Origin of the sequence: Aureibaculum koreense (genome assembly GCF_034296135.1) — a bacterium.
Classification (GTDB): Bacteria; Bacteroidota; Bacteroidia; order Flavobacteriales; family Flavobacteriaceae; genus Aureibaculum.
Genome location: NZ_JAXKVV010000008.1, coordinates 1 through 115,343, shown reverse-complemented (window position 1 = coordinate 115,343; position 115,343 = coordinate 1). Strand labels below are relative to the sequence as shown.

112 protein-coding genes, 1 tRNA gene and 1 other RNA gene (1 of these 114 running past the window's edge) are annotated in these 115,343 nt (G+C 33.8%); 52 read left to right on the top strand and 62 right to left on the bottom strand.

What is annotated here, in order from left to right; translation table 11 throughout:
• Positions 1-246, bottom strand: partial view of an RNA polymerase sigma factor gene (locus tag UMM65_RS09485; RefSeq protein WP_321976268.1) — the 5' portion only. 342 nt of this gene lie to the left of the window's left edge; 246 of the gene's 588 nt are visible here — the first part of the coding sequence; its start codon is at positions 244-246; its stop codon lies beyond the left edge, outside the window.
• A gap of 118 nt (positions 247-364) precedes the next feature.
• Between UMM65_RS09485 and rlmD the strand changes: the two genes are divergently transcribed.
• The 3 genes from rlmD (at position 365) to UMM65_RS09470 (ending at position 4,581) form a co-directional block, all read left to right on the top strand.
• Entirely contained in the window at positions 365-1,774 is a 1,410-nt protein-coding gene (gene rlmD / locus UMM65_RS09480) for a 23S rRNA (uracil(1939)-C(5))-methyltransferase RlmD (protein WP_321976267.1), read from the top strand.
• 7 nt (positions 1,775-1,781) lie between these two features.
• A complete protein-coding gene (locus tag UMM65_RS09475) occupies positions 1,782-3,284 on the top strand; it encodes a TlpA family protein disulfide reductase (RefSeq protein ID WP_321976266.1) in 1,503 nt (500 codons plus the stop codon).
• A gap of 187 nt (positions 3,285-3,471) precedes the next feature.
• Positions 3,472-4,581: a family 10 glycosylhydrolase gene (locus UMM65_RS09470; protein ID WP_321976265.1), complete on the top strand. Its 1,110-nt coding sequence runs from the start codon at positions 3,472-3,474 to the stop codon at positions 4,579-4,581.
• Between the two features lie 273 nt (positions 4,582-4,854).
• On the opposite strand, the gene UMM65_RS09465 is transcribed toward UMM65_RS09470, so the two are convergent.
• Complete coding sequence (locus tag UMM65_RS09465) at positions 4,855-5,433, bottom strand: peroxiredoxin-like family protein (protein WP_321976264.1); 579 nt, start codon at positions 5,431-5,433, stop codon at positions 4,855-4,857.
• Positions 5,434-5,575: 142 nt separating this feature from the next.
• On the opposite strand from UMM65_RS09465, the gene UMM65_RS09460 reads away from it, so the two are divergent.
• From UMM65_RS09460 to UMM65_RS09440, 5 genes are all read left to right on the top strand, one after another.
• On the top strand, positions 5,576-6,859 hold the full coding sequence (locus UMM65_RS09460) for an erythromycin esterase family protein (protein WP_321976263.1): 1,284 nt from the start codon (positions 5,576-5,578) through the stop codon (positions 6,857-6,859).
• Between the two features lie 232 nt (positions 6,860-7,091).
• Entirely contained in the window at positions 7,092-7,433 is a 342-nt protein-coding gene (locus tag UMM65_RS09455) for a TfoX/Sxy family protein (RefSeq protein ID WP_321976262.1), read from the top strand.
• Positions 7,434-7,460: 27 nt separating this feature from the next.
• Positions 7,461-8,432 (top strand): carboxylesterase family protein, encoded by a 972-nt coding sequence (locus tag UMM65_RS09450; RefSeq protein WP_321976261.1) that lies wholly within the window; start codon positions 7,461-7,463, stop codon positions 8,430-8,432.
• A 38-nt stretch (positions 8,433-8,470) separates the two neighbouring features.
• Positions 8,471-8,935, top strand: coding sequence for a DinB family protein (locus UMM65_RS09445; RefSeq protein WP_321976260.1), 465 nt, complete (start codon positions 8,471-8,473; stop codon positions 8,933-8,935).
• Positions 8,932-9,393, top strand: coding sequence for a YciI family protein (locus tag UMM65_RS09440; RefSeq protein WP_321976259.1), 462 nt, complete (start codon positions 8,932-8,934; stop codon positions 9,391-9,393). The genes UMM65_RS09445 and UMM65_RS09440 overlap by 4 nt, the downstream gene beginning before the upstream one ends.
• Positions 9,394-9,395: 2 nt before the next feature.
• Here UMM65_RS09440 and UMM65_RS09435 read toward each other — a convergent pair whose 3' ends face one another.
• The 6 genes from UMM65_RS09435 to UMM65_RS09410 all read right to left on the bottom strand — a co-directional run bounded on the left by UMM65_RS09435 (position 9,396) and on the right by UMM65_RS09410 (position 16,256).
• Positions 9,396-10,502 (bottom strand): serine hydrolase, encoded by a 1,107-nt coding sequence (locus UMM65_RS09435; RefSeq protein ID WP_321976258.1) that lies wholly within the window; start codon positions 10,500-10,502, stop codon positions 9,396-9,398.
• 175 nt (positions 10,503-10,677) lie between these two features.
• Entirely contained in the window at positions 10,678-11,775 is a 1,098-nt protein-coding gene (bioB, locus tag UMM65_RS09430) for a biotin synthase BioB (RefSeq protein ID WP_321976257.1), read from the bottom strand.
• A 50-nt stretch (positions 11,776-11,825) separates the two neighbouring features.
• The gene (locus UMM65_RS09425) at positions 11,826-12,983 is read right to left on the bottom strand and encodes a beta-ketoacyl synthase N-terminal-like domain-containing protein (RefSeq protein WP_321976256.1); all 1,158 of its coding nucleotides are present in this window, start codon (positions 12,981-12,983) and stop codon (positions 11,826-11,828) included.
• 27 nt (positions 12,984-13,010) lie between these two features.
• Positions 13,011-14,276, bottom strand: coding sequence for an adenosylmethionine--8-amino-7-oxononanoate transaminase (gene bioA, locus UMM65_RS09420; protein ID WP_321976255.1), 1,266 nt, complete (start codon positions 14,274-14,276; stop codon positions 13,011-13,013).
• A 105-nt stretch (positions 14,277-14,381) separates the two neighbouring features.
• Positions 14,382-15,002, bottom strand: coding sequence for a dethiobiotin synthase (bioD, locus tag UMM65_RS09415; protein ID WP_321976254.1), 621 nt, complete (start codon positions 15,000-15,002; stop codon positions 14,382-14,384).
• 99 nt (positions 15,003-15,101) lie between these two features.
• Positions 15,102-16,256: an aminotransferase class I/II-fold pyridoxal phosphate-dependent enzyme gene (locus tag UMM65_RS09410; RefSeq protein ID WP_321976253.1), complete on the bottom strand. Its 1,155-nt coding sequence runs from the start codon at positions 16,254-16,256 to the stop codon at positions 15,102-15,104.
• Between the two features lie 36 nt (positions 16,257-16,292).
• Here UMM65_RS09410 and UMM65_RS09405 point away from each other — a divergent pair, with 36 nt between their 5' ends.
• Entirely contained in the window at positions 16,293-17,558 is a 1,266-nt protein-coding gene (locus tag UMM65_RS09405; RefSeq protein WP_321976252.1) for a Y-family DNA polymerase, read from the top strand.
• Positions 17,559-17,805: 247 nt separating this feature from the next.
• On the opposite strand, the gene UMM65_RS09400 is transcribed toward UMM65_RS09405, so the two are convergent.
• The 9 genes from UMM65_RS09400 to argS all read right to left on the bottom strand — a co-directional run bounded on the left by UMM65_RS09400 (position 17,806) and on the right by argS (position 28,184).
• Entirely contained in the window at positions 17,806-18,930 is a 1,125-nt protein-coding gene (locus tag UMM65_RS09400; protein WP_321976251.1) for a glycoside hydrolase family 18 protein, read from the bottom strand.
• Positions 18,931-19,011: 81 nt separating this feature from the next.
• Positions 19,012-20,610 carry a beta-N-acetylhexosaminidase gene (locus tag UMM65_RS09395; protein ID WP_321976250.1) on the bottom strand — a complete coding sequence of 533 codons (1,599 nt, stop codon included), beginning with the start codon at positions 20,608-20,610 and terminating at the stop codon, positions 19,012-19,014.
• An 89-nt stretch (positions 20,611-20,699) separates the two neighbouring features.
• Complete coding sequence (locus UMM65_RS09390) at positions 20,700-21,755, bottom strand: alkaline phosphatase D family protein (protein ID WP_321976249.1); 1,056 nt, start codon at positions 21,753-21,755, stop codon at positions 20,700-20,702.
• Positions 21,756-21,759: 4 nt separating this feature from the next.
• On the bottom strand, positions 21,760-22,443 hold the full coding sequence (locus UMM65_RS09385; protein WP_321976248.1) for an SGNH/GDSL hydrolase family protein: 684 nt from the start codon (positions 22,441-22,443) through the stop codon (positions 21,760-21,762).
• Between the two features lie 41 nt (positions 22,444-22,484).
• Positions 22,485-22,967 (bottom strand): CIA30 family protein, encoded by a 483-nt coding sequence (locus UMM65_RS09380; protein ID WP_321976247.1) that lies wholly within the window; start codon positions 22,965-22,967, stop codon positions 22,485-22,487.
• A 17-nt stretch (positions 22,968-22,984) separates the two neighbouring features.
• On the bottom strand, positions 22,985-24,280 hold the full coding sequence (locus UMM65_RS09375) for a DEAD/DEAH box helicase (protein ID WP_321976246.1): 1,296 nt from the start codon (positions 24,278-24,280) through the stop codon (positions 22,985-22,987).
• Between the two features lie 95 nt (positions 24,281-24,375).
• On the bottom strand, positions 24,376-25,086 hold the full coding sequence (locus UMM65_RS09370) for a membrane or secreted protein (RefSeq protein ID WP_321976245.1): 711 nt from the start codon (positions 25,084-25,086) through the stop codon (positions 24,376-24,378).
• Positions 25,087-25,258: 172 nt separating this feature from the next.
• Complete coding sequence (locus UMM65_RS09365; protein ID WP_321976244.1) at positions 25,259-26,161, bottom strand: TlpA family protein disulfide reductase; 903 nt, start codon at positions 26,159-26,161, stop codon at positions 25,259-25,261.
• Positions 26,162-26,393: 232 nt separating this feature from the next.
• Positions 26,394-28,184, bottom strand: coding sequence for an arginine--tRNA ligase (argS, locus tag UMM65_RS09360; protein ID WP_321976243.1), 1,791 nt, complete (start codon positions 28,182-28,184; stop codon positions 26,394-26,396).
• Positions 28,185-28,260: 76 nt separating this feature from the next.
• Between argS and bla the strand changes: the two genes are divergently transcribed.
• The 6 genes from bla (at position 28,261) to UMM65_RS09330 (ending at position 31,913) form a co-directional block, all read left to right on the top strand.
• Positions 28,261-28,998, top strand: a complete 738-nt coding sequence (gene bla / locus UMM65_RS09355; RefSeq protein WP_321976242.1) for a subclass B1 metallo-beta-lactamase — start codon at positions 28,261-28,263, stop codon at positions 28,996-28,998.
• Between the two features lie 96 nt (positions 28,999-29,094).
• Positions 29,095-29,991, top strand: coding sequence for a J domain-containing protein (locus UMM65_RS09350; RefSeq protein WP_321976241.1), 897 nt, complete (start codon positions 29,095-29,097; stop codon positions 29,989-29,991).
• A 2-nt stretch (positions 29,992-29,993) separates the two neighbouring features.
• Positions 29,994-30,290 carry a chaperone modulator CbpM gene (locus tag UMM65_RS09345; RefSeq protein ID WP_321976240.1) on the top strand — a complete coding sequence of 99 codons (297 nt, stop codon included), beginning with the start codon at positions 29,994-29,996 and terminating at the stop codon, positions 30,288-30,290.
• Between the two features lie 11 nt (positions 30,291-30,301).
• The gene (locus tag UMM65_RS09340) at positions 30,302-30,664 is read left to right on the top strand and encodes a cupin domain-containing protein (RefSeq protein ID WP_321976239.1); all 363 of its coding nucleotides are present in this window, start codon (positions 30,302-30,304) and stop codon (positions 30,662-30,664) included.
• A gap of 11 nt (positions 30,665-30,675) precedes the next feature.
• Positions 30,676-31,098, top strand: coding sequence for a VOC family protein (locus UMM65_RS09335; RefSeq protein WP_321976238.1), 423 nt, complete (start codon positions 30,676-30,678; stop codon positions 31,096-31,098).
• 353 nt (positions 31,099-31,451) lie between these two features.
• A complete protein-coding gene (locus UMM65_RS09330) occupies positions 31,452-31,913 on the top strand; it encodes a YybH family protein (protein WP_321976237.1) in 462 nt (153 codons plus the stop codon).
• Between the two features lie 11 nt (positions 31,914-31,924).
• Here the strand turns inward: UMM65_RS09330 and UMM65_RS09325 are convergent, their stop codons facing one another.
• The 3 genes from UMM65_RS09325 to ffh form a co-directional block, all read right to left on the bottom strand.
• A complete protein-coding gene (locus UMM65_RS09325) occupies positions 31,925-32,800 on the bottom strand; it encodes a bifunctional 5,10-methylenetetrahydrofolate dehydrogenase/5,10-methenyltetrahydrofolate cyclohydrolase (RefSeq protein ID WP_321976236.1) in 876 nt (291 codons plus the stop codon).
• Positions 32,801-32,841: 41 nt separating this feature from the next.
• Positions 32,842-33,204, bottom strand: a complete 363-nt coding sequence (locus tag UMM65_RS09320; protein WP_321976235.1) for a four helix bundle protein — start codon at positions 33,202-33,204, stop codon at positions 32,842-32,844.
• A 69-nt stretch (positions 33,205-33,273) separates the two neighbouring features.
• Positions 33,274-34,602 carry a signal recognition particle protein gene (gene ffh, locus UMM65_RS09315; protein WP_321976234.1) on the bottom strand — a complete coding sequence of 443 codons (1,329 nt, stop codon included), beginning with the start codon at positions 34,600-34,602 and terminating at the stop codon, positions 33,274-33,276.
• Positions 34,603-34,789: 187 nt separating this feature from the next.
• Between ffh and UMM65_RS09310 the strand changes: the two genes are divergently transcribed.
• The gene (locus UMM65_RS09310; protein WP_321976233.1) at positions 34,790-35,230 is read left to right on the top strand and encodes a LexA family protein; all 441 of its coding nucleotides are present in this window, start codon (positions 34,790-34,792) and stop codon (positions 35,228-35,230) included.
• A gap of 228 nt (positions 35,231-35,458) precedes the next feature.
• Here UMM65_RS09310 and aroQ read toward each other — a convergent pair whose 3' ends face one another.
• Positions 35,459-35,875, bottom strand: coding sequence for a type II 3-dehydroquinate dehydratase (gene aroQ / locus UMM65_RS09305; RefSeq protein WP_321976232.1), 417 nt, complete (start codon positions 35,873-35,875; stop codon positions 35,459-35,461).
• Positions 35,876-35,930: 55 nt separating this feature from the next.
• Here aroQ and xerD point away from each other — a divergent pair, with 55 nt between their 5' ends.
• The gene (gene xerD, locus UMM65_RS09300; RefSeq protein ID WP_321976231.1) at positions 35,931-36,827 is read left to right on the top strand and encodes a site-specific tyrosine recombinase XerD; all 897 of its coding nucleotides are present in this window, start codon (positions 35,931-35,933) and stop codon (positions 36,825-36,827) included.
• A 211-nt stretch (positions 36,828-37,038) separates the two neighbouring features.
• Here xerD and UMM65_RS09295 read toward each other — a convergent pair whose 3' ends face one another.
• From UMM65_RS09295 to UMM65_RS09270, 6 genes are all read right to left on the bottom strand, one after another.
• Entirely contained in the window at positions 37,039-37,491 is a 453-nt protein-coding gene (locus tag UMM65_RS09295; RefSeq protein ID WP_321976230.1) for a GNAT family N-acetyltransferase, read from the bottom strand.
• A gap of 17 nt (positions 37,492-37,508) precedes the next feature.
• A complete protein-coding gene (locus tag UMM65_RS09290) occupies positions 37,509-38,327 on the bottom strand; it encodes an aminotransferase class IV (protein ID WP_321976229.1) in 819 nt (272 codons plus the stop codon).
• 48 nt (positions 38,328-38,375) lie between these two features.
• Entirely contained in the window at positions 38,376-39,944 is a 1,569-nt protein-coding gene (gene rny, locus UMM65_RS09285; protein ID WP_321976228.1) for a ribonuclease Y, read from the bottom strand.
• 91 nt (positions 39,945-40,035) lie between these two features.
• Positions 40,036-40,160: non-coding RNA, 6S RNA (ssrS, locus tag UMM65_RS09280), on the bottom strand.
• Between the two features lie 54 nt (positions 40,161-40,214).
• The gene (locus UMM65_RS09275; protein ID WP_321976227.1) at positions 40,215-40,505 is read right to left on the bottom strand and encodes a cell division protein ZapA; all 291 of its coding nucleotides are present in this window, start codon (positions 40,503-40,505) and stop codon (positions 40,215-40,217) included.
• A 5-nt stretch (positions 40,506-40,510) separates the two neighbouring features.
• Positions 40,511-40,801, bottom strand: coding sequence for a hypothetical protein (locus UMM65_RS09270; RefSeq protein WP_321976226.1), 291 nt, complete (start codon positions 40,799-40,801; stop codon positions 40,511-40,513).
• Between the two features lie 153 nt (positions 40,802-40,954).
• Here UMM65_RS09270 and UMM65_RS09265 point away from each other — a divergent pair, with 153 nt between their 5' ends.
• The 6 genes from UMM65_RS09265 to UMM65_RS09240 all read left to right on the top strand — a co-directional run bounded on the left by UMM65_RS09265 (position 40,955) and on the right by UMM65_RS09240 (position 47,759).
• Positions 40,955-42,664: a M23 family metallopeptidase gene (locus UMM65_RS09265; RefSeq protein WP_321976225.1), complete on the top strand. Its 1,710-nt coding sequence runs from the start codon at positions 40,955-40,957 to the stop codon at positions 42,662-42,664.
• Positions 42,665-42,982: 318 nt separating this feature from the next.
• Positions 42,983-45,442, top strand: coding sequence for a TonB-dependent receptor (locus UMM65_RS09260; protein WP_321976224.1), 2,460 nt, complete (start codon positions 42,983-42,985; stop codon positions 45,440-45,442).
• A 274-nt stretch (positions 45,443-45,716) separates the two neighbouring features.
• Positions 45,717-46,256 carry an RNA polymerase sigma factor gene (locus UMM65_RS09255; RefSeq protein WP_321976223.1) on the top strand — a complete coding sequence of 180 codons (540 nt, stop codon included), beginning with the start codon at positions 45,717-45,719 and terminating at the stop codon, positions 46,254-46,256.
• A gap of 39 nt (positions 46,257-46,295) precedes the next feature.
• On the top strand, positions 46,296-46,886 hold the full coding sequence (locus UMM65_RS09250; protein WP_321976222.1) for a hypothetical protein: 591 nt from the start codon (positions 46,296-46,298) through the stop codon (positions 46,884-46,886).
• Positions 46,886-47,344 (top strand): sensor of ECF-type sigma factor, encoded by a 459-nt coding sequence (locus tag UMM65_RS09245; protein ID WP_321976221.1) that lies wholly within the window; start codon positions 46,886-46,888, stop codon positions 47,342-47,344. The genes UMM65_RS09250 and UMM65_RS09245 overlap by 1 nt, the downstream gene beginning before the upstream one ends.
• A 67-nt stretch (positions 47,345-47,411) precedes the next feature.
• Entirely contained in the window at positions 47,412-47,759 is a 348-nt protein-coding gene (locus UMM65_RS09240) for a DUF6515 family protein (RefSeq protein ID WP_321976220.1), read from the top strand.
• A 119-nt stretch (positions 47,760-47,878) separates the two neighbouring features.
• On the opposite strand, the gene UMM65_RS09235 is transcribed toward UMM65_RS09240, so the two are convergent.
• Positions 47,879-49,504 carry an ABC-F family ATP-binding cassette domain-containing protein gene (locus UMM65_RS09235; protein WP_321976219.1) on the bottom strand — a complete coding sequence of 542 codons (1,626 nt, stop codon included), beginning with the start codon at positions 49,502-49,504 and terminating at the stop codon, positions 47,879-47,881.
• Positions 49,505-49,639: 135 nt separating this feature from the next.
• On the opposite strand from UMM65_RS09235, the gene UMM65_RS09230 reads away from it, so the two are divergent.
• Positions 49,640-51,049, top strand: coding sequence for a TlpA family protein disulfide reductase (locus tag UMM65_RS09230; RefSeq protein ID WP_321976218.1), 1,410 nt, complete (start codon positions 49,640-49,642; stop codon positions 51,047-51,049).
• A 303-nt stretch (positions 51,050-51,352) separates the two neighbouring features.
• Positions 51,353-53,119 (top strand): DEAD/DEAH box helicase, encoded by a 1,767-nt coding sequence (locus tag UMM65_RS09225; protein ID WP_321976217.1) that lies wholly within the window; start codon positions 51,353-51,355, stop codon positions 53,117-53,119.
• A gap of 118 nt (positions 53,120-53,237) precedes the next feature.
• Here UMM65_RS09225 and UMM65_RS09220 read toward each other — a convergent pair whose 3' ends face one another.
• Together UMM65_RS09220 and UMM65_RS09215 are read right to left on the bottom strand one after the other, a co-directional pair.
• Positions 53,238-54,536: an MFS transporter gene (locus tag UMM65_RS09220; protein ID WP_321976216.1), complete on the bottom strand. Its 1,299-nt coding sequence runs from the start codon at positions 54,534-54,536 to the stop codon at positions 53,238-53,240.
• A gap of 77 nt (positions 54,537-54,613) precedes the next feature.
• Complete coding sequence (locus UMM65_RS09215) at positions 54,614-55,429, bottom strand: M48 family metallopeptidase (RefSeq protein ID WP_321976215.1); 816 nt, start codon at positions 55,427-55,429, stop codon at positions 54,614-54,616.
• 96 nt (positions 55,430-55,525) lie between these two features.
• Between UMM65_RS09215 and UMM65_RS09210 the strand changes: the two genes are divergently transcribed.
• From UMM65_RS09210 to UMM65_RS09195, 4 genes are all read left to right on the top strand, one after another.
• Entirely contained in the window at positions 55,526-56,374 is an 849-nt protein-coding gene (locus UMM65_RS09210; RefSeq protein WP_321976214.1) for an alpha/beta fold hydrolase, read from the top strand.
• A gap of 3 nt (positions 56,375-56,377) precedes the next feature.
• Complete coding sequence (msrB, locus tag UMM65_RS09205; RefSeq protein WP_321976213.1) at positions 56,378-56,878, top strand: peptide-methionine (R)-S-oxide reductase MsrB; 501 nt, start codon at positions 56,378-56,380, stop codon at positions 56,876-56,878.
• Positions 56,879-56,966: 88 nt separating this feature from the next.
• Positions 56,967-57,521 carry a DUF1572 family protein gene (locus UMM65_RS09200; protein WP_321976212.1) on the top strand — a complete coding sequence of 185 codons (555 nt, stop codon included), beginning with the start codon at positions 56,967-56,969 and terminating at the stop codon, positions 57,519-57,521.
• A 32-nt stretch (positions 57,522-57,553) separates the two neighbouring features.
• Positions 57,554-59,104 carry a phospholipase D family protein gene (locus UMM65_RS09195; protein ID WP_321976211.1) on the top strand — a complete coding sequence of 517 codons (1,551 nt, stop codon included), beginning with the start codon at positions 57,554-57,556 and terminating at the stop codon, positions 59,102-59,104.
• A 191-nt stretch (positions 59,105-59,295) separates the two neighbouring features.
• Here UMM65_RS09195 and UMM65_RS09190 read toward each other — a convergent pair whose 3' ends face one another.
• A complete protein-coding gene (locus tag UMM65_RS09190) occupies positions 59,296-60,408 on the bottom strand; it encodes a glycoside hydrolase family 10 protein (RefSeq protein WP_321976210.1) in 1,113 nt (370 codons plus the stop codon).
• 114 nt (positions 60,409-60,522) lie between these two features.
• Here UMM65_RS09190 and UMM65_RS09185 point away from each other — a divergent pair, with 114 nt between their 5' ends.
• The 3 genes from UMM65_RS09185 to UMM65_RS09175 all read left to right on the top strand — a co-directional run bounded on the left by UMM65_RS09185 (position 60,523) and on the right by UMM65_RS09175 (position 62,459).
• Positions 60,523-60,930, top strand: coding sequence for a hypothetical protein (locus tag UMM65_RS09185; protein WP_321976209.1), 408 nt, complete (start codon positions 60,523-60,525; stop codon positions 60,928-60,930).
• A 1-nt stretch (position 60,931) separates the two neighbouring features.
• Complete coding sequence (locus tag UMM65_RS09180) at positions 60,932-61,585, top strand: outer membrane beta-barrel protein (RefSeq protein ID WP_321976208.1); 654 nt, start codon at positions 60,932-60,934, stop codon at positions 61,583-61,585.
• Positions 61,586-61,733: 148 nt separating this feature from the next.
• Positions 61,734-62,459: a serine aminopeptidase domain-containing protein gene (locus UMM65_RS09175; protein ID WP_321976207.1), complete on the top strand. Its 726-nt coding sequence runs from the start codon at positions 61,734-61,736 to the stop codon at positions 62,457-62,459.
• 2 nt (positions 62,460-62,461) lie between these two features.
• On the opposite strand, the gene UMM65_RS09170 is transcribed toward UMM65_RS09175, so the two are convergent.
• The gene (locus UMM65_RS09170) at positions 62,462-63,739 is read right to left on the bottom strand and encodes a UDP-N-acetylmuramoyl-tripeptide--D-alanyl-D-alanine ligase (protein ID WP_321976206.1); all 1,278 of its coding nucleotides are present in this window, start codon (positions 63,737-63,739) and stop codon (positions 62,462-62,464) included.
• Between the two features lie 157 nt (positions 63,740-63,896).
• Positions 63,897-65,681, bottom strand: a complete 1,785-nt coding sequence (gldJ, locus tag UMM65_RS09165; RefSeq protein WP_321976205.1) for a gliding motility lipoprotein GldJ — start codon at positions 65,679-65,681, stop codon at positions 63,897-63,899.
• A gap of 275 nt (positions 65,682-65,956) precedes the next feature.
• Here gldJ and porU point away from each other — a divergent pair, with 275 nt between their 5' ends.
• From porU to UMM65_RS09140, 5 genes are all read left to right on the top strand, one after another.
• Positions 65,957-69,415: a type IX secretion system sortase PorU gene (porU, locus tag UMM65_RS09160; protein ID WP_321976204.1), complete on the top strand. Its 3,459-nt coding sequence runs from the start codon at positions 65,957-65,959 to the stop codon at positions 69,413-69,415.
• 37 nt (positions 69,416-69,452) lie between these two features.
• Complete coding sequence (gene porV / locus UMM65_RS09155; RefSeq protein WP_321976203.1) at positions 69,453-70,592, top strand: type IX secretion system outer membrane channel protein PorV; 1,140 nt, start codon at positions 69,453-69,455, stop codon at positions 70,590-70,592.
• An 84-nt stretch (positions 70,593-70,676) separates the two neighbouring features.
• Positions 70,677-71,159: a cytidine deaminase gene (gene cdd / locus UMM65_RS09150; RefSeq protein ID WP_321976202.1), complete on the top strand. Its 483-nt coding sequence runs from the start codon at positions 70,677-70,679 to the stop codon at positions 71,157-71,159.
• 16 nt (positions 71,160-71,175) lie between these two features.
• Positions 71,176-71,553, top strand: coding sequence for a group III truncated hemoglobin (locus UMM65_RS09145; protein WP_321976201.1), 378 nt, complete (start codon positions 71,176-71,178; stop codon positions 71,551-71,553).
• A 79-nt stretch (positions 71,554-71,632) separates the two neighbouring features.
• Positions 71,633-72,694, top strand: coding sequence for a 3-oxoacyl-ACP synthase III family protein (locus UMM65_RS09140; RefSeq protein WP_321976200.1), 1,062 nt, complete (start codon positions 71,633-71,635; stop codon positions 72,692-72,694).
• A 70-nt stretch (positions 72,695-72,764) separates the two neighbouring features.
• On the opposite strand, the gene UMM65_RS09135 is transcribed toward UMM65_RS09140, so the two are convergent.
• A complete protein-coding gene (locus tag UMM65_RS09135) occupies positions 72,765-73,337 on the bottom strand; it encodes a fasciclin domain-containing protein (RefSeq protein ID WP_321976199.1) in 573 nt (190 codons plus the stop codon).
• 138 nt (positions 73,338-73,475) lie between these two features.
• Here UMM65_RS09135 and UMM65_RS09130 point away from each other — a divergent pair, with 138 nt between their 5' ends.
• The gene (locus UMM65_RS09130; protein WP_321976198.1) at positions 73,476-73,715 is read left to right on the top strand and encodes a DUF7672 family protein; all 240 of its coding nucleotides are present in this window, start codon (positions 73,476-73,478) and stop codon (positions 73,713-73,715) included.
• 12 nt (positions 73,716-73,727) lie between these two features.
• Positions 73,728-75,206, top strand: a complete 1,479-nt coding sequence (locus UMM65_RS09125) for an alpha-L-fucosidase (protein WP_321976197.1) — start codon at positions 73,728-73,730, stop codon at positions 75,204-75,206.
• 25 nt (positions 75,207-75,231) lie between these two features.
• Here the strand turns inward: UMM65_RS09125 and pafA are convergent, their stop codons facing one another.
• Positions 75,232-76,905, bottom strand: coding sequence for an alkaline phosphatase PafA (gene pafA / locus UMM65_RS09120; RefSeq protein WP_321976196.1), 1,674 nt, complete (start codon positions 76,903-76,905; stop codon positions 75,232-75,234).
• A gap of 154 nt (positions 76,906-77,059) precedes the next feature.
• On the opposite strand from pafA, the gene UMM65_RS09115 reads away from it, so the two are divergent.
• Together UMM65_RS09115 and UMM65_RS09110 are read left to right on the top strand one after the other, a co-directional pair.
• Positions 77,060-77,767 carry an MlaE family ABC transporter permease gene (locus UMM65_RS09115; protein ID WP_321976195.1) on the top strand — a complete coding sequence of 236 codons (708 nt, stop codon included), beginning with the start codon at positions 77,060-77,062 and terminating at the stop codon, positions 77,765-77,767.
• Positions 77,764-78,534 carry an ABC transporter ATP-binding protein gene (locus UMM65_RS09110; RefSeq protein WP_321976194.1) on the top strand — a complete coding sequence of 257 codons (771 nt, stop codon included), beginning with the start codon at positions 77,764-77,766 and terminating at the stop codon, positions 78,532-78,534. Before UMM65_RS09115 ends, UMM65_RS09110 begins: the two co-directional genes overlap by 4 nt.
• Positions 78,535-78,696: 162 nt before the next feature.
• Here UMM65_RS09110 and UMM65_RS09105 read toward each other — a convergent pair whose 3' ends face one another.
• From UMM65_RS09105 to UMM65_RS09090, 4 genes are read right to left on the bottom strand one after another with little or no spacing between them, the layout of a single operon-like run.
• Complete coding sequence (locus UMM65_RS09105) at positions 78,697-80,127, bottom strand: DUF389 domain-containing protein (RefSeq protein WP_321976193.1); 1,431 nt, start codon at positions 80,125-80,127, stop codon at positions 78,697-78,699.
• A 20-nt stretch (positions 80,128-80,147) separates the two neighbouring features.
• A complete protein-coding gene (locus tag UMM65_RS09100; RefSeq protein ID WP_321976192.1) occupies positions 80,148-81,227 on the bottom strand; it encodes a mannose-1-phosphate guanylyltransferase in 1,080 nt (359 codons plus the stop codon).
• 1 nt (position 81,228) lies between these two features.
• On the bottom strand, positions 81,229-81,825 hold the full coding sequence (locus UMM65_RS09095; RefSeq protein ID WP_321976191.1) for a SprT-like domain-containing protein: 597 nt from the start codon (positions 81,823-81,825) through the stop codon (positions 81,229-81,231).
• 3 nt (positions 81,826-81,828) lie between these two features.
• The gene (locus tag UMM65_RS09090; protein ID WP_321976190.1) at positions 81,829-82,521 is read right to left on the bottom strand and encodes an SDR family NAD(P)-dependent oxidoreductase; all 693 of its coding nucleotides are present in this window, start codon (positions 82,519-82,521) and stop codon (positions 81,829-81,831) included.
• Between the two features lie 91 nt (positions 82,522-82,612).
• Here UMM65_RS09090 and UMM65_RS09085 point away from each other — a divergent pair, with 91 nt between their 5' ends.
• A complete protein-coding gene (locus tag UMM65_RS09085; protein WP_321976189.1) occupies positions 82,613-83,890 on the top strand; it encodes a metal-dependent hydrolase family protein in 1,278 nt (425 codons plus the stop codon).
• Positions 83,891-83,986: 96 nt separating this feature from the next.
• On the opposite strand, the gene UMM65_RS09080 is transcribed toward UMM65_RS09085, so the two are convergent.
• Positions 83,987-85,537: a hypothetical protein gene (locus tag UMM65_RS09080; protein WP_321976188.1), complete on the bottom strand. Its 1,551-nt coding sequence runs from the start codon at positions 85,535-85,537 to the stop codon at positions 83,987-83,989.
• Positions 85,538-85,576: 39 nt separating this feature from the next.
• The gene (locus UMM65_RS09075) at positions 85,577-86,599 is read right to left on the bottom strand and encodes a glutaminyl-peptide cyclotransferase (protein ID WP_321976187.1); all 1,023 of its coding nucleotides are present in this window, start codon (positions 86,597-86,599) and stop codon (positions 85,577-85,579) included.
• A 120-nt stretch (positions 86,600-86,719) separates the two neighbouring features.
• Here UMM65_RS09075 and UMM65_RS09070 point away from each other — a divergent pair, with 120 nt between their 5' ends.
• Positions 86,720-86,977, top strand: coding sequence for a type B 50S ribosomal protein L31 (locus tag UMM65_RS09070; protein WP_321976186.1), 258 nt, complete (start codon positions 86,720-86,722; stop codon positions 86,975-86,977).
• Positions 86,978-87,082: 105 nt separating this feature from the next.
• Here the strand turns inward: UMM65_RS09070 and nhaA are convergent, their stop codons facing one another.
• Positions 87,083-88,399 carry a Na+/H+ antiporter NhaA gene (nhaA, locus tag UMM65_RS09065; RefSeq protein WP_321976185.1) on the bottom strand — a complete coding sequence of 439 codons (1,317 nt, stop codon included), beginning with the start codon at positions 88,397-88,399 and terminating at the stop codon, positions 87,083-87,085.
• A gap of 15 nt (positions 88,400-88,414) precedes the next feature.
• Positions 88,415-88,930 carry a DUF2892 domain-containing protein gene (locus UMM65_RS09060; protein ID WP_321976184.1) on the bottom strand — a complete coding sequence of 172 codons (516 nt, stop codon included), beginning with the start codon at positions 88,928-88,930 and terminating at the stop codon, positions 88,415-88,417.
• Between the two features lie 213 nt (positions 88,931-89,143).
• Here UMM65_RS09060 and UMM65_RS09055 point away from each other — a divergent pair, with 213 nt between their 5' ends.
• The 6 genes from UMM65_RS09055 (at position 89,144) to UMM65_RS09030 (ending at position 95,792) form a co-directional block, all read left to right on the top strand.
• Positions 89,144-91,387, top strand: coding sequence for a transglycosylase domain-containing protein (locus UMM65_RS09055; protein ID WP_321976183.1), 2,244 nt, complete (start codon positions 89,144-89,146; stop codon positions 91,385-91,387).
• Between the two features lie 128 nt (positions 91,388-91,515).
• Positions 91,516-92,298, top strand: a complete 783-nt coding sequence (locus tag UMM65_RS09050) for a hypothetical protein (RefSeq protein WP_321976182.1) — start codon at positions 91,516-91,518, stop codon at positions 92,296-92,298.
• Positions 92,299-92,406: 108 nt separating this feature from the next.
• Positions 92,407-92,691 carry a hypothetical protein gene (locus UMM65_RS09045; protein ID WP_321976181.1) on the top strand — a complete coding sequence of 95 codons (285 nt, stop codon included), beginning with the start codon at positions 92,407-92,409 and terminating at the stop codon, positions 92,689-92,691.
• Between the two features lie 46 nt (positions 92,692-92,737).
• On the top strand, positions 92,738-94,342 hold the full coding sequence (locus UMM65_RS09040) for an amidase (RefSeq protein ID WP_321976180.1): 1,605 nt from the start codon (positions 92,738-92,740) through the stop codon (positions 94,340-94,342).
• Between the two features lie 3 nt (positions 94,343-94,345).
• Positions 94,346-94,705, top strand: a complete 360-nt coding sequence (locus UMM65_RS09035) for a cupin domain-containing protein (protein WP_321976179.1) — start codon at positions 94,346-94,348, stop codon at positions 94,703-94,705.
• Between the two features lie 235 nt (positions 94,706-94,940).
• Complete coding sequence (locus UMM65_RS09030) at positions 94,941-95,792, top strand: CvfB family protein (protein WP_321976178.1); 852 nt, start codon at positions 94,941-94,943, stop codon at positions 95,790-95,792.
• A 15-nt stretch (positions 95,793-95,807) separates the two neighbouring features.
• On the opposite strand, the gene UMM65_RS09025 is transcribed toward UMM65_RS09030, so the two are convergent.
• From UMM65_RS09025 to UMM65_RS08995, 7 genes are read right to left on the bottom strand one after another with little or no spacing between them, the layout of a single operon-like run.
• Positions 95,808-96,011: a hypothetical protein gene (locus UMM65_RS09025; RefSeq protein ID WP_321976177.1), complete on the bottom strand. Its 204-nt coding sequence runs from the start codon at positions 96,009-96,011 to the stop codon at positions 95,808-95,810.
• 56 nt (positions 96,012-96,067) lie between these two features.
• Positions 96,068-98,155: a methylmalonyl-CoA mutase gene (gene scpA / locus UMM65_RS09020; RefSeq protein WP_321976176.1), complete on the bottom strand. Its 2,088-nt coding sequence runs from the start codon at positions 98,153-98,155 to the stop codon at positions 96,068-96,070.
• Positions 98,155-99,540 carry a methylmalonyl-CoA mutase subunit beta gene (locus UMM65_RS09015; protein WP_321976175.1) on the bottom strand — a complete coding sequence of 462 codons (1,386 nt, stop codon included), beginning with the start codon at positions 99,538-99,540 and terminating at the stop codon, positions 98,155-98,157. Before UMM65_RS09015 ends, scpA begins: the two co-directional genes overlap by 1 nt.
• 3 nt (positions 99,541-99,543) lie before the next feature.
• Positions 99,544-99,861: an FtsB family cell division protein gene (locus tag UMM65_RS09010; protein WP_321976174.1), complete on the bottom strand. Its 318-nt coding sequence runs from the start codon at positions 99,859-99,861 to the stop codon at positions 99,544-99,546.
• Entirely contained in the window at positions 99,862-100,470 is a 609-nt protein-coding gene (gene udk / locus UMM65_RS09005; RefSeq protein ID WP_321976173.1) for a uridine kinase, read from the bottom strand.
• A gap of 46 nt (positions 100,471-100,516) precedes the next feature.
• The gene (locus tag UMM65_RS09000) at positions 100,517-100,927 is read right to left on the bottom strand and encodes a c-type cytochrome (RefSeq protein ID WP_321976172.1); all 411 of its coding nucleotides are present in this window, start codon (positions 100,925-100,927) and stop codon (positions 100,517-100,519) included.
• Positions 100,924-102,051: a PQQ-dependent sugar dehydrogenase gene (locus UMM65_RS08995; protein ID WP_321976171.1), complete on the bottom strand. Its 1,128-nt coding sequence runs from the start codon at positions 102,049-102,051 to the stop codon at positions 100,924-100,926. Before UMM65_RS08995 ends, UMM65_RS09000 begins: the two co-directional genes overlap by 4 nt.
• Positions 102,052-102,219: 168 nt before the next feature.
• Here UMM65_RS08995 and UMM65_RS08990 point away from each other — a divergent pair.
• The 3 genes from UMM65_RS08990 to UMM65_RS08980 all read left to right on the top strand — a co-directional run bounded on the left by UMM65_RS08990 (position 102,220) and on the right by UMM65_RS08980 (position 104,348).
• Positions 102,220-102,294: transfer RNA gene (locus UMM65_RS08990), tRNA-Pro, on the top strand.
• Positions 102,295-102,548: 254 nt separating this feature from the next.
• Entirely contained in the window at positions 102,549-103,814 is a 1,266-nt protein-coding gene (locus tag UMM65_RS08985; RefSeq protein ID WP_321976170.1) for a site-specific integrase, read from the top strand.
• An 18-nt stretch (positions 103,815-103,832) separates the two neighbouring features.
• Positions 103,833-104,348, top strand: a complete 516-nt coding sequence (locus tag UMM65_RS08980; RefSeq protein WP_321976169.1) for an ORF6N domain-containing protein — start codon at positions 103,833-103,835, stop codon at positions 104,346-104,348.
• A gap of 41 nt (positions 104,349-104,389) precedes the next feature.
• Here UMM65_RS08980 and UMM65_RS08975 read toward each other — a convergent pair whose 3' ends face one another.
• The 12 genes from UMM65_RS08975 to UMM65_RS08920 all read right to left on the bottom strand — a co-directional run bounded on the left by UMM65_RS08975 (position 104,390) and on the right by UMM65_RS08920 (position 115,214).
• On the bottom strand, positions 104,390-104,653 hold the full coding sequence (locus UMM65_RS08975; RefSeq protein WP_321976168.1) for a hypothetical protein: 264 nt from the start codon (positions 104,651-104,653) through the stop codon (positions 104,390-104,392).
• Positions 104,654-104,655: 2 nt separating this feature from the next.
• Positions 104,656-106,971 carry an ATPase gene (locus tag UMM65_RS08970; protein WP_321976167.1) on the bottom strand — a complete coding sequence of 772 codons (2,316 nt, stop codon included), beginning with the start codon at positions 106,969-106,971 and terminating at the stop codon, positions 104,656-104,658.
• Between the two features lie 99 nt (positions 106,972-107,070).
• Positions 107,071-107,865: a cation diffusion facilitator family transporter gene (locus UMM65_RS08965; protein WP_321976166.1), complete on the bottom strand. Its 795-nt coding sequence runs from the start codon at positions 107,863-107,865 to the stop codon at positions 107,071-107,073.
• A 70-nt stretch (positions 107,866-107,935) separates the two neighbouring features.
• Positions 107,936-108,736, bottom strand: a complete 801-nt coding sequence (locus UMM65_RS08960) for a DUF4138 domain-containing protein (protein WP_321976165.1) — start codon at positions 108,734-108,736, stop codon at positions 107,936-107,938.
• A gap of 54 nt (positions 108,737-108,790) precedes the next feature.
• Positions 108,791-109,771, bottom strand: a complete 981-nt coding sequence (gene traM / locus UMM65_RS08955) for a conjugative transposon protein TraM (protein ID WP_321976164.1) — start codon at positions 109,769-109,771, stop codon at positions 108,791-108,793.
• Positions 109,772-109,792: 21 nt separating this feature from the next.
• Entirely contained in the window at positions 109,793-110,413 is a 621-nt protein-coding gene (locus tag UMM65_RS08950) for a conjugal transfer protein TraK (RefSeq protein ID WP_321976163.1), read from the bottom strand.
• Positions 110,397-110,765, bottom strand: coding sequence for a single-stranded DNA-binding protein (locus UMM65_RS08945; protein ID WP_321976162.1), 369 nt, complete (start codon positions 110,763-110,765; stop codon positions 110,397-110,399). The genes UMM65_RS08950 and UMM65_RS08945 overlap by 17 nt, the downstream gene beginning before the upstream one ends.
• Before the next feature lie 62 nt (positions 110,766-110,827).
• Positions 110,828-111,667 (bottom strand): hypothetical protein, encoded by an 840-nt coding sequence (locus UMM65_RS08940; protein ID WP_321976161.1) that lies wholly within the window; start codon positions 111,665-111,667, stop codon positions 110,828-110,830.
• Positions 111,667-112,248 carry a conjugal transfer protein gene (locus tag UMM65_RS08935; protein WP_321976160.1) on the bottom strand — a complete coding sequence of 194 codons (582 nt, stop codon included), beginning with the start codon at positions 112,246-112,248 and terminating at the stop codon, positions 111,667-111,669. The genes UMM65_RS08940 and UMM65_RS08935 overlap by 1 nt, the downstream gene beginning before the upstream one ends.
• Before the next feature lie 23 nt (positions 112,249-112,271).
• Entirely contained in the window at positions 112,272-114,680 is a 2,409-nt protein-coding gene (locus UMM65_RS08930; RefSeq protein ID WP_321976159.1) for a TraG family conjugative transposon ATPase, read from the bottom strand.
• Positions 114,667-114,951: a hypothetical protein gene (locus UMM65_RS08925; RefSeq protein WP_283636929.1), complete on the bottom strand. Its 285-nt coding sequence runs from the start codon at positions 114,949-114,951 to the stop codon at positions 114,667-114,669. The genes UMM65_RS08930 and UMM65_RS08925 overlap by 14 nt, the downstream gene beginning before the upstream one ends.
• Positions 114,951-115,214: a hypothetical protein gene (locus UMM65_RS08920; RefSeq protein WP_321976305.1), complete on the bottom strand. Its 264-nt coding sequence runs from the start codon at positions 115,212-115,214 to the stop codon at positions 114,951-114,953. Before UMM65_RS08920 ends, UMM65_RS08925 begins: the two co-directional genes overlap by 1 nt.
• Positions 115,215-115,343: the final 129 nt, after the last annotated feature.

The following is a 115,343-nucleotide window of genomic DNA, read 5'->3' as shown; positions in this document are numbered from 1 at the left end:
TGTCACAATCTTTAATGCCCAACTTCCGAAATTGTTAGTTTCGTTTAAAGTGTGTATTTTTTTCAAAATTTTACTCCAGCTCTCTTGCACTATATCTTTAGCTAAATCCGCATCTTTAACATACCAAAATGCTTGGTTACATAATTTGGAATGCCACCTTTTAACCAATAGTGCAAATGCCTTTTTATCCCCAGCCTTAAATTGTAAGACTAATAATCCGTCAAATATTTTTTCTGGTTTGTTCATTATTGGTTTCTATTTTATAGACGGCTATTTTTAAAAAAGGTTCAATTTATTCTGATAGATTTTAAAATTAACCCAAATAAATCAACTCAATATGACTTGCTATTTTTATTTTTGCCCAATGGCAAGAAAAAACAGAAATAAAATTTTTGAAAATATTGAAGTTATAGATGCTGGGGCAAAAGGTAAATCCGTTGCCAAAGCACCAGATGGTAGAGTTATCTTTCTATCAAATGCCATTCCTGGCGATGTTGTAGACATACAAACTTTTAAACAACGAAAAGCTTATTACGAAGGCAAAGCCATTGACTTTAAAACCTATTCGGACAAACGTGCAACTCCTGTTTGCCAACATTTTGAGCATTGTGGTGGCTGTAAATGGCAACACATGAAATATGAAGATCAGTTGTTTTATAAGGAAAAAGAAGTTATAAATAACCTAAAACGCATCGGTCATCTGGAACTACCGGAAATTACCCCTATTTTAGGAGCTGAAAAGTACTATTTTTATAGAAATAAAATGGAATTTTCTTTTTCCAGTAGCCGTTGGTTGACTTTGGAAGAAATAAATTCCGATAAACAAATTGAAAATAAAAATGCTTTGGGATTCCACATTGCAGGAATGTGGGATAAAATATTGGATATTGAAAAATGCCATTTGCAAGAAGACCCTTCTAACGCCATCAGGAATTCCATTAAAGAATTTGCTATAGAAAATAACCTATCATTTTTCAATCCGCGTGAGCAGAGTGGCTTGTTGCGTACCATGATGATTCGTATTTCTTCAAATGGGGAAATTATGTTGGTCATCCAATTTTATGATAATGACAAAGAAAAACGGGAATTGTTATTGAATTTTGTGGCTGAAGAGTTCCCAGAAATTACTTCGTTGCAATATTTAGTCAATCAAAAAGCGAATGATACCATTTACGATCAAGATATTGTTTGCTTTAAAGGTCGCGACCATATTTTCGAAGAAATGGAAGGTCTCAACTTTAAAATAAATGCCAAGTCTTTTTACCAAACCAACTCTGCCCAAGCCTACGAATTGTATAAAATAACAAGAAATTTTGCCAATTTATCAGGTAATGAAATAGTCTACGACCTTTATACAGGCACTGGCACTATTGCTCAATTTGTTTCAAAACAAGCCAAAAAAGTAGTAGGTATAGAAAGTGTACCCGAAGCCATTGCAGATGCCAAAGAAAATGCAACAAATAACAAGATAACCAATACAGATTTTTTTGTCGGTGATATGGCCAAGGTTTTTACAGATGCCTTTATTACCAAAAATGGTAAACCCGATGTGATAATTACGGATCCGCCAAGAGATGGTATGCACAAAAATGTAGTGGAACAGCTCTTAAAAATTGAAGCTGGTAAAATTGTGTACGTAAGCTGTAATTCCGCTACCCAAGCTAGAGATTTAGCTTTACTCGATGAAAAATATAAACTCGTTAAAACACAAGCGGTGGATATGTTCCCGCAGACCCACCATGTGGAAAATGTTGTACTTTTGAAATTAAAATAAATCATTCATGAAAAAATTAATTGTATTATTAATTGCCCTAACACTCTTTTTGTCTTGTAAAAAAGAAGATAAAAAAGAGTTTTTTACAAAAGGAGAAGTAACGATAGATGGAAAAATCAATAATTTTTCTTCTAAAGAGGCTTCTAAAGAAATCACTTTTTATTCTTATGATTTTTTGAGTAGCGAATGGGCAGAGAGACATACGACTAAAATAGATTCTTCTGGGACATTTTCTCTAAAATTCTCTATCCCTAATAGCCAAGTTATATGGTTTAGGTATAATAATGCCGCTTCAATTTATGTTGAGCCAAATTCAAACCTTAAAATTTCTTTTGATGGAAATACTAAAGACGCTAAAGCATTTTTGAATTCTTTAGAGTTTAATGGTATGTTGACAGCCGAAAATGAGCTCATAAAAAAGTATAAAATAAATACCAAAATAGATACTAAAACTTATTATGATGCCTATAATAGTTCTAAAAAAAGTCCAAAAGAAGTATATAACTTCATAGATAGCGTCTATTACAAAAATCAAAATAAATATATTGATGATTTTATAATAGAAAATAATCCTCCCGAAAATATTGAAAACTGGCTTACTGTCGAAAAAGAAATTAAACCCATTACAGATTTATTACTATACGCTATATTTGATTTTAAACCCACAAACAAAGACAAAAAGTTTGAAGATAACTTTCCTAAAGAATATCTGGATAAGATAAATAATTTGCCTTTATTTAAAAGCGAGAGCTTTGTTAATTACGACATATACACAACACTGCCAGACTACTACAATGCATACCTTGGTAGAGTAATTAAAGATAAATATACTGTTGAATGGAAACAAGCAGACTCTATATTATATCATAAAGAAATTTACAATTTTAAAGAAAACCAAAAATTAATACAGATACTTTTTTTCGACGAACTTAATAACTCATTAAAAAACAACGATTTATCATTCTACAATACATATAAAAAATCAATTGATAGTATCTTTAAAAATACTGTTTATGAAAATGCCATAAGCGAAAAATATGCATTTACGAAAGACCTCATTGAAAATCCCATTTTACCAAAAAAAACAGAGTTATTATCCTTTTCTTCTAATGATGCAAATACTTTTTTAGATGAAATTATTAAAAATGCTGATGGTAAAGTTATATATATTGATAATTGGGCAACTTGGTGTGGCCCTTGTAAATCTGAATTTAAAAATGGTACTCCTGAATTAAAGAATAAATTTTTAGATAAAGTTGAGTTTGTTTATATCTGTCATCTTTCTGATAAAAAACTATGGAAACCTACAATTGCACAATATAAAGTTGAAGGCAAACACTACTTTATTACAGAAGAACAAAACAAAGTTTTGAAAGAACGATTAAATATTACAGGTTATCCAACTTATAATATAATTGACAAAAATGGAGAGTTACTTCATTCTGGATTTGAATTTAGACCAAGTCTACAAAAAACTTCAACCATTTTATCTGAATTAATAAAAAAATAAACAAAACTCAAATTAAATCCAGTGAATTGGGAGTTTTTATTCAATTTAGAAAATTGATTTTAAGAAATTTTTAATGTATAATTCCTCACAATATCATCTGGAGATATGGTGTTGTTAGTCTTGCGAGAATAGAGAATTGACCAGCCTGCCGGCAGGCAGGGAATAGATAAAAATAACCTAAATCATCATGACATCGTATATGAGATACTATTTTCAATACATTTTATTAATTACTTCACTCTGTTCATTATTAGTAATATCCTGCAAAGAAAAACCCGATGAAGTAGTTGAAATAAGAGGTATTTATGGACACCCCAAACCTTTATGGGATAAAGGATACAAGCTCAACGAGCTTGGAATTAATGCAGTTTTTGTGCATGGTGGATCGGTAGATAAGGAGATGGTGAATAGAGCCAAGTCCGAAGGAATAAAGGTATTTGCTGAATATGCCACTTTAAATGGTAAAAATTATGTGGAAACACATCCTGAAGCTTGGGCAATAAATGAAAAAGGTGAAAAAGTGGACGCTGCAACTTGGTTTATGGGTGTTTGTCCTACTGAACCTGGTTTTCGTCAATATCGTTTTAACCAATTGCGAGATTTATTAAAGTTTGACTTGGACGGCATTTTTATGGACTATGTACATTGGCATGCCCAGTTTGAAGACCCAGAACCTATATTGCCCGAAACATGTTTTTGTGATCTTTGTCTTAGTGCTTTTGCAACATATTCCGATATAAAAATACCGAATGAAAGTACGTCAAAAAAAGCACAATGGATACTAAATAATCATGATGAATCATGGCGTAATTGGCGATGCCAAGTAATTTACGATTGGACTTACGAAGTAAAAAGCATTATCAAAGAAATTAAGCCAAACGTTCTTCTCGGGCTTTATCATTGTCCGTGGAATGATGAAGAATTTGACGGAGCAAGACGTCGCATATTGGGTCTCGATTATGATCTGTTAAAAGAAACTATCGATGTGTTTTCTCCTATGGTATATCATGAAAAAATGGGTAGAAAGCCCGATTGGGTGAAAGAAAATATAGAATGGTTCAGCAATCGTTTAAATATCAGCAATAATTCTTACCCAAAAGTATGGCCTATTGTTCAAGCACATAATAGTCCAGGTATAATTTCCAAAGAAGATTTTGAAACCGTCTTGAGAGGTGGACTTGAGGGAAAATCTAGTGGCGTTATGATGTTTACCACTTCTTCCGTAGCCGAAGATGAAGGCAAAATAGAAGTGATGAAACGTGTTTATACTGAACTAAAGGGAAAACCTACTCACTAGATTATTCAAATCTTTTCCTAAGCTAACAACTAATTTACATAAAAAGCAGCTTTCTTAAAATATTTTTTTACAAAAAGTTATATCGTTTAGGAAAGTCTGTACGCTACAAATAATGAGTAAAGAAACGAAATTGCAAAGCGTCAGCTTTAAGCATGTAGTTTCAAGAACGAATGTTGCGAAGCAATTTCCTCGTACAGACTAGATTTTTTTGTTTCGTTTTTTCATCAATGGAAAAAATGAAAATAAATTCAAGTTATCAATTTACTTTAATAATTATTTCAACAACTCCGTAACATCAAACCTTTTTGAATAGTTAGGATCATAATGTACAAACTCAATTTTGCCCTCTTCATCTATAATGTAGGTAGCAGGTACAGGTAATACATTATTGTTTTCTTCGTTGTATTCTGCCAGTCTTTTTTGTGTCGCACTAAAGTACTTGGGTACATTTTTTTCATTGACCTCAAAAGCTACTTTATAATTGTTCATGATGGTATTGTCAACATCGTGTAAGATGGAAAAAGTACTTCCTAAACTTTCAGCTGTTTCTTTTGTTTTCTCCACTTTTTCAGGGGTAACAACTACCACGGCATAGCCTTTTTCAGTTAAAGCGTCTAAATTTTCTTCTAATGTTTTTAGATGTTTTTTACAATAAGGACACCAATTCCCCCTATAAAAAATAAGGATGATTTTATTATCTTTTAAAATATCGGTAGAATTTATTTCATTATCAAATTGGTCAACTCCAGTAATTAACGGGGCGTCATCACCAACTTCTAAATGTTCGGAATTGATTTGAGCAAAGGTGTTGATTGAAAATACTAAAGTAAGTGCTATTGCAAAATTTTTCATCTGTAAGTTTTATATTTTGGTAGGTAGTCGGAAAAGGATAAAAGGCTTACAAAAAAATTAAAAATTGTTTATATTGCGTTTATTAAACCAAATTAAATGTATAAACGCATTAGGTTTATACAATTGTTGTAGCCAATTTTTGATGAAAAAAGTACTTTCAATTGTCATTCTTATTTTACCAATTCTTCTATATTCTCAAGATAAAGAAACCATAAGTTGGATAACTAACAATTCTATAGAAATTGAAGATGCAAACCCTGATTCTGAGCTTGAAATTTTTAAACAGAACACACCCAAGAAATTTGCCAATGCTCAAGTTTATGGTTTTGGAGAAGCATCCCATAACACAAAGGAATTTTTTGACTTAAAAGCTAAGTTTTTTAAACATTTGGTAAAAACTCAAGGTGTGAAGGTTTTTATAATGGAAGAATCTTATCAAGCCGAATCTGGAATAAATGAATGGATAAGTGGTGGTAAAGGAGATGTAAAAACGATTGCCAAAAATTTCAATACTGGATTTTGGTATACCAAAGAAATTATTAACCTTCTAAAATGGATGAGAGATTATAATATAGGGAAACCAAGAGAAGAGCAAATTCGATTTTACGGAATGGATATTCAAATAGGAAAAAATATTAATCTAAAAATACGAGATTTCCTTAGTGCGAATAAAATCACAATTGACAAAAACCTACTAACAGTTGCAGATAGTTGTGCAAACAAAAAAATAGACTTTGGTAAAAAAGATAGCTGGTGGCAAACCCAGATTCCAAAATTAAACAAACTAAAACAACAAATACTAAATCAAAAAACAGAAAGTAAAGAATATAAACAAATTCTAAGAAGTTTAGATTACTTAATAAGTTACACGGAATATGCCTCATTGATTAAAGAAGAATATCCTAAGAGTACGGAATTCAGAGATTTGAAAATGTTTGAAAACGTAAAATACATCATAGAAAATGAATCTAAAAATGGTAAAGTTTTTATATGGGCTCATAATGAACATATCAATAAAAGAGAGATGTATTACACTGGTAGCAATATAATTAACTTAGGTCGTCATTTAAAAAATTATTATCATGATGATTATTATAGTATAGGTTTCGACTTTGGTACTGGAAAAATAAACGGTTTTGTAATTGATAAAAAAAAAGGAAATCATTGGAAAACTTACTATATAGAAAAACCTTTCAAAAAAACATATGCTCAAACCTTAATGTTAGTGGATAAAGACATTTATTTTATTAAATTAAATAAATCATCAAATTTCTTTAATAAAAAATCTAAACACCTGCTAATTGGTGGAGGTGGTTATCAACCTAAGCCATTATATAAGATTTTGGTTAGTAAAATATATGCAGAAACTTATGATGGATTAATTTTTGTGAAAAAGATATCAATACCAGAATATAATTTAAACTGAAACAAAAACGGTGTAAGACAAATGCAATACGCAATTGGGGCATAAAAGACAAAATGAAAGTATAAACATAAAAGAAAGGTCAGAGCTAATCAGCAAAGTTAGCGTTTATTTATACGCTACGTTTCATAAACTAACTGTTGGAATTCAATTGCTACGCCGAATCTTCAATTTAGCTACCACTAATTAATTTTTTTTAATTTTAAGACTAATATAGTACTAAAAATATAATCTTATGCCCTACAACACCAACCTAGCCGACAAAATCAGAGCATATCTTGTAAATTTTCCTAATTTAGCTATTGAAGAAAAGAAAATGTTCGGCGGACTCGCGTTTTTGGTCAATGGAAAAATGTGTGTGAACGTAAGTAAAGATAGAATAATGTGCAGGTTTGACCCAAATTTAGAAGAAGAAATTGCAGAGAAAACGGGATATGAACCCATGATAATGAAAGGTAAAACTTTAAAAGGCTATTGTTACGTGCATCCTGAAGGTTTTAGGAACCAAGAAGATTTTGAAAACTGGGTGAATTGGTGCTTGGATTTCAATAAAAAAGCAAAATCATCGAAAAAATAATATCTTTACAAACCAATCATTTTTTTTATGAAAATTAAAACCCTTTTACTGTTATTTATTATTGCAATTAAATTTTCTGTGGCTCAGCAATCCAATGAGAAATTTATTATTGAGCAAGAATATCTCAAATATCTACCTGAAAATTATGATGATGATTTAACCAAAAAATGGCCATTACTAATTTTTTTGCACGGAGCTGGTGAACGAGGTTCTGATTTAGAAAAGATTAAAGTACATGGCCCGCCAATGTTGGTTGAACAAGGAAAACAATTCCCTTTTATTATTCTTTCCCCTCAAGCAAAAAGAGGTTGGGATGAAGATTTATTATATGAGTTGATTCGTGACTTTATTGATAACAACAAAAGGGTAGACACGGATAGAATTTATTTAACCGGTTTAAGTATGGGCGGCTATGGAACTTGGAAATTAGCACAGAAACATCCTGAAATGTTCGCCGCTATTGTACCCATTTGCGGTGGTGGAAACCCCGAAGACGTTTGGAAACTTAGACATATGCCGGTTTGGTGTTTTCATGGTAAATTAGATGGAATTGTACCCCTTTCCGCCTCTGAAACCATGGTGGAAGCTTTAAAGAAAGTCAACGATAATGTTAAATTCACAGTATATCCCGAAACGTATCACGACAGTTGGATACAAGCATATAATGATCCTAAGTTATACGATTGGCTCCTACAACAAAAGAAATTTAAACATCAAGAGGTTGAATTACCATTAAAAACTTTAGATAATTTTGTAGGAAATTATGATTTCAAAATGGGAAGTTTTAAAGATACTGCCAATATATCTATTGATGATGGTAAGCTTATAATGAATATAGGTAAAAACAAAACCGTGCTCATACCCTCAAGTGACACTACTTTTTTTATAGATAAAAACCAGCCTATTGAATTTGAGTTTCGTAAGAATGAAAATGGAATTGTTGACAAAATTTTATTTTATACAAATGAAATAATCACTATGCCTAAAATAACTAATTAACATTATTAATAGAGTTTCATTTGAAACGTAGCAAAAAAATGAACACAACAAAACAACTGGCAAAACATTTTAGAGAGGTCTATTTTGGTGGCAACTGGACAGCTTCTAATCTTAAAGACCATTTAGCTGATGTAACTTGGCAACAAGCCACAACCAAGGTCTATTCTTTTAATACAATTGCCACCTTAACCTATCATATTGGTTATTATGTAAGTGCAGCCTTAAAAGTATTACAAGGCAAACCGCTTAACGCCAAAGATGTTTATAGTTTTGACCATCCGCCAATAAACTCCCAAGAAGAATGGGAAAAATTATTAAACACTTTTTGGACGGATGCCAAAAATTTTGCTACTTTGATCGAGCAATTACCAGAAGATAAACTTTGGGAAGACTTTACTGACAAAAAATACGGAAATTACTATAGGAATATTCAAGGAATTATTGAACATTCACATTATCATTTAGGACAAATTGTTCTTATTAAAAAAATAATAAACTCATGAAAACTTTAACTCTAATTTTAGCAATATTATTGGCAACTTTGACTTTTGCACAGGAGAAGAACGATAACCCAAATTATGATGCGGAACTGGCTAAAAAATTAAATGCCGATGATTACGGCATGAAAAGCTACGTTTTCGTAATCTTAAAAACGGGAAGTAATACAACAGCAAACAAAGATTCGATAAGTGCCAGTTTTAGAGGACATATGGAGAACATAAACCGATTGGTAAAAGCCAATAAATTAATTGTTGCAGGTCCTTTTGGAAAAAATAATGACTCTTACAGAGGTTTGTTTATTTTAGATGTACCCACTTTAGAAGAAGCCAAAGAATTATTACAAACTGACCCTGCCATTAAAACAAATCTGCTAGAAGCTGTACTTTATGAGTGGTACGGTTCGGCAGCATTGTCCGAATATTTACCAGCTTCTGATAAGATTTGGAAGATAAAACCTTAGCATTACTCAACAACCAACTGTCTTCCTAATTCGGCCAAAAAAGGAATCCCAATCGTTTCCGTTTCATAAACACCATCATTAAAAATCCTATTCTTATTGACGTGTATGGTTGCCGTAATAATATATTCTTTGCCTGTCTTTTTATTTTTGATATAAGCACAATCGGTTAGGTAACCATAGGCATAGCCTACCTTATTATAAATCTCAATATGATCTGGTATTTGAGATTTATCGTCGCCAAAGATTAAAAATTTCACATAACTATCATAATATTCATCGCTATCATAACCCGCTTGTTTGGGAGAAATTTTCATCATATTCAATAAAAATTCCCTATCGCTTTCTGTTAATTGAAATTGTTGCTCTTTAGGATAAATTTTTGGAAACATCAACTGCTTCATCATATTATGTAGCGAAGTTATTGGTAAATAGTTTTTAAAGGAAAAATCCATAGGTTCATTGATTAATTCGCCTTCATCCAAATAACCTTTTCCCTTTTTTAAACGCTCAATGGTTAACGGTTCTAAAGATTTGCTTATTATTGGTATTGTTGGTGTGGTGGTACTATCGTTCACATAAAAAACAAGCGGTTTTGTTGTCAGGTTATCTGAATCTGGTGTAGATAATCTGTGTGAGATTCTGGCTTCTATTCCTTTATTTTTTAATCGGTTGTTAATTTCGTCTTGCCCTAAATATTCAAACAGTCTATTGTTGGCTTCATTATCGCTTACGGCAAATATTTTTCTGATTTCATCTGAGAAGGTTGTGATTAAAGAGTCACCTTCAATAAAAAATTTGGAGTTCCTATCGAATCTGTCATCTTCTTTCAACTTTTCTAACGCCAAAACTGCAATTGGAAATTTTACGGTGCTAGCAGGGTAAAAATAGTTGTTATCATCAACCTGAAATTCATAATCTTTAAAATTGATTTTATTTTCAGCATCTCGAAGTATTTCTGTAAATAAAATCTGGACTTCGTGCTGTTCCAAACTGTCCATTACCCTTCTAATTTTTTCATTGTCAGAGGCTAGGGCTTTTTCAAGTAGATTATTTTGCGTTTGTGAACACGAAACACTAAATACTAAAGCAAACAGCAATAAAAATCTCATGGTGAGGGGTTTGAATAAAGTAAAGGTACGAAAAAGTAGAATTAAAAGAAATTATAAGACAACCCAAACATAAAATTCCCTTTTGGCATGGGTACTAATCCCTTCTCAACATATTCCGTGTTAAAGATATTATTTGCATTTATAGAAATCTCTAAAGTGGAAATATAAATTTGCTTTACTTTAGCAATTCCTTGGCTTTTAGCTTCGCCTCTTCATTTCTATCTATTTTATGTCCTGGGCGTGTCCATTTTGGTTTTTCCCCTAAGGGTTCATATTGAGAATCTTTAGCTTCCACAGTTTTTGGTTGCATTTTTTTGATAAATGGTTTTTGTGGATTTAACCCGAGTAGCCTAAACATTTCCATATCGGCATTTACATCAGGATTCGGTGTTGTCAGTAACTTATCTCCTGCAAAAATAGAGTTGGCTCCTGCAAAAAAGCACATGGCCTGCCCTTCTTTTGTCATATTCGTTCTTCCTGCACTCAAACGCACTTGTGTTTCTGGAATTACAATACGCGTTGTAGCCACCATACGGATCATATCCCAAATTTCAATAGGTTTTTCATCTTCTAAAGGAGTGCCTTCAACAGCAACTAATGCATTGATGGGAACTGACTCTGGTTGTGGATTCAAGGTAGAAAGGGCTACCAACATTCCCGCTCTATCCTCTGGTTCTTCACCCATACCAATAATACCACCGCTACAAACGGTAACATTTGTTTTACGCACATTGTCAATCGTATCCAATCTATCTTGGTATCCTCTAGTTGAAATTACTTCTTTATAATATTCCTCAGAAGAGTCTAGATTATGATTATAAGCATATAGACCAGCTTCGGCCAAACGATGTGCTTGATTTTCAGTAATCATACCCAAAGTACAGCATACTTCCATTTCTAATTTATTAATGGTACGTACCATTTCTAGCACCTCGTCAAATTCAGGCCCATCTTTTACATTACGCCAAGCCGCACCCATACAAACACGAGAACTGCCAGAAGCCTTAGCCCGTAAAGCTTGTGCTTTTACTTCTTGTACACTCATCAAATCATTACCCTCCAGTTTAGTGTGATAACGTGCTGCCTGTGGACAATAACCACAATCTTCGGGGCAACCACCTGTTTTAATTGATAATAAGGTACTCACTTGAACAGTATTTGGATCATGATACTCACGGTGAATTGTAGCCGCATCATATAGTAATTCCATTAAAGGTTTGTTGTATAGTTCAAGTATTTCTTCTTTCGTCCAATTGTGTCTGATTATGCCCATAAAATCTTACTGGTTTAAAAATCAAAAATAATAATTAAATAATTATAGTTCTATTTTTTAGCTAATAATATTGAAACTGCATTTCCGCCAAAACCTACAGCGTTTACCAATATCTTCTTTAATTGTTTTGGTGCTTTCCGATTCTCTATAAAAGGAACTGGAATAAATTGTTGATACCTGAACATTAAAATAGCTAATTCCATACTCAACATTCCTGAAGCTCCAAATGTGTGCCCTAATTTCCATTTGTTAGAAGTAATGGCGGGTGTATCATTACCAAATACTTTTTCTATCGCTTTAAATTCCGATCTGTCGCCTTTAACCGTACCTGGTGCATGCATCACAATGGCATCGATTTCGCTTGGTTTTGCACTCCCTAAAGCCATTTTCATGGAACGTTGAAAACATTCCGCTTCAGTAGAAATGGAAATACTGTGCTCTAAAATTTCGGTTGCATAACCAATTCCTTCAATAATTGCCAATGCATTATGCTTTATACCTTCTTCTAAACAAGTGGTGCTTGCCCCTTCTCCCAAAACCATAGAATTTCGATTCTTATTTAGGTTTAATGATTGGCATGGGTAATCATTGTTATCTTTAGCATAAATCTTTAAAGCGTGCATCTGTGCAATTGTAAAATCAGTTAAAGGAGCTTCACTCCCCCCAACTAAAAATTTATTGCACATACCACTACTTATCCATGCTATTCCGTTTAATAAAGCATGTAATGCTGTTGAACAGGTTATTGAATGACTAATTTCGGGCCCTTGGGTTTGCAAATCATGTGCTACCCATGAAGAAATATTACCCAATGTTGTAGTTGGCGAAGAAAGCGTATCAGTACCTCCATGTGCTAAAAAATCCTTATGATATTTTTCAAACAGTGTCGTAGCCCCTCTTGAAGACCCAATATTAATTCCAAAATTATCAGAAGACTTCCAACCAGCTGTTTTCATTGCTAGCCTTGAAGCATATATAGCATAAAGGACAGAATTATCTAATTTTTTATACTTGGAATTCGACTTTTTAAGTTCTTTAATTTCCGCTTTGGCGTTATTGGACAAACTCGCAATAGGCTGTTTACCTCCATTAAAATCCTTATACCTAATAAAATGGTTTGTATGTTTATAGTTCTCCCAAGTTTCTTCTAAAGAAATTCCGAGCGGAGAAATTGAATTAATTGCAGTTATTGAAATTGGCTTAACCATGAAATCTTCATTAAGAAGACCACAAAATTAAACTATTTCTAAGGCTTTTTCAATAATATTATACATTTTTTGCAACTGTTTATCAGTAATCACAAAAGGTGCTAATATATATATTGTATTTCCTAGCGGACGTAAACAAACCCCATTTTTCATAAAAAAGTTGAACAACTTATAACGTAAATTGCCATAGCGTTCCATTTGCACATTCAGGTCTAAGGCATAGATTATTCCGAGCTGCCTTGTTTCTTTAACTTTAGGATGTTTTTTGATTCGTGCATTAAACTGTTCATGCGAAGCTATAACACGTTTAATATTACTTTGAATTTCATCTGATTGCAATAATTCTGCTCCTGCTAAAGCCGCGGCACATACTATTGGGTTAGCCGAGTAGGTATGTCCGTGAAAAAAACCTTTTGCCAAATCATCACTTAAAAAGGCATCATAAACATTTTTTGTGCACGAGGTAATTGCCATTGGCATCAAACCCCCTGTTAAAGATTTTGCCATGCAGATTATATCTGGTTGATTTTTTAAATACTCAGAAGCAAAGTTTCTGCCTGTTTTACCAAAACCAGTCATTACCTCATCCGCTATTGTTATCACATTATGTTGTTTAGCTAAAACCAATAATTCATCTAAAAGATGAGGTTCATACATTTTCATTGCGGCCGCTCCTTGCACTAGAGGCTCGTAGATAAACGCAGCTACATCTCCAACAGCTAATAATTTCTTAAACTTTTTCTTTACTAATTCAGCATTTTCTACTGTTGGCACAGGAATACGAGCTACATCTATAAAAAAGTCTTCAAAAGGACCGTTGTAAACCGATAAACCCGAGACAGACATTGCTCCAAAAGTATCGCCATGAAACCCATCTTCTAAAGCAATTATTTTACTTCGTTTTTTGCCTTTATTAAAATGATATTGCAAAGCCATTTTAATAGCTACATCAACCGAAGTTGAACCATTATCGCTAAAAAAGAGCTTCTCTTGATTGTTCGGTAATATTTTTATGAGTGCTTCTGATAATCTAATTGCAGGTTCATGTGTAAATCCTGCAAACACTACATGATCTAATTGTTGCATTTGTTCGGTAACTTGCCGAGTGATATATTCATTACTATGTCCGTACATACAAGTATACCAAGATGCAATTCCGTCTATATATTCATTCCCGTTTTCATCAAACAACAACGCTCCTTTTGCTTTTACGATTACCAAATGATCTGGATGTAGTTGATGTTGTGTTAATGGGTGCCAAAGGTGCTTTTTATCGCGTTCTTGTAATGTCATGGTTATAATTTTGTCATCCTGTCCTGAAAACTTTCGGGAGTGCTTCAGAATCTCATATTACACTTATAATTAGACTGGGTTTCCGAATTATGAGCGGAACAACAGTTATATTTTTAATAATTTGTCTTTAAACAGCTCAGCATATTCCCTAATCACATTTTTATCAAAATAAGGCTCTTCATCTATTCTGCCAATTACTGAAACCGCTGTCATTTTTTTTATAATTGACTCTGTTGATCTATGCTCAACACCACTAAAAACAAGTGACACGTCAAACCCTTTTTCTTTCAATAAATTAACAGTTAACAAGGTATGGTTTATACTGCCCAAATAATGACGTGAAACTACAATTACCTTAAAATCGGGTTTTATAATATCTAAAATAGTATGCTTATCGGTTAAAGGCACTAATAAACCTCCTGCACCCTCAACAACCAAATTATTCTTAGTTTTTGGAGCAATTATCTTTTTAATATCTATTGCAACTCCATCTATTTCTGCAGCAGCATGCGGACTCATAGGAGTTTTCAAGGCGTAGCTATGAGGATGGAATTTAGATACTGAACTTGAAACTAATTTCTCAACTTTATGTGTATCGGTATTTTCTAGTTCTCCAGCTTGTACCGGTTTCCAATAATCGGCGTCTAGGGCTTCCGTTATAATTGCAGAAGCAATGGTTTTACCCACTTCAGTAGAAATGCCGGTGATGAATATTTTCTTTTGCATAGATTGTTATCCTGAACTTGATTCAGAATCAATTTTAGTTATTTTTTGTATTCCGCATCAAGTACGGAAATTAAAGATTCTATATAGTCAATGACAAAACTAATCAATAAAATTCTTAAGCAATGTCAACATCTCGGTAATTTCTTTTGTAGAATTATAACTGTGCAAACAAAAACGAAGACGCTCCTCACCCTCGGGAACGGTAGGCGATAAAATTGGTTTCACATCAAACCCCTTTAGTTGCAGTTGTTGTGCAATTGATTTTACTTTTTCATTTCCAGGAATAATACAACTATGTATTGCTGAATTGCTCTCAATAAATTGATCTTGAAGGTTTAATTTTATAACTTCATATTTAAAATTTTGAATGTTTGCTCGAAGTTTAGCTGAGTTCTCGGCTCCATTAGAGCTCACAAGTTGGCCATATGCTTCTTTTATTGTAGCTAAAGAATGAGGTGGCAATGCTGTTGTATATATAAAACTTCTGGCAAAATTTATTAGGTAGTCTTTCAAATCTTCGCTTCCTAAAATAGCTGCTCCATGACATCCTAATGCTTTTCCAAAAGTTATAATTCTTGCAAAAACCCTGTCCTCTAAACCTACTCTTTGTGTTTCCCCGCAACCTTGTTGCCCAAAAACACCTACGGCATGTGCCTCATCTATAATAAAATATGCGTTATATTTTTGACAAACTTGTGCCATTCTTGTCAAGTCTGGTGAGTCTCCATCCATAGAGAATACAGATTCGGTAACTATAAAAATACTATTATCTTGATCTGATTCTGAATGGCGTTCCAACAAATCGATTAAATCATTAAGATCATTATGCTTGAATTTATATGATTTTGCATTGCTCATGGTAATTCCGTCACGAATAGAGGCATGAATCAATTCATCATATAAAATGACATCTCCTCGTTGCGGTACTGATGCAAAAAAACCAACATTAGCATCATACCCCGAATTAAAAATCAAGGCTGTATCGCTCTTATGGAACTTACTAAGCTTTTCTTCTACTTCAAGATATAACTTGTGGTTGCCCGAAAGTAAACGTGAACCTGTCGAACCGTTTTGCAAGATTTGGTTATCAATTAAATATTGGTGCGTGGTCTCAAATATTTTTGCAGATTTTGAAAACCCCAAATAATCATTTGATGAAAAATCAATTAAATTATTTTCCGTATCAAGTGATCGTAAGGCATTACTTGTTTTACGATTCTTTAACTTTGACAGTAATTTATTTGGAAGTTCCATACGGCAAAAGTATGCAAAATCCTTTATCTTTATAAAATGTTTGCACTTGTAGATTGTAATAATTTTTATGCTTCATGCGAAAGGGTTTTTAATCCTAATTTACGCAATAAACCTATTGCCATTCTATCTAACAACGATGGTTGTGTAATCTCTAGAAGTGATGAGGCAAAAACTTTAGGCTTGCCTATGGGAGCCCCTGCGTTTAAGCATAAAAAGTTTTTTAAAGATAATAATATTCATGTATTTTCTTCAAATTATCCGTTATATGGCGATATGAGCAGTAGGGTAATGTCCATTTTACATCAATTTACCCCCGATGTTGATGTCTATAGCATAGATGAAGCATTTTTACAGTTTAAAGGATTTGAAAATTATAATTTTAATAGTTATGGAAATGACATAAAGCAACGTATTTTAAAATGGACAGGCATTCCAACTTGTGTTGGCATTGCCCCAACTAAAGCCCTGTCTAAAGTAGCAAATAAAATTGCTCGGAAATTTCCTGAACAAACTAATGGTGTATTTGTAATAGATTCCGATGAAAAACGTATAAAAGCCTTAAAATGGACTAAAATAGCATCTGTTTGGGGTATTGGATATGGTTTACAGAAACGTCTAAAAACTAAAAATATTAAAACGGCTTTTGATTTTACACAGTTATCCGATGAATGGGTACTTAAAAATTTCTCAATAACCGAATGGAAATTAAAAAAAGATTTAGAAGGTATTGCTACTTTACAGTTAGACAGTTATAAAACTAAAAAAGCTATTGCAACTACCAGAAGTTTTGAATATACTTTTTCTGATCTGGAAAATATAAAAGAACGGATATCAACATTTGCAAGTAGTTGTGCTGAAAAGTTACGAAAACAAGGTTCTAGCTGCCATATGATAATTGTACTATTAAGTAGCGACAGGCACAAAAAAGATACACCACGGCATAGAGCAAGTACAAATGTAGCGTTAACTTACCCCACAAATTCATCATTGGTTATTAGTAGTACCGCTGTTGAAGCTGTAACTAAAATTTTTAAAAGTGGTGTTAAATATAAACGTGCCGGTGTTATTGTTACGGGTCTAGTACCCACAAACAACCATCAATTGAGTTTACTTTATCATGAAGACCCTAAGCATAAGCCATTAATGTCGGTATTGGATAAGCTGAATACTAAGTTTGGCGATTATAAATTAAAAATAGCCAATCAAGACCTAAAACGTACATGGAAAATGCGTCAAGAACATTTATCGCCAAAATACACAACCAATATCAAGGAAATACTTAAAGTTAAAGCCAATTATTGACCGTTAAAAAACTATTGAATATCCGTAATTAGTAATAATATTGTGTACGTCATGCTGAACTCGTTTACTCATGCGTTTTTTTTGTTTTTTAATTGAATTCATGAATCTTCGATTTCAGCATCTCATAACTATTTGACATTCAGTTGTATGTTGGATGCGACCCTGAAACAATCCCGAAAGCTTTCGGGACAGGGTGACGAACCAATTATGTCACATTACGGACAATCAAAAAACTATAATATGAAATCTATTTCAAATTATTAGAAATAGTATTTAACAGCGTACCACTATCTTGGCTAAATTGCCAAAACATTACACCGCCCATTTTCTTTTCTTTGATATAATCAATTTTAAATTTTAAAGATTTGGCATTTTCGTAAGTTACAAATTGTTTTTCTGTAGCATTCCATAGATATGGTGCTTTAGCCGAATCGTCCCAAAGGGATTCAAATCCGTTTTTATCAATATAATTTTCTTCTATTTCTTTAAAACTGTAGCCGCCTCTTTCACCTGCGGAGTTTTGATATAGCCCGTTATTTTCAGCATTTGCACCTTTCCACCATCTCCCATAAAAAGGTACCCCTAACACCAATTTTTCAATAGGAATACCCGCTTTTACATGTTGGTCAACAGCTTTGGCAGAGTACATAGCTTGTGGGTTAAATTCAGATTGGAACAGACTTGAATGATGACCTGTACCATGCCATCCACCAGTATAATAATCATAAGTCATAATATTTATAAAATCTAAATATTTATGGGCTTCTGCCAAATTGGTATGGTCTAAGTATGCTTGATTGGCTCCAGTTGCAATAGTCAACAAATACGTATTGGGCTTTAGGGCTTCCAGCTTTTCTCTAATAAGTTTTAAAATGGCCGTGAAATTCTCTTTATCTTCTGGTCTAAAAGTATTGTTGTCACCAATTTGACCGGGATATTCCCAATCCAAATCAATACCATCAATGTTGTGTTTTTGCATAAAGTCAATGGCACTATTAGCAAAAACTTCTCTGGACTGTTCAGTAAGAGCTGCATCTGAAAAATTTTTAGACCAAGACCATCCACCAACTGAAATCAAAATTTTCAACTTAGGGTTTACTTGCTTTAATTCGTTTAATTTCTTTAAAGCCTCAGTATCTGAACTATAACCTTCAATAACTTTTCCGTCTTTAATATTGGCAAAGGCATAATTGATATGGGTTATTTGTTTTGCTTTCTCAAAATTGGTGCCCCAATTGTCTTTATGGCCTTGTACATAAGCAATGACCTTATATTTACTGTCAACAGGTTCTTTAGTTTCCTCTTGTTCTTTATTGTTTTGTGAGCAACTTGAAAATACAATACCAATTATTAAAGATAGAAAATAACGCATAGAAATGATTTTAAATGAAAAGCCAAGATAAACAAAACTATTTATCTTGGCTTTTAAAGACCCAATTGTCAGGTCAAAAATTTATTTAGAAATACTATCTGTTTTTTGAGCTACTAGTGACTTCCATGGAACTTTTTTAGATGGATAATAATTAATACCCAAAGCATCCAACCTATCTTTGTGATATCCTAATCTCACTTTGTACTCATCCCAATTCCGTTGTGAAGTTGGTGTCCAACCTATTTCTGCAAGACCTAATACTCTGGGAAAAACCAAGTATTCAATATCATCCATGGTTTCAACCGTTTCTGTCCAAAGTGGGGCTTCAATACCTATAATATTCTCTTTTGAAATTCCTTCTTCATACGTTTCCAACGCCCAGTTATAGGCATCGTCAACCTCAGTAAGACCAGCCCAAGTCAATCCTATTCTAGTTATAGAATCGTATTTAATATCCAAATAGGCTTTTTTGGCAGGAGACATTAACACTTTTGCACCTTGTTCAATACCTTTTATAGCATTTTCACCTTTAGACCAATACTGTACTATGGTATTTGGTAACATCTCAGCATGTGCAATTTCATCCCAACCGATAACTTTTTTACCATGCTTTTCAACAATTTTTTGAGCTCTATTGATAAACGGGATAAAATCCTTCATTGGTGTTACATGACTTTCATCTCCACCAATATGAATGTATTCCCCTGGTGTCATAGCTGCTAGTTCGCGTATAACATCATCAACAAACTTATAGGTAATCTCTTTATCTATGCACAAAGTGCTAAAACCAACTTTAGTACCGTGATAAAGTTTGGGTGCCTTTCCATCGCAATTCAATTCAGGGTAAGAAGCCAACGCCGCATTGGTATGGCCGGGCATATCAATTTCTGGAACAATGGTGATAAAACGGTCTTGAGCATATTTTACAATATCTTTATATTGTTCTTGCGTATAAAATCCACCTTCACCGCCACCAACTTCAGAGCTGCTTCCAATTTCAGTAAGTTTTGGCCATGATTTTATTTCGATTCGCCATCCTTGGTCATCTGAAAGGTGTAAATGCAAACGGTTCATTTTATAAATAGATAGCAAATCAATAACTCTTTTTACATCATCTACACCAAAGAAATGACGAGACACATCCAACATCATTCCACGGTATCCGTAAGAAGGGTTATCTTTTATAGTTCCAGTTGCGACCAATAATGTATCTGAAATTTTGGTGTTTTTTTCTACACTAGCAGGTAATAGTTGACGTAACGTTTGTACGCCATAGAAAATGCCAGCAGGTTTATTTGCTCTGATTATAATACCATTTTCTTTAGTTTCCAATTCGTAACCTTCTCCCGATGAAATACTATCGGTCAGGGTTAAAAATATGTGATCGGATGATGGTTTGGATTCCATCACCTTAACTGGAATCTCAAATCCCGTTACGGGACGTAGCATTTCAGCCAAGTAGTTTGCAATAGGTTTTAAATCTTCAGATTGATAATGGACAGCTGTATTGCTGTTAATTTCAAAAGAGCTACCAGTAGCATTTACAGAGACAGGTTTAGGGATAACCTGTTGTTTAGCTAAATCCTTAGGGATAGCCGATTTTTTGGTTTCGCAAGAAATTAAACCCACAAAAGTTACACAAACAATTAAAAAATAAGAATAGAATCCTTTAGCCTTCATAATGATTAATTTAAGCTATAAAAGTAATCAACGAAAATTTAAAACATCATTTAATTAGATGAATAACCTATCTACAAAAGTGAACGGCTTTATTTGAAACTAATTTCGTCTAAATTAATGGTATATTCAAAACGTTGGTTATCATTAATATCCCAAACTTCCATTTTAATTTCTGGGGTTTTTGCTGCCCAATCTATGGTAATCAATCCAAAATGATTTTCCATTACAGGGCCTTCAATTCTATTTTTATTAGGTGTGGCAAAATGCCAAGTTGAAGAAAGTCCACTTGAGGTTACATCGTAAATGGGGTACAGATCTGGCTCCTCTAATTTAGAAATTTCCGCATAATGCACATCTCCGGTTATAAATAAAACACCATTTGCTTTGTACTTTTTTATAAGATTTAACAATCTTTTTTGCTCATGAGGAAAATTAGCCCATGCCTCGTAACCGTTATACTCAATGCCAAACTGAGAACCTGAACCTATAATTCTGACATCCGCAGGTTTTTGTAATTCTTTTTCTAACCATTTCCATTGCTCATTGCCTAAAAAAGTGGAATCTGCGGTTTTATATGGTGCATAATCTAAATTATAGAAATAACGCTTATCCTCTTTAAATTCACCTGAATTTCTTTTTACATCATCCCTAAAAGTTCTGACATCTAACAAAATAATTTGCAACTTTTTATTACCAATTTCTTTTAGATAAGAAGTGTAAATTCCTTCATGATTTCGTCGTTCGGAATTTTTGGGCTCCTCAAAAAATTCCAAAAATATTTCTTTGGATGCTGCCTTAAAAGGATAATGTCTTCCTGCGTCGTTCCAGCCATAATCATGATCGTCCCATGTAGCTAGAATTTCCGTATTCTTTTTTAAATTTTGATATGTTGGCTTATCCGCAAGTTGTTGGTATTTAGATTTTAGAACTTCCATATCCTTGGTGTCACCATAGATGTTATCACCTAAAAAAATAAAATAATCAGGATTGTGCTTTACAACTACATCAAAAATGGGCAGCGGATGCGTTTCGTGTCCACAGGAACCGAAAGCAATTTTTGTGGTTTGTTTTTCTTGCTTTTGAGCGGGAGCTTGACAAGAAAATAATAAGAATAAGAGGATTAAAAACGATAAATTTTTAAACATAGTTTTAATTTTTTAATGCGTTTTCAATAGCTACCTTGGCGAGGGGTGCCATAAACTGGTAGCCTTCTTTGTTTGGGTGCACACCATCATAAGTAAATTTTTCTTGTAATCCGTTTTTATCATCAACCATGGGCGAAAAATAATCTAAATAAACAACATCGTTTTCATCGGCATAAGTTTTTATAAGCTTGTTTAATGCCGGGATTTTTTCATTTGGTTTTAATCCTTTCCGCCAAGGGTAATCGTAAGCAGGAAGTACTGAAGAAAGAACCACTTTTATATTATTAGATTTTGCTAACTCTGTCATAGAAATAATATTATCCATAATCATTTCAAAACTCATCGGTCCTGTATTACCTGCAATGTCATTAGTACCCGCTAAAATTACAACCGCTTTGGGTTTTAGATTTATTACATCAGCCCTAAACCTCAACAACATTTGTGGTGTGGTTTGACCGCTAATACCTCTATTAATATAATTTTTATTACTAAAAAAGCTAGAGTCCAATCTTAACCAACCCTCGGTAATGGAATTGCCCATAAATACAACTCTGTCTTCATCAGGGTGGGGATTTCCCAAAAAAACATTGTCAGCTTTATATTTATTAAGATTTGGCCAGTCTTGAGCTTTTATAGCACTGTTTGAAAAAATGGAGAACATTAGAAATAAAAGGATGAATTTTTTCATTGATTGAATTGAAACTATTATTCTAGGCTAAAGATATATAATTATTTTAAACCGATACTGGCAATTTTTAATTGAAAAGATTCGTTTTTTCCGTTAGCAATAAGAAATGCCGTTTCTACCAATTTGTTATTGGAAAAATTTGGTAAGTCCAGTTTTCTGCCCCTAAAGACAGGATATAGTTCGGATAGTGAAATTTTTAAAGTTTCCCATTCACCTGTAGTTTCAAATTTGTAAATATAAGAATGACGTTGACCTGTATCAGATTTAACCCTAAATTGATACGTTTTACCATCTCCTTTTAATTTGAGGACAACTCTCGTATTATCTTCAATGCTTTTGGGTTCAAATTTATACTTGACAGAAGAAAATCCACCATTATTTTCTAAAGACACTTCTCCTTTAAAAACACCATTACCATTTCCATCTAAAACGAATTGACCACTAGATTTTCCACCCATAACATCATCGTTGGTTATTTGCCAATCTGAGATATCGCTGTTGTTATTGAAATCAAAAATTTGCATAAGGAAGTTAAATCTCTTTATCTATTCCTAGAATTAGACTGACTGCGTTTTTTATTATTATTGCTATTCCCCTTGTTCCTGATCTTATTATTTCTATTGTTTCTATGGTTGTTGGAAGAATTTCTATTTCGAGAATGTTGCCTTGGTTTTTCCTCACTTTGTGGATTATCATCTTTAAAATCAAGAAAAGGATGTTCAGAAATTACTGGAATTTTTTGTCTGATCAATTTTTCAATATCTCTTAAATAGGCTCTCTCTTCTTGGTCACAAAAAGAAACCGCCACGCCACTTGCTTTGGCACGGCCCGTTCTACCAATTCTGTGAACATAAGTCTCGGAAATATTTGGCAAATCATAATTTACAACCAATGCTAGCTCATCAATATCAATTCCCCTCGCTGCAATATCCGTAGCTACCAATACTTTTATTTTACCGTCTTTAAAACCTTCTAAGGCCTTTACTCTTGCTCCTTGTGATTTGTTTCCATGAATCGCAGCAGCATTTATTCCTGCTTTGTCCAATAATTTAACGACTTTATTGGCACCATGCTTTGTTCGCGAAAAGACTAACGTAGAATCTATGGACTGCGTTTCTAAAAGATGAATCAACAATTTTATTTTAGCTTTTTTATGGACAAAATAAATTGCCTGTTCAACTTTTTCGGCTGTGGCTTGTTCGGGTTTTATAGTAACGGTATCAAAATCGCCCAATATTTTTCTAGATAAATCTACAATACTTTGTGGCATGGTAGCCGAAAAGAAAAGTGATTGTCTTTTTTGGGGTAATTTTGCCAATAATTTTTTGATATCGTGAATAAAGCCCATGTCCAACATCTGATCGGCTTCATCCAATACAAAATATTCTATATCTCTTAAACTAATAAAACCCTGATTCATCAAATCCAACAATCTGCCCGGTGTAGCCACTAACACATCAACACCTTGTCGAAGAGCAGCGGTTTGCGGATTTTGTTTTACACCTCCAAAAATTACATTGCATTTAATGCCCGTATTTTTGCCATAAATCTTAAAATTGTCAAAAATTTGGATGGCTAATTCGCGTGTTGGTGTTACGATCAGTGCTTTAATTTTATTAGAACGTTTTCCGTTTTGGTTGTTATTGTAGATATGTTGTATAATCGGAATAGCGAAAGCGGCGGTTTTACCCGTACCTGTTTGGGCACAGCCCATAAGGTCTTTTCCTTTTAGTAAAATCGGTATGGCTTGTTCTTGTATTGGTGTTGGGTGCGTATAGCCTTTTTGGTTTAAGGCTTTTAATATTGGCTCAACAATGCCTAAGTCTTTAAATGTCATAAATTTTTATAAGCGGCAAAGGTAGGGTTTATAAAATGGATTGAATGATGTATTCAAAAAAGTCTATAAACACTTTTACTAACCAATAGCTAAGGTCAGTCCCTTATACTCCATATTTCATGGATCGGGTCTCCTTTACTAGATAACCCAGAATGGTGCCAATTACCATCTACCAAACTATAATTAAATTCTAAACTAGCACCTGCCCTACTATCATCCCTTGAGAAAAACTCTATGTTTTCCGTATATTTTCCGTCTTTTGTGGTGTAAGTTCCACCACCTGTTCCCATAAATTGTTTTGTCTCAGTATTGTAAGCAATCCATTGAAAACGAGTGCCAGATAAAATTTTCATGGTTTTTCTTGGTCTATTGGTATCCCTTAACTGTGTTTCTCCATCTCTTATTCTACCAGACATTAGCCAAGCTCCTTGAAGTTCTCCTGGTGATCCATCATCTATTCTACGCCATTTTAATTTATCTCCAACAATACCCATAAGGGAATCATTAACATAAACATTAAAACTAATTTTAGTACCTACACGTTCAGGGTTATCTGTATCAAATTCTATTTTTTCTGTCATAGAGTCTCCTTCCAATTTCCATGACCCTCCATTGGTTTTTATAAACTTACCTGTCTCTGCATCATACCAAGTTGAGACTTGATAACCTTCTGAAAAAATGACAACATTTTTTATTTTATTACCTTCTGTAGAAGTGGTAGTAGTTTCCCAAGCACCAATAAAATTTTGTGCATTAATTCCAAACGATAGGAATGTGCAAATTAGGGAGAAAATTGTTTTTTTCATAACTGTAATTTTAATACAATGAAGATAGTGTTTTTTTGTGAAAATAAAATCAATTGGTTTGGGAATTCTTTTCATCCAAACTTATTTGGATGACCCCTTGTCAAAGAGAACTTATAAAATACTCAAAACATAAATAGACTGATTAATACTATCTCTTACATTATAGCTGTAGTCAATTAGCATTAATATATGCTTCAAAGACAGTATCATTTAATAAAATTTCATTTAATTTATGCAATTGATAAACAGACTTATAATTACCCTTTTCATTGACAATTATTTGATAGGGAATTCCAGAGATGTTTAACGCTGATTTATCTTTCCCTATGTCTGTAGATATTAATTGAATCCCTTTCGGTTTGTTTTTATTTAGAAAATTTATCCAATTATTTTTATTCTGATCCAATGAAATATCAATAAAAACAAGGTCTTTTTTATTTGAATACAGATTTTTTATTTTTTCAAGTTCAGGTTTTTCAACTAAGCAAGGTCCGCACCATGTTGCCCAAAAAGAAATCACAATTTTTTTTCCTAAGTAACTTTCTAAATTAACATGTTTTTGATTTTGATCTGAAAAAGTGAGTAATGGTATTTTATTATTGTTCGTAAAGTCCCATACAATATTAGCATTTACCAATTTTCCCTGACTGTTGTACCCAAAATTTTCCTTTTTCAAGATGAAAGGTTTAGAAAATAAATTGAAAAGAAAGAACACTACAAAAGGAATTGCCAAAATCAATTTAAATGATCTCTTGACCTCTTTTCTTGTTAAAAGCAAGGCAAAACTTGCATAAATCATCAAGATGATATTTACTGGAAAAAAGAATTTATTGAAATAAATAAAAACAAATAACTGCAGCAAAAGAATTGACAAAAATTTGAAGCTTTGCTTTCTTAAAATAACCCCACTAATATAAAATCCTGCAAAACACAATAAAATTAGATACCAAGTAAAGCTATGGATTTTATGAACTTTTAGAAGATCATGAAGTAAAAATTCAAGAATGTAAAGAGTCAATCCAAAACTCAAAAACGCAATAAGAAATTGAACACCTCTTTTAAAATATTGCTTCATTTTATAGTTTAAAGTTTAGATTTTACAATTTGAGTTGATTTCAATAAATTCATTTTTTATATATCCATTTGAAATAATATCCACTTTCCATTTCGCATAAATTTATGTAAAAAGCTAAAAAGGTTATTTACCTTTAGTTTAAAATTTCATGAGATCCCACGTTCGTACCTCTGCGGGATAAGCGATATGCACGTCATATCTTCAACTGCGTTTCGATTCAACGGCATTCTGCTTACATTCTATCCGGAACCTCAATCCCCAATAACCCAAAAGCAGTTTTTATTACTTCTCCTGTTTTTTTAGAAAGCTGAACTCTAAAGAGTTTTTCCTGTTCGTCATCTGCTGCCAAAATAGGAATACTTTGATAAAAAGAATTGTATTCTTTTACTAAATCGTAAGTGTAATTGGCAATAACGGCGGGACTATAATTTTCCGATGCTTGTTGTACTATTTCTGGAAAAAGTGTTAATTGTTTCAAAACTGATTTTTCCTTGTCGTTTAAACCTACAAGGAGACCTCCTTTGTCGGTAGCACTTTGCATATCTGTATCAGCTTTACGCAAAATTGATTGTATCCTAGCGTAGGTGTATTGAATAAACGGCCCCGTATTTCCTTGAAAGTCTATAGACTCCTTAGGATCAAAAAGAATCCGTTTTTTAGGATCAACTTTTAAAATGTGATATTTTAAAGCTCCCAAACCTATAGTTTTAAATAATGCCTCTTTTTCGCCATCGGTATAGCCTTCTAATTTTCCTAATTCTTCAGAAATTTCCCTGGCCGTATTGGTCATGTCCAATAATAGGTCATCAGCATCAACTACCGTACCTTCACGAGATTTCATTTTTCCCGAAGGTAAATCAACCATACCATAACTTAAGTGATAGAGGTTTTTTGCCCAGTCAAAACCTAATTTTTTAAGTATTAAGAACAATACTTTAAAATGATAATCTTGCTCATTACCAACTGTATAAACCAATCCACCCACATCAGGGTAATCCTTAATTCGTTGTATAGCAGTACCAATATCTTGTGTCATATAAACAGCAGTTCCGTCAGAACGCAACACTATTTTTTCATCTAAGCCTTCATCAGTTAAATCTATCCAAACTGAACCATCTTCTTTTTTAAAGAATATACCTTTTTCTAAGCCATCGGCTACTACATCTTTACCTAACAAATAAGTATCGCTTTCGTAATAATTCTTGTCAAAATCTACACCTAAAACCTCATATGTTTTTTCAAATCCGTCATAGACCCATTGGTTCATGGTTTTCCATAAATCAACTACTTTTTTATCTCCAGCTTCCCATTTTTGAAGCATTTCTTGGGCTTCCATTAAGAGTGGAGCTTGTTTTTTGGCTTCATCTTCGGTATAACCCTTAGAAACTAAATCGAGAATTTCTTTTTTATATTCTTGGTCAAATTTCACATAATAATTACCAACTAATTTATCGCCCTTTAAGCCAGTACTTTCTGGAGTTTCGCCTTCGCCCCATTTTTGCCAAGCCAACATACTCTTGCAAATATGAATGCCACGGTCGTTTATAATTTGTGTTTTATATACCTTTTTACCCGATGCTTTAATGATTTCCGCTACCGAATAGCCCAATAAATTATTCCGAATATGCCCTAAATGCAAAGGTTTATTCGTGTTTGGCGAGGAATACTCAACCATAACCGATTTTTCATTAGGCTTTGCATCCGTAATTCCAAAATTTTCTATTTGATAAATTTTCTTAAAATTTTCAATAAAATAACTGTCGTTCAACACCAAATTTAAAAAACCTTTAACCACATTGAATTTTGTGATTTCCGTAACATTTTGTTGTAGATATTCACCGAGTTTGTTACCTATTTCAACGGGATTGCCTTTAATTACTTTTAAAAATGGAAAAACAACTACAGTAATATCGCCTTCAAAGTCTTTTCTGGTAGCTTGAAATTCAACGTTTTCAATATCAACTTTATAAATTTCTTTTAACCCAGTTTTAATCGCCGTGTTTATGATTTCTTGAATGTTCATCAAAATAAAAATTAAGCCGCAAAATTAATGAATTCATAAAGGATTTACTATTTTTAATGCTGATTAATATTCAAGTATGAAAACTATATATTTAATAAGTTTATTTGTGCTTTCTACCTTTTTTTCCTGTAAGGCTCAAAATGAAAAAGAAGTTTATAAATCTGAAAACCTTGTCATCCAACAATTAACTGAAAATACTTTTGTGCATATATCTTATTTACAAACGCAAGATTTTGGAAACGTGGCTTGTAACGGCATGTTATTTATTAACGGAGATGAAGCTATGGTTTTTGACACTCCAACTAATGATATTGCTTCAGAAGAATTAATTGATTGGTTAAATAAGGATGAAAAAATGGATATTAAAGGAGTAATAGCCACTCATTTCCATGATGATTGCCTTGGTGGACTAAAAAAATTTCATGATAGTAATATTCCTTCTTATGCTTCTGAACAAACTATAAAATTCGCCAACAAACAAAATTCAGTACTGCCTAAAACCAGTCTGAATTTTGATGTAGATTTGGAAATTAATGGAAAAGAAGTAAGGAACTTATATTTTGGCGAGGGCCATACAAAAGATAATATTGTGTGTTACATTCCTTCTGAAAAAGTGCTATTTGGTGGTTGTTTAATCAAAGAAGTTGGGGCAACGAAAGGGTATTTAGGTGATGCCAATACTGACGAATGGTCAAATACAGTAACAAAGATTAAAAAAGGGTTACCAGATATTAAATTTGTAATTCCAGGTCACGGAAAAACTGGAGGCACGGAATTATTAACGTACACAATAAAATTATTTAATGAACATTAAAATAAAATGGGTACTTAGACTCTGAGTAAAAACCTTAAAATTAATAAATTATTGAATGTTTATCTAAATTAAAACGAACATTAACGGATAACTAAAATGGCATTTATAGATTATTATAAAATATTAGGAGTTGCAAAAACCGCTTCTGAAAAAGACATTAAAAAAGCCTATAGGAAATTGGCTAGGAAATATCATCCTGATGTAAACCCGAATGATAAAGAGGCAGAAAAAAAGTTCAAAGAAATAAATGAAGCTCATGAAGTATTGAGCAATCCTGCCAACAGAAAAAAATACGACGAATACGGTAAAGATTGGCAACATGCCGAACAGTTTGAAAAGGCCAAACAGCAACGCAGACAACAACATCAAGGAAGTTCGCAACGGCAATATTCGGGCGGGTTTTCAGAAGATGACTTTTCAGACTTTTTTGAATCTATGTTCGGTGGGTCTTCGGGTAGGCAACAATCTAGACAAAACGTAAAATTCAGAGGTCAAGATTTTAACGCCGAATTGCAATTAACCCTAAATGATGTGTATACTATTCACAAAAGAACATTGACGGTAAATGATAAAAACATTAGAATTACAATTCCTGCTGGTATTGAAAACGGACAAGTTATTAAAATAAAAGGCCATGGAGGTAAAGGCGTAAACGGAGGTCCTAGCGGTGATTTGTACATTAAGTTTCTAATAAATAACAACACTAAATTTAGGCGAGATAAAGACAACCTCTATACCGATGTCGAAATAGATTTATATACTGCAATACTTGGTGGTGAAGTAACGATTAATACTTTTGATGGAAAGGTAAAACTAAAGGTTAAATCTGAAACCCAAAATGGCACCAAAGTTAAATTAAAAGGAAAAGGATTCCCGAAATACAAAAAAGAAGGGCAGTTTGGTGATTTATTTATTACTTATCAAATAAAAATGCCCACAAACTTATCCGCCAAAGAAAAAGAACTTTTTAAGGAACTTCAAAAATTGAGATAATTATGGATACCGACAACTATATAACTATTGAACAATTTTGCTCGTATTATAATGTGCCAACATCATTTTTTGATCGCTTAAACGAATATGAGCTGGTTGAAATTATAGAAGTGGAAACCACACCATGTGTGTTTAAAGAACACATTAGCGATATTGAAAAATTAATGCGTCTGCATTTTGATCTGAACATAAATATGGAAGGACTGGACGTTGTAAATAAATTATTAAAACGTGTTGAAAATTTGCAACAAGAAATTACAACCCTCAATAATCGGTTAAGTTTGTATGAAGATAATTAGTTAGTTAAAAAATGAAAAGATATCAAATCCAAAAATCACCCTTTGTAGTACCAACGGACGACGGCAAACTTATTGAAGAGCATTTCGGTTTAGCTACCGATGGCAGTTCCAATATTAGTATAGCTTATATGGTAGCTCCTCCAAATTGGTCGGAGCCTTTTCAAACTCCAGAATTTGATGAATACACATTTATTATAAAAGGCAAAAAACAATTTATTATTGAACATGAAAAAGTAATTTTAGAAGCTGGGCAATCCATTAAAGTGCTGAAAAACACAAGGGTTCAATATTCGAATCCGTTTGATGAGCCTTGTGAATATTTAGCCATTTGCAACCCTGCTTTTTCCATTCAATTAGTAAATAGAGAAACTTAAAAAATAAATTTATGTCAAAAATACAACCATTCCATATTGCAATTCCCGTTCATAATTTAGCTGAGTGTAGAAAATTCTATAATGAAATTATTGGCTGCGAAGAAGGCAGAAGCAGCGACCATTGGGTAGATTTCAATTTGTTCGGTCACCAACTGGTTATTCATTACAAACCGAAATCGGAAGAAAACCTTCATACTAATGCCGTTGATGGAAAAAGTGTACCTGTACCACATTACGGTGTTGTTCTGGAATGGGACACTTTTCACGAATTTGCCGATAATCTAAAAACAAAAAACATTGAATTTGTTATAGAACCCTATATCCGATTTAAAGGAGAGCTCGGCGAGCAGACTACCATGTTTTTTTTAGACCCAGTGGGGAATGCGTTGGAATTTAAGGCTTTTAAAGATGTTAGTCAGCTTTTCGCGAAGTGATTTTCGCCACTAATTCACTAATTGCAAAGCTAATTGTATGAGGAATAATTTCCACAAATAAAAAATCTATAGATTTTTTAAATTAGCGGTAATTCTTCTCAGAAAAAACAATAAACAAAAAATAGTGCACCTGCCCGTCAGGCAGGCGGGTTCGTGGCTATTTTTTGAATTCTTGCTTATATATCGTTAATTGTTAAAATAAAGGTTAAATATTTGCTAATTGTTTTGTTATACCCCTACTGAAACATGTGATTTTGTAACTTTACGTAAAATATATTTATTATGATTTTAATAAAAGTTATCGTAACAATTTTAATCACACTTCTTTCTTTATTAAGCTAATTTTTTAATTCATGATGTCGCTAAGAATTAAATCATTATATCTGCTGTTATTATTAACAGTTTCAGTTTACGGTCAAGAATATGTTGGTAAAGGTGAGGATATTACTGCTATATTAAAAGTCGGTAAACAATTTTCAAAGGCATATGTTGATGGTGATATTGCCAAACTAACTTCTTTCTATAGCGAAGACGGTAAAATTTTTCCCGATAAATCAGATATTATCGTAGGCCATGAAGCCATTAAAAAACGATGGACATTACCCAAACATATACAAATTGTTTCCCATAAAGCCACTCCAAAAGAAATCAATGTAATTGACGGTTATGCCTATGACTATGGCTATTATGAAGGGAGTTCTAAAAATTCAAAAAATAATACCACTACTAATTTCAAAGGCAAATACGTGATAGTTTGGAAAAAAGAAAATCAAGATTGGAAAATGTACCTTGATATGTGGAATGCTCTAGAATAAAATTTTTAAAATTACCTTCTATTTTTACAAGCTAACAATGTGTTTTTCAACAACATTGCGATTGTCATTGGTCCTACGCCACCTGGAACAGGAGTTATAAAACTTGCTTTTTTACTTACACTTTCAAAATGAACATCACCAGCCAATCTATAACCTCTTTTTTTAGAAGTATCATCAACACGGGTTATTCCCACATCTATAATCACAGCGTCTTGTTTAACCATATCTCCAGTTAAAAATTCAGCAATACCCAGAGCGGCGACAATAATATCTGCTTGTAAGGTTAATTCTTTTAAATTTTTTGTACGGCTATGAGCAACGGTTACAGTAGCGTTGCCCGCTTTTCGTTTTTGGCTCATTAATATGCTCATAGGGCGACCAACAATGTGGCTTCTACCAATTACCACAACGTGTTTTCCTGAAGTTTCTACTTCATATCTCTCCAAGAGTTCTAAAATTCCGAAAGGTGTTGCTGGTAAAAAAGAGGGTAAATCTAAAGTCATTTTACCAACGTTCACAGGGTGAAAACCATCCACATCTTTATTTGGGTCAACCGCCATTAGCACCTTTTGCTCGTCAATGTGTTTTGGTAATGGCAATTGTACAATAAAACCATCAATACCATCATCATTATTAAGTTTGTCAATTTCTTTTAATAGTCTTTCTTCTGTAGTTTCTTCAGGTAAATCGATTAACGTAGAATCAAAGCCAACTAATTCACAAGCTTTTACTTTTGCACCAACGTAGGTCATGCTGGCACCATCGGTTCCAACTAAAACGGCGGTCAAATGAGGTGTTTTTTTACCTTCTTTTTTTAGTTGTTTAACTGATTCAGCAATTTCTGATTTTAAATCTGCTGATGTTTTTTTTCCGTCAAGTATAGTCATTGTTCAAGTCTTCAGTCCGCAGTCTTCAGTCTGCAGTATTATTATAGTCCAAATTTATTGGGATTATTTATCATATAATTTAATAGTTTGCCAATTTCTTCACTTTTATCTTGAAGTTCGGCTCGTTTTATTTCATCTATATAATTGCATGCAAGTGCAAAATCTAACCAAAGTTGAGTTTCAGAATTTTCACTGTCAGCATCTGATAATTTACTTTTAAAATGTTTCTCATATTGACGTTTCCGATAAGCCTCGGCAATCGCCGAACAAACCGCTCTACTTGAACGCACAATTTGAGAACTCAATCCAAACTGTTCGTAACCGGGAAACTTCCTTGATATATGATAAACCTCCATCGCTAAGGCAAACCCCTCTTGATAGGCTAGTAGTGTTTTAAAACTCATCTAATTACCGTCTTATAAGTTATATCTGACCAATTTTTGATCGAAGACTGCCAACTGAAGACTGTCAACTTATTTCATTCCCTTCATCATCTGCATCATTTTTTTACCGCCACCACCTTGCATCATTTTCATCATTTTGCTCATTTGGTCAAATTGTTTCATTAATTGATTTACTTCCTGAACCGAAGTTCCTGAACCTTTGGCAATACGTTTTTTTCTACTGGCATTAATTACGGAAGGTGTACTTCTTTCACTTGGCGTCATGGAATGAATAATAGCTTCAATTCCTTTAAAAGCGTCATCATCAATATCAACGTCTTTCATGGCCTTGCCAACACCAGGAATCATACCTACTAAATCTTTCATATTCCCCATTTTCTTTATTTGCTGAATCTGTTTTAAGAAATCATCAAATCCGAATTGGTTCTTTGCTATTTTCTTTTGTATTTTTCTTGCTTCCTCTTCATCATATTGTTCTTGGGCTCTTTCTACTAAAGAAACCACATCACCCATGCCCAAAATACGTTCCGCCATCCTGTCGGGATGAAAAACATCAATGGCTTCCATCTTCTCACCAGTACCAATAAACTTGATAGGCTTATCAACAACCGACTTAATAGATAATGCTGCACCACCACGCGTATCACCATCTAATTTCGTTAAGATAACACCTTCAAAATTCAATACATCATTAAAAGCTTTGGCAGTATTTACAGCATCTTGACCTGTCATGGAATCTACAACAAACAAGGTCTCTTGTGGATTTACCGCTTTATGAATGTTAGAAATCTCCGTCATCATGGCATCATCAACCGCTAAACGACCAGCGGTATCAATAATAACCACATTTTTGCCATTTGCCTTAGCGTATTTTATAGCGTTTTGAGAAATTTCAACAGGATTTTGATTGCCTTCTTCCGCGTAAACTTCTACATCAATTTGCTCACCTACTACTTTTAATTGATTGATGGCTGCAGGTCTGTAAACATCACAACCTACTAATAAAACCTGTTTTGATTTTTTCGTTTTTAGGAAATTCGCCAATTTACCAGAAAATGTTGTTTTACCTGAACCTTGTAAACCAGACATTAAAATTACGGTAGGCGAACCTCCTAAATTAATACCAACGGTTTCACCGCCCATAAGTTCGGTCAACTCGTCTTTTACAATTTTAACAAGTAATTGCCCTGGGTTTAGCGTAGTTAATACATTTTGCCCTAATGCTTTTTCCTTTACACGTGCAGTAAATTCTTTGGCAATTTTATAGTTTACATCGGCATCTAATAAAGCCCTACGGACTTCCTTTAACGTTTCTGCAACATTTATTTCGGTTATTTGTCCATGCCCTTTTAAGACGTGGATAGCTTTATCTAACTTATCACTTAAATTTGAAAACATTGGCGTTCTACATTTTTAGAGGTGCAAAGATAAGGATTACAAGTTAAAATTTTAAATGGTTGAGATGCGATTTTACAATAAAATTTGGTGTTACTATCTCTATTTGGTAACACAGAATTCGTATTAGTTATTTCCTCCACACTTTAAGTAGTAAAATACTTTATATTTGTAACAGCAATATCAGAAAATGAAACTAACTAAAACTAAAAATTTAACTTTCTACACTCCTGAAATTAACGATGATACTGGAGCCATTTTTGTTGATACTACTGTATCGGCAGGTTTTCCTTCACCCGCTGATGATTTTAAAGAGCAACGAATCAGTTTGGATAAAGAGCTTATTAAAAACAAGGAGGCTACGTTTTTTGCCCGTGTTAGCGGGCAGTCTATGATAGGTGCCGGTTTAAATGATAATGATCTTTTAGTAGTGGACAGAAGCTTAGAACCTGAAAATAATAAAATAGCAGTTTGTTTTATTGATGGGGAATTTACCGTAAAGCGTTTAAAAATAGAAAATGATTGCCTTTGGCTTCAACCTGAAAATCCTAATTACAAACCAATTAAAGTGACTGAAGATAATGACTTTATGATCTGGGGAATTGTAACAAGTGTAATAAAAAAAGTGTAATATTTATTTTCAGTAGCGTCCGGTAATGATGAAACATGATCGTAAGAAGCCTTGCAATATATAGCGTCCCTACGGGACGCTACTTTTTACAGGTTCTGTTTTTTTACCCATATTTTATACCTAACGGTATATTTGCCCCAGCGGGGCAATATGTTGGTAATCAACAAGATTCAATTAAACCGATGTCCCGTAGGGACATCATATAATTTTTAATCGGACACTACTGATTTATTTTACAAAACTTTGTAAAGCTATTTCATACCCTTTTAAACCAAAACCTACAATAACTCCAGCCGCATTGGCAGAAATATAAGAATGATGCCTAAATTCTTCACGAGCATAAACGTTGGAAATATGTACTTCTACAACAGGACTTTCAATCGCTTTTACGGCATCACCGATACCAACGGAAGTATGTGTGTAGGCTGCCGCATTTAAGACAATACCGTCGTAATCAAAACCTACTTCGTGCAGTTTATCAATAATTTCTCCCTCTATATTGGATTGAAAATAATCAAGTTGAATCCCAGAATGTTCCTTTTGCAAACTTTTAAAGTACTCTTCAAAAGAAGCATCTCCATAAATAGTGGGTTCGCGTTTGCCCAATAGGTTTAAATTTGGTCCGTTGATGATGATTATTTTCACTCGTTTTATTTTTTTAATTTAATATTGCAAGATATAAAAAAACTAACACCTGCAAATGACTTGGCAAAACGCTTTACAAGATTACCAATTGTACCTAAAAATTGAAAGAGGTCTATCTGCCAATTCTGTTGAGAGTTATACCCGTGATGTAGAAAAATTAATCTTTTTTTTGGAAGTAAATGAAATTAAAATCTCTCCAAAAACAATTTCTGATGAAACCATCCAACAATTTGTTTACAGCGTTTCTAAAGAAGTAAATGCCAGAAGCCAGTCGAGAATTATATCGGGATTACGTAGCTTTTTTGATTATCTGATTTTCGAAAATTATAGAAAGGACAATCCCACTCAAATTTTAGAAACTCCAAAAATTGGAAGAAAACTTCCTGATACCTTGGCTTTGGAAGAAATTGACCTGTTAATAAAACAAATTGATTTAAGTACGCCCGAAGGCGAACGCAATAGAGCTATGCTTGAAACTTTGTACAGCTGCGGCTTACGCGTTACAGAATTAATAACTTTAAAAATATCAGATTTGTTTTTTGCCGAGGGCTTTATAAAAGTCACTGGAAAAGGAAACAAGGAACGTTTTGTGCCTATAAACATTGAAACACAGAAATACATTACCATCTACATCAAACAAATTAGAAGTCATATCAGTATAAAAAAGGGATTTGAAGATACCTTATTCTTAAACAGAAGAGGAAAACAGTTAACCCGAAATATGATTTTTATGATTATAAAAGATTTGGCACTAAAAGCCGATCTCGGCAAAACTGTAAGTCCACATACTTTTAGACATTCATTCGCTACACATTTATTGGAAAATGGAGCCGATTTGCGTTCCATCCAACAAATGTTGGGGCACGAAAGCATTACCACCACAGAAATTTATATGCATGTTGACAAAACTTTTTTAAAGGAAGTGGTGGAGAAATATCATCCGAGGAAATGAGCAGAGAACCCACGCTTTTCGCGTGGTGTGAATCGCTCATCCCGGACGAACAGAGTAAGGTTCGGGATCTCATTAAGCAGTTGGCCGTGTTTGGTCAGAAGTAGCGAAAATAATTCTTGTTATATTAATGAGATTGCCACAGGCATATTACATAGTCGTTCAATGATAAAATTTTTTCAAATGCCTTCGCAATGACAATAGCATCAAATTATTAGTCCAGAATTTTCTCAAAACAAAAACTATTTTCAACACCAGCATATTGCCCATAGTTGGATATTCGCTTAAAACCGCTTTTTTCATACAGAGCGATAGCTTCGGGTTGATTTACACCCGTTTCTAGAATTAGTTTTTTAAAATTTAATTCTTTTGCCCAATTTTCCAACTCGGTAAGTATTTGTGATGCAATACCCTTACCTCTACTTTTAGGCAAAGTAAACATTCTTTTCACTTCCATTATATTGGACTCAAATTCTTTGATAGCTCCACAACCCAAAGGAATTTCATTTTCATACAAAACTACAGTATGTTTAATACTGTCCAATTTATTGAACTGATTGTAGAAATCGTGGTCTTCACCATCGCGTATGGCTAAATCGGCATCTAGTAATTTTACCAAATCGATAAAATCTTTATTTTTAGAATTGGTTCTAACCAGCTTTATCATTGCCTACTAATTTATCGTTAATTTTCTTTCAGGCAAAATTTTGAAAATTGAGTATGTAAGTCTTTGTAAACCTCTCCCACTTTTCCGTTACCGATTAATTTATCATCAATTTGTACAACAGGCATCAATTCTTTGCTAGAACTTGTAATAAATACTTCATCCACATCGTACAATTCTGCGATAGTAATATCCGCTAAGGTTATTGATGGCTTCATCTTCAATAATTTTTTCCGGGTAATGCCTTCTAAAATATTTTCTTTTGGAGTTGAAATTTCTCCATTTTTTACAACAAAAACATTAGCCCTAGAAGTTTCGGTAACATAATCTGTATAATATAAAACATCCGTTGCTTGTGATTCTTTTAGTTCTTGATGCAACATTTGAGGGAAAAAATAATCGGTACTTTTAATTTTAGGGAAAGTTCTTTGGTGATTTTTACTGAGTAGTTTAATGCCTTCTGTATAATCACTTGGATTGTTTACGCTTAAAATACCAGATAAAATAATTAAAGTAGAAGTTGATAAAGTCCCAAAATTTGATGATGAACCTGCGGTTAAAGTAATCCTAATATAACCATGTTGTACTTTATTGACAGCTTGTAACTCTAGAATTTTATTACGCAACTCATCCTTAGTATAAGGATTAGGGATTTTAGAAAGCTGAATGGAATTGATAAACCGGTCCAAATGATCCTCTAGAAATCGGAACTTTCCATTGACCATCCTAAAAAAATCAAAAACGGCATAGGCTCTGTTCAAGCCCAGATCATAAGCACTTATTTGGGCGTTGTCGCAATCAATTACCTTGTCGTTAACGAATCCTTTCAAAATAGGCATGTATTACACGTCATAAGTTCCCTCCCTTCGGGAGGGTTAGGGTGGGCTTTACTTAGCTATATTAACCGCTCTCGTCTCTCTAATTACCGTTACACGAACCTGACCGGGATAGGTCATATCATTCTGAATTTTTTGCGAAATATTAAAGGATAGTTCAGATGCTTTTATGTCATCTACTTTTTCACTTTCAACGATAACACGCAACTCCCTACCTGCTTGAATTGCATAGGCTTTTTGTACACCGGTAAAACCAAAAGCAACATTCTCCAAGTCTTTTAACCTTTGGATATAAGAATCTAATACTTGGCGTCTTGCACCTGGTCTCGCACCCGAAATGGCATCACAAACTTGAACTATCGGAGCAAATAAAGATTTCATTTCAATTTCGTCGTGGTGTGCACCTATGGCATTGCAAACATCAGGTTTTTCACCGTATTTTTGAGCCCATTCCATACCCAATAAAGCGTGTGGTAACTCGCTTTCCGTTTCAGGAACTTTACCAATATCATGTAATAATCCAGCTCTTTTGGCCACTTTAGGGTTTAAGCCCAATTCCGCTGCCATTAAGGCACAAAGGTTGGCAACTTCACGCGAGTGCTGTAATAAATTTTGTCCGTAAGAAGAACGGTATTTCATTCTGCCCACCACTTTTACAAGCTCTGGATGCAGACCGTGTATTCCCAAATCAATTACGGTACGTTTACCCACTTCAACAATTTCTTGGTTTATTTCTTTTGAAGTTTTGGCTACAATTTCTTCTACCCTGGCTGGGTGAATTCTACCATCAGTAACCAATTTATGCAACGATAACCTAGCAATTTCCCTACGGATTGGATCAAAACAAGAAAGTATGATAGCTTCCGGTGTATCATCAACAATAATTTCAACTCCTGTGGCAGATTCCAACGCCCTAATATTACGGCCTTCCCGGCCAATAATCCTACCCTTAACGTCATCAGATTCTAAATTAAAAACAGAGACGCAATTTTCAACGGTTTGTTCAACACCAATACGCTGAATTGTACTTAAAATTATTTTCTTTGCTTCTTGTTGGGCAGTCAATTTAGCCTCTTCAAGTGTGTCTTGGATATAGCTCATAGCATCCGTTTTGGCTTCTTCTCTTAAAGATGTAACCAACTCTTTTTTAGCATCTTCTGCGGAAAGCCCAGAAATTACTTCTAAATGCTCAACATGCTTTTTATGTAATTTTTCGGCCTCGGCTTGTTTCTTTTCCAAGAATTCGATTCTGTAGTCGTAGTCGGCCGCTTTTTCCTCTAGTTTTTTATTTAGTTTGGTAGTTTTATCAAGTTCTTGGGCTACTTTAGACTCTTTTTCACGTATTCTTTTTTCGGCTTCAGAAACTTTTTTATCCCTGCTTAGAATCACTTTTTCATGTTCAGCCTTTAATTCGATAAATTTTTCTTTCGCCTGTAATACTTTATCTTTTTTTAAGACTTCAGCGTCTGTTGTAGCTGTTTTAATAATTGATGAGGCTTGCTTTTTTGCATCTTTTAAAATTGCCGATGCTTTGTTTTTTTCAAGGGTTTTTGCAATAACAAAACCGATTATCAAACCTACTACAATACCAATTATTATTGGTAATATCATTCCTTCCATTGTTTTAGTTTTAGGTAAATTGGTATATTGGAACCCATTTCAGTATTTAAAATGAGTTCATAAAAAAAGCCTACATCTAGAAAGGTTTTTTAAACTCCTTGTAAGACAAGTTTAGGGCTAACTGGCTGATCAAGAATCCGCGATGGTAAATGAATTTACACATACGGCATGCTTTACTAGCTTAGACTCACCCTTTTTAAAAAAATAATGTTGAGTTTAATGAACAAATAACTAAATGTAGGCAGTAATTGTTATATTTTAAAGAACGTATTATAAATGAGCATCTAAAACCGAGCTCATTTCAAGTAATTTTTTTTCTATCTCTTCACCATCTTGGTCGTTATAAATACTTTTCACTTCTTGTAAAGATGCAAATTGCAATGCACACATAGCTAAAACGTCTTGCTTATCCCTTACTTCATAGTTCTCCTCAAAACGTTTTATCAAATCGTTTATTTTCTTTACAGCTTTTCTCACGCCTTCCTCCTCACCTTCACTATTTATTGTTAAAGGATAAACTCTATCGCCAATAGTTACTTTTATTCTTAACTTCTCATCCATTGGGCTTACTCACTTAACTGCAATATGCACTTATCAATTTCGCGTATTAATGTATTTATTTTCAATTTTGTTGTATGCTTATCCTCTTTGCAGCCTACCATCGCATTTGCAACCTTTAATGATTCGTATTTATTTTCAATAGCACTTAAAGATTCTTGCCCTTTTTGAACTTCTTGAACTAATTTTTCGCTTTTTTCCAACAATTGTTGGTTTTCTATCTTCAATAATTCATATTTGGTCAGTAAGTTTTCAAGCTTACCTTGCAGTGAATCAACTATTTCTAAAACGTTACTCATTAAATACAGAGATTCTAAACATTATCAACAAATTTAGTGTTCTATTTAGAATTAACCAAGGTTTTTTAAATTATTATTGAATATTAAGCTTGAAATATTGATAATCAGCATATTAATTATAGTCATTTATAATATTTTTTAATTCAATTTTGAATGATTATTTTTGCCGCTATCATGAGAAGAATTTTATCGATCAGTATAGTATTATTTAGCTTTTTAAACGGTTTTGCACAAGCTAATTATCCTAAAGATTATTTTAGAAGCCCTTTGGAGGTGCCTTTGATTTTATCGGGTACCTTTGGTGAATTGCGTACCAATCATTTCCATGGAGGATTAGATATAAAGACGCAACAACGTGAGGGATTAAACGTGGTAGGTATTGCTGATGGCTATGTTTCTCGAATAAAAATACAACATTGGGGCTATGGTAAAGCCTTGTACGTTACACATCCCAACGGATATACTTCTGTATATGGGCATTTAAAAAAGTTTGCTCCCGAAATTGAGATGTATGTTAAAAAACATCAGTACGCAAAAGAGAGTTACACATTGGAACTATTTCCCAAAGCCAATGAACTAAAAGTTGAAAAAGGAAAACTCATTGCTTACAGTGGTAATTCGGGCAGTTCTGGCGGGCCACATGTACATTTTGAAATTCGTGACGGCAAATCAAACCCAATAAACCCAATGTTTTTTGGTATTGACATTCCAGATTCTCAAAATCCGCTTATTAGAGCGGGGGTTGTATATTCTTTTGGGGATTCTACCCATGTAGATGGCACAAACGATATTAAGGAACTTATCATTAAAAATAAAAACGGCAACTTGGTTGCCAATCCGATCGAGGCTTATGGAAAAATCGGAATAGGTGTTAACGCAGTCGATAAATTGGATGGAGCTTTGAACAATAACGGTATTTTTAATTTGCAAATGACCGTAAACGGCAAAAAGGTATATGAGCACGAAGTGAATACTTTTAGTTTTGCCGAAACACGTTACATTAATACACTAGTAGATTATGAAAGATACTATCAGAAAAGGCAAAAAATTCAAAAGTGCTTTGTAGAACCTTCCAATAAATTGAGCATTTACAGAGCTTTGGAAAACAATGGCTACATTAACATTGAAGACGGATTATCGTACAACATTGAAGTTATTGCGAAAGATTTTAAGGGAAACATCACCAAGCTGATTATCCCCATAAAAGGAAAAAAAGCAGATAAAATTGTTAAAAAAGCTATTGAAAAAACACCTCATTTCTTTAGGGCATACGAGTTTAACAAACTCAATAAGGAAAATGTAAGTGTTGCTTTTCCTAAAAATAGTTTCTACAAGGATATTTATTTTGATTTTGACTATGATGGCAAAATTGTAAAATTGCATAACGGTGGAATTCCCTTGCACCGTAACTTTACATTGACTTTTGACATTTCCGATTATCCCGCCAAGGATAAGAAACAGGTTATCATAGCATCAATTAATAAAAAAGGGAGATTATCTTATGCTTCCACCAAACGAAAAGATAACAAACTTTATACATTGAGTAGAAGTTTAGGAAATTATACATTGGCTATCGATTCTATTGCTCCTAAAATTAGCCCCACCAATTTTAAGGATAAACAATGGCTTTCAAAATACCGTTATTTGAAATTGAAAATAACCGATAATCTTTCGGGAATAAAATCGTACCGTGGCGAAATAAATGGAAAATGGGTACTTTTTGAATATGAACCGAAAAAAAACATGCTTACTTACGATTTTAACGACGGTAAATTAGAGGGCAACAAACACAAGTTAAAACTAACGGTTGTTGATAATGTAAACAATACTAATGTGTATATTGCAACGTTTAATACTAAATAAAGAAGGAAGCCCGAAGCGTTAAGACGGAAGTGAAAAAAGGTACGAGTTATGAGTTTCTGAAACTGGAATTTGAAGATAAAACTACTTTTTAGTTCTAATGTCAGTTCGAGTGATGCTTCTGGAATGTAATTTGCTTAATGTAAAGGTTACGCATCGTATCGAGAACAGCTTCTCGATACATTTTCTTTTCCGCTGTCGCTCTAAAGAAAACACTCGAATTGACGTTTTGAGTAACCTCAATTCAATTAAGCAACTAAAAAATCATAATCAAGAGCCGATTGAAGTACTAAAATTATATTTTACCAAAGACAATCATTGTTGAAAGCATCAATTTCTTTTTTAGCCCTATTTTTTTTACTCGTCACCTTTGCTTTTGCCCAAACGGCAACTATAAAAGGTACGGTAAAAGATGAAGATGGCAAACCTGTTGATAATGTTTCTGTAACTTACAATCAACAAGGAACTACAACCGACAGCAAAGGCAAATACGAACTTACTATTCCTGCAAATGTTGAAATCACCATAACGTTTAGCCATATTGCATTTACCTCAATCAATAAAAAAGTAAAAGTTCCTAAAAACAGAAACTTGTTTTTTTCTCCTAAACTTAAAGTAAAAATCGAAGAAATAGAAACGGTTACCATAAAAGACAAAAAAGATGAGGCTCAGGGCATTGACAAAGTACCCATAGAAACTATAAATGATTTACCAAGTGCCAATTCTGGCATTGAAGGCACTTTAAAAAATATTGGTTTGGGCGTTAGTGGTAATAACGAATTGAGCACACAATACAATGTTAGAGGAGGAAATTATGATGAAAATTTGGTCTATGTTAATGGCATTGAAGTCTATCGTCCTTTTTTGGTGCGATCAGGGCAACAGGAAGGGTTAAGTTTTGTTAACCCAAACCTAACGCAAAATGTAAAATTTTCGGCAGGAGGATTTCAAGCCAAATATGGTGATAAATTATCGTCTGTTTTAGATATCACCTATAAAAAACCTAAAGAATTTGCAGTTGGATTAGAGGCAAGCTTACTTGGCGGAAGTTTAACCGTTGAAGGAATTTCTAAAGACAATAAACTCTCGGCAATTTTAGGTGCTAGATATAGAAATAACAGTCTATTTGTCAATAAAAAGGATATTGAAACCAATTTTAAACCCAATTTTACGGATGTTCAGACGTATATTTCCTATCAATTTAATAATCGGTTAAGTTTAGATTTTTTAGGAAACTTCTCCTTAAATAATTATAAATATACACCCATAAGCCGACAAACGAAATTTGGGACATTAGCTGAGCCAAAGGCTTTAGTAGTAAATTATAGAGGTAAAGAAATCGACCAGTATTTAACACTTTTTGGTGCTTTAAAAGGTACCTACTTGGTAAATGAAAATCTTAAGTTAGAACTGACCTCATCCGCCTATAACACCCAAGAAGAAGAACATTACGATATTTTAGCATTTTACGGTATTGGTGACGTAAATGCCGATTTTGGCAGTGACAATTTTGGCGATGTTGAATTTTCACAAGCCATTGGCTCTCAACTAGATCATGCCAGAAACGATTTAGACGCTTTAATTAGAAATATTCAACTGAAAGCGACGTTGAAAAAGGACAAACATCTTTTTGAGTTTGGAGCAAAATACCAATTGGAAGACATAAAAGATAGAATTATTGAATGGGAAGTGATAGACTCCGCAGGGTTTTCATTGCGACCTCCGCATCTATTACCACGCAACGACGAACCTTACAATCCTTATACTGGGCCAATCGTGCCTTTTACAAGTATTAGAGCTACAAATAACGTTCAAATCAACAGAATATCAGGTTTTGGACAGTGGAGCATGTCAACCTATATTGGGGATCATCAATTATGGTTTAATGCTGGTGTTAGAGCTCAAAATTGGAAGGTAAAAGCAGAAGGTATTGAAGAAAAAGGGCATACAGTTATAAGTCCCAGAGCACAACTTGCCATAAAACCCGATTGGGAAAAAGACATGCTTTTTAGGGCATCAGGTGGGTATTATTATCAACCCCCGTTTTATAGAGAATTAAGAGATTCATTAGGTATGGTACATCCAGAAGTTAAAGCACAACGTTCTATTCATTTTGTATTGGGCAATGATTATAGTTTTAAATTATGGAACAGACCCTTTAAACTCGTAACCGAAGCCTATTATAAAATCCTATCGGATGTGAACCCGTTTACCGTTGATAATGTCCAAATCCGATATCGTGCAAAAAACAATGCCAAAGCCTATGCTATGGGATTTGATGCCCGTATCAATGGGGAATTTGTAGAAGGTACGGAATCTTACTTTAGTTTTGGCTATCTAAAAACTGAAGAAAATATTGATAATCAAGGCTATATTTCACGGCCTACCGATCAGCGATTGAAATTTGCCGTGTTATTTCAAGATTATGTTCCTAATTACCCCAATTTAAAAATGTATTTGAATATGGTGTATAATACGGGAGTTCCGGGCGGTTCACCTTCGTATGCCAATCCTTATATTTTTCAAAATAGATTAAAAGATTATTTTAGATCGGATATTGGTATTTCTTATGTTTTTAAAGATGCTGAAAACACGACCAGCATCAAATGGTTAAAAAATTTTAAAGAATTCTCTTTAGGTATAGAGCTCTTTAATATGTTTGACGTACAAAATTCAATAACCAATACTTGGGTTAGAGATATTGCTTCATCACGGTCAATAGGCATCCCTAATTTTTTGTCGGGCAGGGTGTTGAATGTGAAATTGAAGATCGGGTTGTAAAAGCCCATCCCTAGCCCTTCCCTGTGCCTCCGCTTCGCAACCGCTAAAGCTTTTAGCGAACGCGGCAAAGCTATGGCGACACGCGGAAAGGGAAGGGAACTTAGAACGCGTAGTTTTTAGGTCCTAAGAAATTCTCTGTGAATCTCTGCGTTTCTCTGTGAATCTCCGTGGTATAACTTATCAACCACAAACTACAAACCACAGACAGAGAAATTCTTTAAATCCAATTTTAAACCTTTCTCAACGTTATTAGTCTAAAGACAAAATCTATTTATTGATAGCCGAAACTGAACTCATATCGGAATTGAAAAACCCGCTAACACAAGAAAAAGCGTTTAGCGGGCTTATGTCTTTATATAAAGAGCGTTTGTATTGGCATATACGTAAAATAGTGATCTCTCATGACGATGCCGATGACGTTTTACAGAATACTTTTATTAAAGTGTATAGAAATATTGATAAATTTAATGCAGAAAGTAAAATTTACTCTTGGATGTATAGAATTGCCACCAACGAGTCCATTACCTTTATTAATAAAAGGGCTAAAATACAAAATGTTGATGTTAATGAACTGCAAGGCAAAATGGTACAGAATTTAGAATCTGATGTGTATTTTAATGGTGATGAAATTCAACTCAAATTACAAAAGGCCATTGCTACATTACCACAAAAACAACAATTGGTATTTAATATGAAATATTTTGATGCTATGAAATATCAAGACATTTCCGATATTTTGGAAACCTCGGTAGGTGCGTTAAAAGCCTCATACCATCATGCAGTAAAAAAGATAGAGAAATATATAACAGAATAACTTTTAAACTATTCCAATAAAACAGAGTCTAAAATTAAAATGAAGAAAAGTAAACTAGAAAATATTAAAAAATCAGGATTTAAAACGCCAAAAGATTATTTTGAGACGTTTGAGGATTCTGTTTTTGTCAAAATGTCTAGTGATAATTTTCCTAAAAAAGAGGGATTTAAAAGTCCTAGTGGATATTTTGATTCTGTAGAAGACAGTTTGTTCGAAAAACTAAATCTTGAAAAAACTAAAAAAGAAACAGGATTTAAAGTTCCTGAAAATTATCTAGAAACTGTTGAAGATAAAGTTTTAAAAACTATTAAAAACAAACAAGAAGAACCCAAAGTAATTAATTTTAAGACTGTTTTCTTAAAAAGATTAATCCCAATTGCTGCGGCGGCTTCATTATTACTGTTTATTTTTATAAATTACAATCAAACAACCAAAGATGTTAATTTAGACCAATTGGCTTCAACTGAAATAGAACAATGGATTGATGATGATTTAATTACCTTTGACACTTACGAAATTACCGAAGTATTTGATGATGTAGAATTGGAAAGTCAACCTATTTTTGAAGAAGAAGATATAGAAGACTACTTAAATGGCACGGATATTGAAAGCTTAATACTAGAAAATTGATGAATATAAAAAAATTCATATTTGGAATATTATTATTTACGGTGTTCATGGGATTTGCCCAACGTAATGATAACGACAAAATAAAAGCTTACAAAACCGCTTTTATTACAGATGCATTGGAATTAACTTCTGACGAAGCTGAAAAGTTTTGGCCAGTTTATAATGCGTATGAAAAAGAATATCAGAAAATTAAAATTGCGAAAACGCGACAAATATTTAGAAAAATTAGAGCTGCAGGTGGTGTTGACAAATTAAGTAATGCAGAAGCAGATACAATTTTAGAAGAATTTTTAGAGATTGATGTTAAAGTGGCTGAAGCCAAAGAAAAATTAAAAAAGGATTTAACTGGTGTTATATCGGCTAAAAAAATGATAAAATTAATAAGTGCAGAACAAAATTTTAATAAGGAGCTACTGAAACGATTTAGAAATAGAGCAGGTAATCCGGAAAGAAACTAATTTACCATTCAATTTGGTAAGATGATGTTATTTTTTAAATTTGCACCCGAAAAAAGAAAAGAAAAAGATGAAAAAATTACAATTAATTGCCTTCTTGGCTTTTGCTATGTTCTCAGTTTGTAGTATAAACGCACAATCTGAAACGGACACTTCAAAAAAAGCTACCATAAACAGTTCGGAAAAAACACCAGAAAAAATCACTTTTAAAGATATTGATTATTACATTATTGATGGTGTTTGGTATGCAAAAATTAACAAAAAATTTGTGTTGAGAACGGCCCCTAAAGGTGCTAGACTTAAAAACTTACCCAAAGGTTGCACAACTAAGGTTTTGGGAGGCACTAAATACTATACGTTAAAAGGAATTTTTTATAAAAAACTAAAAAACGGAATGTACGAAGTAGCGAGACCGTAGTTTTAGTAGGCAGTGTTCAGTTGGCAGTTGGCAGCTTTTTCTGGCTTTTCCCAAATTCTGAACTTTTACCCGTCCGTATCCGCCAACTGGCGGAGAAGGCGGGCATTACTCTGAACTATTTAACTCGTAACCATATACATTTTCTCTCGTTGCTCTTTTATCTTCTTATCTTCAAAATAATCATCAAAGGTCATATACCTATCAATTGCTCCAGATGGTGTTAGCTCTATTACTCTGTTGGCAACCGTCTGTGCAAATTCATGATCGTGCGTTGCGAACAACACAGTTCCTTTAAAGTTTTTAAGCGAATTGTTAAAAGCTTGAATTGATTCTAAATCCAAGTGGTTGGTAGGTTCATCCAACATCAGCACATTGGCTCTCAACATCATCATTCTTGATAACATACAGCGAACTTTTTCACCACCTGAAAGGACATTACATTTTTTAAGGGCTTCTTCTCCACTAAAAATCATTTTCCCTAAAAATCCACGAATATAGACTTCTTCGCGTTCTTCTTCGGTAGTTGCCCATTGCCTTAACCAATCGACCAAACTCAAATTATTATCGAAGAAATGTGAATTTTCCAAAGGCAAATACGCTTGTGTGGTAGTTACGCCCCAAGCAAACTTTCCTGCATCTTGTTTCATATTTCCATTAATAATTTCAAAAAATGCGGTAACCGCACGAGAATCTTTTGAGAAAATTACCACTTTATCTCCTTTGGCCAAATTGATATTGATATTATCAAATAACAATTCACCGTCAATTGATTTTTGCAATCCTTCAATATTTAATATTTGATCACCAGCCTCACGCTCTCGTTCAAAAATTATAGCAGGATAACGTCTGCTAGATGGTTTTATATCAGAAATATTCAATTTTTCAATCATCTTTTTTCTACTGGTTGCTTGCTTAGATTTAGCAACGTTAGCAGAAAAACGACGGATAAACTCTTCCAATTCCTTTTTCTTTTCTTCAGCCTTTTTATTTTGCTGAGAACGTTGACGAGCAGCTAATTGACTAGATTCGTACCAAAAAGAATAATTACCGGAATAGTGATTAATCTTTCCAAAATCAATATCAGAAATATGCGTACAAACGGCATCTAAAAAGTGCCTATCGTGCGAAACGACAATTACCGTGTTTTCATAATTGGCCAAAAAGTTTTCTAACCATTTAATGGTTTCATAATCCAGATCATTGGTAGGCTCATCCATAATCAGCACATCCGGATTTCCAAATAAGGCCTGTGCCAATAGCACACGTACCTTTGCCTTACCGTCCAAATCTTTCATCAATGTATAATGCTGTTCTTCTTTTACTCCCAAATTCGACAATAACGCCGCGGCATCGCTCTCTGCGTTCCAACCGTTCATTTCTTCAAATTCCACTTGTAGCTCACCAATTTTTTCAGCATTTTCATCGGAATAATCAGCATACAAAGCATCAATTTCAGTCTTAACCTTAAAAAGTTGTTTATTACCTCTTAACACGGTTTCCAAAACAGGATATTCATCCGCAGCGTTGTGGTCTTGCGACAGTACCGACATACGCTTTCCTTTTTCTAAAGAAACCGTACCCGAAGTAGGATCTATCTCACCTGAAATAATCTTTAAAAAAGTAGATTTTCCGGCACCGTTCGCACCGATTATTCCATAACAATTGCCTTGCGTAAAAATGGTATTTACGTCGTCAAATAAAATGCGTTTTCCGAATTGTACCGATAAGTTAGAAACTGATAACATTTTTGTTTTTTTAAATTCCGTGCAAAAGTAAGGAATGCTTAGTTATTAGCGAAACTAACAGAGCCATAATTTAACATCACATTAACTAAATTTAGCATTATGAATGGCTAATTTTGTCTTGTTCAGTAAAACCTGATGAATTTGGTGAAACCATTACATTTATTTTTTACCGGTAAATTTTTATTTTTATTGCTTTCTGCACTTTTATTTTTGAGCTGTAAGAATAAAACCAAAACAGATGTTGCCTATTTTGGCGGTCAAATTATCAATCCGAAATCCGATAAAGTTTATTTTTATAAAAACGATGAATTATTGGATTCCTCTAAGTTGAGTGTCAACAATAAATTCTTAATAAAATTAGACAAATTTTCTGAAGGATTTTACAAGTTTGTTCATGGCAACGAATATCAAAATCTATATATGGAACCTAGTGACAGTTTGTTAATTAGGTTAAACACATGGGACTTTGACGAATCATTGGTTTTTAGTGGAAAAGGTGCCGAACGCAATAATTTTTTAATCAATTTATTCTTAATCAATCAAAAAGAAGACAGATCGTTCAATAAATTTTATAAGCTAAATGACAGCTTGTTCCAACTAAAAATAGACTCCGTATTAAAATTAAAAAACCTACTTTACTCACAGTTTAAAGCTGAAGTTCCAGAAAATTCTGTGTTGTTCGATAAATTAGTAAACGCAGCAATTAACTACCCTGCTTATACGAAAAAGGAAATCTATCCTTATAACAATATGAAAGTCTTAAAGTCAGAAAAACATCCTGAAATTAACCCGATCTTTTTTAAATTTAGGAAAAATATTAATCTAGATGATGAAGAATTAATAGGGTTTTATCCACATGAGAGTTATGTTAGAGCTTATTTGATCCATTTGGCGTATGAGAAACAGGTACTTGATAGTTTTAAAAGCGATCTGGATGTAAATATGATGCAAGCTGCACTTGAAAACGTTAAAAACGAGACCGTAAAAAATAAATTTTTGCATATTGGAATTTGGTACACTTTATTAAATGAAAATACTTCCCTTAAAGAAAAAGAAAGAGCAACACGTTTATTTTTTGACCATTCAACTGATGAAAAGAGTGTAGCAGCTATATCCAATTTAATCGAGGTTTCCAAGCAATTACCAAAAGGAAAAAAAATTCCAGACATCTCACCTCTTAACTTTGAGAATAAAATTGTTGAGCTTAATAAGGTCATTAAAAATAAAAATACAGTAATATGTACTTGGCCCGATGATTCTAGTGAAATGGATAATTTTGCCAAACGATTTAATTATTTAGAAAAAAAATATCCTAATTATTTATTTATTGGTCTCACATCTTCTTACCAGGAAAAAGAATGGAAAAACCTAATTAAAATAAAAAAATTGAATAAAAACAGTCATTACCGTATTGATAAAGGTATAGATTGGTTAGATATTAATTTTCCAAGAGCAATTATAATAGACAAAGAGGGCAAAGTTCAAAACAATTTGACACATTTGGCCAACCGCAGTTTTGAAAAGCAGCTTAAACAGCTCAAATAGTTATACCTTTATAGAAGCCTTTGTAGAACCTACCATCGAAGTATCTATTGCCTAAATTCACCTCTTCTTCGTTGTAAAACTTGCCAATATCTAGATATTAGCTTCATTTTTCGCCTCAAATAGGTAAATTTCTGCTAATAAATCTTTTCGCGTTAGGTTCTGCAAAGGCTTCTTATAATTAATTTTAAAAACGGGCATTAATCGTTAAAATAAGCCTACTTTTGCACACTCATAAACAAAAAGGCTTATTTATCTGCTAAGACAGCACAATTGGGAAGCCTTAGTTTGATAAATTTTTAACATATGTCTTTATTTAATGAACTCGGCCTACGCCAAGAAATTGTCAATGCCTTAACCGATCTAGGTTATGAAAAACCTACTCCGATCCAAGAACAAGCAATTCCGCAAATTATTAATTCCAAAAGTGATTTAAAAGCATTTGCACAAACTGGTACCGGCAAAACCGCTGCTTTTAGTTTACCAATTCTAGAAAAATTGGATTTTGACAGTAAGTCCACCCAAGCAATTATTTTGTCGCCTACGCGAGAGCTGGCTATTCAGATAGGTAAAAACATTGAAGAGTTTTCCAAATACCTAAAACGTGTTAATGTGGTAACCGTGTACGGCGGTGCCAATATTGACGAACAAATACGCGGATTAAAAAAAGGTGCTCAAATTGTTGTGGGAACTCCCGGTAGAACCGTTGATTTAATAAAACGCAAAAAACTAAAGCTAGAAGATATTAAATGGGTGGTACTTGATGAAGCCGATGAGATGTTGAACATGGGCTTTAAGGATGATTTAGACCAAGTTTTAGAAGTTACCCCAAAAGAAAAACAAACCTTATTGTTTTCCGCTACTTTTCCTAGAGAAGTAGATGCCATTGCTAAAAACTACATGATGAAACCTGTAGAAATCAGTGCTGGAAAAAAGAACGCTGGTGCGGATAAAGTTTCACACGAATATTATTTGGTTTCTGAAAAAAATAGATACCCTACGCTAAAGAGATTGGCGGATGTCAACCCAGATATTTATGCTATCGTATTTTGCAGAACACGAAGGGAAACAAAAAATGTAGCAGCAAATTTAATTGATGATGGTTATAATGCAGATGCTTTACATGGCGATTTATCTCAGGCTCAGCGAGATATTGTAATGGAGAAATTCCGAGCAAAACATTTACAAATTTTAGTAGCTACAGACGTTGCAGCAAGAGGTTTAGATGTTGATGATTTAACCCATGTTATCAATTATAAATTACCAGATCAGGCAGAAAATTATACACATAGAAGCGGTAGAACGGGCAGAGCCGGCAAAGAAGGTATTTCCATTGCCATTATCAATAACAGAGAAAAAAATGCCCTAAAACCCATTGAAAATAAAATTGGTAAAAAATTCGTTCACCAACAAGTACCTGGCGGTAAAGAAATTTGCGAAAGACAATTGTTCAAGTTGATTGAAAAGGTAAAAGATGTTGAAGTTAATGACGAACAGATCAGTCCTTATTTAGACAGCATTTACGACCAATTAAAAGATATTGACCATAACGAATTGATAAAACGTTTTGTTTCTATTGAATTCAACCAATTTTTATCGTATTACGAAGATGCAGAGGATCTAAACGGCGATGATTCTAAAAGCAGACGAATTACCGATGAAAATTTTACCCGTTTTTATATAAATTTGGGTAAAATGGATGGATTGAATCCTGCCAAATTAATGGGTCTTATTAACGAAAACCTAAAAAAGAGAGATGTAGAAATTGGACAGATTGAAATTCTTAAAAGCTTTTCCTTTTTTGAAATTGACAAAGCTTATGCCGATAAAGTGGTTGAATCATTTCAACATGCTGAATTTGGTGGTAGATCTTTGATTGTAGAAGTAACTACAAAACCAAAAGGCGGTGGAAGAAGAAGTGGTAAAAAACGTGGTTTTGGTGGCAATAGAAATTCTGGAGGAAGAGATAGGCGTTCAGGTGGTGGAGGTTATAAGGGTAAAAGCTCTGGTGGTTATAAAGGTGGAAAAAAGAAAGGTAGCTTTAGTGGAGGTAAGAGAAGTGGGAAACGGTAAATAGGTAAGAGGTACAAAATTCGAGGTACGAGGAAAAAAGTTATGCCTGCCTTCGCAAAAGCTACGGACGGGTAAAAGTTCAGAGTTATAAGTTCAGAATTTTTCTCAAATCTTACATCTAATTCACATATTTCGTTTTCTTTACAAAACTCAACACTATGAAAGAAGTCAAAAAGAAAATCGCTAAAAACAATACGCTCCATTGCATGGAATCTGTTATGGTGATTAACGCTCCAAAAACGAAGGTTCCCAATACAATGGCTATTTTTTCGGTTACATCGTAAAAGCTAAAATATGTCGCGTGATCCGTAGTTTCGGGCAAGAGTTTAGAATATGTTGATCTCGATAAAGATTGAATCGCACCTAAAACCAACCCTATAAATCCGGCCAAAACATAAAAGTAAATATCCACGTCTTCTTGATTTTTATCAAGTAAGAATGCCAAGAAGCATACCAATCCCCAAATGGCAATAGTTATTTTTAAGGTAGCTATGTTACCTAATTTACTTGACAATCTAGAAAATATAAAGGCTCCAGCAATTGCCACAATCTGAACTAGTAATATGGCCGCAATAAGATTTGTAGTTGGCAATCCCAATTCTTTAGACCCAAATACACCCGCCATCAATACTATGGTTTGAACGCCAACACTAAATAGGAAAAAGGAAGTTAAAAATGTCTTTAATGCCGGATAATTTACCAAGTCTTTAAAAACCAGTTTTAAGGCTCTAAATCCTTTCCAGATATAATCATTTTCCGGTTTTTTATGAAATACATTATTGGGTAATCTTTTGAATGTTATTTGTGCAAAACCTAGCCACCAAACACCCACCAATACAAAAGTTAATCGTGTGGGCATGGCACTGTCAACAAAACCAAACCATTCTGGTTTTTGTATCATTATCAGGTTGATTAGCAACAATAGAATTGAACCTGTATATCCAAATATAAAGCCTTTTGCACTCACTTTATCTTGTTGTTCCGGAAAAGCTACTTCGGGCAAATAAGCATTGTAAAAAACAATACTTCCCCAAAAACCTATACTTGCTAAAATTGTAAAAACTATTCCTACCCATAAGGTATCAATTCCTTCAAAGAAAAATAAACTCATTACGGATAGCGATCCCAACAAACAAAATGCTTTTAAAAATTTCTTTTTATTTCCAGTATAATCAGCAATACCCGATAAAATTGGGGAAAGGAAAGCGACAATTAAAAAAGACAATGACAACGCGTAATTGTACAAGGTAATCGGGTCAAAATTTCCTCCTAAAAAAGAAACTGTTTTATAGCTCTCGGTAACTACTCCATAATAAATAGGAAAAACTGCGGTGGAAATCACTAATGAATAAACTGAATTTGCCCAATCGTAAAATGACCAAGCATTGATAAGTTTTTTATCGCCTTTTTTTAACATAGAAATGGGTTGGTTGATAAACAAAAAAGCCGTATTTCAATTGAATTACGGCTTACAATGTACTAATAAATATTAATTTAATTGGCTAAGGCTTTGGCATTAAATTTTTTCGCCATAACCCTTGCTTTAGGCAAGTACGCTCTTAAATCAGCTATTCTAGACTGGTTTGATGGGTGCGTACTTAAAATTTCCGGTGGTGCTTGGCCTCCACGTTCGCTCATTCTTACCCAAACTTCGGCCGCTTCCTCACCGTTATATCCTGCCATTATCATAAATACCAACCCTAATCTATCAGCTTCACGCTCATGTGTTCTACTAAAAGGTAACATAACCCCAACTGTGGAACCAATACCATAAGCGGTATTCCAAATTTGCTGTTGTTCAGGCGATTTATTTGCGGTAGCTACAGCCACGGCTACTCCACCTAGTTGTTGAAGCGTACCTGTTGACATCCGTTCTTGCCCATGTTTCGCAAAGGCGTGGGCTACCTCGTGCCCCATTACTGCGGCAATACCATCTTCATTTTTACAGATAGGCAAAATGCCAGTATAAAAAACTACTTTACCTCCTGGCATACACCAAGCATTTACAGTTTCATCTTCTATCAAATTAAATTCCCATTTATAACTATCTGCTTCAGCTTTCATACCATTTACACGCATAAATCTATCAACGGCCTGAGATATCCTCGCTCCAATATCTTTTATCTGCTTTGTTTTAGCAGCATTATCAGACAATTTGTTTTCTTCTAAAAATCCCTTGTACTGAGCAAAAGCCATAGGTAACACCTGAGCATCACTTACAAAATTTACTCTTTTCCGACCCGTTATTGGTACGGTACTACAGCTTATTAAAAACAGCAATACAAGAGTTAAGGCAATTATTTTTTTCATGTGTTAATTTTTTAAAGTTTTTAATTGTAAAAGTAAATATACAAAAATTGATTAACTTCGTAAATGTATAATTTTACTGCTATTAATTCAAACTTAATGCCAAACAAAAACACTTTTGAAGTTCCAAGTTCTATTGTTCGTACAGGTCAATTATTACAATTGTTTTCTACCAAATTAGCGGCAAAATTTGTAAACAAGCTTTTTGTTACACCACCGCAATTCAAGATACCTGAAAGAGAGGAAATGATGCGAAAAAGTGCAAAGAATATTTTGGTTGACATACAGTCTATCCAAAAGGAAGTAAATATTTATGAGTACGGCTTTTCTAAAACCAAAATACTATTGGTTCATGGATGGGCCGGAAGAGGAACACAACTTTATGAGATTGCCGATAAGTTACTAGAAAACGGAATGATGGTTATTAGTGTTGACCTACCAGCACATGGTCTTTCTGCAGGAAAAACAACTAATTTATTGGAATGTATTACTACACTAGAGCATTTGAACGAAAAATACGGTCCGTTTGAAGCCGCAATAGGTCATTCGTTTGGAGGCATAACTTTGTTAGCTTCTTTGGCTAAACACTCATTTTTAAAGAAATTGGTTGTTATTGGTATTGAAGGTTCTAACAATAAAATTTTAGATCTATTTGTGAAAAAACTGAACTTAAAACCTAAAGTTGCTAAATTGATGAAAAAACAAATAAAGTCTAAATTTAACGTAGATCTTGAATCATTGGCAGCTCTTGAAAGTGCTAAAAAAATTATTATTCCCACTTTAGTGGTACATGACACACAAGATAACGATGTTGATGTAAGTTCTGCCTATAAAATACGTCAAAACTTAACAAATGGAAGACTCTTAATTACCAACGGTTTAGGGCATAGAAAAATATTAAGAGACCATGATACCATCTTTAGAATTATTGATTTTCTTAAAAAATAAAATATGAAAAAAATACTCGCTTTATTATTTATTACACTAATGACAAGTTGCACAGGCAATGCTCAAAAATCTAAAAAAGAAAACAAAAAAATGACTGAAAACAAAGACAAAATTGTAAAAACCGAAGCGGAATGGAAAGCTCAATTGACCGACCAAGAATATTATGTTTTACGCCAAAAAGGTACAGATAGAGCTGGAAATGGGGGCTATACCAAACATTTTGAAAAAGGTACCTATGTCTGTAGAGCATGTGATGCACAGTTATTTAAGTCAGGTAGTAAATATGAAAGTAACTGTGGTTGGCCATCGTTTGATGATGCCATACCAGGCACTATAGACTTTACAAGGGATACCAGTCACGGCATGATTCGTACTGAAATAACATGTACAAAATGTGATGGACATCTAGGTCATATTTTTGATGATGGTCCAAAAGAAACCACAGGTAAACGTTACTGTGTAAATACTAGCTCAATAAAATTTGTTCCTGCTGAGAAAAAATAAGCCCCTCCCTAACCCTCCCCGAAGGGAAGGGAACATGCCGAGTAAACAAAGTTGTCTTACTATATTTATTTGAAATTTTATCAATAAAATGGACTCCAATTATATAGAAAGTATTCAAAAGCAATTTGCCTATTATAAAAGTTTGGGCGATAAAACTTTTGAGCAAATTAATGATGCTGAAATTCATTGGCAGTTTAATGAAGATAGTAATAGCATTGCCATCATCGTTAAACATATTGTAGGCAATATGTTATCACGTTGGACAAATTTTTATACCGAAGATGGCGAAAAAGAATGGCGACACAGAGATACGGAATTTGAAGATACCTACACTTCAAAAGCTGAAATGGTTACTGCTTGGAACAAGGGTTGGAACTGTTTATTCGAAATCATAAAACCAGTTAAACCCAAAGATTTACAACGTATTGTTTACATTAGAAGCGAAGGGCATACCGTTTTGGAAGCCATCAATAGACAATTATGCCATTACGCTTATCATACAGGGCAATTGGTTTATGTGGGTAAATTAATAAAAGGCAATCAGTGGAAAAGTCTTTCCATACCTAAAAATCAATCTTCTGCATATAACAAAGAAAAGTTTGATAATGAAAAGCATCGGGGTCATTTTACTGATGATTTATAGTATCTTTAGCCAAACATTCTATCAAAAATTCAATGACTCACATTCCATATTTGAAGTATTTTCCATTGGTATTTCTATGTTTACTATTGCTTAACAATTGTAAAAAACCTAATTCTAAAGGAGTTAGCAGTAGTCAAGATTTCTGCGAAACCATCCATAGAAATGATTCTATAAGTCTTTCTAAAGAACTCGAAGATATATCGGCAGAAATGCAAAGTAAAACGGGCGTGTATGTTTTGGAAGATGGTGGTGGTTCTTTGATTACACGTGCTTGGCTGACAGATTACGCCGAAAAAACCATTGATATACAATATTTTATTTTTTCAACTGACAATGTTGGCTTAATAGCTTGCGATTATTTGGTCAGAGCAGCGGATCGTGGTGTAAAAGTGCGGATTTTGGTTGACGATATTATGGTCGATGCCGAGTTGGAAGATATATTAATGATGGATAGCCATAAGAATATCAGTATTAGAGTTTACAACCCTGGGGTTAATTTGGGTAAAAGTATTGTGAGCAAGCTCAAAAAGTTTGCCACCGATTTTAGAACAGCCAATTTGCGAATGCATAATAAAACGTTTGTTGTGGACGGTAAAGTAGTAATTACTGGCGGACGAAATATTGCGGATGAGTATTTTGACTACGACCACGAATATAATTTTAGGGATAGGGATGTACTTTTGCTCGGTAAAATAGCTCCAAAAGTAGAACAATCTTTTGAGCAATTTTGGAACAATGATCTAAGTGTACCTATTCAAGACTTAGCAGATAAACTACCAGAAAATTTTGATGACCCTAACCGATTTGAAAGATTGCACCAATATGCCTGTAATCCTGAAAATTTTTGGCCACAGATAAGAACACAGATTGAAAATTTACCTCACGCTTTTAAAAGCATAAAAGAATCTGGTGATTTAGTGTGGACAAGTGAAGTAGAATTTATATCAGATGCACCAGGAAAAAATGACGGCTCCGAAGGCTTGGGCGGTGGCGGTTATACTACCGATGCTTTAATAAAATTGGTTAAAAATGCTAGGTCATCCATTGATATTCAAACACCATATTTAATTACTACTGAATTAAGCCGAAATTTGTTTAAAGATGCAATTAAGCGTGGTGTAAAAATTAGAATCTTAACCAACAGTTTGGCTTCAACAGATAATTTAGAGGCATTTAGCGGTTACCAACGTGATAGAAATGCACTATTAAAAACCGGGGTAGAAATCTATGAGTTTAAACCAGATGCAGAAGAGCGATTTAAAATAATGACAGGTGAGTTACAGGCAAAGCTAGATTTTAAACCTATTTTTGGTTTGCATTCAAAATCTATGGTGGTTGATGGTGAAACTACTGTAATTGGAACTTTTAATTTAGACCCCAGAAGTGCCAACCTGAATACAGAATGCTTGGCAATTATCCGCGATAAAAAAGTGACCGAAGGCGTTTTAAAAGGTATGGAAATAGAATTTCAACCAGAGAACTCTTGGCAAACCACATTAGACTTTAACCCTGATAGTGAAGTTAAAACATTAAAACGAATTAAGGCTTGGACAAGAAAAATTGTACCTAAAGAAATATTATAAAATTAACTGTATATCCATAATCAGTAACAATATAGCGTAACGTCATGCTGTCCCGAAAGCTCTCGGGATCGTTTCAGCATCTCACAATTATTTGACATAAAGCTATTTGTAATGCGACCCTGAAACTCCCGACGCTTCGGGACAGGGTGACGAATCGATTATGTCACATTCCTGACAATCAGATAAAATTATTATTCAGTTTTTGAATAATCTTTATAAATAGCATCTTTAAACACTTTCCAATGAGCTTCGGTCATACGTTCTGGGGTAAATAAACAAATGCCTTTTGCTCCGTTAATCATGGATTGTTCAATGGCATCAACCATTTCATCAGGCGAAAGACCATGGTTTTCAGGATCTGGATGTTCAGCTTTTTTACCCGGAAAAGGTGTGATGAACAAACCACTATAAATTGGCTTTTCACCATTTACCGAAGCTACTTCTTCCTTTACCATTTCTCCCACCCATTTTGCATCTTCCAAATAAAAATCATTATAGTTCATTGGGAAAATCTCGTCTAAATTCCATTTGTTCCACTCTTGCCTTACCAAATTTTTAGCAATAGTTGGCCCAGGGAAAACCGCGGCATTTATTTTTTTTCCTTTTTTGTGTACTACTTCGGCCAATCTATTTACCATATTCGTAATCAAATCGTAACGAAATTGTTTCCACTCTTGCACCTCAGTAGGATCTTCTACTTCTTTAATGTCTATACCAGACTTTTCTTTAAAATCGGCAACACATTTATCACAATAACAATAATCGTATTTGGGATATTCTTTATCCATCACCAAATCGTACTTTTCCCACAGTCCCCTGGCTAAAATAACATCTGGAAAACGGATATAATCCAAATGAATGGCATCTACATATTCGACTTCCGCTACCTTACCATACAAATCCGCCAAAAAGTTAAAAACCTCTTCCCTATTTGGACACAAAAACGTGTAATGTTTTACGTAAACGGGTTTATCGAAAGCTGATTCTCCCAGCCTATTGACACCAAACAATACTGAATCTAACTTTTCGCTTGGGTTCTGTCTCATTGTTGGTATCCAAGTATGGAACTCCATGCCCAAATCTTTTGCTATTTTACCCACACGTTTATAGGTATCGGGATTATGTCCGCCATTGTACATTAACCCATCTATTCCTTTTGCTTTAAAATCTTTAAATTTCTCGATTAATTCTTCATCGGTTGCATCATCTGGCCCGCTGGTCCAGCCGTAAACGGGAATCTTTTCTTTTGGAGTACAAGAAATTAGTACTAAAGCTAAAATTAGAAACGAAATTATTTTGTTCATGGTTGATTATTTTATATTGAGAGCCTAAAGATATAAAACTTTAGGGTATATTTTAAGATCAGATGAAGCAACTATTTAAAAAAACAACATCTAAAAAATAAAAATCAACTTATTATGAATCGCTTTTTAGTATTTGTACTAGCCCTATTAATTCTTCTTTCCTGTACTAAAGAACAAGATGTTTTTTTAAAAAACCCTGAATTAATAGGTAAATGGAAACTGATCGAACAACTGGCTGACCCTGGTGATGGTAGTGGCACTTTTATGCCTGTTGAAAGTTATAGAACTGTTGAGTTTTTTAAGAACGGAAAGGTTGTTTCCAATGGCTCGTTATGTGACTTTAGTTCAAGTTCCGATAACTATAGTGAAGGCATTTTTAATGATGTCAAACAAACTATTCGAACAACAAGTTGCGAAAATGAAGGTTCAGAAATTATATATGAACTTAAAAATTCTGAATTAATTTTTTATTATTTATGTATTGAAGGTTGTGCTCAAAAATTTGAAAAAATAAGTAATTAAGATGAAAACGTTTAGAATACAATTAATATTTCTTATTTTAAGCATTGGCTTTAATTTAAACGCTCAAGAAAACAGTAAGGAAATACCTAAACCGACCAACCAATCTACTAAAAAAATAAAAGTCGGTTTATTTTATTCTTATGATAAAAATTTGAGCGATAAAGATTATACTTTTGTCAAATACGAGGGATATTCTATAGATTATAACAAACCCAATTATAGTTTAGGGGCTGAAATCGAATTCAGCTTAAATCCCAAATTTTCAATTCAATCGGGAGTTACCTATACCAATAGAGATTTTACCGGAACCTATTATTGTGCTGTTTGCGATTTTATTGTGGCTCCCCAACCTGAGGATATAAATCAACAATTTTTAGAAATACCATTATCTGCCAAGTATTATTTTATACCTAAAAAAGTTTTATTATTTACCGAGGTGGGCCTTGTAAATCAATTTATTATAAAAAACGAATTAAACGAAAACAATTATAATATAAGTGCTAAAATAGGTTTGGGGATTGGTTATCAATTTAACAACCATTTTAGCATTGAAGTAGCAACAGATTACCAAAATGGGATTTCCAATTTATATAAAAACTCTAACTTTAAACAGCAAATTTTAGGTTTTAAAGTTGGCATTAAAAAAGAGCTATGACTTTATAAAATTAACCTGTTGTGCATTTTGATAAAATTCTGTCAGTTCGATTTCTATGACGTGACCAAACGATTTTGATAAATAGTTTGATTCAAAATGTACAATAGGTAAAATTAAATTTATTAAATTAGAATCTTAAATTTGTAGTATGCGTTTTTATATCTTATTTATTGGTCTTTTTTATATCTCTACTATTTTCGCTCAAGATTCCAATACCATTACATTCTATGCAAAAGATTCAGTGGTTATTACCGCTGACACTTATTTTATAGAAGATGTTCCACCCACGGTTCTATTATGCCACCAAGCCGGATATAGTCGTGGTGAATATATTAATACAGCAAAAAAATTAAATGAACTAGGTTTTTCTTGCATGGCTATAGACCAGCGTTCAGGTAAAAGAGTAAATGGAATTATTAATCAAACTGCCATTGATGCCGACAGTAAATTAAGAAACGTAGGTTATGCTGGTGCCAAACAAGATGTTGAGGCTGCCATTGATTACTTATATAACATGAACGGTAACCAACCCCTTATTTTGGTAGGTAGCTCCTACTCCGCTTCATTGGCATTATGGATTGGCAGTGAAAACGATAAAATTAAAACCGTGGTCGCTTTTAGCCCAGGTGAGTACTTAAAGGGTATCAATTTGGCGGAAACAATTAAACCTTTAAAAATACCGGTATTTGTTACTTCTTCAAAAAGAGAGATTACACCAGTTGAAAAATTGGTAAGTAAGGTCAAGCCCGATTTGGTAACACAATATAAGCCCAAGGTAAAAGGCTTTCATGGTTCTAAAGCTCTTTGGGATAAAAACGAAGGGCATCAAAAATACTGGGATGCCTTTAAAGCATTTTTGCTTGAACAAAAATAAGTTTACAGCAACTCTAACACTCTTTCCAAAGCCATACTTCTCGAAGCTTTTATCAGTAACGTAGAATTTGAAATTTTTAAATTTGAAAAATGTTCTTTAAAATCCTCAAAGGATTTAAAAAGCATAATATTTTTATTTAAGCTAGAACATTTATAAAAATTTTCACCTATTAAATATGCTTTGTCAATTGAGAGTTTAGCAATTGTATCAATAATGTTCTGATGCTCGTATTTGGTAGTCTCCCCTAATTCAAACATATCTCCCAATATGGCAATTTTAGAGTTATCGGTTAAGCCCGACAGGTTTTCCAATGCCACTTGCATACTAGAAGGATTGGCATTATAAGCATCTAAAATAATTTTATTTGAATTTTGTAAAATAATCTGAGAGCGATTGTTGCTCGGTGCATAATTTTTAATTGCATCTCTACTATCTTCATCTTTTATTTTAAAATAACTACCTATAGCCAAAGCCGCCGCAATATTGTTATAGTTATATGCACCTATTAACTGGCTTTTAACAATTGTATTATTAAATTTAAGGTGAACAAATGGTTTGGCCTCCACAAAATTTATTGTGATATTAGAATTTTTACCCCCAAATGTAATTCTATCTATTTTTTCGGTTTTTTCTAATTGCAGTTGGTCGTTTGCATTTACAAAGGCTATTTTATTATTATTTTCTAAATAATTATATAATTCCGATTTACCCTCAATAACTCCTTCAATACTGCCAAAACCTTCTAAATGAGCTTTTCCAAAATTAGTGATGTAACCATAATCGGGTTGGCAGATATTACTTAAAAATTCTATCTCCTTTAAATGATTAGCTCCCATTTCCACGATTCCAATCTCGGTTTCAGGTGTCATGGAAAGCAGAGTTAAAGGCACACCAATATGATTGTTTAAATTTCCCCTTGTTGCTGTAGTTTTATATTTTTTTGAAAGCACCGCATTTATTAATTCTTTTGTGGTGGTTTTACCATTGCTCCCAGTTAGGCCAATAATAGGTATGTTGAGTTCTTTTCTGTGAAAAGTTGCCAATTTCTGCAACGTTTCCAAAACATCATTTACCAAAATACAATTGTTATTAGTTTGATAAATCGCTTCGTCAATAATAGCGTAAGAAGCTCCTTTTTTTATAGCATCTTTAGCAAATTTATTACCATTAAAATTATCGCCTTTTAAAGCAAAAAACAGACAATCCTTCTCAATTTTTCTGGTATCTGTAGATACTCGATAGGTCTGTTTATAGAGTTTATAGAGTTCGGATATGTTCATTGGCTAAAACTAAAAAAAAACTCAATACGAAATGTATTGAGTTTTAATTATTTATTTCCTCACCCAAAACTACCTAAAAAGGTAGTTTTGACCTCTCCAAAGGAAAGGTGAAAATGAAATCCGAGGCTAAAAAGCCTCGGAAAACATTTGAAGTTTATTATCGTCTTGGTTCTTTACGTCTTCTTTTATAAGACATGGCACCTAATTTGTCAGTTGCACATCTAAAGCCAATATAGTTTGTTGCCATATATTCTGGTAAATATCTACGTTGTGCAGGGTCTAACCAATAAGCTCTGTCTTTCCAAGAACCACCTTTATATACTCTAGATTCGTCACTGATTAAAGTGTTTCTCTTTTTCGTATCATACTGCTGAATAATCAACCCACTTTCTCCAATTTGTTTTGGGGTTTGTGGCGAATTGTACATTCTAGGAGTATTTTCCATATCTTCTTCATCTTGATAATAATTTCTGGTTGAAGCCAAATCTCCATCATTGATAGCAATATTGTCTGCCTTTTCGTAATTAGGTCTCATAAAAGCATCACGCTTGGTAATTGGTACATATTTAATACTTCCAGGTAAATCTTTTGGTACAATCTTACCATTATCTAAAGTATCAAATTCTATACTGTTATAATCAACTACCACTACTTTACCTTCTTCGTCAATCAAAGGCTTTTTAAATACATTACCTCTAAAATAATTAAAGTCGTTAGCTTCGTTATCAACTATTGGTCTATAAACATCTGCCACCCATTCTGCAACATTACCGGACATATCATATAAACCGAAAGCATTAGCATCGTAAGATTTTACTTTAATTGTAATATCGGCACCATCATTACTCCATCCAGCTAAACCACTGTAATCTCCTTTACCTTGTTTAAAGTTTGCCAATTGATCTCCACCTCTTCTTCTTGATTCATCTCTTGTAGATGAACCGTTCCAAGAATATTTTTTTCTTCCTCTAATAGTATTGTATTCTCTATTTTCTATTTCGGCTTTTGCAGCGTACTCCCATTCAGCTTCGGTAGGCAGTCTAAAACGTTGAGTTAACAAGCCATCAGAAGTTTTTACATGGCGACCAGTAAAACCTTGATCAGAATTTCTTGATCTTCTATCTCTCCTTGATGATTTTTCGCCATCGTCACTTGACTCGTCAACATCTGAATTCCCAGCATCATCTTCTGCCCTTCTTTCTTTTCGGCTTTTCTTTTTCGATTTCTGTTGATTAGGATCTGGCAAACCTCTACCATAAATATCTTCATTACCTTCAAATAATAAATCAGGATTTGCTAAATACGTACCCGTATCAAATCTATTTTTACCTTCTACGGTAACTGAGTCCATATCAAATAAAGATTTAAGTACACCTTTATCCATTAATATTTTTTCGTTTACCCTATCGGTTCTCCATTTACAATATTCCGTAGCTTGCAACCAAGATACACCTACTACAGGGTAGTCTGCATAAGAAGGATGACGCAAATAAGCTTCAGATAATAGTTCGTTAAAGCCTAAGGCATCTCTCCAAACTAACGTATCTGGCAAAGCTGCCTGATAGATTTTTCTGTAATTATCATCAGCAGGAGGATATACCTTTTCTAAATATTGTAAATAAAACAAATATTCTAAGTTTGTAACCTCAGCTTCGTCCATATAAAATGAACGTACTTGTTGTTTTGTTGGTGTAGTATTCCAGTCGAACATTACATCATCTTGTACACTACCCATGGTAAACGTACCTCCTTCTATAAGTACCATTCCAGGTGGTACTTTTTGTCCAGAATAATTAGTGTTAGCTGTAAAACCGCCATAAGTTGGATCGTTAAATTTCCAACCTGTAAGTTCAGAATGTGTTCTGGACTTTTTGCCACAAGCTATTAAAGTAGCTGCTACTAGTACTGTTAACAAAACTTTGTTTCCGATATACCTTCTCATATTTAAACTTCTTAATTTATTTATTTTGAGTTGAATCTTCGGCATTAGGGGTCTAATTTTTGGACACATTATGCCTATTAATGCTAGTATAACGATAGTTTTATTTCTTTATTATATGTTGTGTATAAAAAACAATGTTAATTCTGTTAAATTTGTGGGCATCTAAAATAAACCCTTAGTACGAGCTATCTGATGTTTAATTTCAATTAATGCTTTAGATAAAATAAGTATGATTAACTTGCGTTCCATTTAATATATTCAATATCTCATTCCAGTTGAAAAAAATTGTTACCTACTTAGTACACCTATTATATATAGTTCCTTTCTTTGTTTTCTCGCAAAACACTGAAAGAAATGTTGCTTTTAAACAAAAATCCTTTTCTACCATAAAAAATTCTGTCCTCTCTCAAGGCACATGGTATAAATTTGCTGTTGATACTACTGGTATTTTTAAAATTGACAGGTCATTTTTACAAAGTTTGGGGTTAAATATTAATGATATAAACCCAAAAAACATCCGAATTTTTGGCAATGGTGGACAATTATTACCTCAATTAAATAGTGATTTTAGGTACGACGGACTTCAAGAAAATGCCATTTTTGTAGAAGGCGAAGATGATAATAGTTTTGATAGTAACGACTATATACTCTTCTATGCCAAAGGAACAGAGGGTTGGAATATAGTTCCATCGCAACCCGATCAATCAAGACACATTAATAATATATATTCTGATAGAGCCTATTATTTTTTATCTGTTGATAATGGCACGGGCAAACGCATAACAAATGCAAATGAAATCTCAGCAAGTGCTACACAAACTACCACCATCTATAATGATTATGAGGTTATTGAAAACGATAATACCAATTTATTTGCCAACGGTCAACAATGGTTTGGCAAAGACTTAAGTTTTGAAAATACGACAACCAAAATATTTCAATTTGAAAACCTAGATGCTTCAAAGCCTATATCTATAAGGGTTAGGGCCGTGGCAATATCTTCTACACCCTCATCATTGGAAGTTAAGGTGAACGGTCAAAATGTAATGACTATTAGTTTGCCTGCGGTGCCTTCCACTCCCGGAAACTTAACTTTGGCAATCCCTAGAGAGAATATACAAAGTGCAACTGTAAACAATTCAACCATAGAAGTTGAAGTTACCTACAATAATAATGGAAACCCTTCAGCCAAAGCATACTTAGATTATATTGAAATAATAGGTGTTAAAAAATTAATTGCAAATGGCAATCAGTTTGCTTTTAGGAGTTTTGATACTGCTTCCAACACCTCGTTATTCAATTATCAAATTGAAAACGCTAACAATATCCATCAAGTTTGGAATGTAACCGACCACATCAATCCGCAAATTATTACAAACCAATCCTCTTCGGGTAACTTTAGCTTTAAATCTTACGGCGGTTCAGTTCAAGAATTTATCGTATTGAACGAAAACGATTATTATACTCCTGAATTAATTGAGCAAAGTAAAATTACCAATCAGAACCTACATAGTTTAAAGGATATTGATTATGTAATCATTACACAAGATTATTTAATGACTGAAGCTGAGCGTTTGGCCGAATATCACAGGGCAAATTCCAATTTAACGGTTCAAATTATCAATTTAGATCATATTTATAACGAATTTAGTTCGGGTTCGCACGATTTAACTGCAATTCGCGATTTTGTAAGGCACTTATACCTAAATGCCTCTACCGAAGAAAGTCGGATTAAATATGTTTGTTTATTTGGTGATGCCTCTTATGATTTTAAGGACAGGATCAATGACAACAATAACATTGTCCCGTCATTTCAATCTTTTGAAAGTTTTGACTTGGCCAGGTCTTATGTTACAGATGATTATTACGGCATGATGGATGAAAATGAAGGAAACTTAAGCAATTCAGATAAGCAAGATGTTGCCACAGGAAGATTCCCCATTACAACTTTGGCAGAAGCCAAAGCTACAGTTGACAAAACATTAAATTATTATAAGGCTGAGTCTTTTGGAGATTGGCGTAACAGAATCGCTTTGGTAGCTGATGACCCAGATGTGGCAAGTGAATTTGTACTGCAAGAAACCGTGGAAAAGATGGCAGATACCATTAAAAACAGACGTCCTATCTTTAATTTGACAAAAATCTATGCCGATGCCTATGTCCAAGAAACTTCTGCTGGTGGCGAACGCTACCCCGATGTAAACGAGGCAATAAACAATGCCGTTGAAACGGGTTCTTTAGTTATCAATTATTTTGGACATGGCGGCGAAGATGGTTGGGCAAATGAACGTATTTTGGAAGTCCCTGAAATAAAGAATTGGAACAACCCTAATACATTACCTTTATTTATAACCGTTACTTGTGAGTTTTCTAAATTTGACAATCCGTTAAGACCAACGGCAGGCGAATTCGTCTTTTTAAACCCCAATGGCGGAGCCACAAGTTTAATTACTACAACACGTGAAATTTTTATCAGTGTAGGGCAGCGTTTTAATGACATCTTAACTAAGAAACTATTCGGATTTAATGGTGAGGATTACACTATTTCTGAAGCCATGATGGCCATGAAAAACGATCCTACTTCGCCAAATACAAGCCAACGCTTATTTGTTTTCTATTTAGGTGATCCGGCTATGAAATTGGCACGACCAAAACCAAGTATCAAACTCACCAAAATGAACGGGCAAGACATTGCATCTGTCACTGACACTTTAAAGGCCTTGTCAAAAATTAAGTTAGAAGGTGTGGTTACAGATGCTGCAGGAAATAGTCTCACAGATTTTAACGGAGAATTGTCAGCAACTATTTTTGATAAATCTGTTGACCGAATAACCTTGGACAATAATAATTTTGGTAATAAATTAACTTTCGATGCTATTGAAAGCAAAATTTTTAGAGGTAGGGCATCTGTAAAGAATGGAGTTTTTAGTTTTGATTTTATTGTGCCAAAAGATATCAGAATTGCCTATGGAAAATCTAAAATTAGCTTGTATGCGGATAATTCGATAATTGACAAAGGCGGTGTAAATCAAGAGGTTATAATTGGTGGTATAGACGAAAACGCACCTGAAGATAATGTTGGCCCTACTGTTCAACTTTTTATGGATGACGAATCTTTTGTAGATGGCGGCAACACCAGTGAATCTCCACATTTAATTGCTGTACTGGAAGATGCTTCGGGCATAAATACGTCAATTACCGCAGTGGATCATGATATTGTTGCAGTTTTAGATGGAGATCAAGCCAATCCGTATATCTTAAATGATTTTTACGAAACGGAATTGGACGACTTTACCAAAGGTAAAGTTAAGTTTCCATTTCGCAATTTAGAACCAGGTTTACATACTATAAATTTTAAAGTTTGGGATACGTACAATAATTCATCAGAAGCTACGTTAAATTTTGTTGTAGTAGATAACAGCGATTTGGTATTGAGCAATGTTCTAAATTATCCTAATCCTTTTATAAATTATACAGAGTTTTGGTTTAATCATAACAAACCAAATGAACCCTTAGAGGTTCAAGTACAGATTTTTACGGTTTCTGGTAAACTAATTAAAACTATTAACCAAAACGTACAATCTGAAAATCTATCTCGTTCAATTTCTTGGAATGGTTTAGATGACTTTGGTAATAAAATTGGAAAAGGGGTTTACATCTATAAGCTCAATGTAAAATCGACACTAACAAATACTAAAAACGAAAAATTTGAAAAACTTGTCATTTTACAGTAAAGTCAAAACGTTCAAAACCCCTAACTCAACGATTCTAATGAAAAATTTCTTTTTGCTAATAGTAGCACTCATAAGCTTGGATGTAGTTCACGCACAAGAAGAACCTAACCCAATAACAACAGCTGCTCCGTTCTTAACGATTGTACCTGATGCTCGTGCTGGTGGTATGGGCGATATTGGTGTAGCCACCAAACCCGATGCCAATTCTCAGCATCACAATCCTGCAAAATTTGCTTTTGGAGAATATCAATTTTCTGCTGGTGTTAATTATACTCCTTGGTTACGTAATTTAACCAATGATGTGTTTGTAAGTAGCATAGGTTTTTCTAACAAAATTAACGAGCAAAGTGCTTGGGCTGCAAGTTTAAAATATTTTTCTTTAGGTACAATAGATTTAACTGATACTGGTGGAAATGCTATTGGAACTGAAAATCCAAACGAATTGTCTTTTGACGGTTCTTACTCCTTAAAACTAAATGAAACTTTCGCATTGGCGGTTGGTGTTCGTTATATCCGTTCTGATTTTGCTTTGAGGGTTGAAAATTCCGATTTAAAAACGGTAAATACCTTTGCTGTTGATGTTGCTGGTTATTATCAGTCTCCTGAGAAAAACTATGGTAATTTCAACGGTATTTGGAGAGGTGGGTTTAATCTTTCAAACATAGGACCTAAAGTTACCTTGACCGAAGGCGGTAGAGAAAGTTTTATACCAACCAATTTAAAATTAGGTGGTGGATTTGAATTTATATTAGATGATATGAATTCCGTAACCGCCAACCTAGAGTTTAATAAATTATTAGTGCCAACTCCACCTATTAGAGATGAACAAACTGGTGAGATTATCGACGGAAAAGATGATGATGTAGGGTTTTTACCAGGTATGTTCCAATCTTTTGGTGATGCTCCAAACGGTTTTAGCGAAGAACTTAAAGAATTTACTTGGGCATTGGGTGCGGAATATATGTATGATAATACTTTAGGCCTACGCCTCGGATACTTTAATGAAAATGATTTAAAAGGAGCCCGTAAATATTTTACACTAGGAGCAGGATTCAAATTTAAAAGTTTAAATCTGGACATGTCTTATTTAATAAATTCTTCTGATGTTAATAATCCTTTAGAAAATACATTGCGTTTTTCTTTAACTTTCAATTTTGGAGATCTTTACGATTTTTAAGATTCTCTCAAATAGTACAAATTAAAAAATCATTTTAGTATTTTAGCTAAAATGATTTTTTTTATCCCCTAACTGTAGCTTCTTATGCAAAAAATCGAAAGTACAACTGAATATACCGTTTATAATACAATCGATGAATTAGATTCGGTCATTAAAAACTTAATGAATTCGGCAATTGAAGCTAGAGGAAATGCTTATGCACCATATTCAAATTTTAACGTAGGTGCTGCTATTTTATTAGATAACAATCAGGTTGTTGTAGGTAATAACCAAGAAAATGCGGCTTTCCCTTCTGGTTTGTGTGCGGAACGAGTCGCCATATATAATGCTGGAGCAAACTATCCACAAAATAAAATCAAAATCATTGCTATTTCAGCAGCTTCTGCAAAGCATAAAGTCAATAAGCCCGTTGGGCCTTGTGGTGCATGCCGACAAAGCATAGCAGAATATGAAAACAAACAAAAACAAGCGATTGAAATTTATTTTATGGGAGAAGTTGGGCAAATTGTCAAAGTAAATTCTTTGAAAGATTTGCTGCCTTTTGGATTTGATGGAAGTCTTCTTTAAATATAATTTCACATTCATGCAAGACATTAAAAACAGAAAAGATATTCATTTTTTAATTAGTGAGTTTTATAAGAAATTACTTTCAGATGATTTAGTACATCATTTTTTTGAGGATATCATAGAACAAAATCATCTAGAAGAACATTTAGAAGTAATTACCGATTTTTGGAACGGGATTTTATTTAATACTACTGATTATAATCGGAATGCCATGCAACCACATCTTGATTTAAATAAGAAAAAGCCTTTTAAAAACGAACATTTTAAAAGGTGGTTAAAACATTTTACAACTTCAATTGACGAAAATTTTAAAGGTGAAAAAGCGGAAATGGCAAAAACAAGGGCTTTATCTATCGCAACAATTATGGAGATAAAAATGATTAACGTAAAATAAAAAGAACCTTTTAACAAATATTATAGAGTATATTAGATTATCTTAGCTGACGGAAAATACACTTAAGACCTTACTTCACATGAATTCTGTCATTACCGGAACAGGTAGCTACATACCAACAATAATCAAAAAAAATATTGATTTTATCAATGAACGTTTTTATGATGCCAATAATGAACCATTTGAAGCCTCAAATGCTGTTATCATTGAAAAATTCAAAGCTATTACGGGTATAGAGGAAAGACGTTATGTAAAAGATAATATGGATTCTTCTACCATAGCTACTTATGCTGCCCAAAAAGCAATTGAAGATGCTGGAACTGATCCGGAGGAATTGGATTATATTATTCTGGCTCAAAATTTTGGAGATATAAAAAAGGAGACGATCCAGACAGATATTTTGCCAAGTTTAGCAGCAAGGGTTAAGCACAATTTAAAAATAAAAAACCCAGACTGTATAGCGTATGATATCATTTTTGGTTGTCCGGGATGGGTACAAGGTGTTATCCAAGCCGATATTTTTATAAAAGCCGGGGAGGCAAAAAAATGTTTGGTTATTGGTTCCGAAACATTATCTAGAGTTTTGGACATGCACGACAGAGATTCAATGATTTATTCGGATGGTGCGGGGGCTTGTATTGTAGAAGCTAAAGAAAATAGTACATCAAAGATTTTAAGTCATGCAGCAGCATCACACACTTTTGATGAAGCTAATTATTTATTTTTGGGCAAATCCAATATCCCTAATACCGATCCTGGGGTTAGATATATTAAAATGCACGGTCGTAAAATATATGAGTTTGCTTTGAATAATGTTCCATTGGCTATGAAAAAAGCGTTGGATAAAAGTGGTGTCTCCATAAAAGAGGTAAAAAAAGTATTTATCCATCAAGCCAATGAAAAAATGGACGAGGCTATAATAAAACGTTTTTTTAGATTATATAAAACTACTGAACCAGAACATGTAATGCCAATGAGCATTCATAAATTAGGGAATAGTTCAGTGGCTACAGTACCTACTCTTTTTGACATGGTAATTAGAGGTCAACTTGAAAATCATAAGTTGAGCAAAGGAGATGTTGTTTTATTGGCTTCCGTAGGTGCAGGTATGAATTGTAACACATTGGTTTATAGGTACTAAATAAAAAAACCACCTTACGACTCTCTAAACGTAAAGTGGCTTTTCAAGAAACTTAACTTAAAAACTATAATTAAGATTTTGGAAGTAAAACATGGTTAATAACATGAATTACACCGTTAGATTGGTTAACATCTGCAATGGTTACTTTAGCACTATTTCCCATTTCATCAGTAAGATATAATTTTGAACCTTTCATCCAAGCTGTTAATTTTCCACCAGCAACAGTTTCAATTTCTGCTTTTCCTTTATTATCCTTTATCATTTTCATAATTGCATTTGCGTTCCATTTTCCCGCTACAACATGATATTTTAAAATTGATTGTAGTTTTGTTTTATTTTCAGGTTTAACTAACGTTTCAACTGTACCTTTGGGTAACTTATCAAAAGCCTTGTTGGTTGGGGCAAAAACCGTAAAAGGGCCATCGCTCATTAGCACATCTACAAGTTCAGCCGCTTTAACCGCCGACACTAAGGTGGTATGGTCTTTAGAATTCATGGCATTTTCTACAATATTTTTTGATGGATACATTTCAGCACCGCCAACCATTTTAGTATCTTCCATTTTGTTTTTTTGTGCAAAACTGCTAATTGAGATAAACATAACAGCAATAAGTGTGACTTTAAATAGATTTGACATTTTCATAATTTTATTTTTTAATTAGTGATTAATAATTTGTTGTTCATCTATACTTACGGAATTTTAAAGTCTATGGTTTTTTATTTTCTATATTTTTTTTAGTACTGTTAAAATGAAATGGATAATTTCTTATAAATTAGCCCTATGTTGAAAATCTATATTATAGGAATTTGTATTTTAATTATTGCTATACTGGCCAATGCCATTATTGTAAAAGTTGGATTAAAATCTTGGTACGATTTTATTGAATTGTTAAGCCAATCGGGTACGGAAGCTTTTAATAAACTTTCTATTTTAGATTATTTGTGGCTGTTTATTGGTTATCCTCTGATATTAGGTTTGGGTTATCTAATTGGGTTAAAAATTTATAATCTTATTTTTTAAAATTTTACTTTCATGAAAAACATATTTCTTATTGTATTAATTCTTTTTGGGCTTCAGTCGTGGTCTCAGAATACTGAAAAACAACTCAATAAAGTGCAACTTGAACAAATTGAACGTGGATATGGAATGTTTATCCATTTTGGAATTAACACTTTTAATGAAACAGAATGGTCCGATGGTACCCTACCCGTATCATCATATAACCCTACAGCATTGGATTGTGACCAATGGATAAAAATAGCAAAAGAGGCTGGCTTTAGATATGTTATTTTAGTAACAAAACATCATGATGGATTTTCTCTTTGGGATAGTAAATTTACAGATTACGATGTGGCTTCCTCGCCTGTAAAAACCGATATTGTTGGAGAAGTTGCTAAGGCGTGTAAAAAATATGGATTAAAATTGGGCTTGTACTATTCTTTATGGGACAGGCATGAACCTTCCTATTCTAATATGAAAAAGTATGGCAAATACATGAAAAATCAGCTCACAGAGCTAATGACCAATTATGGTGATATATGCGAGTTATGGTTTGATGGAGGTTGGGATAAAAAAGACGAGGAATGGAACCTGCCTTATATATACCAATATGTAAAAAAGATGCAACCGAATTGTCTTATTACTGTAAATCACACCATTGGAAAACCTGAAAATCGCAGTAAAATAAGACAACCTGTAAACTATCAATATGGCGATCCGATTAGGTATTTCCCTGTCGATTTTCGTATCAAAGATCCCAATTTGGCAAGATGGGACGATCCTAAATTTTATGAATATAACGGTAAAATGTATCGCTTGCCTTTTGAGCATACCCTATGTTTGTCTGATAGATGGAATTGGTTTCAAAAAAGTAAAGTATTGGCTGCACGCCCTTTAGACGAACTAGAAGAACTTTTTTATTGGTGTACCTCCAATAATAACATTATGATTTTAAACGTGCCACCGGACACTGAAGGAAAGATAAAAACACACGAAAAAGTTAGAATTTTAGAACTTGCTGATAGATTAGGTATAAGAGGTGGAGAAAATCCACTACCTTCAGGTTATTCAAATATGACTTTTAATAAAAAAATTGAAGCAACTTCATGGAAAGGTACAAATACTGCAAATAAAGCAAATGATTATAGTTTAGAAACTTTTTGGACCGCAAAGGACACCGTTGCAACCTTAACGATTGATTTTGAAGAAAAAATAACGTTTGATAGAATAAGTATTTTTGAAAATGCTAAAATGAAAGATTTAGGTGATTTTTTCTCAAAAATTAGAATATTTAGTGTTACCGAATACGAATTACAAAATTTTGATAAAGGCAAATGGGAAACATTTTACGTCGGTGATAAACTAGGAGCATGCAAAATAATTGACCTACCCATGCAAATGGAAGCCGAGAAAATAAGATTAAAAATTGTAAACGGAACGGATATTCCCTCTATAAGTCACTTCGCCGTTTCCAAAAAATCTACAAAAGGTCTTCGAACTTTTAAGAATTAGTAATGTGTTCTACTTATATATAACTTTATTCTTCCAAAACCTCTTCAATCACCTTGCCGGTATTTGCATTGGGGAAGGTAATTTCCAGTAAATTCGATATGGTTGGGGCAATGTCAACAATATTTATATGGCTTTTGCTTGATCCATTTTTTATGCCTTTTCCATAAAAAATAATAGGTACGTGCGTGTCGTAATTATAACCCGACCCATGCGTAGAACCTGTTTTGGAATAACTTATGGTCGCAGGGTTTGGTACCAACAATACATCACCAGAAAATTTTTGATTGTAACCGTTTTGCAACAAATGTAAAACACCTTCTGTAAAATTAGTAGTTTGCATAGTACGGGCAGTAAGTGCCTTATAAACGCCTTCGTAATTAATAACTTCATCTGCTAAATTTTGAGCGATTTCACTAGCGTCAAGTTTCAACTCTTTTACTTTTTCTTTATTTAAAAAGATTTGAAAATTAGAAAAATTTTCAATCAAATCTCCTGATTTATACCGCTCTAAAAGATAGGCATTCACTTTTTCCTTGAAGCTCATGTTATCAAAATAGCCAGAAGGAATGTTCAATGTCTGTAAATACGAAGGCACTTGCACCGCTGCATGATCGGCAGTTAAAAATAAGGTGTAATTGCCTACACCAACTTTTTCATCTAAAAAATTAAAAAATGAGGCTAAATCTTTATCCAATCTTAAATAAGTATCTTCTATTTCTTTAGAATCCACACCAAATTGATGGCCCACATAATCTGTACTAGAAAAACTGACAGCTAAAAAGTCGGTTACATTTTCTGTTTGCCCTAAGTTTTCACCAATAATGGCAGCTTCGGCAAAATCTTTTACAATGGTATTTCCATAAGGTACGGCTTTTAGAATGTCGTAATTGCCGTTATCTTTTTTTAACTTTTTTAAATCATACGGAAAAGTTGGCGTTTCCTTGCCTTTAAATAATCCTTCAAACTTATTGTCGTCCTCTATACTTTCGGTATACGTATTAATATCATATAGCGTATTCCATGTAGAATTTACATATTCTTTAGCTTTACCGTTTTTATTAAAATCTTGCACCCATTGTGGCAACTCATCCATATAATAAGAACTGGTAATAAACTTACCTTCGTCCTTTCCCTGAAACCAATAAGAACCATCAGCGGCATGACCTGCGGGTAAAATTGCCGATCTGTCTTTTATACTTAAACCTATAACTTTACCTTTTCTGTTTTGTGCCATTTTAAGCTCATCGCCAATAGTGGTCGATAACATCCTACGTGGTGATTTCCTTCCCCCATCTTCTGCTCCAATACTTTTAAAGTCGCCATCATCTACACAGTAAATATACTTTTTCTCATATTTTTGATACCAATTATTTCCAATTATGCCATGATATTTTGGTGTTGTTCCCGTATATATAGAAGTATGGCCAACAGCAGTATAAGTGGGTATATAATTATAATGTGCATTTTCGCAATTAAAACCATCATTGATTATTCGTTTAAAACCATCATTTCCATATTTATTGTAAAAACGTGTTAAATAATCGTAACGCATTTGGTCAACAACAATACCAACAACCAATTTGGGCCGATCAATATCTAGAGATGCACTGGCAAACTTTGGTTGACTTACAACAGATGTTTGAGAAAAACAAGAGGTAAATAATGTTAAAGCAATCAAAAAGGATACTAATTTGTTCATGACAAGATTTTATATTAATATCAAAATTAAGGCTTTTTTTACATTTAATATTATATTTTTGGGTTTTGATTATAATATTAATGTTAACTAATTTTCAATAACCGAAACGTACAATTTGATCAACTACTTTAAATATATTGGCAAGTACTTTATCATGCTAAAAGAGGTTTTTAAAAGACCTCAAAAAGGATCTATTTTTAGAGAATCTATTTTTAAGGAAATTGAAGATCTGGGTATCAATTCAATCGGTATAGTTGCGTTTATCTCTTTCTTTGTTGGCGGTGTTGTGGTTATACAAACTGCATTAAATTTAGAAAACCCTCTAACCCCAAAATACTTGATCGGATATGCCTCAAGGGAATCTTTAATTTTAGAATTTTCCCCTACCTTAATTTCTATTATTTTGGCAGGTAAAGTAGGGTCTTATATTACTTCTAGTATAGGCACAATGCGGGTTACGGAACAAATTGATGCCTTGGAAGTAATGGGGATGAACTCCTTAAATTATTTAGTACTACCAAAAATTATCGCCAATGTTTTCTTTTATCCTTTTGTTATTATTATTAGTATTTCATTAGGTATTTTTGGTGGATGGGTGGCCGGAAATTTAACGGGCTTGGTGAGTTCTGCCGATTATGTTATGGGTATTAGAAGTGATTTTGAGCCTTTTCACTTGGTTTATTCTATGATTAAAACTTCGGTTTTTGCTTTTGTTATTGCTACCGTACCCGCTTACCATGGCTATTATGTTAATGGTGGAGCAATTGAAGTAGGGAATGCAAGTACACGTGCCGTTGTGTGGACAAGTATTGTAATTATAGTATTGAATTATTTTCTAACACAAATGTTACTGGGCAAATGATAGAGGTGAACAATTTATATAAGGAATTTGATGGCACACCAGTATTAAAAGGCATAAATGCTACTTTTGAAAACGGAAAAACTAGTTTGGTCATTGGTACAAGTGGTTCAGGAAAAACGGTATTCTTAAAATGTATGTTGGGTCTGCTTTATCCCGAAAAAGGCGATATTAGTTATGATGGCAATATCTATAATGAAATGAGCGATGATGTAAAACGTGACCTGAAAAAAGATATTGGAATGGTTTTTCAAGGCAGTGCATTGTTCGATAGTTCTACCGTTGAGGAAAATGTAATGTTTCCTTTAAAAATGTTTACCAATCAACCTTATGCTGAAAGGATGGAACGCGTTAATTTTGTATTAAATAGGGTTAATTTGGAAAATGCCAATAAAAAATTCCCTGCCGAACTTTCGGGAGGTATGCAAAAAAGGGTAGCCATAGCAAGGGCTATTGTAATGAATCCTAAATATTTATTTTGTGATGAACCCAATTCAGGATTAGATCCGAGAACTTCAACCGTAATTGATAATTTAATTCAAGAAATTACACAAGAATACAACATAACCACCATTATCAACAGCCATGATATGAATTCCGTGATGGAAATTGGAGAAAAAATTATTTTGTTGAAAGATGGTGTTAAGGCTTGGGAAGGAACTAGCGATGAAGTATTCAGAACCGATAATGAAGACCTTACCAATTTTGTATATTCATCAAACTTGTTTAAAAAAGTACGTCAGGCACAGTTGAGAGAAAAGGGTTTGTAGTTTTTAGAGGTTAGACAAAAAATCGATTTTATTTTTTATTTTGGAACCTCATGACAAAACGAGCAAGAGAAAATAATCGGCGAAGCTAAATAAATTGGAAAAACAAAAGTCAGTATTTCAATTAAAGTCTATGTTCTTTTCTCTTTACTCTATTTTCCAATCTTACTCCCTAATAATCTTCAACGTATCTAAATCCAATCTTGTTTTTAACCAAAGTTTTAATTTTGCTTCTTGTCGGTCCAATTCTCTCTTTTCTAGGTCTTTTTTCCATGATATGCTAAAAAACGCAATGGAATCAATTTTACTAAAATCTGTAACTACTTTTTTAGCATAACTCATTTTTTCTATACCATCGTAATTGATTTTGGCTTCCTCGCTGACCGATTGAAAGGGAATTTGATCCCTATAAAATTTATTAAGTTCGTTTTCCAACAACCTGATTCTATCTTCTTTTTCTTTTATACTTTCGTCACGCGAAGTAATAATTTTTTGATTTTGCGTGTATAAATCCTGAAGGTTTCTAACCTGTTGCTGAATTTCAGAATCGTCTTTTTGTAAAATCTTTAAATCTACCCCGTCCAGACCCAATTCCACCATTCTATTTTTCCATATACCAACTTCTCCTTCTGAAACCATACTACCTATTAGCGGAAGTGTAATCGTTTTATTTGAATAATCTATATTCTCGTCGTCGTCTCCAATTATAGCTATCCCTTCACCCTTTAATTCTTCAATAAAAAAGCCTGCATTTCTTTTAAACTCATTTTCTTTAAATAGATTGTAAAAAGAATAAATGCTTCCCGCCAAAATCAAAAAAGCAATAAATGAAGCCAATTGACCTATACGTTTTCGCTTTGCGGAATTGATATATTTTACCATCGGAAAACGCAAAAACTTGACAATAACAAAAGTGGACAGTGCTATAAAAATTGTATTTATAGTAAACAGGAACATGGCTCCAAAAAAGTAGTTCAACTGCCATGTTGCTAATCCGTAACCCGCTGTACACAACGGTGGCATTAGAGCTGTGGCAATGGCCACACCCGCTACGGTATTGGTTTGAGGCTTAGGTCTGCTCATAGCCACAATTAAGGCCAAACCACCTGCTAATGCTATAAATACATCCCTAACATCGGGTCTGGTCCTTGCTAAGATTTCAGTGGTAGAATCGTGAAATAAAGGCAGTAGAAAAAATAAAAACGAGGTTAATAAACTTAACCCTACCATAACCCCTAAATTAATCATTGAACGTTTTAGGGTATCAATATCATTAATACCAATAGACAGACCAACGCCTAAAATTGGCCCCATTAATGGCGAAATTAACATGGCACCGATTACCACGGCCGTTGAGTTTGCGTTTAAACCGATGGACGCAATCAGTATTGAAAAGACTAAAATCCAAGCGGTATGGCCTTTCATGGAAATATTATCCTTTATGGTTTGGACCGTACCTTCTTTATTGGTGTCGTTTTTAATGTCCAACAAATCGATTAAAAAATCCTTGATACCACCTAAAATACCTGTAACTTCTTTTTTTGCCTCTTGCTTTTTTACTTCAAGATCAACTTCAACCTTATTGTTTTCTTCCATGGGTTTAGAGCTAATAGTTATTACACTAAATCTTTACCAAATTGTTCTTTAACTTGCGTAACAATTTGTTTGATGTCTTGTTCGTTTTTTTTCGGACAAATTAATAGTACATCGTCTTTTTCTACCACAATAAAATCATTTAAACCTTGAATAACCACATGCTTGTTTTTCGAGGTACTAACCACGTTTCCAGATGCCTCATTAAAAATTGTCTTGGCATTTACTACAGCATTATCTTGCTTGTCTTTTTCCAGTTTTTCATAAAGCGAGCTCCAAGTACCTAAATCGTTCCATCCAAATTCTACCGGTAAAGTATAAATATTCTTTGCTTTTTGCATAATACCATAATCAATAGAAATATTTTCTGCTTTTTGATAATTCTCTGCAATGAAATCACTTTCCAATTTGGTATTATACGTTTGTGCTCCTTGACAAAACAACCTGTTCATTTCAGGTAAATAATTTTCAAATGCCTTAATTATACTTTTTACGCTCCAAATAAATATGCCCGCATTCCAAACATAATTACCACTTTCTAAAAACTTTGTAGCGGTTTCCAAATCAGGCTTTTCTGTAAAATTAATCACTTTTTTTATATCGGCATCGTCATTTTCAAATTTAATGTATCCGTATCCTGTATTTGGATTGTTAGGCTGAATGCCCAAGGTCATTAATATATCGGTATCTTCACATGCATTAAAAGCCGTTTGTATATTATTTATAAATTCTTGTTCATTATCTATCCAGTGGTCAGACGGTGCCACAACCATTACCGCATTGGGATCTTTTTGTTGAATTTTTAAAGCCGCATATAAAATACATGGAGCTGTATTTCGCATAGCGGGCTCCAACAATAATTGTTTATCAGAACATTCTGGTAATTGTTCTAAAACCAAATTTTTATAATTAGCATTAGTAGCAATTAATATATTTTCTTTTGGGATAAGTGCAGAAAGCCTTTTAAACGTCCTTTGTAATAACGAATCTCCCTTGCCCAACATATCGTGGAATTGTTTAGGGAATTTTGAAGTGCTTACGGGCCAAAATCTTGACCCCACACCACCTGCCATAATTACCGCATAATAGTTGTTTTTTTTCATATTATTCTATAATTTCTACCTCAGCATTTTGATGGAATAAATACATTTTTTTCGTTTTGATTTCTACACATTCATATCTGGTACGTCGTTTTTCCCTCATTTCAAAAATACGATTATTGTGGATAAATTTACTCTTGGGCGATACTTCAAAAATATAGTTCATTCCATTAGCCTCGTCATATTGTTTTAATTCCAATGATAAATGTACATCGGCATCTGTACTTGCCTTTGGGTTCTTTAAATAACGTGCCAAATAAGGTAATATTTCTTTAGGATAAATGTCTGGACTAACAAATGGTAACATTAAATGCTGAAAGTTCATTTTCCATTCTATGCCATGAGGTTTAACCCTTTTATTTTTTTGATGTGTAACTAAATGTGCTATTTCATGAATTAAGGTCAATAAAAAACGATAATGGTTCAGATCGTTATTGATGGTAATTTGATATTGCCCAGATTTTAATCTCCTAAAATCGCCATGTTTGGTTTTTCTATTGTTGACAATTTTTAAGTGACAAGGATACTTTTTGAGCAAATCCAATACCAAATCGACTGAAGTTGACGGTATGTATTTTTCTAGGATTTCCCTTTCTTTCATTACTTATGGCGTTGACGATGAAACTTGCAACACTTTAGCATTGTAAAACCGATGTCCCGTTAAAGCAAAGTCGGCTATATAGTTTGCCATTTCTTTGGCAGTTGTGGGTGCTTTATAGTCGGGAAAAGCTGCAGCCAACATTTCGGTTTGTACCGCACCTAATGCCAATGTGTTAAATGCAATTCGTTGTTCTTTAAACTCCTCGGCCAATAATTCCATTAAGGTAATTACCGCTCCTTTTGAAGAACTATATGCTGATAACCCAGGGAATTTCATGCTGCCCTGAATACCGCCCATACTACTAATAGCCACAACATGGCTGCCCGATTTCAAAAACGGCAAGAGTATTTTAGTCAATCCAGCTAACGCAAAAACATTGACTTTATATACTTCTAAAAATTCTTTATTACTAGTTTCTGCAAATGGTTTGTTAATCAAAGCCCCGGCGTTGTGGATTAAAACATTAATAGTCTGCCACTTAACATTTACAAAATCCGAAACCATAGATAATTGATTCTCATCGGAAATATCAACCTTTAAAACTGAAATATTTTTATAATCCTTTTGTAAATCTGTTAACGTAGAAATATTTCGGGTCAACGCTAACACCTGATGCCCTTGATCTGCTAAAATTTTTGCTATTTCAAAACCTATTCCCCTACTCGCCCCCGTTATAATAATGTGTTTTTTTACCATTCTTCTCGATTATGTCCGCTTTGGTTAAAAAGCTACAAAATTTTTAATACTTTTAAACTTCAAATATAATCATTAACCAACAACTGCAATCATGAAAAATTTTCTTATTAGTTTTTGTCTTTTATTTAGTTTAATGCTATCTGCACAAAGCACGTACCTACATTGTGGAAAATTAATTGACACGAAAAATGGAAAAGTACTCAACCAAATGACAGTTGTTGTTACGGGTAACAAAATTACCGATGTAAAAAACGGGTATATCAATCCAAAATCGAAAAAAGACAATTTAATCGACCTTAAATCCAAAACCGTTATGCCCGGTCTTATTGATATGCATGTGCATATTGAAAGTCAATTGAATCCGAAAAGTTATATTGAGAGATATGTATTAAATGATGCCGATGTGGCCTACAACGCACAAGGATATGCAAAATCAACTTTAATGGCTGGTTTTACAACAGTTAGAGACCTTGGCGGAAGTGGTGTTAATGTTTCTTTACGTAATGCTATTAATCAAGGAAAAGTTGATGGCCCTCGAATTTTTACGGCCGAAAAATCTTTGGCAACTACTGGTGGTCATGCCGACCCAACAAATGGTAGAAGAAAGGAATTGATGGGCAACCCTGGACCTAATGAAGGTGTGGTTAACAGTGTTGAAGATGCTAAAAAAGCGGTTAGACAACGTTATAAAAATGGTGCGGATATGATTAAAATTACAGCAACAGGAGGCGTTTTAAGCGTTGCCAAAAGTGGACAAAATCCACAATTTACCGTTGAAGAAATTAAAGCAATTACTGAAACTGCTAAAGATTATGGAATGCACGTGGCTGCACACGCCCACGGCGACGAAGGAATGCAAAGAGCCATTTTGGGAGGTGTAAAAACGATTGAACATGGTACTTTAATGAGCGAAGAAACTATGGAATTGATGAAAAAGCACGACGCTTATTATGTCCCAACTATTACCGCAGGAAAATCGGTAGAAGAAAAAGCGAAAATAAAAGGGTATTTTCCTGAAATTATAGTTCCAAAAGCCTTGGCTATTGGCCCTAAAATTCAAAGCACGTTTGGCAAAGCTTATAAAAAAGGAGTCGCCATTTCATTTGGTACTGATGCTGGGGTTTTTGACCATGGCGATAATGGTAAAGAATTTGGTTATATGGTTGAAGCAGGAATGCCAGCTATGGAAACCATTCAATCGGCTACTATTACAAACGCTAAATTATTAGAAATGGAAAATGAGATAGGGCAAATAACAACTGGTTTTATTGCGGATATTGTAGCTACGAATGATGACCCAACCAAAAACATCAATACCATGGAAAAAGTAAGTTTTGTAATGAAGGAAGGGAAGGTTTATAAAGAATAAAAAAACCCATCCCTAGCCCTTCCCCAAGGGAAGGGAATAGATAACGAATAGTAAATTGAAGACCTGACAGGTTTTGAAAACCTGTCAGGTCTCTACCTAATTTTCTTCTTCCTCAAAAATGATATGCTGGTACGCACCAATATCTGGTGTGGCAATCCTACTCACATTTAAAATATCAAAAGGTATTTGTAAGGCTGAGTTTAAGTCGGCATTGCCATCGGCATCAGAATTTTCACCAATAATGTATTCGTTTTCAGTTACATCTTTAAAATCTGGCTTTCCGTTAAGGATTGGGTTTTGATATAATGAAGCATTTGTAAAATCAAATAACGGATTGTTTAATAAATCAGTATTCGTAGTATTGAATTTTAGCATACTGTTTTTAACGTTAAAATTAAAATCAGCTCCTTCAATATTGTCCAATACAAATTCTATTTCTTGATTACCATCTATAATACAATTGGTAAAATTTGCTGCTTGTAAATTTCGGGTTTCAATAACTTCATTATTATTTTCATCAAAATAGGCAAAAAAATTATTGACCAAAACACTAGGGAATTGCCTAAAACCACCATTCCAATAATTGGCAAAGGTGCTATGTGTAAAATTATACGTTCCGCCAATTGTACACGCCAAAGTTGATTGCCCACTATTGGCAACCACTAAATTTTCTCCTAAAATATTAGTTTCTCTCCCTAAAATGCCGTAATTAGAAGTATTGTAAATCTGTGTGTTTTTTATAGTTAACGTAGGATTTGCATTTCCAATGGAATCTGCTAAAACACCGATAATATTATTTTTTATGGTTGCATAATTAATACTATTATTTTTACTTCCTGCCCGTAACCAAATGGTACCCCATTGCCCGGGAGCTTCTTCAAAATTAGGCTCCAATCTATCGTCTTCAAATAATACTTGGTTTTCAAATTCTCCATTTACTTTTAACGTGGCATTTTTTTTGACGATTATACCCGAATTATCATGAAAATAGAGTGTTGCTCCAGCATCAATAGTCAATGTGGTGTTTTCGGCTACACCAACATAGCCATAAATAAGGTAAGGTTTTTCGTTGGTAAAAATGGTGTTTCCTGATAAAGTTGTCCCTCTCACACCAAGCAAATCCCCTTCTGAATTTTGACCCAAAATAATGGTTTCATAAACAAAACTTCCATCAGGTTGTTGCGTTCTATCTGGCCTTATTAAATTTACATCAAGCACTAAAGCTTCTAATTTAACATCCTGTTCGTTGGCAGTGGACTGAAAAACAACTGAATCTCTATAAAAAAAGTCGGTATCCGTAATTTGTTCAAAATCAACTGTAGCTTCTACAAAAACATAAATACTATCATTTGCTAAAATATCAATATTTTCAAATGATTTACCTGGAATTCCATCAACATTTAAACGGTAAAAAGAGTTATCACCACGGCCTAACTTTATATTTGGAATGGTTATGGCCTCTTTGCTTCTATTATATACTTTAAAACTTTGCGTACTGGAACTAATATCGTCAAAAACGCGATTCAGCAATAAAGTATCTACCGAAAATTCTAAATTGCCCGGACTGATAATGGTATCAAAATCTTTACGACAAGAAGTTGTTCCTAAAATAATTAAAACAATAAGAAGTGTGGAAAATATTCGCATTTATATTGCTTTATACCCTATAACTTTATACTATTCCGTTTATTGTTTTTTGTTGAGTTTTATCTCAAATAAAGTGTTCCAGTCTTTACCTGTAACGAAAAGGCGGTCGTTTTCAGCATCATAGGCAATACCGTTTAATACCTTATCGTCTCCTTTTTGCCCTACTTTATCTTGTAAACCCTTTAAATCTGCAATACCTTCCAATGCCCCTGTTTCAGGGTTTATCATTACAACGCTATTTCGTTGCCAAACGTTGGCGTAAATTTTTCCATCAATAAATTCCAACTCGTTTAACTTCGGAACTGCCCTGTCAACAGTGTAAGCCTCAATGTATGATTCTTCAACACCTGTTTCAGGATTTAAAAACCAAATTTTATCTGTTCCGTCAGATTTTATCAATTTTTCGGAATTGTGTGTCAAACCCCAACCTTCTTTGCTTTGAGCGTAATGAAATTCTTTTTCTTTTTCAAAAGTTTCAAGATTAAAAACAAAACCTTTTCCACCTTGCCAAGTTAACATGTAGATTTTATTATTAAAAATGGTCATCCCTTCACCAAACAAGTTCTTGTCAATATCAATTTTTTGTACCACTTTCCCAGTCTTCAATTCCACTTTACGTAATGTAGATTCACCTGTTTGACCAGTACTTTCATATAAAAACCCATTATGATATTCCAGCCCTTGTGTAAAGGCATTTTCGTCATGTGGGTATTCGTTTACAATTTCATACGTATATATTTCTGGGGATTTTTCCGCAAAAAACACAATGGTATTGGTCAGTTTTTTTTGGCCTTCGGGATAAAAAACTGTTGCCGAAATGGCATGTTTGCCCAATTTGTTATCGGAAATATCAATATCCTTATTACCCGATAATCGTTTACCGTCTAAATAATAACGTACCGAATCTATTGGCCTGTTCTCTTTTTCGGAAACAGAAACCGTTAATTTTTCATTGATTTTTAAACTCTTTGGCGATGTTAATTGCAACTCATATGTGTTACCGCATGAACCTAAAAAAAATGTTATTAAAACCAACGATAAAATTATTTTATGCTTTTTCATATAAAATACTATGTATTATGTTTGAATTTTCAAAAATAGTATTAAATTTGCACTCTCAAAATAGCAAAGCGATTTTATTTATCTAAGCTATTTTAATTTAACATTTAAAAAACTAATAAGATGAAAAAAGGAATTCATCCAGAAAATTATAGAATGGTAGCTTTTAAGGACATGTCTAACGATGATGTTTTTTTAACCAAGTCAACCGCTGAAACAAAAGAGACGATAGAAGTTGAAGGTGTTGAGTATCCTTTACTTAAATTAGAAATTTCAAGAACTTCACACCCATACTACACTGGTAAAGTAAAACTGGTTGATAGTGCTGGTAGAATTGATAAGTTCAAAAACAAATACGACAAATTCAAAAAGAAGAAATAATTTTTTTGAATTTATAATTTTACAAAAAAACCTCGAAATAAAATTTCGAGGTTTTTTTTATGGAAATTTATCTCAAACTATTAAATCTTAAAAACAACACAACTTTTAGTGCTCATGTCCGGTTTTAGCAGAACTCGATCCAAATCTCAAAATAAAAAATCCAATTGCAGCAGATAGCAAAGAACCAATTAGAATACCAATTTTAGCCGAATCTATATATTGCGGACTGTCAGAAAAAGCTAAACTTGCAATAAAAATAGCCATGGTAAAACCGATACCCGCCAAAAATGATACACCTATAATTTGTCGGTTACTGATATCACTTGGTACCTGTATCAGCTTTAACTTTTTGGCAAATAAAACTACCGTAGAAATACCAATACTTTTACCCAACACCAAACAAATAATAATATTTATAATAAGAGCGTTTTCAAACGCTATATCGCTATTTATCATTACTCCAGCATTGGCCAAGGCAAATACCGGTATAATAAAATAGGCTACCCAATCGTGCAATTTATGCTCCAGATGCTGTAGAGGCGATTGGTATTTATTAGTCCAATCCTCCAAATTGTCAATAGACTCAATTTGCTCATTTGAAAGGATGGGCTTATCTAATACTCTAGCCTGTTTAATATTATTGGTAATATTTTGAAGATTATCTATAAAATCTTCCGTTTTTATTTTTTGCATTACAGGTACCGATAATGCCAATAAAATACCGGCAAGCGTTGGGTGAATGCCCGATTTTAAAAATAAAACCCAAACAATTATTCCTAAACTTACCAATATAAATTTTGAATAGTAACCTTTGTACGATAAAAAATACAAAACTCCCAATAATAGTACTGCAACTATCAACATGGTCAAATCTATTCCAGAAGTATAAAAAACGGCAATAACCAATACCGCAGCAATATCATCCACTATGGCAAAAGCAGTTAAAAATATTTTAAGACTTAATGGAACTTTATTGCCCAGTACATTTAATACCGCTAGTGCAAAGGCAATGTCCGTAGCCATTGGTATTCCCCAGCCTTTAACGGTTTCCGGGTTTTGATTAAGTACTAAATAAAGTAATACCGGTATTAATACGCCTCCCAAGGCACCTACTAATGGGAAAGCGATTTTCTTTGCAGAATTCAACTCACCTATAAGAAATTCACGCTTAATCTCTAAACCTATCAAGAAAAAGAAAACAGCCATTAAACCATCGTTAACCCAAAGGATCAAAGGCTTGCTAAGCTCAAAGCTTTCTGAAGTGAAACCTAATTTGTACTGCCAAAGGGATTGATAATAATCGCTAAAAGGCGAATTTGCCCAGACAAGGGCAATAACAGTAGCACATAATAACAAAATACCGCTAAAACTTTCAATTTTAACAAACTTTTGAAATGGTGTCAGCAGCACTTTTTTAATCATTAGTTATAAGTTTTGTTAAATTTTCTTCATTTGCTGTTTCATCATTTTAATCTGCTCGTTCAGCACACCATGTTTGTCTAATTTCTTGGCTTCTGCAATTAAATTAGTTGCTTCACGTTTTCTCCTTTTGGTCATGGCAACACCTGCCAATTGTAACTTTGCCATAGCCACATCATGGCTCATGGATAAACCTAAGCTTAATGCCTTTTTAAAATATTTTTCCGCTTGTGTCAAATTAGTTTGAGAGACCAAAATACCGTGTAAAAAATTATAATAGCCTTCTTGCTTACGCACCAACGCTCCAGAAGGATTTTTGATAAAACCCAACCATTTTTGTGCTCCGGCAAAATCCTGCTTACGCAATCGCATAAAAGCAAGTAATATAAATTCATTTTTAAAGTAAAAGAAAATGAAAATTCCAGCTAAAAACAACAAAGCTATACCATTACCAATATGCTTTTCTGCAAATTGAAAACCAGCCCAAACTACTATAGCTAAGGCAATTACTAATTTTATGTATTTATGAAACATTTTAGATTATTTTTGTTAAATTTTAATTAGGGTTGCAAAATTACGCATTCTAAGGTAAGATTAAAAGATTTATACCTCAAAGATTACGTAGAAATTAAAGATTATACTAATTTGTTAAACTGTTCATAAAATGTGTACAACTGGCATTTCCGTTAAAAATATTGAAAAAAAGTCAACGTTTAAAAAAAGCAAAAACATTCTGAAATAAGTTATATGCTCAAAAAAATATTAAAATATCTACTTATCGGTTTTTTAATAATAATCATTTTGTTCGGTCTTTTTTTAACTTCAGTATATCACGGGGTTTTTGGACCAATTCATACCATAGAAGAATTAAAAGAATTTAAAAATCAGACAGCCACATTGGTTTTATCTGAAGAAGGGGAATTACTGGGTAAATTTTTTGCCGAGAACCGAACAAATATTAAATACGAACAAATACCAAAACATTTAGTTGATGCCTTGGTGGCTACGGAAGATGCCAGATATTTTGAACATGACGGTGTAGATTCCCGTAGTTTGCTAAGAGTAATTTTTAAAACCATACTTTTTCAAGATAAAAATTCCGGTGGCGGTAGCACAATAAACCAGCAATTGGTAAAGAATATGTACGGTCGTAAAAATCACGGTCCATTAAGTATGTTGGTCAATAAAAGCAAAGAAGCCTTTTTAGCTTATAGGCTAGAAAAAATATATTCTAAAGAAGATATTTTAACATTGTACCTGAACACTGTTCCTTTCGGGGAAAATGTACTGGGCGTTGAAGCGGCATCAAGGCGATTTTTTAACAAACCCATTGAAGAAATAAAAATTGAAGAAGCTGCTATTTTAGTGGGAATGTTAAAAGCAAACACCTACTACAATCCTAGAATTTATCCAGATAATGCTATACAACGTAGAAATGTGGTATTAACTCAAATGGAAAAATATGAGTACATTACCCCTCACCTTAAAGACTCTTTACAGGAAATACCATTACAATTAGATTATGCCAATTTAGAATCCGAAGGTCCCGCAAATTATTTTTTGGTTCAGGTTAAAGATGAGGTCAAAAAAATTCTCAAAGAATACAATTCAACCAACGGCACTAATCTTACTGTAAATAACGATGAACTAATAATAACCACAACCCTTAATTTGCATTTACAAAACCAAGCCCTTAACGCTTTTAAAAATCATTTAAGTGTAATGCAAAACCGCTTACGCAAACAGTACCGAACGGGTAATAGCCGTAAGGTGCTTAATAAGTTGGTATCAAAGGAATTAGAACGTTTAAAATTGACCACAAAAGCTGATGAAAAGCTACAACGTGAACTTTTTTCTTGGGATGGTATTTACACCGATTCTGTTTCCATACGTGATAGTTTAAGACATTCTCTAACTTTATTACATGCTGGTCTACTAGCTTTAGATCCGCAAACAGGTGCGGTTAAAACATGGGTTGGTGGTATAGATTTTGGCACACAACCCTATGACCAAATTTTCGCACAACGTCAAGTTGCATCTACTTTTAAACCCATTCTTTATGCAGAAGCTTTAGAACAAGGTATTACACCATGCTCCTATTTAGATAATAAGACTTTAATTATTTCTGATTTTGGTAATTGGCAACCCAGTAACTATGACAATTCAACTGGGGGAAATTATTCTATGGCTGCCGCTTTGGCAAAATCAATGAATATCCCAACCGTAAACTTGTTTTTAAATATTCCTTTCGGGAATTTAGAAAAATTATGGAAAGGTTTAGGTTTTACCCAAGAATTGCCAAAAAAACCGTCCGTAGCTTTAGGTACTGCAAATTCAAGCATATATGAGTTAAGTAAAGCCTACAGTGCATTTGCAAACGGTGGTTATCTAATTCAACCTAAAACTATATTAAGCATTAAAACCAGTAATGGTAAAGTTATTTATAATAATAAATTGCTAAAACCCAATGAAAGAGAAAGGGTCATCAGCCGAAATACATCCATATTGCTCACAAAAATGTTAGAAAAAGCAATAAATGAAGGAACTGGAACTTCCTTAAAAAATAAATACGGTATAAATATTCCAATAGCCGGAAAAACAGGAACATCGCAAGATTATGCAGATGCTTGGTTTGCCGCCTATACTCCAAAACTAGTAGTTGTGACTAGGGTTGGTGCATCTTCACCTAGTATTAGATTTAACTCTGGCACAAACGGATCGGGCAGTAAGTTAGCTTTACCATTAGTAGGAAAAACCTTACAAAATGTACAGAAAAAGTATAGTACATCTTTTGCTCCTCTCCCAGAACAATTTGCCGATGCCTTAGATTGTGAAGACTTTTTAGAGGATTCCAAATTCAATTTATTTTTTGAAAATCTTTTTGGCAAAGACAATACTACTTTAGAAAAAGAGCAACGCAGGGCAAAGAGAAAAGCGGAAAGAGAAAAGCGTAGAGCGGAAAGAAAGGCCAAGAGAAATAATAAAAAATAAACTTTTATTGTATATTTACTTATTATTTAAAATAAACTTACTTTTAGGTAGGAATATTAGACACTTAGTTGTTTTAATAATGTAGAGTTAAATGCAATTTTTAATTTTAACCTAAAACACATAACACTATGATTAAAAAACTCCCCTTATTGATAGGTCTATTGTACCTATCTTTTAACGTCTTTTCACAAGAAAAAGTCGAAAAAATGTATTACTATACCAGCCCAGACACAGATGGTTATATTAGTATTAACAAAGAAACATCTACAGAATATGCTGGTAAAGTTGAGTTAACTACAAACGTAAACGCAACTTTTGGAAACAAACCATTGAGTTTTAATTTAGAAACAACTTGTGATTCTGATAAGATGGTAATGGCTTCAAAATTTTCCTTTGATGGTAAAATTGATGTTAACATACAGGATGTCACTTTTACAGGTGAGCGTATAAAAATCGATAAAAACGAAACGTCGTTTTGGCATTTTAAAGGTGACTTTAAAGATGAAGTAGAAGTTGATCCTGATTTTAAAAAGTTTGCATTTTCTAAATACAATACCACATTAAAATTACCTCCCAGAACAGTTCCTTCATTTAATGTATGGGCTATAGTTCCGCAATTACCATTTGATAGAAAGGGTACATTTAAATTCAATGTTTTGGATGAAACCAAATTATATGTAAGAAGAAACCAAACCATAAATTATTTGGGTACTACCAAAACCAATATTAATGGTGAGGACATAAAACTGCATAAGTTTGTACATCAAGGTGATGGCATTAAACCAGCATACTATTGGGTTAGTGATGACAGAAAATTGATGCAAGTATTGTTAGATGATAAATATACTTTTACATTAAGTACTAAAGAAGCTGCATTACAAACAGCTATGCTTACCAAAAATGATGAATAATATATTAATCAATTCAATTAGAAACCGAAGTGTCTTATAGATATTTCGGTTTTTTTATTTTATATTTCAAAAAATATTTCGCCTCAAATATTATATAATACATCAAAAATGAAAATCAAGTCAATATATGTGGTCATGTTAATTTTCGCTTTATTGCTTGCATTAATTTTATCAAGTACAACCATCTGGAGAATGTGTTCCATTTGTGGAGTTCAAGATTTTGAGCGTTCTTTATTTGGAAAAAAAGTAGAATTAATCAGTACCCGAGAAGTAGATGAATATGGTACTTATGCCCAATGGAAAAAAGAACACAACACAACCTGTAATCATCAATGGATAATTATTGATGAATCTTCTAAACAGGTTCAAAAGCATCTAGACAGTCTAAAATAAATAAAATTAAGTATCTTTATTGCATAACTTTCTTATTTTCAAAAGTATGCAACTATTTACAGTCACCAACACTTGGTATTTTAAAGTAATAGTAATTACCTTTTTATTCTTATTTATTTCTTGCAAATCTGATAAAAGCAATAATAAACCAACCCGTTCAACTGATTTTCAATTTGAAGAAATTACCATTGCCGAACTGCAAGAAGGTTATAATAATGAAGAATTTACAATTGCGGAAGTAATTCAAAGCTATATAAAACAAATTGAAAATATTGATAAAAATGGTCCACAATTAAATTCCATCATTCAAATAAATCCCGATGCGTTGTCAATTGCCGAGCAACTAGACAAAGAGTTACAAGAAAATAAATCTAGAGGCCCACTACATGGAATACCTGTTATACTGAAAGACAATATTGATACACATGATAATATGTTCACCACAGCCGGATCAAGAGCTTTACAAGAATCCAAACCTTTGCGGGATAGTTACGTAGCAAAAAAATTACGTGAAGCCGGAGTCGTTATTCTTGGCAAGGCCAATCTGAGCGAATGGGCCAATTTTAGGGGTGAAATGTCGTCAAGTGGTTGGAGCGGTATTGGCGGACAAACTAAAAATCCTTATGTTTTAGATAGAAATCCATGTGGCTCAAGCTCTGGGTCTGGCGTTGCCGTTTCAGCTAATTTAACCGTATTGGCAATAGGCACTGAAACTAATGGTTCTATTGTTTGTCCTTCCAACAATAATGGCATTGTGGGCATAAAACCTACGGTCGGCTTGATAAGTCGTTCGGGCATTATTCCTATTTCGTTTACCCAAGACACTGCTGGCCCTATGGCTAGGACATTAACCGATGCCGTTATTTGTCTGGGTGCTTTAATTGGAGTTGACAATAAGGATAGTAAAACATTGGCAAGTAAAGAATATATTAAAAGGGATTATACCGAATTTTTAAAAGAAGATGGATTAAAAGGAAAAAAGATTGGTATTTATACCGCTCCATTGGGCCGAAATTATAAAGTAGATACCATTTTTCAAGAAGCTGTTGATTTTATTAAAAATCAAGGAGCGGAAGTAGTTGAAATTGACAAAATATCCGATAACAATGTTGGCGGATTATCTTTTCAAGTAATGCTTTACGAATATAAAAACGGGCTTAATGAGTATTTTAAATCCTTAGGCAAGGATGCTAAAATTAAAAATCTGGAAGAATTAATAGCTTTCAATAAAAAAGATTCCATTGAAATGGAATTTTACAACCAGCGTTATTTAGAAATGGCACTTGAAAAAGAAGGTTTGGATAGCGATGGATATAAAGAAACACTAGAAAAAATGCTTAAAGGAGCAAGAGAAAATGGAATTGATAAAGTGATGGACGAACATAATTTAGATGCCATCATTTCTCCAACTGGCGGCCCTGCTTGGAAAACGGATCATATTAACGGTGATTCTTTTGGACTGGGAAGTTCTTCACCTGCTGCAAGAGCAGGATACCCAAATATTACCGTACCAATGGGTTTTGTGGATACGCTACCTGTGGGAATCTCCTTTTTTGGAAGAGCCTGGAGCGAACCCACGCTTATTGAAATTGCCTACGCTTACGAACAAGGTACCAAACACCGAAAAGCACCCGAATTTCTAGAACATTAGTTTATGGATGTTATCAATATAAAAGATAAATTTTCTCTTTTTAAAGAACATTGGTCGCCAAAAATTATTGGGCAACTCAATGGGCAAGATGTAAAAATTGCCAAATTGAAAGGGGAGTTTGTATGGCACAATCATAAAGATGAGGATGAGCTGTTTTTTATCATAAAAGGTACATTAATTATTGAGTTCAAAGATAGAACAGTCAAATTAAAAGAAGGTGAAATGCTCATCATCCCAAGAGGGATAGAACACAAACCGATTGCTGAAAATGAAGTTTTAGTATTGCTTTTTGAACCTTCGTCCATAAAACATACCGGTGAAATCAATCATGAACTGACTAAACGCAATTTTGATATTATTTAATTCCTCAACTTTATCACTATTGTCCGATTAAATTTCGCTCCTCTGGAGCTAAAAAATCCAGTAGGGAGGAAATCTTTGTAACAAAACTGTAACAAATAAAAAGCAAGCCCCAGAGGGGTAACATCTTAAAAAAAACCTTATTTGGTAGGAGTTTGGAAGGTTACTAAAAAATTTTATCGGACAACAACAGTACTTTATCATAAAAAGAAACTGTATTTTCGCAAAAATTAGTTTTATGATTGCTTTAGGAAAATACAATACGCTTACGATTTTAGAAAAGACAGATAAGGGATTGACTTTAGGAGATGAAAGCAATGAAAAATTATTATTACCAGAGCAGTATGCTCCAGAAAAATCTGAATTAGGCCAGTCTATTGAAGTATTTGTCTATCATGACAATGAAGGAAAAAAAACAGCTACCTTACAAAAACCAAAGATAAAATTATATCAATTCACATTGCTTCAAGTTGTGGCTTTAACTAAGGTAGGTGCTTTTCTAAATTGGGGACTAGATAAAGATTTACTAGTACCATTTAGTGAACAAAAACAAGAAATGAAAGAAGGCAGATGGTATGTTGTGTATTTAGATATAGATGAAACCACAAACAGACTTTTTGCAAGTAGTAACATTGAAAAGCAATTGCAAAATATAAATATTACAGTAGAGACAGGACAAGAGGTTGATTTGTTAGTTTATAAACAAACGGATTTGGGTTATGCGGTTATAATAAATAACGAACATGAAGGACTTGTTTATGAAAATGAAGTTTTTGCACCCATAAATATTGGTAATAAAATCAAAGGTTATGTAAAAAAAGTCCGCGAAGACAATCATATTGACATTTCTCTACAACCTATTGGTTATAGGAAATTCAATGACGTAAACAGTAATTTGATTTTGACGGAACTCAAAAAAAACAACGGTTTTCTGTCTTTAACGGATAAAAGTTCTCCAGAGGATATTTACTCAACATTAGGAATAAGCAAAAAAGCATTTAAAAAAGCGATAGGATTTCTTTATAAAAATAAGATTATCTCTTTAGAAGAAACTGGAATTAAAGCCTTAAAAAAACACCTAAATAATTAGGTGTAAAAATTACCCTTACACTTTTTTACCCGCTAATAAGCCTACCAACAAGGCTACAATTCCTAATCCAATGGTGATATAAGCATTAGTATTATCTTGTGTTTCAGCTTTAATTACCCCTAAATCTAATGACGCTTCTGGTTTAACCATGGTATATATTCCATAACCTAAGAGGATAATTCCAACAATTAATAAAACGGATTTGATTGTTTTATTCATGACTATTTTAATTTTATGTTATGTGAAGGTAAGGAAAATTTATAGAACCAAAATTATTAATCTACACTCTCAATCAAAATTTCCAAAATATCTATGGCAGCTTTGGAAATTTTAGTACCAGGACCAAAAACACCTACTACACCCGCGTCAAATAAAAATTGATAATCTTTTGGGGGAATAACACCGCCTGCAATGACCATAATATCTTCTCTTCCATATTTTTTTAGCTCCTCTAAAACTTGTGGAACCAACGTTTTATGGCCTGCAGCCAAGGAGGAAATTCCCAGTACGTGTACATCATTTTCAATAGCCTGTTTCGCCGCTTCTTTTGGAGTTTGGAACAATGGACCGATATCCACATCAAAACCAAGATCAGCAAAGCTGGTGGCAACTACTTTTGCTCCGCGATCATGACCGTCTTGTCCCATTTTGGCAACCATTATTCTAGGACGACGACCATCCAGTTCAGCAAATTTATCAGATAGAGCTGCCGCCTTTTTAAAATGTTCGTCCTCTTGTATTGCTTTGCTATACACGCCCGTAATTGAATTAATTTTTGCTTTATATCTACCAAAAACAGTTTCCAATGCACTAGATATTTCACCCAATGTAGCTCTTTGTTCGGCAGCTTCTATTGCCAAAGCTAACAAATTTTTAGTACCCGTTTTGGCACTAGTACTTAAATTTTCCAGAGCCTTATGGACTAATTCCTGATTTCTAGTCGATTTTAAGGTATTTAACCTCTCTATTTGAGACTTTCTGACGGCATCATTATCAACTTCAAGCGTGTCTAAAACATCTTCTTCTTTAAGTTGATATTTATTTACCCCAACAATTATATCTTGTCTACTATCAATTCTGGCCTGTTTTTTAGCAGCCGCTTCTTCAATTCGCATTTTAGGGATTCCTTTTTCAATAGCTTTGGTCATTCCTCCCAATTCTTCTACTTCTTGAATCAATTTCCAAGCTTCATTGGCAATATTTTCAGTCAATTCTTCCACATAATAAGAACCTCCCCAAGGGTCAACGGTTTTTGTAATCTTGGTTTCTTCTTGAATGTAAATTTGCGTATTTCGGGCTATTCTAGCCGAAAAATCGGTAGGTAGTGCTATGGCTTCATCTAAAGCGTTTGTGTGCAAACTTTGTGTACCTCCAAATGCAGCAGCCATAGCTTCAACGGCAGTTCTTGCCACATTATTAAATGGATCTTGTGCGGTCAAGCTCCATCCGCTAGTTTGGCAATGCGTTCTCAACGCCAATGATTTTTGATTTTTAGGATTAAATTGTTTGACTATTTTAGCCCATAACATTCTCCCCGCCCTAAGTTTAGCAATTTCTTTAAAATGTTCCATTCCAATTGCCCAGAAAAAGGACAATCTTGGGGCAAAAGTATCAATATCCATTCCCGCTTCTGTACCTGTTCTTAAATATTCCAGTCCATCCGCCAAGGTATAAGCCAGTTCAATTTCAGGAGTTGCTCCGGCCTCCTGCATATGATAACCCGAAATTGAAATTGAATTGAATTTAGGCATATTTTTACTGGTATATTCAAAAATATCAGCAACGATTTTCATTGACGGCGTTGGCGGATAAATATAGGTGTTACGCACCATAAATTCTTTGAGAATATCGTTTTGGATAGTTCCAGATAAATCTGCAACGCTTACCCCCTGCTCTTTGGCAGCTACAATATAAAATGCTAAAATAGGCAACACTGCACCGTTCATGGTCATTGAAACGGACATTTGATCGAGTGGAATTTGATCGAAAAGAATTTTCATATCCTCCACAGAGTCAATGGCAACACCCGCTTTACCGACATCCCCCTGTACACGTTCATGGTCAGAATCGTAACCACGGTGTGTGGCTAAATCAAAAGCCACAGAAAGTCCTTTTTGACCTGCCGCTAAGTTTCTTCTGTAAAAAGCATTGCTTTCTTCGGCGGTAGAAAAACCTGCATATTGTCTGATAGTCCAAGGACGGCGTACATACATAGTTGAGTAAGGCCCACGTAAATAAGGTGGAATTCCAGCAGCAAAGTTTTCGTGTGGAAAATTCTGCCCGCCTTCGCTAGAACTACGGACGGATAAAAGTTCTGAGTTCTGAGTTCTGAGTTTTATATGTCGGACACTTTTTCTTGGCATTATTCTTTGCTTAATCTTTCCTGTTCTAATTTCTCTGCCAAACGCTTCGCAATAACAGGTTTAATAGTTGTTTTTCTTGGCTTGGTTTTTACAAAAGGATACAGCTCTAATTCAGACTTCATTTTATCATCTATATTTGGGTGTTTATTTGTTCCCAACAATACTATTTCACCATTGTCAAACTGTTGCTGTTCTTTTGTAGCACTTTCTTCTATTTTACGCTGTATTGTTCCAGCTTGCAATTGCTTTAAAAATCCACCGTTTTTTTCTATGTCTTTAAATAATTCCAACGCTTTTTCTGCAAATTGTTTGGTCAATGATTCTATATAGTAAGAGCCATCTGCAAATTGATTGGCTTGTTTAAAATAACTTTCTTCTTGTAAAATCAAAAGTTGGTTTCTGGCGATTCGCTCTGCAAATTCATTTTTTTTGTGATATAAACTGTCATAAGAAACATTGGAAATCACATCTGCCCCACCCAAAATAGCACTCATACATTCTGTTGTGGTACGTAACATATTAACATTATAATCATATAATGTTTTATTACGCAAGCTTGGTTTTGCAAATAGGTTCGCTTTTATATTTAAGTCGTATTCTTCGGTTAAAATTTCCCATAAATATTGAAATGCTCTTAGTTTAGCTATTTCGAAGAAGTAGTTGCCGCCAATAGAGAAGTTAAATTGAATAGATTCTTCGCTCTCGCTCTGAATGACAGTATCATTATTGGCATTCAAATATTCATTGGCATGGGCCAAGGCATAAGCTACCTGTTGAACAATATTTGCCCCTGCGTTTTGATAAAGTCCGGCATCTACAGAAAGTACATTCGTGTTTTTTGTTGCTTTTTTTAATATGTTTTCTAAAACAGTATGGTCTTCTTTATTGTTTTTAAACCAATTTCCTGTTTTGACAAGATTACCGATAATATCAGTGTTAAGAAATATGGTGAAATCAGAAGTTTTTTCAATAAGTTCTGTTAAGAAATCCGCCGAAAGAAAGTTCAGTTTGAAGTGGATTTGTAGTATCTTTTTACTATCGTCAGTAAGATAGAGTCCCTTTAATAGTTGCTCAACATCAAAAATTTCATTAGCCTCAAATTCTATGGCATTTGCTCCCCGTTTCAGGGCATCTTTTGCTAAAAAATTGGCAGTTTTTCCATCAGATACAAAAATAGATTGACAAACTGAAAACTGTTTTTTTTTAGAATTGATATTCAAAAAGTCAACATCGTCTAGGTGGTAAAAAGGCTTTACCTTAATGCCTTCGTTAGACTCCCATACCAAGGTTTCATTGTAATCGGCTCCTTTAAGATCAAACTGAATTTTTTGTTTCCATTGTTTAGAAGAAATCGGTTCAAATTCGTTAAATAAAAAATCGTTCATCGTTTATTCTTTTATCGAATCAAAATCAATAATATAAATATCCTCATCCTTGCGTTTCATTCTATATTCTTCACGTGCAAATTTTTCTAACGAATCAGGATCCTTTAAATTTTTGATCAATTTTTTATCTTTCTCAACTTCACTATCATAAAATTCATTCGTCTTTTCTAATTTATTTATTTCATGATTTAACTCTCTATGGTTCAAATAAGAATTCTCATCGATAAACAACATCCATATTAAAAAGAGCAATAAAATAATAACATACCTATTGCTGAAAAACCGAACTAATTTATGTTTTCTAAATTCTTTAAAAGTCATTTACTGCAATCTTTCATTAATTATAGTTCTTACAATATCAATGGCCACCGTATTGTATTTATTATTGGGGATAATAATATCGGCATATTCTTTCATCGGTTCTATAAATTGCTCGTGCATTGGCTTCAATGTGGTTTGATAGCGTTGAAGCACCTCATCCATATCTCTTGCCCTTTCGGTAATATCTCTTTTTAATCTGCGGATAAGTCGCTCGTCGGAATCGGCGTGCACAAATACTTTAATATCCATCATATCTCGTAATTCTTTATTGGTCAGAATTAATATTCCTTCAACTATCAATACCTTGCTCGGGTGCGTTTTTATGGTATCTTTTGTTCTGTTATGCCTTGCAAAGGAATATACAGGTTGTAGCACAGTTTTTCCTTTTTTCAGTTGCGATAGATGGTTGACCAACAAATCAAAATCGATCGCCCTTGGATGGTCAAAATTAATCTTTGTACGTTCTTCAATAGTAAGATTATCGGTTTCCCTGTAGTACAAATCTTGAGAAATTACAGTTACATCCTCATTGGGCAATTCGTTTATAATTTGATTAACAACAGTTGTTTTGCCACTTCCAGTTCCTCCAGCAATTCCAATTACAAGCATTAAATTTAATTTTTGATTGGTGCAAATTTACCAAATGTGTAAGATTTTACTTCTCAATTTTTGAAACTTCTTGTTCGGTAAACATTTTAGTATTTGTATTGCCAAAATTAGTTGTAATATAGTTCATTACATCAGCAATTTCCTTATTAGATAGTCCCATAGGTGCCATTGTTCCGTTATACTTTTTTCCGTTAACCACAATTTCTCCAGATTGTCCAAATTTTACGGCTTTTATACTCTCAAGCCTCTTATTTATTAAATAATCCGATCCAGCCAAAGGTGGAGTTACTTTTTCTACGCCTTTACCATCGGGCAAATGACAGTTCATACAGAAATCTTCATAAACAATAATTCCCCTATCTATGCTCTCCATAAAATCATCGTTTTTTGTTTCATCTTGACCAAAGGCATTAAAGAACCAGAGAAATATCAAAAAAGAAAACAGTAATCTGGTCATGATTTAGGTACGATTTTAACGATTCCCAAATTTTCTATACCCACATAAATATAACCATCAGGTGCTTGTCTAACACTTCTAACACGACCTAGACCTTCAAATAATTTTTCCCTTTTCACCACCTCATTATTTTCCAATATCAATCTTTCCAAATATTGAAATTTTAATGAACCCACTAACAAATCCCCTTTCCAATTTGGATATTTATCGGACGAGACAATAGTAAATCCGCTTGGTGCTATAGACGGTACCCAATAAAACAAGGGTTGTTCCATGCCAGGCAATGCAGTATGATCAGTAAAAGATGTTCCGCTATAATTGATACCGTAACTAATCTTTGGCCAGCCATAATTCAACCCTTTTTCAATGATATTAATTTCATCTCCACCTTGTGGACCGTGTTCGTGCGTCCAAATCTCTCCTGTTTCAGGATGCTTATACATACCTTGAGGGTTTCTATGCCCATAAGAATAAATAGCCTTTTTGGCATTGGGTTCGTCCATAAAAGGATTATCCTCAGGTATGGAACCATCATCGTTTATACGGTAAATTTTACCTCCATCTCTAGTAATATCTTGCGGGTTTTCATCGCGATTACCTCTATCACCAATTGAAAAATATAAAAAGCCATCATTATCAAATGCAAATCTGGATCCGAAATGTTGACCTTTGGTGGTATTCGGTTCGCCTTTGTACAATTTCTCTTTATTAACAAGTTGGTTTCCTTCCAATTTTGCTCTCATAATTGCAGTATTACCACCGTCACCACCACCTTCTTCAGAAGCATACGAAAGGTATATCCATCCATTTTCATTGTATTTGGGATGAACAATAACATCTAATAAACCACCTTGGCCTCTATTATAAATTTCGGGCAATCCACCAACAGTTGTTTTTACATTATCTTTAAAATGGATTAATTCCCCCGATTTTTCGGTAATAAGCATACTGCCGTCGGGTAAAAATGTCATTCCCCATGGTATATTTATCTCTCCGACGATTAATTCGGTTGTGTAATTTATTTCACCTGGTTCTTCAGCTTTAACTTCAGACTCTGTCTGCTGTGCACAGGCAGAATAATTTATAAGAATAAAAATTAGAAAAAACAATTTGTAAAACTTCATAATAGTGTATTAATATTAGAGGTACTAAAATTACAAATAAATCTGTATTGTAACTGTTAATAAAAACTATATATTTGCACCTCAAACCTTTATAAGGTTATAATACTTTATAAAATTAGGTTTTTAGCCTTAAATTAAAATTTGGAATATTTAATTTGATAACCATTTCGGGGTGTAGCGTAGCCCGGTTATCGCGCCGCGTTTGGGACGAGGAGGTCGCAGGTTCGAATCCTGCCACCCCGACAATTTAACATATCAATTGTTACTAAAAACCTGTTAATCGTATGATTTACAGGTTTTTCTGTTTTTAAGAATATCATAAGAATTGATATGTTTTGATTAAAAACGTCAACAAATCGGATAACAAATTAAAATTTCAAAAAGTGTTGACCAGATTTATAGCCAACGGTTTGTGAATCAATAAATAAATGTATCTTTATAAGTGATTTGACTTTCGTCTGATAACAACGAATTATTGTTAACTAAAAGACGAAATAATGAAAACATCTTCCACCTTCAGTATTTTGTTCTGGGCGGACTTTTCCAGGACAAAGAATGACCAAGCATCAATTTACGCTAGAATTACGGTAAATGGCAAACGGGCTACCATCAGCTTAAAACGAAAAGTTTTAGTGTCTGATTGGGATATCCACAAGAACAGAGCACGGGGAACAAGCCAAAAATCAAGAATCCTTAACAGTTATCTGGATGAAACTTACAATCATCTGTTTAAATGTTATCGTGATTTGATGGTCGAACATAAGTTGATTACTTCACAAGCTGTTAAAGCACGGTATTTTGGACAGGATGAAAATAATCGCTCAATTACTGATATTATCAATTACCATAATGAGGATATGGCTGGTAAGTTAAAATGGGGGACACAAAAAAATTACTACACTACCCAAAGTTATATCTCCAAATTTCTGTTGAAGTTCTATAAGACCACAGACCTTTATTTGCGTGAACTCGATTACCACTTTATTATAAAGTTCGAGAAATTTCTCCGAGACTATGTACCGGAAGACCATCAAAAACCAATGGGCAATAATACCGTAATGAAACATATCGAGCGTTTTAGAAAGATGATAACCTTGTCGTTAAAATTGGGGTGGATTGAACGCGACCCCTTTATCAATTTCAAATCTAAATTCATTAAAACGGAAAGAGGCTTTTTAAGCCTCGACGAGCTTCAAGCGATAGAAAACAAACAATTTGGTATTCCAAGATTGGAACTAGTAAAGGATTTGTTCGTTTTTAGTTGCTATACCAGTTTAAGCTATATAGATGTCATTCATTTGACTGCGGATAATATCTGTATAGGAATTGATGGCGAACTGTGGATTTATTATAAACGGGAAAAAACGACAAAACCCATCCGAATACCATTGTTGCCAAAGGCATTACAAATTATTGAAAAATATAAGAGCAATCGTAAATCTATATCCCAAGGAAGTATGTTTCCTAAAATATCGAACCAAAAACTAAATTCTTATCTAAAAGAAATTGCCGATGTCTGCGGAATTAAAAAGAATCTCACTTTTCATATCGCCAGACACACGTTTGCCACAACGGTTACTTTGAGTAATGGTATGCCAATTGAAACGGTTTCAAAGTTGTTGGGCCACTCCCGAATATCAACCACTCAAATTTATGCAAAAGTCATTGAGCGTAAAATAAGTGATGATATGCAAAAATTAAGGGCTCAATTCAAAGAGGTGGAAAACGAATCTGTCTCAAACGTAGCATCACAAAACTCATAATCCTTAAACAAAAGAACAATGGAATTAGCGATAATAAAAACCAAAATTCACAATATTCAAGGACATAGAGTAATCCTTGATTTTGACCTTGCTGAACTCTATGAAGTAGAAACCAGAGTGCTTAAACAAGCTGTTAGACGAAACCTAAAACGCTTTCCGGGTGATTTTATGTTTCAGCTTAAAAAAGACGAGTGGAAAGAGCTTATCACAATTTGTGATAAGCTTCCAGAGAACATTAAATTTAGTCCTACCACTCCTTTTGCCTTTACGGAGCAAGGCGTGGCAATGCTTTCTAGCGTACTTAATAGCGATAAGGCCATTGATGTAAATATATCCATTATGAGAGCTTTTGTAGCCTTGCGAAAGCATCTTACGGATTATAGCAATCTTAAAGAGCGGATTGCCCAGCTTGAAAAGGAAATGAACTTAAAATTTAAGGATATTCACGAAGCATTGAATTATTTGCTACAAAAGGATAAGATACAAGTTGAACAACAGAACAGAGAAAGAATTGGTTTTAAAAGAAAATCTTAACGGAATAGAAAAATATAATCATATACAATACTACACCTTTACTAATCGAGAGCATCTTCAGATGTTTGGTTGTTTTCCTCAACGTCATTTTCTGATACTATTGAAGCATTAATAGAATTTAACATTGTTTCTATTCTTGTTTTTTCATCATCGGTAAAATCGTCGGTAAAGTCTGTATCATCAAACTCGTTATTCTCTAATAGGTTTTTTATCATTTCTACATAAGAGAAATCTTCCTGTACGGTAGAAGTTGACATTTTTACAACTATCTCATCTTGGTCGTCTTTTGAAAAATATAGTTTCATAATTATTCTGTAAAATGTTTAAGATTGTATTTCTTAACTCGTTTTTTTATTGACGGTTTGCCTCCGTCTGTGATTTCTGCAATATAATCCAATACGTTTTTGTCGGCTATTTGACCTTCCAATCTACTCGAAACGATACTTATTTTGTTATCATTGTTCTGGCACAAAACTATATTTTGGGCATCAGCCAACATTGGAATTGTTGCGTTGTGAGAAACCAAAATGACTTGTTTTTTCGGCTTTATCTTTTTTATGGCTTTAACTAATCCCTTATTTATATAGTTAGTCGCTAAATTGTCCTCTGGCTGGTCGATAATAATCGGTGCAATGTCTCCATCATATCCTAAAATTATATCGAGTATCACAGAGGTTTTCCAACCAGCACTTAAATTGTCAAAATCCCTTCCATCAGCAGTTTCTATTTTATATTTTTTCTTATTTAGGTCTTCAAATTTTTTGTTAACCTTAATTTCAAAATCATCATAGCTATGTACTTTAGGCGACTGTTGTTTGAAATTTTCAAAAAACAAGTTTTCTGGGGCTAATTGATTGAAAAGAATTACTTTTTTATCAGTTTTCAAGTAGAAATTTATCACATCGAGAAACTTCTCTTTAGTCAAGCTAAAATCGTTTTGAATATACAGCTTGTGTCCCATAGATTCTATTACTTCCGAATCGCAACGGATAGCGTATTCAGAAATCTTCTCAATGATATTCTTGAATCGTGAATAAGCCTTTGAGTATTTTTTAATACTGGCGATTAAAGTGTCAAAATGTTGTTTTTTAGACTGCTCTTCCTCGTTTGATCCTCTTAAATGTTCATCATATGCCGTTTTAGAAAGTTGAATTATTTTTCTTGTTTTGCTTTCAAATTGGGAAACATAGTAGGCCTTATTAAGCTCTTCCTTTAAGTCTGCAATCAAATCTTCATTATACTCAACGAACGGATTGGCAAGTAAAAAAGCTTCAATCTCGTCTAAAACTGAAGTGTGTTGTTCATATTGATGCTGTGAATATTCCGTTTTGTCTATTATTTCTTGTGTAGGTAAAAGATTGGAAAGGACATTTTTTTGAACATCTTGTTTGTTAACCAGCCTTGAGAGAATTGGTATTTTCTTCAAATTTTTGTCTTCATCTTCTATTATCTTGACACATTTAACCAAGTCTTTCAAATCTGACTTTAATTTTAAAAGCCCTGCATCTACTTTTTCACGAATAGTGTCATCGCCAGGAAAAACCTTTTTGATTATATCAATATTGCCAAGGTTGTCATCGGTAGTTTCGTTGACAATGCTCATTATATAATTCTGTGATATGTAGTGAGGGTGTAGTCCAGATGGGTTTTCCACTATCATTTTATCTACTTCAAAATGCCCATAATTGGTTTTTGAAAAATCATTATAAATTTTGTTGTGAATTGAATCCACCAAAAGTGTCTTACCGCTCGATGAACCGCCAATTACAACATTTAGACCTGATGTTAGCTCTACATCAATTTCAATGTTTGTTTTAGACAGCTTTATTGCCCTTATGTTTTCTGACCAATTTTTAGGCTTTTCTTCTGAATAAACTAACCTTGAAGATTCTGAAAGTGATAATCTTAAACCGTTAAAAGTGGGAAGCGAAAACATCCAGGTAGGCACAAAAGGTTTAGCCTGTGATGATTTAGCGTTGGGGTATTGGCTCGGATTATAATTATCTGTACAGGTCATTAAATTTACAAACTCATTTATCCCAAGCTTTTTAAAATAATCTTGCGTTCTTTCAAGTCCTGAATTTCCTCTTGCAGTAAAGCCATCAAATTGGTTATAATAGATACTCCGCTCCATCGTACTGTCAAATCTAACACCGTCAGGAATTGATTTATCAAATGTAGAGTGTGATTGGCCACCGTGAGGTAAGAGTAAAAATTCGTATAAATCAAAAGTATTAATTACGGTTTCGATTGATGGTATTGTATCATCGTCCTTATTAACTACTTTATTTGGATAGAGTTCATCTAATTTTGTATTTAAATCATCAATAACCGTGTCATCTATTTCATCTAAATTGAAGTAGATATGACAATGGTAAGGTGGACAGGATGGGTAATTTTTTATATGAAGTTCAACACCAGCTAAAATATTTATTCCTAAACCTTTGGCTTTGAGATATACAGCTTTGTTTATAGTATTATGGTCAGTAATTGAAATTAAAAAAGTTGAATTTTTCGTGTAGTTGTTTATGTTATCAATTAACAGTTGTAAGTTGTAATCTGGATTCAAGTTATTTGGGTCATCCGAAGTGTGGATATGTAGGTCTAGATAAACTGGATTCATTCGTTTTGCATTGGTTGGTTTTGTAACAATTGCATAGACATAACACATCTATTGACATTATAGTTATACCATTGTTAAATTTGTAACAAAGATACTTTTTTATTTGGCGAGTTTTAAAATTCGTAACGCCCCTTGAATGACCAAAGCAAAAACAATAGTTCCGATAATCAAATCAGGTTTATTTGAGTTAAACCAGTTAACTAAAAGTCCGGCTACAATTACCCCTAAATTAATAATCACGTCATTTGAAGTGAAAATCATACTTGCTTTCATATGGGCTTCCTCTTTACTTTTAGATTTTTGAAGCAAATACAAACAAATACCATTTGCGATTAATGCAAAAATCGAAACGATAATCATAGTTGAAAAATTGGGTAATTTTTCTTCTCCAAAAAATCGCCTTAGGACTTCAATAAATCCTACTAGTGCCAAAGTAATTTGAAAGTACCCAGCGAGTTTTGCAATTCGCTTTTTTCTTGTAAATGTGCCTCCAACAGCAAAAAGACTTATGCCATAGACAAATGAGTCAGCAAGCATATCCAAGCTGTCGGCAACCAATCCCATAGATTTTGAGATTAAACCTGTGGTAATTTCCAATAAGAAGAATATGAAGTTAATTGCGAGAACTGTCCAAAGTAATTTTCTTTGGTTCTTGTCTTCTAAAAATTCAGTTTGTTCTGTTTCTTCAGAAGATAGTTTTTGCCCACCTAAATTCAGGTCAATAATTGATTGCTCAATCTGGTCTATTTGTCCAGTATGGTAAACAGTTAATTTTCTATTGGGAATATCGAAGTCTAGGTTTTTAACATCTGAAATTCCATCCAGTTTCATTCGGATAAGATTTTCCTCTGAAGGACAATCCATTTTGGCAATTTCAAATATTGTTTTTTGCATTAATAATTATTTGTTATATCTGTAACAAATATACTTTTTTAAGCACAAAAAAAGAGATGAAGAACACCTCTTAAATTCTGGTTTCCAAAACCACCTTTCTACTCCCTTTCAGTTCCTTCAGCTCCAGCATCAATTTTTCATTATCGCCTAAAACAAACTTTGGAATCACATATACAAATCGTTGGCTTTTCCCATCTGTAATGGAATATGGCATTTTGTGTTTATAAATAACTTCTTGTCGTAAGCTTTGGTAAGAGGCTTTGCGTTTATTGTTCCCATTGGCCCTGTACACATTAAGATAGTCGATTTCAAAAGTGATTCCGGATTTGTTTTTAACTTCAATTACCAAATACACTTCAGAAGCATCATAAGCCATTCTTTGCAATTGTATTTTGATTCCTTTCTTACGTTTGGTTTCAAGACGTTCAAAGTTGGATTTTAATAAGTATTCGCTGAATTTTTGAAAATGTGTTATTCTGTTTGTGTATTCGTTCAAAGGTTTAACTTTTAGCTTCTGTTTAATCTTTTCCGGAAATTCACTACCGATACTTTCATTTTTACCTATAAAATAATTCAGTTCTGGAAGTTTTACGGAATATTTCAAAATATAAGAGTAAACCTTCCCATTGTTTGTAACAGTCAATAGATTGCTTTCTTTTCCTGGCTTTGCCTGTAACAATCCGAAATACTGTTCTTTTTCCCGATTGTAGGTAAATACAAAATGATTTGCCCCTGTGATTCCCTGACGTATAGGGTTCGGGAAAAAGAGTGCCACGTTTTTTTGGTCGTTGGCATAAATGGTGTCCAAAGGTTGTTGTGCAGATATTGACATTGAACAAATCAATAGTAAAAGTGTGATATATGTTTTCATAAGAATAATTTTCAATAATTTAAGATTTAACAAATGCCCATTATGGGCTACAACTTAGTGGCTTTTAGGCTTTCCAAATAATTGTTGTAATGAAGGTTTCGAGGTTTTTAGAATAAGTTTGTAATTATCAGTTACCGTAACCTTTACCTTTTTGTGGTTGCGTTGGAATATCTTTCGAATACCGCTTACCTGTGGAACTCCTGTAATGTTGATGTCATCCACCATATCGCCAATTACTTCATTGGTAACTTCCGACCGAAAACTGTTCTCCACATAAATGCCCTCGCTACCGTCTTGGAGGTCAAAAGCTTTTAGTTTTACTGGCTGATGATTGATGTTCTCGATGTTAATGATTGTCCGATTTGGCTTAAAATTGACAAATCCATAAATAGGCGTATTCTTGGAATAGCGTTGTCCATAGATGGTCGCACCTTTTATCAATCGCATTTGTAAGCGATAATTGGTTTTAACGGTCTGTGTGCCATCTACACGTACATAAATAAAGGCATCGGTGTTTTTTGAATTCAAATCATCATTTTCAATGGGATGCGAGGCAAAAAAGAGTTGGTGTTCCAAACCAAGTTCTTTGGCCTCGACTAACATTTCTTTTTCTACAATGGCATCCGTTGTGTCTTTTTCCTTCTTACTCGTTGGTTTTGAGGGTTTGTATCTGGGATTGATATTTTCAAACGTTCTATCTGAATATCGAATCTGTCCTTGTTGGTAAATGCTATCCACCATTTGCATTTTTTTCTTGTCCAATAAATCGGGGTCGTATAGACCTGTGGAATCCAGCAGACGTTCATCATAAATACTGGGTGCATTGGTCTCCCTAACTTCCTTTAAGTCGTTTAGGGCATCCAATTTGGAATCATATTCCTTTTGGTTGTCTTCCAGTTCCGGTACGGGAATTTGGTTGTTGTCAATGGTCGGTTCTTCGTCTTTGCCCATAACGAGCATTGCATAACCTCCTATAAAAAGCAGGATGCACGCCAACACGATGGAAAAGACTATTTTATTTTTTTCTACTTTCATTGTATCTGTTTTATATGCCCTTTATGAGCCTTCATAATTTTCTAATTTTCGTAAGGTGCTTTCAAAAAAGTTGGTAATAAGAAGCCCGTGGGTATTGTTCGGGAAGTTTCTATCAACGTGAATCAAATTTCCAGTTGTGGTCAGTTCATACGTATCTGTGATAGTACCTCTGTTGATTTCAAAAATGGTTTTCGTTTCGAACCCATAAGGTTCTTTTTCTATGTTAACCTTTGATTCTATACTGAGGACTTTTTGAACCAACGAGTACTGCAACAAACGGTTATACACACCATCGGCCTTTTTCTGGCGGTACAAGGCATCTACGGAACTATTGCCCAACCATAGTGCCTTTTCCAAATTCTTTTCATAATTACTGGCATCTATGTTATAGAAATACGTGTGAAACAACTCCAATTGTGCCAAGACTTCTACTTTTAAATTTTCTTGCTGAGATACCAGTTTCAAGGGAATAACACTTCCGTCCGTATTGACCACAAAAGCATTGTTTACCGTTTCTTTATGGAGTTTTACGACCATTAACATCGAAACGATACAGGTCAGTACAGCTCCTATAACCACCGCCAAAACGATAAATCGGTTTAGCTTCAGTACGTTGTAAATATTTTTATAAGGCGTTTTCATCGATTTTCTGATTATTTTCAATGTTACCCAACAGCAAAATTTCAGATACTATCACCTCCGAAACATAATGTTTTACGCCCTCTTTATCTTTGTAGGAGCGAGAGGCCAGTTTCCCTTCGATAGCAATTTCTTTGCCCTTTCTTACGTACTTTTCGATGATTTCGGCAACTTTGCCCCAAGCTACAATGGTGTGCCAATAGGTACGTTTTACTTTATCACCTTGTGCATTTTTAAATAATTCATTGGTGGCTAAAGAAAACCGAGCTTTTTTTCTTTCGTTTTCCAAATTCGTAATGTCAGGATCTTCTCCTACATTACCGATTAACTGTATGTTGTTTTTTAATTTGTTCATGATATAATTATTTGATAATTAATGTGCTTTTTAATTTGAATTATCGACTTACCAAATCGGTTTTAAGCCGTAAAGAGTTTAAATACAAAAGAGGTTGCCCTACGGTAGAGTTTGAATTTCAGCAAGACAATAAACCCAATAGACCCGAATTGCAGTAAGGGTGCGAAAAAATTACTTCCCCAATCCGTACCAAACAGGTCGCTCCAGAAATTGGTGTTGATTTCGGTATAAAGATTATTCACGAAAACATTTACCAAAAAGAATGCAGGCACTAGCATATACACACCAGCATAGAGCTTGAAAAAATTGTAAGCCAACGACCTGAATTTTTCAAAAACCGCCAAACTGATAACCAACGGAAAAAAGGCTTGCATAATACCCAAGAGGAAAAACCGTTCCGCCAAGAACAAAGGGTAGATAAACAAATCCAATAGCCACAGGAAAATTCCAATGATGAAGGACAATATCTTTAACCCATATAAGGGAGTAACCAAGGCTTCATATAGCATTGCCATAGCTTTTTTGGCGGCATCCCATGCACTCACATCCTGCTCGATGTCAATATCTTGCATCTGCAACGGGAGGAGTGCGGGTGCCGTGTCCCGATATTGGTTTTCGATGGCGACCAAAATGGTGTCGAATACTCCCAATACCTGAGTGGAAAAAATGACCAAAATTACTACTGCGAAGTTCTTTGCCAGTTCCCCAGGGGTCAAACCCCACGTATAACCTTCATTATTGGCAACACCTTCATTATACTTTTTTAGAATGTTAACGAGGAAGAACAATATGGCCAGTGTTTTCATTCCCGCAATAGTGTATTGTGAGAAATCACTGTTTTTGATGGTGGTAAAAACTGCATCAATGTATTCTAACCCTATGCCTAAAAAAATACCTGACATTAGTAATTGGTTTCTCGGTTATTGATTTTGTGCTGCATTTCTCTAAAAGCAATAATCTCTCGATAACGTCTGGTCTTGGCTTCGATTTCTGCGACCATTTCCTTGGATTGCAGTTCTTTTTCCTTTAAAACCATCGCACGTTCGGCATCTGTCATTTTCATACTATCGTTCGATAGTATCTTATCAATATATTCCATACCATCAATGGAGTTCTGAATAATGGCATCGAAAGAATCCGAAATGCGACCTACTTCATCGGACTTGATAAAAGGTGAATTAAGGATTTCCCTTAAATCGCTTTGCACAACATCGTACAAACGTTGATTATTTCTTGCTAATTCCCTGACCGCTTTGAGTTGTTTAATCACATCGTTTACTTTGTCGATATTCTCCTTTTGCGTTTTAAGGAATTTTACCGTCTTCATTAAATTGGCGGTCTGTTTACCAGATTCCAATAATGATTTTACAAAAGAGATAAAGTTTGTGTTGTCATACACAGGCATCCCCTGACCCGTAGCACGGGCAGGCAATAAAGCAATAAAGGTTACTGCTAATACTAAAATTTTGATTTTGTGTTTCATTTGTTTGTGTTTTAAAGTGATACTTATTGTGATTTCTGAAGGAAGCTTTTAATAGCCTCTTCCATATTAATTGTCTTATCATAAATGGCCATTATGGCCTCGCTCTCTTTTCCGTCAGTCAGGTAGGCAGCAAAGACTTCTGGCGGTACTTCCAATCGGAAAATGTTGCTTTCCTTTCCTATTTTGATGAACATTTCGGTATATTTTCGTGTTCCCGTAAGGTTGTTGCGAATGGATTTTAACTGGTTTAAATCGTGGCTTGATAGGTTAAGCCTGTTCTTTAGTTCGGCATAACCTTTTTCATTCCGAAGGCTATAAATGACCTGGGTGTTTTCCAAAATGCTTGCTGATGTGGAATTGTTGGGCAATTGGTTAATGGATTGAAGGATAATCCCAATTGCTCCATTCTGTTTTCTAATTGCTTGGTAGTAGAATTCGACACTTTCAAGTACATTTTCAAATTTGAGTTGTTTGGCAAACTCATCAAATAGGATGATGCCTTTTTCGGCTTTGTTTCGCCAAATGGTTCTTTGAATGGCCGACTTAATCAATTTAAGCATCACGGACAGGATTTCCTTATTGTCCTTGACTTCATCGAGTTCAAAAACAATCAAACGTTTATCCTCAATTTTATAAGTCTGGTCTTCACTTACATTGAATAGGAAGCTGTATAAGCCATCATCAACATATTCCGAAAGGATGTGTAGAAAATCGTAAATGTTGAAATGCTGCTCCTGAATATGAAGCTCCTTTAAAAGTGCGTCTTTTTTGGTATCTACAAACTGATATAAATTTTCAAGGGAATGGGTGTATTCGACACCTTTTTGGTAATAGTAACGCAGTACCTTTTTAACGGCAACTTCTTCAGCTTTGGTCGTTGACTTACCGGAAGCCAAAAGTTCTAAAAGGAATATTGCCAAATCTTCTAAACGCTCTGGTGTTAAATCATTGACATCAGCAATGTAAAATGGATTGATACCCAAGTTTTTTCCTTGCTCATAGCGCAGGATGATATGGTCATTTGGATAGAGCTTTGCGAATTTTGAATACGACCCCCCTAAATCAATTATGACCAGTCGGACATTTTGTTCAAAATATTGGCGTAGTATATTGTTCGCCAAAAAGGATTTTCCCTCTCCCGTAGGTGCGAAAATGGCAAAATTTCGAGCTTTGATGCGTTTCTTCTTTTCATCCCACACATCTTTCAGTACCGGAATATTATGTTGTCTATCATTAAAAATGACACCTGTAGCATCGGTCTGATAATTGGTATTGTTGATATACAGGCAAAGGGCGTGTTTTAAATCGGTTACAAATAAATCTTCATTTGAAAAGTTGGAAGTAAAACAGCAATAAGAATTTAAGAAATATTGTTTGCGTTCTTCTCCTTTAGGGTAATAAGGTACTATGTCCAGTTCTTTAAACTCTGTCTTAATCTTGGATGCAATATTTTCTAGCTCTCGGGCTTCCCGAGCCCAAAAAACAATGTTCAGATGTCCTCGAATAATCCGTGAACTATCATCCTCATTGATTTTGGCAACTATATCTTCAATCTTTTTTAAGATGACTTTATTCTGTGTTCCAAAATTGGAGCTCTTTTTGAGTTCCTCTATTTTCTTGTCCAACAGTTTTCGCCATTTATGTTTGTCATCCAAATAAATGATTTGGTTGACGATATGGTTTTCATTGAGATTCAGTCCCAATCCGTCAATAAATCCCTGGTGGAATATAAAATCGTCCGAAGTAAATTTGTCATTGGTCTTACTGCTCTGAACCACATCGCCAAAACACAGTTCGCTATTGATTGCCAACACATCAAAATGATGGTCGCCAATTTCGATATTGGATTTCTTCAACTGGATGTCGGTATCGAACCCCTCGTTAAATCCGTTGAAATAGGCATTGGTCAACGATAGCACTTTATCTATATCCAAAGGCATCAATGACACCTTTCGGCTATTATTGACAAAGGAAACGGCATCATTGACCGAAGCAATGAACTCCTGTACATTGTGGTCCATTTTCTTATGGATGCCCTTTTCGACCTTGCGAAACGGATTGGTGAATTTTGGGGCGTTCAACGCCTTGTTATATGGGAGAATAAAGAATAGGTAAGAAGTATGTTTTATGAATTCCCGACCTTTAAAATAATCGTGCGTGGCACGTTGCAAAAAACTTTTGTTGGGTAATTTATCTGCTTCATATTGGCTTTTTTGATAAATGTCCTGTTTATGGATAACCGTAGCGATAGGCAATGATTTAAACGCTTGAAACCACGACCCGTGCATATCCTCAAAATCTTTTTCCGCAAGGGAATAGATTTCAGGACTGTCCACTTGATAGCCCAATACCACGTTGCCATTGTTTGCAAAAACGATATGGTCTTGAATATCCAAAATAGGATGATATGCCGATAGGTTAATTTTCTTCATAGTGTAAGCGACTTCCTTTTTTATTGCTGATTGTTTGTGGAAATACCCTTTTAATGTGCATTAAAGCAGGGTTTTTGGTAATGTGGGTCAAAGCGATATACAGTATGCCGTTTAATAGGAATACTGAAATAATGACCGTAAAGCTGAAAGAAAAAATGATGAACAATAACGAGCCGATAACGACGGTCATCATCAAAGCGAACAATGATATGGGTAGCCCCATTATCACGGCTCGCTTGCGTATGTTTTTATAGACCTCAAAGCGTTTCATTAAACTACGATGCTAATGAGATACGTAAAGATGCCTACTACTGCTCCTGCAATCAATACAAAGACCAACACACGGGTAATTCCTTTTTTTAAGTCGGCATTCTCGCCAAAAAAATGTCCAGCATTAAATAGGAAGCCAATTAAAAAGATAACTCCCAGAATTATTGGGAAAATGGTTCGGATGGTATCGGAAACATCATTTACTGAATCTTCGATACCACCAATTTGTGCAAAAGTTGTACTTGAAATAAGTAACGATAGGATGGTTACATAATACCATTTCTGATTTAAAAATACTCAAAAAATGTTTTAGTGTATAATTGATAACTGGTGATAGATTTTATAAGTTCAGGAGTTAGTTGGTTTACCATCTCAGTAATTTTATCTTGTAGC

Excerpts from the sequence above, each read along its gene's own strand:
- rlmD (WP_321976267.1), top strand. The coding sequence starts at position 365 with ATGGCAAGAAAAAACAGAAATAAAATTTTTGAAAATATTGAAGTTATA.
- UMM65_RS09475 (WP_321976266.1), top strand. The coding sequence starts at position 1,782 with ATGAAAAAATTAATTGTATTATTAATTGCCCTAACACTCTTTTTGTCT.
- UMM65_RS09470 (WP_321976265.1), top strand. The coding sequence starts at position 3,472 with ATGACATCGTATATGAGATACTATTTTCAATACATTTTATTAATTACT.
- UMM65_RS09465 (WP_321976264.1), bottom strand. The coding sequence starts at position 5,433 with ATGAAAAATTTTGCAATAGCACTTACTTTAGTATTTTCAATCAACACC.
- UMM65_RS09460 (WP_321976263.1), top strand. The coding sequence starts at position 5,576 with ATGAAAAAAGTACTTTCAATTGTCATTCTTATTTTACCAATTCTTCTA.
- UMM65_RS09455 (WP_321976262.1), top strand. The coding sequence starts at position 7,092 with ATGCCCTACAACACCAACCTAGCCGACAAAATCAGAGCATATCTTGTA.
- UMM65_RS09450 (WP_321976261.1), top strand. The coding sequence starts at position 7,461 with ATGAAAATTAAAACCCTTTTACTGTTATTTATTATTGCAATTAAATTT.
- UMM65_RS09445 (WP_321976260.1), top strand. The coding sequence starts at position 8,471 with ATGAACACAACAAAACAACTGGCAAAACATTTTAGAGAGGTCTATTTT.
- UMM65_RS09440 (WP_321976259.1), top strand. The coding sequence starts at position 8,932 with ATGAAAACTTTAACTCTAATTTTAGCAATATTATTGGCAACTTTGACT.
- UMM65_RS09435 (WP_321976258.1), bottom strand. The coding sequence starts at position 10,502 with ATGAGATTTTTATTGCTGTTTGCTTTAGTATTTAGTGTTTCGTGTTCA.
- bioB (WP_321976257.1), bottom strand. The coding sequence starts at position 11,775 with ATGGGCATAATCAGACACAATTGGACGAAAGAAGAAATACTTGAACTA.
- UMM65_RS09425 (WP_321976256.1), bottom strand. The coding sequence starts at position 12,983 with ATGGTTAAGCCAATTTCAATAACTGCAATTAATTCAATTTCTCCGCTC.
- bioA (WP_321976255.1), bottom strand. The coding sequence starts at position 14,276 with ATGACATTACAAGAACGCGATAAAAAGCACCTTTGGCACCCATTAACA.
- bioD (WP_321976254.1), bottom strand. The coding sequence starts at position 15,002 with ATGCAAAAGAAAATATTCATCACCGGCATTTCTACTGAAGTGGGTAAA.
- UMM65_RS09410 (WP_321976253.1), bottom strand. The coding sequence starts at position 16,256 with ATGGAACTTCCAAATAAATTACTGTCAAAGTTAAAGAATCGTAAAACA.
- UMM65_RS09405 (WP_321976252.1), top strand. The coding sequence starts at position 16,293 with ATGTTTGCACTTGTAGATTGTAATAATTTTTATGCTTCATGCGAAAGG.
- UMM65_RS09400 (WP_321976251.1), bottom strand. The coding sequence starts at position 18,930 with ATGCGTTATTTTCTATCTTTAATAATTGGTATTGTATTTTCAAGTTGC.
- UMM65_RS09395 (WP_321976250.1), bottom strand. The coding sequence starts at position 20,610 with ATGAAGGCTAAAGGATTCTATTCTTATTTTTTAATTGTTTGTGTAACT.
- UMM65_RS09390 (WP_321976249.1), bottom strand. The coding sequence starts at position 21,755 with ATGTTTAAAAATTTATCGTTTTTAATCCTCTTATTCTTATTATTTTCT.
- UMM65_RS09385 (WP_321976248.1), bottom strand. The coding sequence starts at position 22,443 with ATGAAAAAATTCATCCTTTTATTTCTAATGTTCTCCATTTTTTCAAAC.
- UMM65_RS09380 (WP_321976247.1), bottom strand. The coding sequence starts at position 22,967 with ATGCAAATTTTTGATTTCAATAACAACAGCGATATCTCAGATTGGCAA.
- UMM65_RS09375 (WP_321976246.1), bottom strand. The coding sequence starts at position 24,280 with ATGACATTTAAAGACTTAGGCATTGTTGAGCCAATATTAAAAGCCTTA.
- UMM65_RS09370 (WP_321976245.1), bottom strand. The coding sequence starts at position 25,086 with ATGAAAAAAACAATTTTCTCCCTAATTTGCACATTCCTATCGTTTGGA.
- UMM65_RS09365 (WP_321976244.1), bottom strand. The coding sequence starts at position 26,161 with ATGAAGCAATATTTTAAAAGAGGTGTTCAATTTCTTATTGCGTTTTTG.
- argS (WP_321976243.1), bottom strand. The coding sequence starts at position 28,184 with ATGAACATTCAAGAAATCATAAACACGGCGATTAAAACTGGGTTAAAA.
- bla (WP_321976242.1), top strand. The coding sequence starts at position 28,261 with ATGAAAACTATATATTTAATAAGTTTATTTGTGCTTTCTACCTTTTTT.
- UMM65_RS09350 (WP_321976241.1), top strand. The coding sequence starts at position 29,095 with ATGGCATTTATAGATTATTATAAAATATTAGGAGTTGCAAAAACCGCT.
- UMM65_RS09345 (WP_321976240.1), top strand. The coding sequence starts at position 29,994 with ATGGATACCGACAACTATATAACTATTGAACAATTTTGCTCGTATTAT.
- UMM65_RS09340 (WP_321976239.1), top strand. The coding sequence starts at position 30,302 with ATGAAAAGATATCAAATCCAAAAATCACCCTTTGTAGTACCAACGGAC.
- UMM65_RS09335 (WP_321976238.1), top strand. The coding sequence starts at position 30,676 with ATGTCAAAAATACAACCATTCCATATTGCAATTCCCGTTCATAATTTA.
- UMM65_RS09330 (WP_321976237.1), top strand. The coding sequence starts at position 31,452 with ATGATGTCGCTAAGAATTAAATCATTATATCTGCTGTTATTATTAACA.
- UMM65_RS09325 (WP_321976236.1), bottom strand. The coding sequence starts at position 32,800 with ATGACTATACTTGACGGAAAAAAAACATCAGCAGATTTAAAATCAGAA.
- UMM65_RS09320 (WP_321976235.1), bottom strand. The coding sequence starts at position 33,204 with ATGAGTTTTAAAACACTACTAGCCTATCAAGAGGGGTTTGCCTTAGCG.
- ffh (WP_321976234.1), bottom strand. The coding sequence starts at position 34,602 with ATGTTTTCAAATTTAAGTGATAAGTTAGATAAAGCTATCCACGTCTTA.
- UMM65_RS09310 (WP_321976233.1), top strand. The coding sequence starts at position 34,790 with ATGAAACTAACTAAAACTAAAAATTTAACTTTCTACACTCCTGAAATT.
- xerD (WP_321976231.1), top strand. The coding sequence starts at position 35,931 with ATGACTTGGCAAAACGCTTTACAAGATTACCAATTGTACCTAAAAATT.
- UMM65_RS09295 (WP_321976230.1), bottom strand. The coding sequence starts at position 37,491 with ATGATAAAGCTGGTTAGAACCAATTCTAAAAATAAAGATTTTATCGAT.
- UMM65_RS09290 (WP_321976229.1), bottom strand. The coding sequence starts at position 38,327 with ATGCCTATTTTGAAAGGATTCGTTAACGACAAGGTAATTGATTGCGAC.
- rny (WP_321976228.1), bottom strand. The coding sequence starts at position 39,944 with ATGGAAGGAATGATATTACCAATAATAATTGGTATTGTAGTAGGTTTG.
- UMM65_RS09275 (WP_321976227.1), bottom strand. The coding sequence starts at position 40,505 with ATGGATGAGAAGTTAAGAATAAAAGTAACTATTGGCGATAGAGTTTAT.
- UMM65_RS09270 (WP_321976226.1), bottom strand. The coding sequence starts at position 40,801 with ATGAGTAACGTTTTAGAAATAGTTGATTCACTGCAAGGTAAGCTTGAA.
- UMM65_RS09265 (WP_321976225.1), top strand. The coding sequence starts at position 40,955 with ATGATTATTTTTGCCGCTATCATGAGAAGAATTTTATCGATCAGTATA.
- UMM65_RS09250 (WP_321976222.1), top strand. The coding sequence starts at position 46,296 with ATGAAGAAAAGTAAACTAGAAAATATTAAAAAATCAGGATTTAAAACG.
- UMM65_RS09245 (WP_321976221.1), top strand. The coding sequence starts at position 46,886 with ATGAATATAAAAAAATTCATATTTGGAATATTATTATTTACGGTGTTC.
- UMM65_RS09240 (WP_321976220.1), top strand. The coding sequence starts at position 47,412 with ATGAAAAAATTACAATTAATTGCCTTCTTGGCTTTTGCTATGTTCTCA.
- UMM65_RS09235 (WP_321976219.1), bottom strand. The coding sequence starts at position 49,504 with ATGTTATCAGTTTCTAACTTATCGGTACAATTCGGAAAACGCATTTTA.
- UMM65_RS09230 (WP_321976218.1), top strand. The coding sequence starts at position 49,640 with ATGAATTTGGTGAAACCATTACATTTATTTTTTACCGGTAAATTTTTA.
- UMM65_RS09225 (WP_321976217.1), top strand. The coding sequence starts at position 51,353 with ATGTCTTTATTTAATGAACTCGGCCTACGCCAAGAAATTGTCAATGCC.
- UMM65_RS09220 (WP_321976216.1), bottom strand. The coding sequence starts at position 54,536 with ATGTTAAAAAAAGGCGATAAAAAACTTATCAATGCTTGGTCATTTTAC.
- UMM65_RS09215 (WP_321976215.1), bottom strand. The coding sequence starts at position 55,429 with ATGAAAAAAATAATTGCCTTAACTCTTGTATTGCTGTTTTTAATAAGC.
- UMM65_RS09210 (WP_321976214.1), top strand. The coding sequence starts at position 55,526 with ATGCCAAACAAAAACACTTTTGAAGTTCCAAGTTCTATTGTTCGTACA.
- msrB (WP_321976213.1), top strand. The coding sequence starts at position 56,378 with ATGAAAAAAATACTCGCTTTATTATTTATTACACTAATGACAAGTTGC.
- UMM65_RS09200 (WP_321976212.1), top strand. The coding sequence starts at position 56,967 with ATGGACTCCAATTATATAGAAAGTATTCAAAAGCAATTTGCCTATTAT.
- UMM65_RS09195 (WP_321976211.1), top strand. The coding sequence starts at position 57,554 with ATGACTCACATTCCATATTTGAAGTATTTTCCATTGGTATTTCTATGT.
- UMM65_RS09190 (WP_321976210.1), bottom strand. The coding sequence starts at position 60,408 with ATGAACAAAATAATTTCGTTTCTAATTTTAGCTTTAGTACTAATTTCT.
- UMM65_RS09185 (WP_321976209.1), top strand. The coding sequence starts at position 60,523 with ATGAATCGCTTTTTAGTATTTGTACTAGCCCTATTAATTCTTCTTTCC.
- UMM65_RS09180 (WP_321976208.1), top strand. The coding sequence starts at position 60,932 with ATGAAAACGTTTAGAATACAATTAATATTTCTTATTTTAAGCATTGGC.
- UMM65_RS09175 (WP_321976207.1), top strand. The coding sequence starts at position 61,734 with ATGCGTTTTTATATCTTATTTATTGGTCTTTTTTATATCTCTACTATT.
- UMM65_RS09170 (WP_321976206.1), bottom strand. The coding sequence starts at position 63,739 with ATGAACATATCCGAACTCTATAAACTCTATAAACAGACCTATCGAGTA.
- gldJ (WP_321976205.1), bottom strand. The coding sequence starts at position 65,681 with ATGAGAAGGTATATCGGAAACAAAGTTTTGTTAACAGTACTAGTAGCA.
- porV (WP_321976203.1), top strand. The coding sequence starts at position 69,453 with ATGAAAAATTTCTTTTTGCTAATAGTAGCACTCATAAGCTTGGATGTA.
- cdd (WP_321976202.1), top strand. The coding sequence starts at position 70,677 with ATGCAAAAAATCGAAAGTACAACTGAATATACCGTTTATAATACAATC.
- UMM65_RS09145 (WP_321976201.1), top strand. The coding sequence starts at position 71,176 with ATGCAAGACATTAAAAACAGAAAAGATATTCATTTTTTAATTAGTGAG.
- UMM65_RS09140 (WP_321976200.1), top strand. The coding sequence starts at position 71,633 with ATGAATTCTGTCATTACCGGAACAGGTAGCTACATACCAACAATAATC.
- UMM65_RS09135 (WP_321976199.1), bottom strand. The coding sequence starts at position 73,337 with ATGAAAATGTCAAATCTATTTAAAGTCACACTTATTGCTGTTATGTTT.
- UMM65_RS09130 (WP_321976198.1), top strand. The coding sequence starts at position 73,476 with ATGTTGAAAATCTATATTATAGGAATTTGTATTTTAATTATTGCTATA.
- UMM65_RS09125 (WP_321976197.1), top strand. The coding sequence starts at position 73,728 with ATGAAAAACATATTTCTTATTGTATTAATTCTTTTTGGGCTTCAGTCG.
- pafA (WP_321976196.1), bottom strand. The coding sequence starts at position 76,905 with ATGAACAAATTAGTATCCTTTTTGATTGCTTTAACATTATTTACCTCT.
- UMM65_RS09115 (WP_321976195.1), top strand. The coding sequence starts at position 77,060 with ATGCTAAAAGAGGTTTTTAAAAGACCTCAAAAAGGATCTATTTTTAGA.
- UMM65_RS09110 (WP_321976194.1), top strand. The coding sequence starts at position 77,764 with ATGATAGAGGTGAACAATTTATATAAGGAATTTGATGGCACACCAGTA.
- UMM65_RS09105 (WP_321976193.1), bottom strand. The coding sequence starts at position 80,127 with ATGGAAGAAAACAATAAGGTTGAAGTTGATCTTGAAGTAAAAAAGCAA.
- UMM65_RS09100 (WP_321976192.1), bottom strand. The coding sequence starts at position 81,227 with ATGAAAAAAAACAACTATTATGCGGTAATTATGGCAGGTGGTGTGGGG.
- UMM65_RS09095 (WP_321976191.1), bottom strand. The coding sequence starts at position 81,825 with ATGAAAGAAAGGGAAATCCTAGAAAAATACATACCGTCAACTTCAGTC.
- UMM65_RS09090 (WP_321976190.1), bottom strand. The coding sequence starts at position 82,521 with ATGGTAAAAAAACACATTATTATAACGGGGGCGAGTAGGGGAATAGGT.
- UMM65_RS09085 (WP_321976189.1), top strand. The coding sequence starts at position 82,613 with ATGAAAAATTTTCTTATTAGTTTTTGTCTTTTATTTAGTTTAATGCTA.
- UMM65_RS09080 (WP_321976188.1), bottom strand. The coding sequence starts at position 85,537 with ATGCGAATATTTTCCACACTTCTTATTGTTTTAATTATTTTAGGAACA.
- UMM65_RS09075 (WP_321976187.1), bottom strand. The coding sequence starts at position 86,599 with ATGAAAAAGCATAAAATAATTTTATCGTTGGTTTTAATAACATTTTTT.
- UMM65_RS09070 (WP_321976186.1), top strand. The coding sequence starts at position 86,720 with ATGAAAAAAGGAATTCATCCAGAAAATTATAGAATGGTAGCTTTTAAG.
- nhaA (WP_321976185.1), bottom strand. The coding sequence starts at position 88,399 with ATGATTAAAAAAGTGCTGCTGACACCATTTCAAAAGTTTGTTAAAATT.
- UMM65_RS09060 (WP_321976184.1), bottom strand. The coding sequence starts at position 88,930 with ATGTTTCATAAATACATAAAATTAGTAATTGCCTTAGCTATAGTAGTT.
- UMM65_RS09055 (WP_321976183.1), top strand. The coding sequence starts at position 89,144 with ATGCTCAAAAAAATATTAAAATATCTACTTATCGGTTTTTTAATAATA.
- UMM65_RS09050 (WP_321976182.1), top strand. The coding sequence starts at position 91,516 with ATGATTAAAAAACTCCCCTTATTGATAGGTCTATTGTACCTATCTTTT.
- UMM65_RS09045 (WP_321976181.1), top strand. The coding sequence starts at position 92,407 with ATGAAAATCAAGTCAATATATGTGGTCATGTTAATTTTCGCTTTATTG.
- UMM65_RS09040 (WP_321976180.1), top strand. The coding sequence starts at position 92,738 with ATGCAACTATTTACAGTCACCAACACTTGGTATTTTAAAGTAATAGTA.
- UMM65_RS09035 (WP_321976179.1), top strand. The coding sequence starts at position 94,346 with ATGGATGTTATCAATATAAAAGATAAATTTTCTCTTTTTAAAGAACAT.
- UMM65_RS09030 (WP_321976178.1), top strand. The coding sequence starts at position 94,941 with ATGATTGCTTTAGGAAAATACAATACGCTTACGATTTTAGAAAAGACA.
- UMM65_RS09025 (WP_321976177.1), bottom strand. The coding sequence starts at position 96,011 with ATGAATAAAACAATCAAATCCGTTTTATTAATTGTTGGAATTATCCTC.
- scpA (WP_321976176.1), bottom strand. The coding sequence starts at position 98,155 with ATGCCAAGAAAAAGTGTCCGACATATAAAACTCAGAACTCAGAACTCA.
- UMM65_RS09015 (WP_321976175.1), bottom strand. The coding sequence starts at position 99,540 with ATGAACGATTTTTTATTTAACGAATTTGAACCGATTTCTTCTAAACAA.
- UMM65_RS09010 (WP_321976174.1), bottom strand. The coding sequence starts at position 99,861 with ATGACTTTTAAAGAATTTAGAAAACATAAATTAGTTCGGTTTTTCAGC.
- udk (WP_321976173.1), bottom strand. The coding sequence starts at position 100,470 with ATGCTTGTAATTGGAATTGCTGGAGGAACTGGAAGTGGCAAAACAACT.
- UMM65_RS09000 (WP_321976172.1), bottom strand. The coding sequence starts at position 100,927 with ATGACCAGATTACTGTTTTCTTTTTTGATATTTCTCTGGTTCTTTAAT.
- UMM65_RS08995 (WP_321976171.1), bottom strand. The coding sequence starts at position 102,051 with ATGAAGTTTTACAAATTGTTTTTTCTAATTTTTATTCTTATAAATTAT.
- UMM65_RS08985 (WP_321976170.1), top strand. The coding sequence starts at position 102,549 with ATGAAAACATCTTCCACCTTCAGTATTTTGTTCTGGGCGGACTTTTCC.
- UMM65_RS08980 (WP_321976169.1), top strand. The coding sequence starts at position 103,833 with ATGGAATTAGCGATAATAAAAACCAAAATTCACAATATTCAAGGACAT.
- UMM65_RS08975 (WP_321976168.1), bottom strand. The coding sequence starts at position 104,653 with ATGAAACTATATTTTTCAAAAGACGACCAAGATGAGATAGTTGTAAAA.
- UMM65_RS08970 (WP_321976167.1), bottom strand. The coding sequence starts at position 106,971 with ATGAATCCAGTTTATCTAGACCTACATATCCACACTTCGGATGACCCA.
- UMM65_RS08965 (WP_321976166.1), bottom strand. The coding sequence starts at position 107,865 with ATGCAAAAAACAATATTTGAAATTGCCAAAATGGATTGTCCTTCAGAG.
- UMM65_RS08960 (WP_321976165.1), bottom strand. The coding sequence starts at position 108,736 with ATGAAAACATATATCACACTTTTACTATTGATTTGTTCAATGTCAATA.
- traM (WP_321976164.1), bottom strand. The coding sequence starts at position 109,771 with ATGAAAGTAGAAAAAAATAAAATAGTCTTTTCCATCGTGTTGGCGTGC.
- UMM65_RS08950 (WP_321976163.1), bottom strand. The coding sequence starts at position 110,413 with ATGAAAACGCCTTATAAAAATATTTACAACGTACTGAAGCTAAACCGA.
- UMM65_RS08945 (WP_321976162.1), bottom strand. The coding sequence starts at position 110,765 with ATGAACAAATTAAAAAACAACATACAGTTAATCGGTAATGTAGGAGAA.
- UMM65_RS08940 (WP_321976161.1), bottom strand. The coding sequence starts at position 111,667 with ATGTCAGGTATTTTTTTAGGCATAGGGTTAGAATACATTGATGCAGTT.
- UMM65_RS08935 (WP_321976160.1), bottom strand. The coding sequence starts at position 112,248 with ATGAAACACAAAATCAAAATTTTAGTATTAGCAGTAACCTTTATTGCT.
- UMM65_RS08930 (WP_321976159.1), bottom strand. The coding sequence starts at position 114,680 with ATGAAGAAAATTAACCTATCGGCATATCATCCTATTTTGGATATTCAA.
- UMM65_RS08925 (WP_283636929.1), bottom strand. The coding sequence starts at position 114,951 with ATGAAACGCTTTGAGGTCTATAAAAACATACGCAAGCGAGCCGTGATA.